The 115,343-nt window shown below is 65.3% G+C and carries 95 protein-coding genes (2 of these 95 cut by a window edge); 38 read left to right on the forward strand and 57 right to left on the reverse strand.

Features of this window, described 5'->3' with window-relative positions; all coding sequences use genetic code 11:
- A protein-coding gene (locus AABA86_RS09280; RefSeq protein ID WP_038948099.1) for a fumarate hydratase crosses the window boundary here: on the reverse strand, positions 1 to 1,317 show its 5' portion. The gene continues 339 nt to the left of window position 1, outside the view; the window shows 1,317 of its 1,656 coding nt (coding positions 1-1,317); its start codon is at positions 1,315 to 1,317; the stop codon falls past the left edge of the window.
- Between the two features lie 399 nt (positions 1,318 to 1,716).
- Entirely contained in the window at positions 1,717 to 1,947 is a 231-nt protein-coding gene (locus AABA86_RS09285) for a hypothetical protein (RefSeq protein WP_338306525.1), read from the reverse strand.
- A 97-nt stretch (positions 1,948 to 2,044) separates the two neighbouring features.
- Between AABA86_RS09285 and AABA86_RS09290 the strand changes: the two genes are divergently transcribed.
- The 4 genes from AABA86_RS09290 to AABA86_RS09305 all read left to right on the forward strand — a co-directional run bounded on the left by AABA86_RS09290 (position 2,045) and on the right by AABA86_RS09305 (position 5,225).
- Positions 2,045 to 2,518: a hypothetical protein gene (locus AABA86_RS09290; RefSeq protein ID WP_212252894.1), complete on the forward strand. Its 474-nt coding sequence runs from the start codon at positions 2,045 to 2,047 to the stop codon at positions 2,516 to 2,518.
- A gap of 269 nt (positions 2,519 to 2,787) precedes the next feature.
- Entirely contained in the window at positions 2,788 to 2,961 is a 174-nt protein-coding gene (locus AABA86_RS09295) for a hypothetical protein (protein WP_018321873.1), read from the forward strand.
- 385 nt (positions 2,962 to 3,346) lie between these two features.
- Complete coding sequence (locus AABA86_RS09300) at positions 3,347 to 4,468, forward strand: helix-turn-helix transcriptional regulator (RefSeq protein WP_212252896.1); 1,122 nt, start codon at positions 3,347 to 3,349, stop codon at positions 4,466 to 4,468.
- A gap of 82 nt (positions 4,469 to 4,550) precedes the next feature.
- Positions 4,551 to 5,225 (forward strand): methyltransferase family protein, encoded by a 675-nt coding sequence (locus tag AABA86_RS09305; RefSeq protein WP_212252898.1) that lies wholly within the window; start codon positions 4,551 to 4,553, stop codon positions 5,223 to 5,225.
- A 419-nt stretch (positions 5,226 to 5,644) separates the two neighbouring features.
- Here the strand turns inward: AABA86_RS09305 and AABA86_RS09310 are convergent, their stop codons facing one another.
- On the reverse strand, positions 5,645 to 6,526 hold the full coding sequence (locus tag AABA86_RS09310) for an AraC family transcriptional regulator (protein WP_338306526.1): 882 nt from the start codon (positions 6,524 to 6,526) through the stop codon (positions 5,645 to 5,647).
- Between the two features lie 180 nt (positions 6,527 to 6,706).
- On the opposite strand from AABA86_RS09310, the gene AABA86_RS09315 reads away from it, so the two are divergent.
- Positions 6,707 to 7,699 (forward strand): zinc-dependent alcohol dehydrogenase family protein, encoded by a 993-nt coding sequence (locus AABA86_RS09315; protein ID WP_212252902.1) that lies wholly within the window; start codon positions 6,707 to 6,709, stop codon positions 7,697 to 7,699.
- A gap of 34 nt (positions 7,700 to 7,733) precedes the next feature.
- A complete protein-coding gene (locus tag AABA86_RS09320) occupies positions 7,734 to 8,027 on the forward strand; it encodes a DUF1330 domain-containing protein (protein ID WP_028142777.1) in 294 nt (97 codons plus the stop codon).
- A 77-nt stretch (positions 8,028 to 8,104) separates the two neighbouring features.
- On the opposite strand, the gene AABA86_RS09325 is transcribed toward AABA86_RS09320, so the two are convergent.
- The gene (locus AABA86_RS09325; protein ID WP_338306527.1) at positions 8,105 to 9,001 is read right to left on the reverse strand and encodes a crotonase/enoyl-CoA hydratase family protein; all 897 of its coding nucleotides are present in this window, start codon (positions 8,999 to 9,001) and stop codon (positions 8,105 to 8,107) included.
- Positions 9,002 to 9,086: 85 nt separating this feature from the next.
- Between AABA86_RS09325 and AABA86_RS09330 the strand changes: the two genes are divergently transcribed.
- Positions 9,087 to 9,731, forward strand: a complete 645-nt coding sequence (locus tag AABA86_RS09330; protein WP_028142775.1) for a TetR/AcrR family transcriptional regulator — start codon at positions 9,087 to 9,089, stop codon at positions 9,729 to 9,731.
- A 2-nt stretch (positions 9,732 to 9,733) separates the two neighbouring features.
- Positions 9,734 to 11,359: an AMP-binding protein gene (locus AABA86_RS09335; RefSeq protein ID WP_212252904.1), complete on the forward strand. Its 1,626-nt coding sequence runs from the start codon at positions 9,734 to 9,736 to the stop codon at positions 11,357 to 11,359.
- 1 nt (position 11,360) lies between these two features.
- Here AABA86_RS09335 and AABA86_RS09340 read toward each other — a convergent pair whose 3' ends face one another.
- The 10 genes from AABA86_RS09340 to flgB all read right to left on the reverse strand — a co-directional run bounded on the left by AABA86_RS09340 (position 11,361) and on the right by flgB (position 20,694).
- The gene (locus AABA86_RS09340; protein ID WP_338306528.1) at positions 11,361 to 12,068 is read right to left on the reverse strand and encodes a glutathione S-transferase; all 708 of its coding nucleotides are present in this window, start codon (positions 12,066 to 12,068) and stop codon (positions 11,361 to 11,363) included.
- Between the two features lie 237 nt (positions 12,069 to 12,305).
- Positions 12,306 to 12,986 (reverse strand): lectin, encoded by a 681-nt coding sequence (locus AABA86_RS09345; protein WP_338306529.1) that lies wholly within the window; start codon positions 12,984 to 12,986, stop codon positions 12,306 to 12,308.
- A gap of 145 nt (positions 12,987 to 13,131) precedes the next feature.
- Positions 13,132 to 14,139 carry a Tim44 domain-containing protein gene (locus tag AABA86_RS09350; RefSeq protein ID WP_212252910.1) on the reverse strand — a complete coding sequence of 336 codons (1,008 nt, stop codon included), beginning with the start codon at positions 14,137 to 14,139 and terminating at the stop codon, positions 13,132 to 13,134.
- A 345-nt stretch (positions 14,140 to 14,484) separates the two neighbouring features.
- Complete coding sequence (gene cckA, locus AABA86_RS09355; protein ID WP_338306530.1) at positions 14,485 to 17,064, reverse strand: cell cycle histidine kinase CckA; 2,580 nt, start codon at positions 17,062 to 17,064, stop codon at positions 14,485 to 14,487.
- 155 nt (positions 17,065 to 17,219) lie between these two features.
- Positions 17,220 to 18,299, reverse strand: coding sequence for a flagellar biosynthesis protein FlhB (gene flhB / locus AABA86_RS09360; protein WP_338306531.1), 1,080 nt, complete (start codon positions 18,297 to 18,299; stop codon positions 17,220 to 17,222).
- Positions 18,300 to 18,303: 4 nt separating this feature from the next.
- Positions 18,304 to 19,080: a flagellar biosynthetic protein FliR gene (gene fliR, locus AABA86_RS09365; protein WP_212252917.1), complete on the reverse strand. Its 777-nt coding sequence runs from the start codon at positions 19,078 to 19,080 to the stop codon at positions 18,304 to 18,306.
- A 17-nt stretch (positions 19,081 to 19,097) separates the two neighbouring features.
- A complete protein-coding gene (gene fliQ / locus AABA86_RS09370; RefSeq protein WP_015684971.1) occupies positions 19,098 to 19,361 on the reverse strand; it encodes a flagellar biosynthesis protein FliQ in 264 nt (87 codons plus the stop codon).
- Between the two features lie 138 nt (positions 19,362 to 19,499).
- Positions 19,500 to 19,808: a flagellar hook-basal body complex protein FliE gene (gene fliE, locus AABA86_RS09375; protein ID WP_212252919.1), complete on the reverse strand. Its 309-nt coding sequence runs from the start codon at positions 19,806 to 19,808 to the stop codon at positions 19,500 to 19,502.
- A 16-nt stretch (positions 19,809 to 19,824) separates the two neighbouring features.
- Complete coding sequence (flgC, locus tag AABA86_RS09380) at positions 19,825 to 20,250, reverse strand: flagellar basal body rod protein FlgC (RefSeq protein WP_212252921.1); 426 nt, start codon at positions 20,248 to 20,250, stop codon at positions 19,825 to 19,827.
- 39 nt (positions 20,251 to 20,289) lie between these two features.
- Positions 20,290 to 20,694, reverse strand: coding sequence for a flagellar basal body rod protein FlgB (gene flgB, locus AABA86_RS09385; RefSeq protein WP_028142767.1), 405 nt, complete (start codon positions 20,692 to 20,694; stop codon positions 20,290 to 20,292).
- Positions 20,695 to 21,046: 352 nt separating this feature from the next.
- Between flgB and AABA86_RS09390 the strand changes: the two genes are divergently transcribed.
- Entirely contained in the window at positions 21,047 to 22,015 is a 969-nt protein-coding gene (locus tag AABA86_RS09390) for a flagellar biosynthetic protein FliO (protein WP_338306532.1), read from the forward strand.
- Entirely contained in the window at positions 22,012 to 22,770 is a 759-nt protein-coding gene (gene fliP / locus AABA86_RS09395) for a flagellar type III secretion system pore protein FliP (RefSeq protein WP_212252925.1), read from the forward strand. Before AABA86_RS09390 ends, fliP begins: the two co-directional genes overlap by 4 nt.
- A 188-nt stretch (positions 22,771 to 22,958) precedes the next feature.
- On the opposite strand, the gene AABA86_RS09400 is transcribed toward fliP, so the two are convergent.
- From AABA86_RS09400 to AABA86_RS09410, 3 genes are all read right to left on the reverse strand, one after another.
- Positions 22,959 to 26,708: a tetratricopeptide repeat protein gene (locus AABA86_RS09400; protein ID WP_338306533.1), complete on the reverse strand. Its 3,750-nt coding sequence runs from the start codon at positions 26,706 to 26,708 to the stop codon at positions 22,959 to 22,961.
- A gap of 181 nt (positions 26,709 to 26,889) precedes the next feature.
- Positions 26,890 to 27,798 carry a tetratricopeptide repeat protein gene (locus AABA86_RS09405; protein ID WP_246551017.1) on the reverse strand — a complete coding sequence of 303 codons (909 nt, stop codon included), beginning with the start codon at positions 27,796 to 27,798 and terminating at the stop codon, positions 26,890 to 26,892.
- Positions 27,799 to 27,903: 105 nt separating this feature from the next.
- Positions 27,904 to 28,554, reverse strand: coding sequence for a FecR family protein (locus AABA86_RS09410; protein WP_338306534.1), 651 nt, complete (start codon positions 28,552 to 28,554; stop codon positions 27,904 to 27,906).
- Between the two features lie 319 nt (positions 28,555 to 28,873).
- On the opposite strand from AABA86_RS09410, the gene AABA86_RS09415 reads away from it, so the two are divergent.
- Positions 28,874 to 33,037 carry a VCBS domain-containing protein gene (locus AABA86_RS09415; protein ID WP_338306535.1) on the forward strand — a complete coding sequence of 1,388 codons (4,164 nt, stop codon included), beginning with the start codon at positions 28,874 to 28,876 and terminating at the stop codon, positions 33,035 to 33,037.
- 22 nt (positions 33,038 to 33,059) lie between these two features.
- Here AABA86_RS09415 and AABA86_RS09420 read toward each other — a convergent pair whose 3' ends face one another.
- The 5 genes from AABA86_RS09420 to fliL all read right to left on the reverse strand — a co-directional run bounded on the left by AABA86_RS09420 (position 33,060) and on the right by fliL (position 36,811).
- Positions 33,060 to 33,257: a hypothetical protein gene (locus AABA86_RS09420; RefSeq protein WP_338306536.1), complete on the reverse strand. Its 198-nt coding sequence runs from the start codon at positions 33,255 to 33,257 to the stop codon at positions 33,060 to 33,062.
- A gap of 603 nt (positions 33,258 to 33,860) precedes the next feature.
- A complete protein-coding gene (locus AABA86_RS09425; protein ID WP_091965441.1) occupies positions 33,861 to 34,625 on the reverse strand; it encodes a MotE family protein in 765 nt (254 codons plus the stop codon).
- A gap of 9 nt (positions 34,626 to 34,634) precedes the next feature.
- Entirely contained in the window at positions 34,635 to 35,081 is a 447-nt protein-coding gene (locus tag AABA86_RS09430) for a DUF6468 domain-containing protein (protein WP_028142759.1), read from the reverse strand.
- Positions 35,078 to 36,280, reverse strand: coding sequence for a flagellar motor switch protein FliM (gene fliM, locus AABA86_RS09435; RefSeq protein ID WP_212252935.1), 1,203 nt, complete (start codon positions 36,278 to 36,280; stop codon positions 35,078 to 35,080). The genes AABA86_RS09430 and fliM overlap by 4 nt, the downstream gene beginning before the upstream one ends.
- Before the next feature lie 30 nt (positions 36,281 to 36,310).
- Positions 36,311 to 36,811: a flagellar basal body-associated protein FliL gene (gene fliL / locus AABA86_RS09440; protein WP_018321851.1), complete on the reverse strand. Its 501-nt coding sequence runs from the start codon at positions 36,809 to 36,811 to the stop codon at positions 36,311 to 36,313.
- A 382-nt stretch (positions 36,812 to 37,193) separates the two neighbouring features.
- Here fliL and flgF point away from each other — a divergent pair, with 382 nt between their 5' ends.
- The 4 genes from flgF to flgH are packed head-to-tail and all read left to right on the forward strand — an operon-like array spanning position 37,194 to position 40,675.
- Positions 37,194 to 37,955, forward strand: coding sequence for a flagellar basal-body rod protein FlgF (gene flgF, locus AABA86_RS09445; protein ID WP_212252937.1), 762 nt, complete (start codon positions 37,194 to 37,196; stop codon positions 37,953 to 37,955).
- 16 nt (positions 37,956 to 37,971) lie between these two features.
- Positions 37,972 to 38,760: a flagellar basal-body rod protein FlgG gene (flgG, locus tag AABA86_RS09450; protein WP_091965437.1), complete on the forward strand. Its 789-nt coding sequence runs from the start codon at positions 37,972 to 37,974 to the stop codon at positions 38,758 to 38,760.
- A gap of 10 nt (positions 38,761 to 38,770) precedes the next feature.
- Positions 38,771 to 39,904 carry a flagellar basal body P-ring formation chaperone FlgA gene (gene flgA, locus AABA86_RS09455; RefSeq protein WP_338306537.1) on the forward strand — a complete coding sequence of 378 codons (1,134 nt, stop codon included), beginning with the start codon at positions 38,771 to 38,773 and terminating at the stop codon, positions 39,902 to 39,904.
- Between the two features lie 9 nt (positions 39,905 to 39,913).
- Positions 39,914 to 40,675 (forward strand): flagellar basal body L-ring protein FlgH, encoded by a 762-nt coding sequence (gene flgH, locus AABA86_RS09460; protein WP_212252941.1) that lies wholly within the window; start codon positions 39,914 to 39,916, stop codon positions 40,673 to 40,675.
- A gap of 151 nt (positions 40,676 to 40,826) precedes the next feature.
- Here the strand turns inward: flgH and AABA86_RS09465 are convergent, their stop codons facing one another.
- The 5 genes from AABA86_RS09465 to AABA86_RS09485 all read right to left on the reverse strand — a co-directional run bounded on the left by AABA86_RS09465 (position 40,827) and on the right by AABA86_RS09485 (position 44,762).
- Positions 40,827 to 41,153, reverse strand: coding sequence for a helix-turn-helix domain-containing transcriptional regulator (locus AABA86_RS09465; protein WP_212252943.1), 327 nt, complete (start codon positions 41,151 to 41,153; stop codon positions 40,827 to 40,829).
- Between the two features lie 11 nt (positions 41,154 to 41,164).
- Complete coding sequence (locus AABA86_RS09470; protein WP_445083412.1) at positions 41,165 to 41,494, reverse strand: type II toxin-antitoxin system RelE/ParE family toxin; 330 nt, start codon at positions 41,492 to 41,494, stop codon at positions 41,165 to 41,167.
- Positions 41,495 to 42,329: 835 nt separating this feature from the next.
- Positions 42,330 to 43,109 (reverse strand): 2-keto-4-pentenoate hydratase, encoded by a 780-nt coding sequence (locus tag AABA86_RS09475; RefSeq protein ID WP_212252945.1) that lies wholly within the window; start codon positions 43,107 to 43,109, stop codon positions 42,330 to 42,332.
- A 460-nt stretch (positions 43,110 to 43,569) separates the two neighbouring features.
- Entirely contained in the window at positions 43,570 to 43,935 is a 366-nt protein-coding gene (gene dksA / locus AABA86_RS09480; protein ID WP_008554760.1) for an RNA polymerase-binding protein DksA, read from the reverse strand.
- 215 nt (positions 43,936 to 44,150) lie between these two features.
- Positions 44,151 to 44,762: an NAD(P)-dependent oxidoreductase gene (locus AABA86_RS09485; RefSeq protein WP_338306538.1), complete on the reverse strand. Its 612-nt coding sequence runs from the start codon at positions 44,760 to 44,762 to the stop codon at positions 44,151 to 44,153.
- A 149-nt stretch (positions 44,763 to 44,911) separates the two neighbouring features.
- On the opposite strand from AABA86_RS09485, the gene AABA86_RS09490 reads away from it, so the two are divergent.
- A complete protein-coding gene (locus AABA86_RS09490; protein ID WP_212252949.1) occupies positions 44,912 to 45,283 on the forward strand; it encodes a winged helix-turn-helix transcriptional regulator in 372 nt (123 codons plus the stop codon).
- A 154-nt stretch (positions 45,284 to 45,437) separates the two neighbouring features.
- Here the strand turns inward: AABA86_RS09490 and AABA86_RS09495 are convergent, their stop codons facing one another.
- Positions 45,438 to 45,851 carry a flagellar assembly protein FliX gene (locus AABA86_RS09495; protein WP_212252951.1) on the reverse strand — a complete coding sequence of 138 codons (414 nt, stop codon included), beginning with the start codon at positions 45,849 to 45,851 and terminating at the stop codon, positions 45,438 to 45,440.
- Between the two features lie 284 nt (positions 45,852 to 46,135).
- On the opposite strand from AABA86_RS09495, the gene AABA86_RS09500 reads away from it, so the two are divergent.
- The 4 genes from AABA86_RS09500 to AABA86_RS09515 all read left to right on the forward strand — a co-directional run bounded on the left by AABA86_RS09500 (position 46,136) and on the right by AABA86_RS09515 (position 48,653).
- Complete coding sequence (locus AABA86_RS09500; protein ID WP_338306539.1) at positions 46,136 to 47,260, forward strand: flagellar basal body P-ring protein FlgI; 1,125 nt, start codon at positions 46,136 to 46,138, stop codon at positions 47,258 to 47,260.
- Positions 47,260 to 47,628, forward strand: coding sequence for a flagellar assembly peptidoglycan hydrolase FlgJ (gene flgJ, locus AABA86_RS09505; RefSeq protein ID WP_212252955.1), 369 nt, complete (start codon positions 47,260 to 47,262; stop codon positions 47,626 to 47,628). Before AABA86_RS09500 ends, flgJ begins: the two co-directional genes overlap by 1 nt.
- Before the next feature lie 11 nt (positions 47,629 to 47,639).
- Entirely contained in the window at positions 47,640 to 48,134 is a 495-nt protein-coding gene (locus AABA86_RS09510) for a hypothetical protein (RefSeq protein WP_338306540.1), read from the forward strand.
- A 159-nt stretch (positions 48,135 to 48,293) separates the two neighbouring features.
- Positions 48,294 to 48,653 (forward strand): hypothetical protein, encoded by a 360-nt coding sequence (locus AABA86_RS09515; RefSeq protein WP_212252958.1) that lies wholly within the window; start codon positions 48,294 to 48,296, stop codon positions 48,651 to 48,653.
- Between the two features lie 117 nt (positions 48,654 to 48,770).
- On the opposite strand, the gene flaF is transcribed toward AABA86_RS09515, so the two are convergent.
- The 5 genes from flaF to AABA86_RS09540 all read right to left on the reverse strand — a co-directional run bounded on the left by flaF (position 48,771) and on the right by AABA86_RS09540 (position 59,463).
- Entirely contained in the window at positions 48,771 to 49,139 is a 369-nt protein-coding gene (gene flaF / locus AABA86_RS09520; RefSeq protein WP_008554779.1) for a flagellar biosynthesis regulator FlaF, read from the reverse strand.
- 290 nt (positions 49,140 to 49,429) lie between these two features.
- Complete coding sequence (locus AABA86_RS09525) at positions 49,430 to 51,721, reverse strand: DUF1522 domain-containing protein (protein WP_212252960.1); 2,292 nt, start codon at positions 51,719 to 51,721, stop codon at positions 49,430 to 49,432.
- 218 nt (positions 51,722 to 51,939) lie between these two features.
- On the reverse strand, positions 51,940 to 54,219 hold the full coding sequence (locus AABA86_RS09530) for a DUF1522 domain-containing protein (protein WP_038974412.1): 2,280 nt from the start codon (positions 54,217 to 54,219) through the stop codon (positions 51,940 to 51,942).
- Between the two features lie 323 nt (positions 54,220 to 54,542).
- Positions 54,543 to 56,822, reverse strand: coding sequence for a DUF1522 domain-containing protein (locus AABA86_RS09535; protein WP_095425750.1), 2,280 nt, complete (start codon positions 56,820 to 56,822; stop codon positions 54,543 to 54,545).
- A 361-nt stretch (positions 56,823 to 57,183) separates the two neighbouring features.
- Complete coding sequence (locus AABA86_RS09540) at positions 57,184 to 59,463, reverse strand: DUF1522 domain-containing protein (RefSeq protein ID WP_212250487.1); 2,280 nt, start codon at positions 59,461 to 59,463, stop codon at positions 57,184 to 57,186.
- Between the two features lie 322 nt (positions 59,464 to 59,785).
- Between AABA86_RS09540 and flbT the strand changes: the two genes are divergently transcribed.
- Entirely contained in the window at positions 59,786 to 60,223 is a 438-nt protein-coding gene (gene flbT / locus AABA86_RS09545) for a flagellar biosynthesis repressor FlbT (RefSeq protein WP_212250488.1), read from the forward strand.
- Positions 60,224 to 60,320: 97 nt separating this feature from the next.
- Here the strand turns inward: flbT and AABA86_RS09550 are convergent, their stop codons facing one another.
- The 9 genes from AABA86_RS09550 to AABA86_RS09590 form a co-directional block, all read right to left on the reverse strand.
- Entirely contained in the window at positions 60,321 to 61,820 is a 1,500-nt protein-coding gene (locus AABA86_RS09550) for a pyridoxal phosphate-dependent decarboxylase family protein (RefSeq protein WP_338306541.1), read from the reverse strand.
- On the reverse strand, positions 61,817 to 63,070 hold the full coding sequence (locus AABA86_RS09555) for a hypothetical protein (protein ID WP_338306542.1): 1,254 nt from the start codon (positions 63,068 to 63,070) through the stop codon (positions 61,817 to 61,819). The genes AABA86_RS09550 and AABA86_RS09555 overlap by 4 nt, the downstream gene beginning before the upstream one ends.
- Position 63,071: 1 nt before the next feature.
- On the reverse strand, positions 63,072 to 64,721 hold the full coding sequence (locus AABA86_RS09560) for a hypothetical protein (protein WP_338306543.1): 1,650 nt from the start codon (positions 64,719 to 64,721) through the stop codon (positions 63,072 to 63,074).
- The gene (locus tag AABA86_RS09565; protein ID WP_212250493.1) at positions 64,711 to 65,493 is read right to left on the reverse strand and encodes a hypothetical protein; all 783 of its coding nucleotides are present in this window, start codon (positions 65,491 to 65,493) and stop codon (positions 64,711 to 64,713) included. Before AABA86_RS09565 ends, AABA86_RS09560 begins: the two co-directional genes overlap by 11 nt.
- Before the next feature lie 71 nt (positions 65,494 to 65,564).
- Entirely contained in the window at positions 65,565 to 67,448 is a 1,884-nt protein-coding gene (locus AABA86_RS09570) for a flagellar protein (RefSeq protein ID WP_338306544.1), read from the reverse strand.
- Positions 67,449 to 67,469: 21 nt separating this feature from the next.
- Entirely contained in the window at positions 67,470 to 69,353 is a 1,884-nt protein-coding gene (gene flgK / locus AABA86_RS09575) for a flagellar hook-associated protein FlgK (protein ID WP_338306545.1), read from the reverse strand.
- 33 nt (positions 69,354 to 69,386) lie between these two features.
- Positions 69,387 to 71,663 carry a flagellar hook-basal body complex protein gene (locus AABA86_RS09580; protein ID WP_212250499.1) on the reverse strand — a complete coding sequence of 759 codons (2,277 nt, stop codon included), beginning with the start codon at positions 71,661 to 71,663 and terminating at the stop codon, positions 69,387 to 69,389.
- A gap of 177 nt (positions 71,664 to 71,840) precedes the next feature.
- Positions 71,841 to 72,353, reverse strand: coding sequence for a peptide-methionine (R)-S-oxide reductase MsrB (msrB, locus tag AABA86_RS09585; protein ID WP_212250501.1), 513 nt, complete (start codon positions 72,351 to 72,353; stop codon positions 71,841 to 71,843).
- 84 nt (positions 72,354 to 72,437) lie between these two features.
- Positions 72,438 to 73,907 carry an NAD(P)/FAD-dependent oxidoreductase gene (locus AABA86_RS09590; RefSeq protein WP_212250503.1) on the reverse strand — a complete coding sequence of 490 codons (1,470 nt, stop codon included), beginning with the start codon at positions 73,905 to 73,907 and terminating at the stop codon, positions 72,438 to 72,440.
- Positions 73,908 to 74,086: 179 nt separating this feature from the next.
- On the opposite strand from AABA86_RS09590, the gene AABA86_RS09595 reads away from it, so the two are divergent.
- Positions 74,087 to 74,623 (forward strand): SixA phosphatase family protein, encoded by a 537-nt coding sequence (locus AABA86_RS09595; protein WP_212250506.1) that lies wholly within the window; start codon positions 74,087 to 74,089, stop codon positions 74,621 to 74,623.
- 47 nt (positions 74,624 to 74,670) lie between these two features.
- A complete protein-coding gene (locus tag AABA86_RS09600) occupies positions 74,671 to 75,096 on the forward strand; it encodes a universal stress protein (protein ID WP_212250508.1) in 426 nt (141 codons plus the stop codon).
- Positions 75,097 to 75,976: 880 nt separating this feature from the next.
- On the opposite strand, the gene AABA86_RS09605 is transcribed toward AABA86_RS09600, so the two are convergent.
- On the reverse strand, positions 75,977 to 76,213 hold the full coding sequence (locus AABA86_RS09605; protein ID WP_212250511.1) for a DUF1127 domain-containing protein: 237 nt from the start codon (positions 76,211 to 76,213) through the stop codon (positions 75,977 to 75,979).
- Positions 76,214 to 76,399: 186 nt separating this feature from the next.
- On the opposite strand from AABA86_RS09605, the gene AABA86_RS09610 reads away from it, so the two are divergent.
- On the forward strand, positions 76,400 to 77,743 hold the full coding sequence (locus AABA86_RS09610; protein WP_338306546.1) for an aminotransferase-like domain-containing protein: 1,344 nt from the start codon (positions 76,400 to 76,402) through the stop codon (positions 77,741 to 77,743).
- A 21-nt stretch (positions 77,744 to 77,764) separates the two neighbouring features.
- On the opposite strand, the gene AABA86_RS09615 is transcribed toward AABA86_RS09610, so the two are convergent.
- Positions 77,765 to 78,352, reverse strand: coding sequence for a hypothetical protein (locus AABA86_RS09615; protein ID WP_338306730.1), 588 nt, complete (start codon positions 78,350 to 78,352; stop codon positions 77,765 to 77,767).
- 66 nt (positions 78,353 to 78,418) lie between these two features.
- Between AABA86_RS09615 and AABA86_RS09620 the strand changes: the two genes are divergently transcribed.
- Positions 78,419 to 78,853 carry a hypothetical protein gene (locus tag AABA86_RS09620; protein WP_271594853.1) on the forward strand — a complete coding sequence of 145 codons (435 nt, stop codon included), beginning with the start codon at positions 78,419 to 78,421 and terminating at the stop codon, positions 78,851 to 78,853.
- A 3-nt stretch (positions 78,854 to 78,856) separates the two neighbouring features.
- Here the strand turns inward: AABA86_RS09620 and AABA86_RS09625 are convergent, their stop codons facing one another.
- From AABA86_RS09625 to AABA86_RS09635, 3 genes are all read right to left on the reverse strand, one after another.
- Positions 78,857 to 81,256: an EAL domain-containing protein gene (locus tag AABA86_RS09625; protein ID WP_338306547.1), complete on the reverse strand. Its 2,400-nt coding sequence runs from the start codon at positions 81,254 to 81,256 to the stop codon at positions 78,857 to 78,859.
- Positions 81,257 to 81,369: 113 nt separating this feature from the next.
- Positions 81,370 to 82,779: an MFS transporter gene (locus AABA86_RS09630; protein ID WP_212250517.1), complete on the reverse strand. Its 1,410-nt coding sequence runs from the start codon at positions 82,777 to 82,779 to the stop codon at positions 81,370 to 81,372.
- A gap of 196 nt (positions 82,780 to 82,975) precedes the next feature.
- Positions 82,976 to 83,482 carry a YciE/YciF ferroxidase family protein gene (locus tag AABA86_RS09635; RefSeq protein ID WP_212250519.1) on the reverse strand — a complete coding sequence of 169 codons (507 nt, stop codon included), beginning with the start codon at positions 83,480 to 83,482 and terminating at the stop codon, positions 82,976 to 82,978.
- Between the two features lie 429 nt (positions 83,483 to 83,911).
- On the opposite strand from AABA86_RS09635, the gene AABA86_RS09640 reads away from it, so the two are divergent.
- From AABA86_RS09640 to garD, 8 genes are all read left to right on the forward strand, one after another.
- Positions 83,912 to 84,994 carry a lysylphosphatidylglycerol synthase transmembrane domain-containing protein gene (locus AABA86_RS09640; protein ID WP_338306548.1) on the forward strand — a complete coding sequence of 361 codons (1,083 nt, stop codon included), beginning with the start codon at positions 83,912 to 83,914 and terminating at the stop codon, positions 84,992 to 84,994.
- Between the two features lie 86 nt (positions 84,995 to 85,080).
- Positions 85,081 to 87,036 carry a hypothetical protein gene (locus AABA86_RS09645; RefSeq protein WP_338306549.1) on the forward strand — a complete coding sequence of 652 codons (1,956 nt, stop codon included), beginning with the start codon at positions 85,081 to 85,083 and terminating at the stop codon, positions 87,034 to 87,036.
- Between the two features lie 344 nt (positions 87,037 to 87,380).
- Complete coding sequence (locus tag AABA86_RS09650; protein ID WP_338306550.1) at positions 87,381 to 88,733, forward strand: MFS transporter; 1,353 nt, start codon at positions 87,381 to 87,383, stop codon at positions 88,731 to 88,733.
- A 122-nt stretch (positions 88,734 to 88,855) separates the two neighbouring features.
- Positions 88,856 to 89,761 carry a LysR substrate-binding domain-containing protein gene (locus tag AABA86_RS09655; protein WP_092261178.1) on the forward strand — a complete coding sequence of 302 codons (906 nt, stop codon included), beginning with the start codon at positions 88,856 to 88,858 and terminating at the stop codon, positions 89,759 to 89,761.
- Between the two features lie 131 nt (positions 89,762 to 89,892).
- On the forward strand, positions 89,893 to 90,837 hold the full coding sequence (gene kdgD / locus AABA86_RS09660; RefSeq protein ID WP_212250527.1) for a 5-dehydro-4-deoxyglucarate dehydratase: 945 nt from the start codon (positions 89,893 to 89,895) through the stop codon (positions 90,835 to 90,837).
- 26 nt (positions 90,838 to 90,863) lie between these two features.
- Positions 90,864 to 92,207: a glucarate dehydratase gene (gene gudD, locus AABA86_RS09665; RefSeq protein WP_338306551.1), complete on the forward strand. Its 1,344-nt coding sequence runs from the start codon at positions 90,864 to 90,866 to the stop codon at positions 92,205 to 92,207.
- 72 nt (positions 92,208 to 92,279) lie between these two features.
- A complete protein-coding gene (locus AABA86_RS09670; RefSeq protein ID WP_212250529.1) occupies positions 92,280 to 93,728 on the forward strand; it encodes an aldehyde dehydrogenase family protein in 1,449 nt (482 codons plus the stop codon).
- A gap of 140 nt (positions 93,729 to 93,868) precedes the next feature.
- Positions 93,869 to 95,410, forward strand: coding sequence for a galactarate dehydratase (garD, locus tag AABA86_RS09675; protein ID WP_338306552.1), 1,542 nt, complete (start codon positions 93,869 to 93,871; stop codon positions 95,408 to 95,410).
- Between the two features lie 15 nt (positions 95,411 to 95,425).
- Here the strand turns inward: garD and AABA86_RS09680 are convergent, their stop codons facing one another.
- On the reverse strand, positions 95,426 to 96,166 hold the full coding sequence (locus tag AABA86_RS09680) for a hypothetical protein (protein WP_338306553.1): 741 nt from the start codon (positions 96,164 to 96,166) through the stop codon (positions 95,426 to 95,428).
- Positions 96,167 to 96,172: 6 nt separating this feature from the next.
- A complete protein-coding gene (locus AABA86_RS09685; protein WP_338306554.1) occupies positions 96,173 to 97,066 on the reverse strand; it encodes a MipA/OmpV family protein in 894 nt (297 codons plus the stop codon).
- Positions 97,067 to 97,417: 351 nt separating this feature from the next.
- Between AABA86_RS09685 and AABA86_RS09690 the strand changes: the two genes are divergently transcribed.
- From AABA86_RS09690 to AABA86_RS09700, 3 genes are all read left to right on the forward strand, one after another.
- On the forward strand, positions 97,418 to 98,098 hold the full coding sequence (locus AABA86_RS09690; RefSeq protein ID WP_338306555.1) for a response regulator transcription factor: 681 nt from the start codon (positions 97,418 to 97,420) through the stop codon (positions 98,096 to 98,098).
- 47 nt (positions 98,099 to 98,145) lie between these two features.
- Positions 98,146 to 99,459, forward strand: a complete 1,314-nt coding sequence (locus tag AABA86_RS09695) for a sensor histidine kinase (RefSeq protein ID WP_338306556.1) — start codon at positions 98,146 to 98,148, stop codon at positions 99,457 to 99,459.
- A 196-nt stretch (positions 99,460 to 99,655) separates the two neighbouring features.
- Positions 99,656 to 99,925 (forward strand): hypothetical protein, encoded by a 270-nt coding sequence (locus AABA86_RS09700; RefSeq protein ID WP_212250537.1) that lies wholly within the window; start codon positions 99,656 to 99,658, stop codon positions 99,923 to 99,925.
- A gap of 52 nt (positions 99,926 to 99,977) precedes the next feature.
- Here the strand turns inward: AABA86_RS09700 and AABA86_RS09705 are convergent, their stop codons facing one another.
- The 3 genes from AABA86_RS09705 to AABA86_RS09715 all read right to left on the reverse strand — a co-directional run bounded on the left by AABA86_RS09705 (position 99,978) and on the right by AABA86_RS09715 (position 102,404).
- Positions 99,978 to 100,334 carry a hypothetical protein gene (locus AABA86_RS09705; protein ID WP_212250539.1) on the reverse strand — a complete coding sequence of 119 codons (357 nt, stop codon included), beginning with the start codon at positions 100,332 to 100,334 and terminating at the stop codon, positions 99,978 to 99,980.
- A gap of 338 nt (positions 100,335 to 100,672) precedes the next feature.
- Complete coding sequence (locus AABA86_RS09710; protein ID WP_212250541.1) at positions 100,673 to 101,269, reverse strand: DUF2147 domain-containing protein; 597 nt, start codon at positions 101,267 to 101,269, stop codon at positions 100,673 to 100,675.
- Between the two features lie 106 nt (positions 101,270 to 101,375).
- Positions 101,376 to 102,404: an NAD(P)/FAD-dependent oxidoreductase gene (locus tag AABA86_RS09715; protein ID WP_338306557.1), complete on the reverse strand. Its 1,029-nt coding sequence runs from the start codon at positions 102,402 to 102,404 to the stop codon at positions 101,376 to 101,378.
- Positions 102,405 to 102,586: 182 nt separating this feature from the next.
- On the opposite strand from AABA86_RS09715, the gene AABA86_RS09720 reads away from it, so the two are divergent.
- On the forward strand, positions 102,587 to 103,057 hold the full coding sequence (locus AABA86_RS09720; protein ID WP_095425598.1) for an acyl-CoA thioesterase: 471 nt from the start codon (positions 102,587 to 102,589) through the stop codon (positions 103,055 to 103,057).
- A gap of 27 nt (positions 103,058 to 103,084) precedes the next feature.
- Here the strand turns inward: AABA86_RS09720 and AABA86_RS09725 are convergent, their stop codons facing one another.
- Positions 103,085 to 103,405 carry a 2Fe-2S iron-sulfur cluster-binding protein gene (locus AABA86_RS09725; protein WP_091958957.1) on the reverse strand — a complete coding sequence of 107 codons (321 nt, stop codon included), beginning with the start codon at positions 103,403 to 103,405 and terminating at the stop codon, positions 103,085 to 103,087.
- A 164-nt stretch (positions 103,406 to 103,569) separates the two neighbouring features.
- Positions 103,570 to 103,944, reverse strand: coding sequence for an Hpt domain-containing protein (locus AABA86_RS09730; RefSeq protein ID WP_212250545.1), 375 nt, complete (start codon positions 103,942 to 103,944; stop codon positions 103,570 to 103,572).
- Between the two features lie 398 nt (positions 103,945 to 104,342).
- Between AABA86_RS09730 and AABA86_RS09735 the strand changes: the two genes are divergently transcribed.
- Positions 104,343 to 110,183, forward strand: a complete 5,841-nt coding sequence (locus tag AABA86_RS09735) for an apolipoprotein A-IV repeat region-like domain-containing protein (protein ID WP_338306558.1) — start codon at positions 104,343 to 104,345, stop codon at positions 110,181 to 110,183.
- A 72-nt stretch (positions 110,184 to 110,255) separates the two neighbouring features.
- On the opposite strand, the gene AABA86_RS09740 is transcribed toward AABA86_RS09735, so the two are convergent.
- From AABA86_RS09740 to mctP, 3 genes are all read right to left on the reverse strand, one after another.
- Positions 110,256 to 110,909, reverse strand: a complete 654-nt coding sequence (locus tag AABA86_RS09740; protein WP_212250755.1) for a response regulator — start codon at positions 110,907 to 110,909, stop codon at positions 110,256 to 110,258.
- On the reverse strand, positions 110,906 to 114,451 hold the full coding sequence (locus AABA86_RS09745; protein WP_212250549.1) for a hybrid sensor histidine kinase/response regulator: 3,546 nt from the start codon (positions 114,449 to 114,451) through the stop codon (positions 110,906 to 110,908). The genes AABA86_RS09740 and AABA86_RS09745 overlap by 4 nt, the downstream gene beginning before the upstream one ends.
- Positions 114,452 to 114,601: 150 nt before the next feature.
- Positions 114,602 to 115,343, reverse strand: partial view of a monocarboxylate uptake permease MctP gene (mctP, locus tag AABA86_RS09750; RefSeq protein WP_338306559.1) — the end only. It continues 749 nt past the right edge of the window; 742 of the gene's 1,491 nt are visible here — the last part of the coding sequence; its start codon lies off the right edge, out of view — the gene reads right to left on this strand; the stop codon is at positions 114,602 to 114,604.

A 115,343-nucleotide genomic window follows, 5' to 3' on the forward strand; every position in this document is an offset into this window, starting at 1 on the left:
CTCGGGCGTCTTGGCCGGGCCGGCGTAGTAGACCGGGTGGTTCTTGAAGTAATCCGGCAACGGCTCGCCCTTCTCCAGCCGCTCGCGCAGCTTGGCGTGGGCGCTATCGCGCGCGACGATCATGGTGCCGGTCATCGAGACCCGGGTCTTGATCGGATGCTTGGAGAACGTCGCCAGAATGTCCTTCATGGGCTGGTTGAGGTCGATCTTGACGACCTCGCCGCCGAGCGCCTGCTCGACCTGCGGCAGGTATTGCGCCGGGTTGTGCTCGAGCTCCTCGAGATAGACGCCGTCCCTGGTGATCTTGCCGAGCACCTGGCGGTCGGCCGAGCACGACACGCCAAGGCCGATTGGCAGCGAGGCCCCATGACGCGGCATGCGGATCACACGCACGTCGTGGCAGAAATACTTGCCGCCGAACTGCGCGCCGACGCCGAGTGACTGCGTCATCTTGTGGATTTCCTTCTCCATCTCGACGTCGCGGAAGGCGTTGCCGTCGGGCGAGCCGTGGGTCGGCAGCGCATCGAGATAGCGGGCGGAAGCGAGCTTCACCGTCTTCATGCAGAGCTCGGCCGAGGTGCCGCCGATCACGATCGCGAGGTGATAGGGCGGGCACGCCGCGGTGCCCAGCGTCAGGATCTTCTCCTTGAGAAACGCGAGCAGCCGGTCCTTGGTCAACACCGAGGGCGTCGCCTGAAACAGGAAGCTCTTGTTGGCGCTGCCGCCGCCCTTCGCCATGAACATGAACTTGTAGGCGTCATCGCCCTCGGCGTAGATCTCGCACTGCGCCGGCATGTTGTTGGCGGTGTTCTTCTCCTCGTACATCGAGAGCGGCGCGACCTGCGAGTAACGCAAATTGCGGCGCAGGTAAGCATCGCGCGCGCCTTCCGACAGCGCCGCCTCGTCGTCACCGTCGGTGATGACGTTGCAGCCCTTCTTGCCCATGATGATCGCGGTGCCGGTGTCCTGGCACATCGGCAGCACGCCGCCGGCCGCGATGTTGGCGTTCTTCAAGAAGTCCAGCGCGACGAACTTGTCGTTCGGGCTGGCCTCGCCGTCCTCCAGGATCGCGCGAAGCTGCTTCAGATGCCCGGGCCGCAGGTAATGGTTGATGTCGCCGAAAGCCGCCTCCGACAGCGCCCGCAGCGCCTCGCGCGACACCACCAGCATGTCCTTGCCCAGGACCTTCTCGACCCGGACGCCCTCGGCCGTGATCTTCTTGTAGGGCGTCTCGTCCTTGCCCAGCGGGAATAGCGGGGTGTGCTTGTAGGGCGGAACGGGCTTGGACGGGTCGGGGAAGGCGGTCGGAGCGTTCATGGGGCGAATCTCGGGGTTTTGGGGCCCTGGCGGGCCTCTCAGCATAGAAGCGTTCTAAGCCCATTTTGAGCGGAAAAGGAAGCGTCCCGAAGGCCCGCCCGGTCCATCGGCAAGCCCTAGATTTCGCGGTCCCTGGCGCCATGAAGGATGGCCAATACGTCGATCAGCTGGTTTGGCTGATCGACCGCGTAGACGATTGACGTAGGGAGCCTCCACAAGCTCTCGCGTCCCTTCGAGCAAGCCCGGACGACCTATGTGGGGCAGGCCCAAAACGGCAAGACGCTCGATCTTCGCCCTGATGCGATCGGCCACTCTGGCTGCTGCGTGGGGGATTATCCTGTGAAATCCAGTCAATAATCTCGTCGAGATCACGAGCAGCTGACTCGTGAATGACGACCTTCATTCGCCGAGGCGCTGCTTAAGGCGTTGCGTAAACTCCTCAAGCGTGAGCCGGCGGGCGTTCGGATCCGACCGACGGCGGCGAACCTCCTCGACCTGCTCATCGGTTAGTCGATAAACGCTCTCGTCCTGCGACTCCATGAGCATCAGCATCTTCGCTGCGTCCTCCTGGCGCTCGGGCGGCCAGGTCAGAACGCGCTCCAGGACGGCTTTTACCTGCTCCTTGCTCATGTGCCCTTTATATCACGCGCCTGCCAACAAGAAAGACCCCACTCTTGCGCTTCGCGCCCGACGACGCTTGAATGCGCGCCCTAAGGGGCTTTTCATCATGACATTGAAACTGAACGTCCGCGGCGCGATCCTGGTCGCCGCCGCCATCACCGGCCTTGTGACCCTCACCTCGCCCGCACGCGCCGACCGCTGCGACGACAGTGCCAAGGAGCTGGCGAACCAGGTCGACCGCCTCAAGGTGAACTTCCGTGCTGCGAACACCGTTTACCTGACGCACCCGGCGGCCAAGGAGCTGTCCGTGGGTTGCCGCGGCGACAAATATTCCATCGAGCTCTATGCCAAGGGTGATCGCAAGCCGACGCCGGAATTCTATGCGCTGGTGGGGTCGATGGCGGCGATCGTCTTCACCGTGACCAAGGACGATACCACGACGGGCGCCACACGCTGCCTGAAGCGAATGGGTCTGCTGCGCGGCGACAAGATCAGCATGCGCTATCGGCGGCTCAACATGGAATGCACCCGCACCAAGAAGGACGCGTCCATCGCGATCACGCGCGGCAAGGACGAATAGAGAGGGCGTTCGTTCTTTCCATACACTCCGTCATTGCGAGGAGCCCTTGCGACGAAGCAATCCAGGCTGCCTCCGCGGAAATGGTCTGGATTGCTTCGCTGTGCTCGCAATGACGAGGAGAGGTCTCGTCGTCTCACGCAAACGGTCGCGGTGACACCGCAAGACGGCCCATCGACCACGCCGGATCGCTCGCATTTTAACGATTGCCTTGAAGGAATTTTCGCGCCTCGCAGCGCAGGGTCAATTGTTTCCATGTGTGAGGATTGCGGATGAAGGTTTCCACCGTAGCGCCGCCGCCGATCGCGATCGTGGTTCCGAGCTACGACACGACCAAGCAGCAGGACGATCAGACCAAGACCAAGGACGCCGACCCCACCTACAAGCCGCAGCCGCCCGCGCCGCTGCCGCCGGGTCAGGGCACGCGGATCGATCAGCTCGCCTGATCGATCCCCTCGAAGGGGAATCGCCCGATCCCGTCGATCGGGCCTGTTCTGCGTCCCGCCGCATCTTCGCCGGATAGCGGGATCAACATCATGCGCGGCCACGCCGGGACCTGCGCATGATCGCAAGACTGCCCTTCCTTAACACTGCGCGCGTTGCCGCCATGGACGCGCGGTTATTCGCGTCCACGCCAACGCCGCACCGGCCCTCGGTATTCCTCGCCGCGCCCGGCCTGCCCCACCGCGGCCATTTACCCTTCGCGCACGACTGGGTCGCAAACCACGGCTCCGGCCCGGCGCGCCCTTCAAGTGTGATCCGGCTCATCAAATTTCCACATCCGGCGTGCTCATCTGCGAGCCGAAGAGCACGCGTCGATGGGGCAAGCCAATGGAACTGAATGAAGAGCTGCTGTCGCTGGTGGCGGACATCTACGATGCCGCGCTCGATGATTCCCGATGGCCGGCGACCCTGGGCAGCATCGTCGACCTGGCGGGCGGCCAAAGCGGCGGTCTGGTCCGGATCGGAGCAGACGGCGAGGCCGTGATCGCGCATGCCGTCGGTGTCGAGCCGGCCTATGTTCAGTCCTACATCGAAACCTATGAACCGTTCGATCCGTCGCGCAGCGTGCTCCACGCGCCGGTCGGCCAGATCCAGACCATCAGGGACTGGATCGACGTCGACGAATTCCGCACCACCATGTTCTACAACGAATGGACGCGGCCGCAGGGCCTTGAGGACGCCGCCAATATCCTGCTCGACAAATCGCCTGAGGGAATATCCCGCCTCTCGATCATGAAGGCCGGCGGTCCCGTCGACCGCAGGATGTACCAGGTGATCTCCCACCTCGCGCCGCACGTGCAACGGGCCATGGTCGTCAGACAGAAGCTGCAGCAGCAGAACGCACTCGAAACGACGTCGGTCCGCACGCTCGACGCCCTGCGAACCGCCGTCCTGCTGCTCGATGCCGAGGCTCATATCACGCACGCCAATGCGAGCGCGCGCGACATCCTGGACGAGGCCGACGTGCTTCGTTCGGTCCGTGGCCGGCTGGTGACGTCCGAGCCGAATGCCGATCGCGTGCTGCGGCAGGCGCTGGCGGGCACGGTTGTCGGCGACCGCGCGATGACGAGCGCGAGCATCTCGCTGCATCTGACGGCCCGCGACGGCGCGCACTTTGTCGCGCATCTCCTGCCGCTGACCGCCGGGCGCCGGCAGAGGTTCGCAGCGAGCTACGACGCCTGCGCCGTCCTGTTCGTCAGCAAGGCAGCGCTCGATACGATCGTCGCGCCCGACCTCATCCGCAAGCTGTTCAAGCTGACGCCGACCGAGCTGCGCGTCTTCCTGTCCATTGTCGAGATCGGCGGGGTTCCCGACGTGGCCAGGAGCATGGGCATTGCCGAATCCACGATCAAGACCCATCTCGCCCGGATCTTCGCCAAGACCGGAACCAAACGACAGGCGGATCTGGTTCGGCTGATCGCGGCCTTTACACCGCCGATCAAGGTCTGAACCGGTCCCTGTCTCCTCACGCCGCATGTTTGCCGGAAACAGGGCTATCAATGCGCCGGCGTGGGATGGAACGAGATCGACCATGATCGCCAGACTGCTGCTGCAGAACACGATCACCACCGCCGCGATGGGCGCGCTGCTGTTCGCCTCCGCCGGCACCATGCACTGGCCCTCGGCCTGGGTATTCCTCGCCACATGCATCCTGCTCGGCCCGCTCTGCGGCTGGTGGCTCTACCGGATCGATCCGGCGCTGCTCGCCGAGCGGCTGCGGCTGGTGCTGCAGAAGAATCAGCCCGCCGCCGACAAGGTGTTCGTGAGCGTCTTCGTCGTCGCGATGCTGGCCTGGCTGGTGCTGATCGGCATCGACCGGCGCCTTCAATTGTCCGACATGCCGGTCGCGCTCCAGGCGTTCGGCCTTGCGCTATTCCTGGCCTCGACACTGGCCACGATGTGGGTGTTCCGCGAAAACTCGTTCGCTGCGCCGGTGGTGAAGCTGCAGGCCGAGCGCGCGCAGCGCGTGATCTCGACCGGTCCCTACGCCCATGTGCGTCATCCCATGTACAGCGGCATGGTCCTGTTCTTCACCGGCGTGCCGCTCCTGCTGGGCTCGTGGTGGGGACTCGTGATGGTCCCGCTCCTCGTCCTCCTGTTCGCGATCCGCATCGGAATCGAGGAACGCACCTTGCGCGAAGGCCTGCCGGGCTATGCCGACTATGCGGCGCGGGTGCGCTATCGCCTGATGCCGGGCGTTTGGTGAGCGCGCATCGCGCTGCCCTCCTCCGATCGGCTGACGCAGCGGAAAGCGGACTTCGCTAGACAGCGGCAGCACGCAACGCAACGGAAAACGCGACGATGTTCTGCAAGCCGCCTTGCCCCGACGAGCCGGAGCTTTCTCCCGCTCCCGATGCTTCAGAGGATCATCCTGGTCCGGCGCACGCGCAGCCCATCGGAAGCCATGACGTTTTCGGGCGACTGATCGCGCCCGAAGCGGCCGGTCCGGAACGGGGGCTGCCGCCAGCCTCCCTCCGGACCGGCTAAAGTTTCTTCTTTTGACGCGTTTTCTTGACGCGAACCGGTATCCACTTCGCTCGAAAACGCTCTAGCTGGAGCGCAGTCGAGAAGGGCTGAGAGGCCCGCAATATTGACGAAGATCTGGACCCGGCCGCACGCCGCGGATCATAACGCAGGCCTGTTCGCCTCCGCAGCCAAGGTGCGCCGCCACTCTCCAGGCGCCAGTCCCTCGACACGCCGGAAGGCGCGGCTTAGCGCGGTATCGGAGTCATACCCGACCCTGACCGCCACTTCCGCCAAGGCCGCGCCCTTCCGCATCAGGGTTTTGGCGCGATACATCCGCCACCGCGTCACATAGCTCAGCGGCGTCTCTCCGAGAACCGAACGGAAGTTCTGAGCGAAGGTGGAGCGCGAGACGCCTGCGACACGAGCCATCTCCTCGACCGTCCAGTCGCGTGCGATGTCCGCATGAACGGAGCGAATAACCTTGGCCAAGGATCTGTGCCTCAGCGCAGCAAGCCACCCGCCGGCCCGTGTCCCGTCCGCCGCAACCCACGCGCGGATCGTTTGAATGAACAACACGTCCGTCAGTCGCTCTACCACTAAGTCCGCGCCGAGCCCATCTGCGCGGCTTTCCAGGCCAATCAGGCCTAGGGTGGTCTCGAGCAGATCGAGGTCACCATGCGCCAAGCGAACGTGGAGCAGATCGGGCAACAAGGCGAGCAAGGGCTCGGCCGCGATCGGATCGAATGAAAGACGCGCCGATACCATTTCCATCAACGCGCCGTTACCGCCATAGTTGACCGTGCGGTCAGGGATGGTGGTGAAGCCGGTCCCTTCCGAGAAGCCGGGCAGGTCCGCAAACAGGTTCGCACAATCCACGAGGGCACTGTCGGGCCGATCCGCCAGCGCGAACCGCGTGCCTTCCTTGACGATGAGACAATCGCCCTTGGCCACTGGTAGGGGAACCTCACCCTCGGAAAGCCCACACCTTCTGCGATCATCACCAGCCGGGCCTGATAGCCGGTATCGAATGCCACACCCCACGGCGCGGTAAAGCGGAATCGCACATAGAGCGAACTCGCCACGCTCATCGCGCTCACAACGTCGTCGAAGGGATCCATCCCGATTCGATATCGGACGATCGGTCAGGAATCAAGGCGCTTGGGCCATTACTCATACGATCGAGCCAGTCTATCTATCCCACCTCATCGATTGGAGAGGGACATGCGAAGCTACAGAGCTAATAAGATTGGATCGCTCGACGATCTGAAGATCATCGAGGAGGATCTTCCCGTTCCCGGACCTGGACAAGTTCGGGTCAGGGTCCGCGCCACGGCCCTTAACTTTCGCGACCTCGCCCTTCTCACCGGGATATTCCCTGCTCCCGCCAAGGCGGACGTCGTTCCGCTGTCTGATGCGGCTGGTGAAATCGAGGCGGTAGGATCGGATGTAACCCGCTTTGCAATCGGCGACCGCGTTGTCAGCAGCTTCTTTCCGACCTGGTTCGGTGGCGCGTTCGAGGCTGGTGCAGAGCAATATTCGGTCGAACGGGATGGCTGGCTGACCGAGTATAAGGTCGTCGACGCCGAAGCCCTGGTCGCCGCGCCCAATACTTTGTCGTTCGCAGAGGCCGCTGCTCTGACCTGCGCGGGCGTCACTGCTTGGTCGGCTCTTGCCGGCGTCCGGGCGGGCGACATCGTGCTGACGCAAGGCACGGGCGGCGTTTCAATCTTCGCAGTGCAATTGGCCAAAGCGTTGGGTGCGCGTGTCATCGCCACCACCTCAAGCGCGGAAAAGGCCGATCGTCTGCGAGCGCTGGGCGCTGACGAGGTCATCGATTATCGCGCCAATCAGGACTGGGGCTCCACGGCACGCGCAATGACCGATCGTGGGATTGACCGTATCGTGGAGACGGGCGGTGCGACCTCGCTTGCGCAGTCCATCAAGGCAATCGCTCCCAGCGGACAGATTTCGCTGGTCGGCGTGCTCGGCGGCTTTGCGGGCAGCGTCGATTACACGGCGATGTTTTTTAGCTTTGCTCGCTTCCAGACGATCACGACCGGCAGCCGCCGCGATCTTGAGGAGCTCACGCGCTTCGTCGCTCGAACTGGCCTGAAACCCGTCATCGACAGTACCTTCATCTTCGAGGAGGCGCGAGCGGCGATCGAACACCTGGGTCGACGCCAAGTGTTCGGCAAGATCGTCGTTCAGCACTGATTTCATCTTGAACCCTCAACGGAGATTTTAATCGATGAGCGTCTATGCCATCTTCATTCGCGAACGCACCCGCAACGCGGGTGAACTGGAGACCTATGCCGAAATGGTCACCCCCCTACTGGGGAATTCGGGAGCGACGGTTCTCGCGGCCTACGGCGCTCAGGACGTTCTGGAGGGGCCTTCGCCTGAAGGCGTGGTGATGGTCAGCTTCCCGACCATGGAGACCGCGCGCACCTTCTATGACAGCCCCGAATACCAAGCTGCCGTCCGACACCGCTTTTTGGGCGCGGACTATCGATCGATCATCGTTCAGGGGGTCGATGGCTGAGACGGACTGTCCACTTTCGGCGACGTTCTCGAAGAAGGGAAAATCGCGCCGCGATCGATCGCTTCTCGCGCAACACGCTAGGTGCCGCTCTTCAACTCGCTGATCTGCTTGCGTGCCTCGTCGCGCTCCGGAATCGGACGTCCGCTGTCGCGCCACTCGATCGCGGCCTTGAAGCCGTGCTTCTGGGTGTACCGCCTGAACCACAGACCCTCGGGATTGTGACGCGTGATGCCGTCGAACAGGGTGGCGAGCGACTGCGTCTGCTCCAATCCCATATTCAGCATGACTTGGTTGACCACCATTTTATGCATGGCAAGGTGGCTCTTCGGCACCCCGGCGATCCGGTCCGCAAGCTTCCTGGTCGCGTTCTCGAGCTGCTCCATCGGCACGCAGGCGTTGGCCAGACCCCACTCGGCCGCCGTCCGGCCGTCGATCATGTTGCCGGTGAACATGAGCTCTTTCGCGCGCGACGGGCCGAGTTTGAATGTCCACATTGCGGTGGTGGGACATCCCCAGACCCGCGTCGGCATGTAGCCGATCCGGGCGTCCTCTGCCATTACGATCAGGTCGCAGCACAGCGCGATATCACTACCGCCAGCTACCGCCGCGCCGTGGATTTTTGCGATCGTCGGCTTGGAGCATTTCCATAGGCTCATGAAGTTTTCGGTGTTCTTCTTCATGACTGCGTAATCGACGAGCGGATCCCAAGGCTCGCTCTCCTGCTGGCATGGATGCTCGATCTCGCTTTCCGCATAGGCGACGAGATCGTACCCGCCGCAGAAGCCCTTGCCGGCGCCCTCGATAACGAGGACATGCACGTCGTCATTCTTCTCGGCCCACTCCACGGCGGCGCGGATTTCGGCCGGCATCGCATCGTCGATGGCATTGAAGCGTTCCGGGCGGTTGAGGACGAGGCGAGCGATGCGCGGAGCGTCCTCGCGGGTCACGATGCTTAGCGTCGAAAAATTCGGCATAGTATCCTCCGGGCATAAACAGTCAGCATTGACTGTAGCACATCTCATGCTACAGTCAACGCTGACTGTCGATAGGAGGAAGTGCATGTCCAGAGCGGCGAAGTCCGTGCGCGGGTCTGAAGGCTCCGAGACCATGCGATCGAGAGTGCTCGACGCCGCGGTCGAATGTCTGATCGAACACGGCGTAGCCGGCACGACCACCCTCGCTGTCCAGCATCGGGCAGAAGTTAGCCGGGGCGCCCTGCTGCATTATTTCCCCAACCATGCATCGCTTCTGGCCGCGACCGTCGCGGAGCTTGTCCGCCGCAATGAGCGGGCGGTGTCGCAATCCCGCGCGGCGAGCGGCGCATCGTCGGATTCCCTGCAGTCGGCCATCGAGGCCTTGGCCTTCGCCGCCCATCAGCCCGCCTATCTCGCCGAGCTTGAACTCTGGGCCGTCGCACGCACGGACGCGGCTTTGAAGCAGGCGCTCATCGCGGCCGAGCGCGGCGCGCGTCGTGATCTCGAACGAGTCTATTTGCAGCTCTTTGGCAAATGGACGGAATCGGAAGCCTACGATGAATTCGTGGCGCTGACGCTCCATTTCATCAGGGGGTTGGCGATCTCGGACAACCTCCGAAGCTCGGCGCGAAAGCGCGAGCGCCTCATCGCCGCCTGGGCAGAAGCGATGCGGACGGTTCTCGAGACGAAATCCAACGTCCGAAACAGACAAAAGAGTCAGGGGGCTTAGACATGGACGAAACGAGGCTTCGCAATTCCTACTATCCCGCCGATCCGTCGCGGCCGATCCTCGACGTCAGCATCGGTCGTGCTCTCACGTCCGCTGCCGGCACCGTGCCTGATCGCGAAGCGCTGGTCGAAGTCGTTCCGTCATCGATGGCCTCCCCAGTCGGGGCCTCACGCACTGACCGTCGGTGGACGTACGCTCAATTGTACGACGATGCGCGGCGTTGCGCGAGTTGGCTGCTACAACGGGTCGAGAGCGGAGACCGCATCTGCGTCTGGGCCCCGAACGTGCCGGAGTGGGTTGTCTTGCAGTACGGGGCGGCGCTTGCCGGCGTGATCCTGGTCACCGCCAATCCCGCGTTCAAGCCGAGCGAGCTCGAATTCGTTCTTCGGCAGTCCAGATCATCAGCTCTCTTTCATCTATCGAGTTTCCGCGAAGTCGATACAGGTGCCATCGCCCGCGAGTTGGAAGGTCTCGGCATCCACCGCTATTGCTTCGAAGGCTGGCTTGACGAGATCCGCAACACGCCGGAAGCGGCGTTGCCGGAGATCGATTCGCAGCATCCGGCGCAGATCCAGTACACTTCCGGGACCACGGGCAAGCCTAAAGGGGCGCTCCTCCATCACCGCGGCTTGGTGACGAACGCGAGCTATGTGGCGGCCAGAGCAGGTCTAGAAGACAGCGTACTGCTGAGTCCGATGCCGCTCTTTCACACCGCCGGGTCGGTCATGAGCGTGCTCGGCTGCATGACCTCACGCGCGACACTGGTGCTCCCGCTCTTTTTCGATCCGCCAACGGTCCTGCAGGCCATCGAAGCGTCCAGGGCGCAGGTCCTCTTCGGCGTTCCTACGATGCTGCTCGCGCTGATCGAGGCGATGAAGGCCACCCCGCACGATCTGTCGTCCTTGCGTGTGGCGCTGTCCGGGGGCGCTCCGGTCTCGCCGGAGATACACCGTCGCGTGAAAGATGCGCTTGGTCTTCCGGTCGTCACCGTCTTCGGTCAGACCGAGCTCAGCCCGATCGTCGCGCAGACGAGCGACGACGATCCGGAGTTTGAACGGCTTCATACGGTAGGAAAGCCGCTATGGAACGTCGAGGTGCGCATCGCGGATCCCGGCGATTTTCGTGTCTTGCCGACGAGTACAGAGGGCGAAATTCAAGTCCGCGGGTACCAGACGATGATCGGCTATTTCGACGCACCGGACGACACCCAACAGGCTATCACGTCCGACGGATGGCTGCGTACCGGCGATCTGGGAACGATCGACGAGGGCGGCTATATCCGCGTTACCGGTCGCCTCAAGGACATGATCATCCGCGGTGGAGAGAACATCTATCCCGTCGAGATCGAAGCCTGCCTCTTGCGCCATCCGGAGGTCGCCGACGTCGCCGTGTTCGGGGCGCCGGACGAGAAATGGGGCGAAGTCGTCGCAGCAGCCGTTCGCCTGTCGTCAAGCGCTTCAGGATGCGCCGAGCGACTGACTGCGCATTGCCGCGACGCAATGGCCCCACATAAAACGCCGATATTGTGGTTCGCCTGCTCCGAATTTCCGTTGACGGCCTCCGGTAAGGTTCAGAAGTTCCGCCTGCGGGAAGCGCTGGCTGCGGGCTCGCTCGAGCGGATGGACTAGACTAGCCATCCAGCTCGCGATAGCGGCGGAAGATGCCCTGCTCGTTGAAGGGAATGCGGCGCTCGCTCGCCAGATAGGCCTTGATGTTCGGGCGCGCGGCGATGCGGTCGTGCAGGGTAACGAGGCCCGGAATGTCAGTCTCGAACGCCTTCATGCGCCTCGGGAAGGCGTAGCGCAGCCCCGCGACGATCTGGAACAACGAGAGATCGACATAGGTCAGCCGCCGGCCGGTGACATAGGCGCCGCCATTCGCGGTGAGAAGCTGCTCGAAATAGCCCAGATATTTCGGCACCCGCTCGCTCCAGAAATCGGCCGTACGCTTCTTCGCCGGCGGCTTCTGGTCCTCGTAATAAAGCGAGGGGCCGAGCGGATGATGGGTGTCGTGGATCTCGACCACGAGGTCGGTGATGGTGAGCTGAAGCTGGTGCACCCAGAGCCGGCCGGCTTCCGTCTTCGGCGCGAGCCCGTGGCGGCTACCGAGATAGAGCAGGATATTGGCGGTCTGGCCGATGACGAGCTTGCCCGCTTTCAGGAACGGCGGCGCAAAGGGCGGCGTGCCCTTACGCGCGTCCATCATCTTCATCATCGCGGCCGTGCCGCGCGGTCCGCGCGCGACGTCGAGGTAAGCGGCGCCGGCCTCCTCCAGCGCCAGCCGCACATATTCGCCGCGGCCCTGGATCTCGGGCCAGTAATAGAGCTCGTATTTCATGGGAGAGGTCCGTGAGCGTGGATGCGTTCAGGACCAATGTAGCACGCGCCGGAAGGTTTCGTCATTTTGGGGACAGAACGGCCCCACCACACGCTCCGTCATTGCGAGCGGAGCGACTTGTCCGCCGAAGCCTTGGCGAAGGCGGAAGCAATCCAGTCGGTCTCCGCGGTGACAGCCTGGATTGCTTCGTCGCAAAAGCTCCTCGCAATGACGAGTCGAGAGAGCTTCGCGCTTGATTCAATTCGCAGCGAAACAATACATCAGCCCGTCGCCGCCCGTGCTCTTCAGATCGGCCTGCGAGCAGCCACCATCGGGACCGCGCGAGGGGTGCGAGCTATTCCAGGACTTTGACGGTTCGTCGTCGCGCAGGCCCCGGCGATCGAGGTGGCCGACCATCGCGGCGCCTTGCGTGCTCGACGTCCAGTTCTTGCAGGTGCGATCGTCCGGACCGGCAAACGCCGTGCCGTCCGGTTGCGATCCCGTGAGGATGTCATGCCGGTTCGGCTGGTCGCCAATACCATTGATCCCCTCGCCCTTCTCGCTGAGAGCGGTCTGCTTGGTGAGATTGTTGGCCGCGCCGTGGAGGTCGGCAACGTCCTTGGCGATCACGGTGCCCTTGGCGTTCTGCCACGGTCCTTTGCCGATGCGGTCTTTTGCGTTGATGGCGGGCTTGCCGTCGGCGGCCTGCGTCGAGAGATAAGCGCGCCAAGTTTTTGAACCAGCGCCGCCGGCCTGCGCCAGCTTCTGGCATTGCGCATCGGCTCCCTCCAAGCCGCCAAGATCGGCGCCCTTGCCCGGACCGCTTGAGGTCACGAAGAACGTCATGTCGGCCGACTGCGCTTGCACCGATGGCGCCGCGAGCAGGGCCGTTGCGAGCGCGAGGCCTGAAATCGTCAAGCATCTCTCGATACGGATCATCTTGTCCTCCCAATTGGGTTTGTCGTTGGCCGCCTGATTTCAACCCGATGCGCGCCCGCTTATTCCGATGCCGCGATGCGAGACGTCCAAAAGAAAAGGGCGCCGTGCAGGAAGCACGACGCCCTGGTTTCTCATGTGCCTGCGATCAGTTGGTCTGCTGGATCGCCGACAATTCCCAGCCGCTGCCGGGGCGGCGGGCGAAGGTCCAGACTTCGGTGACTTCGCCCGGCTGCTCGCTGCCGGCGACGACCGTGCCGCTGTTGCGGTCGAGCGTCTTGTCGGTGAGCGAGAAGCGCAGCGCCACCGTGGCGTAGTCGGTCTCTCCTTCGCGCCAGGCTTCCGAGAGGTCGCCTTGCAGCAGCTTGACGCCCGTCACCTTGTTGACGACGTTGCGCGCGCGGTTCTGGGCGAGGTCCTGCTCGAAATAGGAGACCATCTCCGGCGTCGCGAACGTGTGCAGCTTGGCCACGTCCTCGTTCGACCAGGCGGCCTGGATCTCGCCGAGCAGGCGCTCGAACGCCTCGTAATCGTCCGGTTTGATCTCGAGCGGCGCGTTGTTGGCGTTCGCGCCGAAGCCGAAGCCACCAAGACCACCACCAAGGCCGCCGCGCTGGTTCGGCTGCGGTCCGGGACCTGCGCCCGCATCGGCATTGGCATAGGCCGCCTGCGGCGTGTGACGGCGCTGCCACCAGGACATCGCCAGCCGCACCACCAGCACCACGAGCGCGATCTGGATGATCAGGCCCAGGATCGAGGACAGGCCGCCGAGGCCGCCGAACAGGCCGCCGCCGAACAGCATGCCGAGCAGGCCGGCGCCGAGGAAGCCGGCCGCAAGGCCGCCCATGAAGCCGCCGGCGCGGCCGAACAGGCCGCCGCGCGCGGGCGCGGAAGCAGCCGAGTTCATGCCTGCACCCGGCTGGGTGTAGGTGCGGTTGAACTGCGAGGCCGAGCCGGGCGCCGTCGAGGTCGAGGGCGGGGCCGAATAGGTGCGCGAGCCGCGTGAACCGGACGAGCCGCCGCCGCCGACACGGGCGTCGGCGGACGAGATCGCCAGCGCAGTCGGCAGCGCAAGCGCCAGCACGACAGCGATCGTCTTGAAGAGGCTGCGGGAGCGTAACGAGAAATTCATGTGCGTTTCCCAAATCCCCGGCATGGGGACGTGCGCTTAAGATGGGCAGACTTCCCGAAAAGTGAAGCCAGTTTCGGAACTTGTGGCTGCGGCCCTCAGTCGCGGGGATGTGGGCAAAAGCCCATATTTGGCGGGGGCTTGGCAGGGTGCACCGGGGAACCGTGGTCGCGGGATACCGGCGACGTAGGGATGAGATTTCCGCTCTTTCCCCGAGCGCGGCTCTCTCACCGCGTCATTGCGAGGAGCGCTTGCGACGAAGCAATCCAGGCTCTGTCCGCAGATGCAGTCTGGATTGCTTCCGCCTTCGCCAAGGCTTCGGCGGACAAGTCGCTACGCTCGCAATGACGGAGAAGGAAGCGCCGCCTACCCTCACCCCTGCTTTGCCATCGTCTCCTTGACCGCCGCCACGAGCTGGCTGAGCGTGAAGGGCTTTGGCAGGAAGTCGAACTGCTGGCCTTCGGGCAGGCTCTTCTCGAACGCGTCCTCGGCATAGCCGGAGACGAAGATGAACTTGATGTCGGGGTTCTTCTCTCGCATCGCCTTCAAAAGCGTCGGGCCGTCCATCTCGGGCATGACGACGTCGGAGACGACGAGATCGATCGCGCCGCTCTGCTCCTCCAGCACTTCCATGGCCTCGACGCCGTTCTCGGCCTCGACCACGGTGTAGCCGCGCGAGCGCAGGCCGCGTGCGTTCAGCGCGCGCAGGCCCTCTTCGTCCTCGACCAGCAGGATGGTGCCCTGCCCCGTGAGATCGGTGCGCGGCTTGGCCTCGGCCGCCGCGGCGTCCTTTCCGGCGCCGCTGGTCGCGCTGACCACAGCCGCCGGCTGCTCGACCTGCGCTTCAGGCTCGGCGTGGTGACGCGGCAGGAAGATGTGGAACGAGGTGCCCTGGCCCGGCTCGGAATCGACGTAGATGAAGCCGCCGGTCTGCTTGACAATGCCGTAGACCGTGGAAAGGCCGAGTCCGGTGCCTTTGCCGACTTCCTTGGTCGAGAAGAACGGCTCGAAAATCTTGTCGCGGATGTCGGCGGGAATGCCGGTGCCGGTGTCGGCGACTTCGATCCGGACATAATCCGCGGCCGGCATGCCCTTGTAGGCGAGCCTGGCCGCTTCTTCCGCGGTGACGTTGGCGGTGCGGATGATCAGCTTGCCGCCGTCGGGCATGGCGTCGCGTGCGTTCACCGCGAGATTGACGATCACCTGCTCGAACTGGGAGACGTCGACCTTGACCGGCCAGAGATCGCGGCCGTGGATGGTCTCGTGCTTGACCTTCTCGCCGATCAGGCGGCGCAGCAGCATGGCGAGATCGGACAGCGCGTCGCCGAGATCGAGCACCTGCGGCCGCAGCGTCTGCCGCCGCGAGAACGCCAGCAGCTGCCGCACCAGCGTGGCGGCGCGCGTGGCGTTCTGCTTGATCTGCATGATGTCCTGGAACGACGGGTCGGTCGGCTTGTGCGCGTTCAGCAGGAAGTCGTTCGCCATCATGATGGCGGAGAGCACGTTGTTGAAGTCGTGGGCGATGCCGCCGGCGAGCTGGCCGACCGTCTCCATCTTCTGCGACTGGTTGATCTGGTTCTCCAGCGCGCGCCGCTCGGTGGTCTCGAGCATGTGCACGATGGCGGCTTCCGCCTCGTTCTCGGCGGCATCGACCGGCGTGACGAAGAACTGGCCCCAGCGCTCCTTGGTGCCTTCCAGCGCCACCTCGACCGGGGCGATGTCGGCCCGGCCGTCGGCGGCCTGGTTGATGGCCGCGATCAGGAGGTGCCGGTCGCGCGAATTGACCGCGCGGAAGATCGACTTGGAGGCGCTGTCGAGCCCGAGCGCCTGGCCGAGTTTGGCATAGCGCGCATTGGCGCGCACCACGTTGCCGCCGCGGTCGACGGTCGCGATCGCCATCGGCGTATGGTCGAAGAAGCGCATGAAGCGCACTTCGGCGGCGCGGTCAGGATCGCTGCGCTCGTCGCGGGCGCGGCTGATGACGAGCGTGCGCGACGGCCCCGGCGCGCCGTCGGCGCCGAAGGCGAGCTTGTGATAGAGCCGCACCGGCATGGTCTTGCCGGTGCGCATCCGCAGGTCGATGTCGAAGATCTCGGTCTTCACCTCGCCCGGCACCGCCACGATCGACGTCAGCAGTGAGGCGCCGTCGCCGGAGACGATGTCGGTCAGCTTGAGGCCGCCCGAGCCGATCTCGGCGAGGTCGTAGTCGAGCCAGTTCGCCAGCGTCGCGTTGACGTAAGCGAGCTCGCCGGCCGGATTGACCGAGAAGAAGCCGCACGGCGCGTGGTCGAGATATTCGATCGCGTGCTGGAGCTCCTGGAACACGTCCTCCTGGCGCTCGCGGTCGCGCGTGATGTCGGCGATCGACCACACCGCGTATTTCGCCTCGCGCTTGCCGGTTCCGAGCGGGCGCACCCGCATGCGCAGCCAGCGGCCCTGGCTGCCGTCCTGGCCGGAGATGCGGACCTCTTCCTGCTGCCGCTTGCCTTCGCGCGCGGCCTTGAGCAGGCGGAACACGGCTTCGGAGACGTCGGGGTTGCCGATGAAGACACGCTCGACCGGGCGCACGTCCTGCGGCCCGGTCGCGCCCGTCAACGTCAGATAGGCGGCGTTGGAATAGACCACGTGGCCGCGGGCATCGGTGACCGCAAGCCCGTCGAAGCCATGATCGGCGATCCGCCCCACGACTGGATCATCGAGACTGCGGTCGGCGAAGCGGATGATCCCGGCGGCGAAGGCGAACAGGTTGAACAGGCCGACCATGGCCAGCACGGCAAGGATGCCGAGGATATAGGGCTGCGCCTGCGCGCGCCCGAGCGTCATCAGCCCGACGGCGACGGCGACGAGGCCGGCGGCCACCAGCAGCACCAGCGCAATGCTGCCCGAGCGCGGCGACGGCTCGTGCGTCGCAACGGGCTCGCGGGTGAGGTCGTGGTCGGTCTCGGCGGTCATTCTCGAGCTGGCGCAGCCTGTCGGCAGAGAATCAACGCGCTACGTGGCGCGTGGGGTCCTCCCTGCCTGAATCGGACCCTGAGGTGCAAGGGCAGCGGGGGCGAAAGGTACGCTGATTCCCAGATTACGGCCATTTCCGGTACTTTTCGGGTGTTTTATCCGCGCCCGGCGCCGAATCCGCGCTTCAGCCGCATGACGTAGCCGATGACTTCGGCGACCGCATGGTAGTGCTCGGTCGGGATTTCCTGGTCGATCTCGACGGTGGCGTAGAGCGCGCGGGCGAGCGGCACGTTCTCCACGATCGGGATGTCGTGCTCGCGCGCGATCTCCCGGATCTTGAAGGCGACGTTATCGACGCCCTTGGCGACGCAGATCGGGGCCGACATGCCGCGCTCATAAGACAGCGCCACCGAATAGTGGGTCGGGTTGGTGATGATCACCGAGGCCTTGGGAACCGCCGCCATCATGCGCTTCTTGGCGCGCTGCTGGCGGAGTTGCCGGATCTTGCCCTTGATGTGCGGATCGCCTTCGGACTGCTTGAACTCTTCCTTGATCTCCTGGAGCGACATCTTCTGCCGCTGGAACCAGCTACGGTACTGGAAGAAATAGTCGGCGATGGCGACGATCGCGAGCGCCGCGACCACCGCACCGAGCAGATGGACCGTCATGCTGGTGCTGGCGCCGAGCATGGCCGCCGGATCGAGCCTGACCATCGCTTCCATGCGATGCCGCTCCGGCCACAGGATCATGGTCATGACCACGCCGAGCAGCACGAGCTTGCCGATGCCTTTGAGAAAATTGGCCGCCGCCTGCTTGCCGAAGATGCGCTTGAAGCCGGCGCCGGGCGAGATCTTGCTGAATTTCGGCGTCAGGGATTCGGCCGACCAGACCAGGCGGTGCTGCAGCATGTTGCCGGCGATCGCCGCCAGCATCAGCATCATCAGAGGCACGCCGATCGCCGCGAGCAGGGCGAATTCGATCTGCTGCATCAGCGCGAGCAGGGCCTTGCCGTCAGTCTTGATCATCCAGGAATTGGCGAGCAGGTTGCGCATCGGCGTCAGCAGCCCGCTGCCCACCGAGCCCGAGAAGGTCGAGACCACGAGCGTGCCGCCCGCCATCATGAACCAGGTGTTGATCTCCTGGCTCTTGGCGACGTCGCCGCGTTCGAGCGCGTCGTCCAGGCGCTTTTGCGTCGGGTCTTCTGTTTGACTCTCTGGGTCCTTGTCTTCTGCCATCGATCTACCGTGGCCTCAGCGGCATCAACTGGTGCATGACACCGATGAAGTAATCCAGGTACGTGCCCATCATCGCCGTGAGCACCACGGCAAGCACGAGGAAGCCCGCGAAGATCGAGAGCGGCACACCGACGAAATAGACCTGCATCTGCGGCATCAGCCGCGCCAGCACCCCGAGCCCGATGTTGAAGACCAGGCCGAACACCAGAAACGGTCCCGAGAGCTGCAGGCCGAGGCGAAACGCGGCGGAGAAGGCGCGCGTCGCGAGCGCGGCCACATCGCCGCTCGACACGGTCTCGCCCGGCGAGAAGATCGTGTAGCTGTCGTTCAGCGCCGCGATCACCAGATGATGGCTGTCGGTGGCGAACAGCAGCGTCACCCCGAGCATGGTCAGGAAGTTGCCGACCAGCACGCCCTGCTGGCCCTGCGTCGGGTCGACCGAGGTGACGAAACCGAGCCCCATCTGCTGGGCGATCACCGATCCTGCGACCTGGAGTGCCGACAGCGTCACGCGCGCGGTGGCGCCCAGCACGATTCCGATCGCGATCTCATGCAGCATCAGGACCAGGAGCGGCGCGAGCGAGCCCATGTCGACCTGGTAGGCATTGCGATGCAGCGGCAGGATGATCAGCGTGAGCAGCAGCGCGATCGACAGCTTGATCCGCGTCGGAATGTTGGTCTCGCCCAGCCCCGGCAACAGCATCACCATCGCGCCGACCCGGGCGAAGGCGAGCATGAAGGAAGCGGCGAGCGCCGGCAGCAGCGAGACGTCGATGCGCATAATTCACGCATTGTGCCTCAGCCGCCGATGATTCGCGACGAGATCCGCAGCATGTGGGAATGGAGCGCGTCGGCCATGAAGGGCAGCGCCAGCAGCATCGTGGCAAAGATGGCGAGGATCTTCGGCACGTAGATCAGCGTCTGTTCCTGGATCTGCGTCAGCGCCTGGAACAGCGACACGATGACGCCGACCACCAGACCGACCACCATCAGGGGGGAGGACACGATCACGATCGTCCAGATCGCATCGCGCGCGACGTCGAGGGTTTCGGGGCCGGTCATTTGAATTCCTACTCTGAATTGTTTGTCGTCATTCCGGGGCTCGCGAAGCGAGAACCCGGAATCCATCGGGCCGCAGCATTGATCGCACCATGGATTCCGGGCTCACGACTTCGTCGCGCCCCGGAATGACAGTGCGCGTCAGATCGGCATCTTCATGATGTCTTCATACGCCGCGATCACGCGGTCGCGGACCGAGACCAGCGTGGACACCGCGACGTCGGTGTCTGCCACCGCCGTCACCACGTCCATCACGTTGGCCTTGCCGGAGGCCATCGCCACCGTCTGTGCGTCCGACTTGCGGCCGGACTCCATGACGCTGCCGACGGCGTCCTTCAGCATCGAGGCAAAGGATTGCCCGCCGGCCTCGGTGCCTTTGCCGGCACCGCTGTTCTCCAGCACCCGGGCGAGGTTGGCGTAAGCATTGGCGGCGATTGTCGGTGATGCCATGGCTCAATTGTCCTGTTCAGCTCTTGAGGATGTCGAGCGTGCGCTGGATCATCCGGCGCGTCGCACTGATGATGTTGAGATTGGCCTCGTAGGACCGCTGCGCATCGCGCATGTCGGTCATCTCGACCACCGAGTTCACGTTGGGATATTTGACGTTGCCGCTGGCGTCCGCGACCGGATTGCTCGGCTCGTATTTGACGCGGAAGTTCGACTGGTCGGGCTTGATCCTGCCGAGGGTGACGACCTGCGCGTCGAGGCTGCGGTCGAGCGCCGAGGAGAAGGTCGGAACCTTGCGCCGGTAGGGATCGCCGCCTGCGGTCTGCGAGGTCGAATCCGCGTTCGCGATGTTTTCCGAGATCACCCGCATGCGGCCGGCTTGCGCCCGCAGACCAGAGGTCGCGATCGCCATCGAGCGGGCAAAGTCGCTGCTGTCATTGGCCATGATGCGCCTCCTCTAGCTGTTCTGTTTCCGGATCATGCTCTAACCCTTGCCGATCGCGGTCTTGAGCAGATGCAGGCTCTTCGAATAGAGCGAGGTCGCCGCCGCGTAGTCCATCTGGTTGCTGGCGGCCTTCATCATCTCCTCTTCGAGATTGACGGCGTTGCCCGCAGGGCGGGTCTCAAAACCCGCATTCTTGTTCTGGTCGAATCCGGACGCAGCCCCGGACGGCGTCATGTGAGAACCGCTGGTGCGGGCGAGCGCGAGGGGGCCCATCGAGCCGGTGACGGCCCCGGACTTGTCGAGCTTGGGCTCGACCAGGTCGCGCGGCCGGAATTTGGGCGTGTCGGAATTGGAGACGTTCTCGGACAGGACCCGCTGGCGTTCCTGGTGCCACTGCATCTTGGTGCGAAGCGCCGACAGTACCGGGAGGTCGTTGATGGACATCGTCGCGGCTCCTTCCGCCTGTTGCGAACCTTGAGGTCCGCAGCTAGGCAGAATTTGCCGCGTGTATGGTTAACAGCTGGTTAAGGACGCCCTCGAGGCGTGTCCCCGAGCGGGACACTATTTTGCGCCCCCGTGATTCTACGTCTCCAAAAGTGGCATTAACCCAACCATTTGGCGGCGCATGCACAGGCCAAGAAGTCGTTTTGGATCGAGCGATTCATAGGTTATTAAGAGTTGGGGACGGCAAAACTTGCCGTGGGACGTTAAGAGATCGCAGTTTGGGGCATCGTAGGCCAGTGGTTGGCGCGTCTGACCATGGGCACGAGAACAGCGCCATTTGTCGGGGACAAGTATGCAAGGCAGCCCTATCACCTTCATCGTCGCGTTCATCGTCGTCCTGGCGTTGATCGGCGTCGCTGCCTGGCTGGTTCGCCGATTCGCCGGCAGCCGGGTCGGCGCCAACACCCAGCGCGGCAGGATGCCCCGGCTCGCGGTGATCGACGCTGCCGCGGTCGACGGTCGGCGCCGCCTGGTGCTGGTCCGGCGTGACAATGTCGAGCATCTCCTGATGATCGGCGGGCCGACCGATATCGTCGTCGAGCCCAATATCGTTCGCGCCGCGCCCGGCCGCGACCAGCTTCCGCAGCGTCCGAACGCCGCGGAACCGCCGCGGCTCGCGCCCATGCCGGATACCAGCGGCTGGGCCGACGAAGCACCGCGGCCCGAGCTGCTCGATCATCCCGAGCCGCAAATGCCCGAACCGCCGCCGCGGCCTGCGCGCCCGTCCTTCGCCGACGAGGTGCGCCGGCCCGCTCCAGCGCTGGCCGAACGCCGCAGCGATCCCCTCGCCGGCTTTACGGCCGAGCCGATCGCGCCGCGCCCCGAGCGCGAACCGCGGCCCGAGCCGCTGCCGCCGCGCGTTCCGCGCAGCGAGCCGCCGCTGATGCCGCGGCCACCGCGCCAGAGTGAGCCGCCGAAGATGCCGCCGGTGCGCGCCGAGCGCGCCGCTGCCCCGCCGCCGCCTCCGCCCGTGCCGCAGGCTCCCCCCGTTCCGCCGGCTCCCGCCGCGGCCCCCTCCAGCGCCGAGCAGAATCTCGCCGAAATGGCGCAGCGGCTGGAGGCTGCCCTGCGTCGGCCGGCCGGCGAGACGGTCGCGCCTCCGGTTGCGCCAGAACCGCCTGCGCCGCCGCCCCGCGCCGCACGCAGCGAGCCGCCGGCACCACCGGCCCCGCCCGCAAAACCGGCCGCGGAAAAGACCAGCTTTGAAAATCTCGAAGACGAGATGGCCTCCCTGCTCGGCCGTCCGAAGCCGTCTTCGTGAGGCTGCCGTCCCTTCCGCGTAGAGTTGTTTTCCTTTCTGTCCTGATCGGCGCGGCATCGGCGGCGATGCCGGCGCATGCGCAGGACATCAGCATCAATCTCGGCGGCGGCGCTGGCGGCGGCGGCGTCACCGAGCGCGCGATCCAGCTGATCGCCCTGCTCACCGTGCTGTCGATCGCACCGTCGATCCTGATCATGATGACGTCGTTCACGCGCATCGTGGTGGTGCTGTCGCTGCTGCGCACCGCGATGGGCACGGCGACCGCGCCGCCGAACTCGGTGATCATCGCGCTGGCGATGTTCCTCACCTTCTTCGTGATGGGGCCGGTCCTGCAAAAATCCTACGACGACGGCATCCGCCCGCTGGTCGCCAACCAGATCGGCGTCGAGGACGCGCTCCAGCGCGCCTCCGTTCCCTTGCGCGGCTTCATGCAGAAGAACGTGCGCGAGAAGGACCTCAAGCTGTTCCTGGATCTCTCGGGCGAGGCGCCGCCGGCCACCCCCGACGATCTCGGCTTACGCATCCTCGTCCCCGCCTTCATGATCTCCGAGCTGAAGCGCGCCTTCGAGATCGGCTTCCTGTTGTTCCTGCCCTTCCTGATCATCGACCTCGTCGTCGCCTCGGTGCTGATGTCGATGGGCATGATGATGCTGCCGCCGGCAACGATCTCGCTGCCGTTCAAGCTGATCTTCTTCGTTCTGGTCGACGGCTGGTCGCTTGTGGCGGGAAGCCTGGTGCAGAGTTACGGGGGGTGAGGCGAGCTTGAGGCGATGCATCCCCTCCGCCTCCCGCGACAGCCTCCGCCTCCTCCCCGTCATTGCGAGGAGCCCTTCGCGACGAACCGCGGAAAGACTCTGGATTGCTTCCGGCTTCGGCGGACAAGTCACTGCGCTCGCAATGACGGAGAATGCCGAGCCGTCACGGGGCGCGCGCTTCGCGCGGGCTACCGCGTCATCCTGATCTGTCGCACGACGGGAATCGTCGGCAGCGAGCCGGTGTGGTCGGCTTCTTCCTTGGCCTGCGGGGCACGGGCAGTGGCGTCGGGGAAGCGCTGCTTCATCTCGCGCAGGAAGCCGTCGAGCGTATCGACGCTGGCAGCCAGCTTGGCGATCTCGGCGAATTCGGCGCTGGAGGCCGCGGCCGGCTTGCTGGCGATATCGAAGGCGAGACGGTCGGCGCTCTCGCTCATCAGCGGCGCGTATTTCTCGCGGAAGCGCGACAGGCCGATCGAGTCGTCGGCGAGCGCATAGCCGACGGCGGCGCGGATGATGTCGCTCTTCTCCACCGCGTTGAGCGGCTTGAAGTCGCGGAAGCGCTCGCCGTAATAGAGCTCGATCTGCTCGGCGGATTCGCGCCAGCGCCGTGCCGCCCAGAAGATGTCGGAGCGCAGGCGCAGCACTTCGCGCCCGGAGACGTTGGAGACGATGTCGAGCGCGAGATCGTGACGGCCGACGTCGCTCTGCGCGCGCGCTTCAAGCAGCAGGCGCTGCTGCCTGAGCTCGCCGGAGAGATCGCTGATGCGGCTCGCGCGCAGCGCGGTGATCGCCATGTCGGGCTTGCGGTTGGCCAGATAGATCATGGACAGGCGCGCGGCGACCTGGGCGCGCGCGGCGCCTTCGAGCCGGTGGTCGACCTGGTATTGCAGCAGCTCGGCGGCCTGGTCGAGCAGGTCGATCGAGGCGAGACGGTCGGCGAGACGGCGGATCAGCTCGTCGCCGCGCCGGCCGATCGGCGTCAGCTCGCGGAATTCGTAGAACATCCCGAGCGCCTCGACCGGCGGCAGCTCGTCGCCCTTCGGTCCCAGGAAGATCTTCGTGAACAGGTCCGAGGCGAGATCCTGCGCCTGGCGCGAGGCCTCGGCGTTCGGCTGCAGCCTCGTCGCGGTGCGCGCCGCGGTGAGCGCATCGCGGTAGCGCCCGTTCTCGGCGAACATCTGCGACAGCATCTGGAGCGTCTTGACCTCGATCGCGTCGCCGCGCCAGGTCATGGACAGGGTCTCGAGCTCGCGCAGCGCGTCTTCCTTGCTGATCTCGTCGCGCTTCTGCCGCAGCGCGACCTCGAGCTGCTTGGCCTCGGCCGCAGCCGGCCGATCGGCCGAGGCGACCGCGAACTTGTAGTCGTCGAGCGCGTCCTTGTCGTGACCGAGCGCCTCGGCGAGCCGGCCGCGCAGCACGGCGAAGCCGGGTGCGGCCTCGGGCGAGACGCCGACCACCTCGAGCTCGCTGCGTCGCTTGGAGGCGCCGGCATAGTCCTTCACCTCGAGCGAGGCGCGCATCGCGTCCATCGTCACGATGCGCTGGATGTCGAGCGGCAGCGAGGCGATGGCGAATTCGACGTTCTTGAACTTCTCGCGCGCGTCGGCCCATTTCCCCTGGCGCGCATAGGCGAGCGCCTTCCAGAGCTGGGAATCGTGGCTGTTGCCGATCACGGGATTGGCGAGGTCCTTCAGGCCCTGCGCCGGCCGGCCGATCAGGATGCTGGCGATCGCATGCATGATCAGCGCGCCGCTCTCCTCCTTGTTGAGCGGATCGCTCAACATCAGCTCGGTCACGGCCTTGGCCTCGTGATACATCGCGCGCGACATGTAGAACTGCGCGAGATCGAGCCGCGGCAGGGAACGCAGCGCGGGCTCGACGGCCGAGATCGCCGTCATCAGCTCGCTCTGGCGTGCCACGAAGTTGTCCGACTGGCCCTTGCGCCAGCCTTCGGGGCTGAACACCGGACGCACCGCGGTCGGCGCCCGCTCGGCCGAGATGTCGACCGGCGACAGCGTCAGTCCGCCCTTCTTGCCCAGGATCACCTTGTCGGCGCCGACCTCGACGCCGACCTCGTCGGAATTCGGCCGGATCGCGATGCCGTGCGCCGACTCCAGCAGCGAGAGATCGACGAGGTCCTGCCGCTTGATGAAGCCGCGCACCGGCCGCTGCGCGGTGACGACATAGAGCGTGTCGCCGGCATCGGGATCGGTGAGCTTGTGCAGCAGGCCTGGATTGGCGAAGGGGATGGCGATGTTGGCGAGCGCGGGGTCGGTGATGTTGCGCGACATCATCAGCGGTAGCGGCGTCGACTGGATCTTGTCGGCGAGCGTCAGGAGCCAGTTGGTCTCCTTGCCGACCTCCTCGCTCGCCAGCGAGTAGACCAGCGGGCGGGTGAGACGGATGCGCACCGCCTGGCCCTTGTCGAGCGGGATGCGGCCGACCTCGCCGATCATCGCCCCGCCCTTGGCACGGATCGGCTCGACGTCGATCGGCTTCGGCGTATCGAACACCAGCCACACCGTGTCGCCGCGGCGGAACGCCGCCGCCGGTGTTGCGACCTGAAGCGGGAACGTCACGCGCAGGCCGTCGCTGTCGCGGCGCGCATCGACGCTGGCGATCGTGGGCTGTGGCGCGGCCGGCTCGGCCGGCGCAGCCTTGGCGGCTTCCTTGACCGGCTCCTTCACGGCCTCTTTCTGCGCTTCGGCAGGCACCGGCTTGGCAGGCGCGGCCGCGGCTTCGGAAACCGGCGGCGCGGGCTTCGCAATTTCCTTCGGAGCTTCCTTCGCAGCTTCCTTGGCAATCTCCTTGGACGCTTCCGGAGCGTGCGCGGCCTCAGTCACGGGAGCCGGCGCCGGCTTCGGCACTTCAGCCGACGGCATCGCGGCGGGCGCTTCCGGCTTCACCTCGGGCTTGGCGTCGGGCTTGACCTCGATCTTGGCCTCGCGCGCGATCGTCTCGGAGGTCGGCGGCGCGATCTCGCGATGGGCGTCCTTCGGCTTCTCGGCCGCGGGCTTGTCGGGTGACGGCGCCGGTCCGTGACCGGCAGGCTTCATCTGCGCGATCGCCGCCTCGGGCGTTGCCGCCGTCTTGCCCTTGTCGGGCTGGAAAGAGACGTCGACCACGTAGTTCTTCTCGTCGCGGAACGAATGCACGTCGGAATCGCCGATCAGCGCGATCTCGACATTGGTCTGGTCGATGTCGGCCTTCTGCTTGATCGAGGCGACGTTCGGCGGCGCCGCGACGACCGCGTCTGCCAGATCGAAATTGAGGTTGGCGTTGAAAGCGAGCGTGAGCTTCTGCTCGTTGAGCACGGAGGAGACGCCGACGCCGTCGGGCATCTCGAACACGAAGCGCACGAAGGTCGGCTGCACCGAGGCCCGCACGCGGATCTGCGGACGCTTCTTGGTCTCGGCCGCGGCGCGCTGGGCGCGCAGCGCGCGCTCGGCCACGCGGGCGCGCTCGGCGAGCTCCTTGACCACGTCCATCGGCAGGCTCGGCGGCGGCCCCTTCCAGCCCTCCGGCAACAGGTCGACGAAGGTGCGCTCGCCGGCATTCATGGTGTTGACGGTGACGCGGCGTGCCAGCGACAGGCGGATGGCGCCGCCATCGGGATCGCGGCGCGCGGAGTTGACGTAATCGGGCGCGCCTTCGGGAACGCGGTCGACGGGAACGTCGACCGCCCGGTCGAAGCGAATGATGAGGATGGAGCCAGCGGTCGTCACCTCGGAGGGAACGTCCTCGCCGAGCTTGATGACGAGCCGGGCAAAGCCGCCGCCGGCCGAAAAGCTCGCCTCGCCCCTGATTGGATCGGCCGCCCGGGCAGGCGCACCGAGACCGATCAGCAGGCAGACCGCCAGCACGCGGACATGACGCGACAGCTCCGGCGCCAGAGCGCGGGCTCGCGACACAAATCCAGCGGCAGCCTTTCGCGCCATTGGCGGCATTTCTTCCGGTTCGGCGGTCCATGCCGGCATTCTGGCCGGCCCATGCCGTCGACTGTAGGTCGCGCCAATTAAGGACTTGTTAATGCTATATCTTGATTTGCCTTGGAGGCAGCACGCCGTGTCGCATCGAGCGTGGGCGGATCCTCCGGATTTGAATGTGAGACGCCGATGGTTAAGGATTCGTTAACACCTGCAAAAGGGTGCTGTCGCGGCTGGGCAGTCCCGTCACCGGCACCCCATAGCGGACAAAGGCTTCGTCGATTCCAGCGTCGATCCTTCTGGCCGCCTCGATATCGCTACGGCCACCATCTGTGTCGCCGAGCTTGAATCTGGCAATCCCTCGGCCGTAGAGCGCGCTCGCAAGCCTGGGCGCGAACCGCAGCGCTGAGTTGTAGTCATCCATGGCCGCGGAGAATTGCCCCATTTTCAGATTTATGAGAGCGCGCGAGTCGTATGTTGCCGCGTTGTTTGCTCCCGATCGAAGTGCAATATCGCAGTCTTCCAGCGCAGCCTGCAAAGCGCCAAGGACGGCTCGGGTCCAACAGCGTCCGCTCCGCACCGCCTCCAGCTTCGGATCAAGGCGAATTGCCTCGTCATAGTCCCGCGCTGCACGGTCGTACGCGTTCCCTTGCAGGTAGGCTGCCGCACGGTTGGCAAAAGCCGCGCCATAGTTCGGGTTGAGCTTGAGCGCCTCCTCAAAGGCGCCGATCGCCAGATCGCGCGCCCCCGTTCTCAGATAGGCCACGCCGAGGTTGTTGAACGCCTTCGCATAATTCGGATCAAGCCTGGTCGCTTCGACGAAATCCTTGATCGCGCGTTCGTAGTCGGCTTTAGCGCTATAGGCATTCCCCCTGTTATTGTAGGCGACAACGAAGCCGTTCACCGCTCCCTCGCCCGCATCTATGAACGCCGTACAGCCATCGATCCGAGCTTCGGGTGACACGCGGTCTGAGCCGTTACACAGTTCAACGTTCTTGAGGGAGCTGCCCTTCTTCGGCTTCTGCGCCCAGCCCGACGAACTGGACAGCACAAGGACAAGAATGAGCATCACGGCCTTGATGAAACTGGCTCTTGCGATCATTTCCACACCAAGCGTCCGACACCGACAGCGAACGAAGCGCCGATCCTGGTCCCCCCACCCGGCCGGCACTGCGGCATCACGGCGGCTTCGGGCCAAGCAAGTTTCTCAGCATCCCCGACAGATGTTGAGCCTTCGATTGCTGGTTCGATCGGGCTCCGGCGCCGCCGATGTCGGCGGTTTCTTCAAGAGCTTACTCTTGCCCTCTTCGATCAGGGTCGAAATCTTGACCGACCCATCATCCGAAATCTCGACATGCGGCGTCGTGCCTCGGATCCCCAGCGTGGCGACGGGAGTATCGACCTTCATGTCGCCGGTCTTTGCGACACCGCCCGCAACAAAAGTGAACGTTCCCCTGGCGAGATTGAACAGGGTCGCATTGGACTTGCCGGCCGGCTCATACACATAGTGATCCAACACCATACGGGCGTTGCTCGATAAATTGAACGAGCTGCCGTCGGTGAAGTTGATGCCGACACGCCCGTCTGCCCCGGTCCGCACCACATCACCAAGATATACGGGATCACCGATGTTGGTCCGACCAGGGTCACTCGAGACATTCGCCTGAACGACCACGGCGCCCGCATGTTCGATCGTGACCGAGCCTGTGGCTACCACCACCTTCCCAATCGGTTTCGATGAGGAGGCCGCGACGGCGGGCTTGGCGAAATCGGTTTGCGCTCGAGCCGCGCTCGGCGAGAAATTGGCAAGCGCCAAAACAAGGCCGGTCGCAAAAGCAGCTATCGTAGGTCTGCACATGATCCCCCCTTTCTGAGAAGATCCTGTCGCTATCGGCGGCCCGTTTCCTGAACCGCATAGCGCCGCCACAATAAATATAATTGTTGTTTAATTTTATTAATCAACCTAATTTATATCCAGCGCTACGCAAGCGCCACAGTTTAAATTCGTCTCGTTTGTCAATTTAATCACATTGGCGGGAGGGGCACGGCGGGAATGGCGGTACGCGGCGCTGTCCCCCGCGCAATGCGTCTCTCTCGATCAGACTTGATTATTTCGGCGGGCAAGCCTTCGGGCTGCCAGCGCCCAGGAAAGCTTGTCCCTTGGCGGAGGTCGAGCCATGTCAGTTGCATCCGGCATCCATGTTGACAACGGGGCCGCCATGGCCCCGCCCGTCGAACTCATCGGCCATATTCATAGAGTGATCGGTTGCTGTGCGCTTACGCCAGCGAGCGGCGCCGCCACACGGGCGGTAGCTGGTGCGCCGATCTGCCGGGGTGACGTGCTGGAGACCGATGCCGACGGACAGATCACAATTTGCTTCATCGACGGTACTCTTTTCAACATCGCCTGCGACACTCACGTTGTGCTGAGCGAGTTCGTCTTTGACGTCCAAGGCATGCCACCTGCAGCCTTGTTCGACGTGACCCGAGGGAGCTTCAGTTTCGTACCGGGCCGGCTGGCGGAAACCGGGGCACTGCAGCTGAATACGCCCATTGCAGGCATTCGCGCCCGGGGCCACGCGGGCGGTTTCGGGATGCTGACGCTTGCAGCATTGACTTTCTCGGCCGCGCAAAATGCCGAGGCCGCGGATCCGGATGTCACATTCCTGGATGACGACTCCATCACTTACAAGGACCTTGCGCACGGTGCATTTGAGCTCGTGACTAAGGAGCCGGTCCCGCGACGCATCATCGTCGAAGATCCCGGCGAGACGATCATCATCAAGAAGGTGGGATCCACCATCAGCGTCAATCAGGTCGCGAACACGGCGGCTCGCATGGACGAGTTGCGCGCCGCCCAACAGGACGTGCTCGCCAATTTCGCAGAAGGGCAAGGGCCGCGCGGCTCGAGCACGCCTCCCTTCGTCAAATCCGAGCGGGCGCAGCCGATCGATTTCATTCAAACTGACATGCCCACGCTGCAGACCTTGCCGACTGTGTTGCCTTTCGTCATCCCCGAGCCTCTGGGACGTCTGCCTCCGACTCTCAGCACGGGAGCGGGGCCAACTGAACGCGACACGGTGATATTTGACACATTCACTGCGACGAGAGGAGCTTTCAGTGCCAGTAGCACCAACAGCGGAGGCAATCTGACCTTCGGCATCATCGGGGCCAGCGCCGGCAATGCGGTCCTGGATGGCGTGACGTACGATCTGTCGAAGACAAGCTCCTACGGGATCCTCTACGTCAACAGCACGAGCGGCGCCTATACGTTCGTGCCTGACAATGCCGCAATCAACGCGCTGAAGGCGCCCACGACCGACGCTTTCGTTGTCACCGTCTCCGACGGATTCACCTCTGTCGCTCAGACCTTTACGATCACCATTAACGGTGTCAACGACGCTGCAATCATCTCCGGCACCACGACCGGTTCGATCATCGAGGCTGGCGGCATAGCCAATGGAACGCCCGGCACGCCGATTGCGACCGGCACCCTTTCCGACACCGACGTCGACGATCCGCCCAATACGTTCACGACCGTAAGCTCGCCAACAACGAGCACCCGTGGCTATGGCACCTTCACGATGACGGCGGCCGGCGTGTGGACCTACACCTTGGACAATGCCAACGGCGCAGTGCAGGCGCTCAATGCCGGCGAGACGCTGACCGACACGTTCACAGTGACTACGATCGGAGGAACCGCCCAAGTCGTGACGATCACCATCCTCGGAGCCAGTGACGCCGCGATCATTTCCGGGGCGACGACCGGCGAGGTGATCGAGGCCGGCGACGTCGCCAATGCAAACCCCGGCACACCCACCGCGACCGGCACCCTCAACGACACCGACGTCGACACGACCGCCAATGCTTTCACGGCCGTCGGCTCGCCGACGGTGAGCGCCGCCGGCTATGGCACCTTCACCATGACGGCAGCGGGCGTGTGGACCTACACGCTCGACAATGCCAACGGCGCGGTGCAGGGGCTCAATTCCGGCGAGACACTGACCGACACGTTCACAGTGACCACTCTGGACGGAACTGCCCAAGTGGTAACGATCACCATCCATGGCGCCAACGATGCTGCCATCGTTTCCGGCACCACGACCGCCTCGGTGACCGAGGCCGGAGGCGTTGCCAACGCGACACCCGGCGCGCCGAGCGCTACGGGCACGCTGTTTGCCGCCGACGTCGACAATCCGTCCAATACCTTCACCGCGGTGAGTTCGCCCAAGGCAAGCACGAATGGTTATGGCACCTTTACGATAACCGCCGCCGGCGTGTGGACCTACACCTTGGACAACGCCAGCGGCGCGGTGCAGGCGCTCAATGTCGGCGGCACGCTCACCGACAGTTTCACTGTCAACGCCCTCGACGGTACGCCGCAGGTGGTGACGATCACCATTCAGGGCAGCAACGACGCCGCCCTCATTTCCGGCACCGCGACCGGCTCGGTGACAGAGGCTGGAACTTTCTCACCGGGCGTTCCCATCGCGACCGGCACGCTCACCGATACGGACGTCGACAACGCTCCGAACACGTTCACCGCAGTCCCTTCGCCGGCTGCAAGTGACGGCGGATACGGCACCTTCACGATGACCGCAGCCGGCGTATGGACTTACACCCTCGATAACAACAACACCGTGGTTCAGGCGCTCGAGGTCGGCGACACCTTGACCGACACCTTCTCGATAACTGCCATCGACGGTACGACGCAGACGGTAACCGTCGCCATTCATGGTGCCAGCGACGCAGACCCGAACGATTTTGATAATTTGGCCACCGGATCTGCCGTGATCTCCGATCCCCCCAACGTGTATGGAACGCCGGGGAGCGAAACCATTGCCGGTGGCGGCAACACAGGTCAGATCATCTACGCGGGGGCCAGCAGCGACACGGTCAATGGGACCGGCAAGGCCGACGTTCTCTATGGCGGCTCAGGCAACGACACGATCAAAGGCAATGATGGGGATGACGCCATCTACGGCGGCTCGGGCAGCGATACCATCAACGGCAACAACGGCGGCGACACCATCACCGGTGGATTTGGTGCGGATCAACTCACTGGCAGCAATGGGAACGACCGTTTCGCTTATTTGTTCGTAGCCGATTCTCGCGCCGGCCAGTTCGACACCATCACCGACTTTGCCTCTGGGGCGGACAAGATCGACTTGACTGCTTTTGGCGCGCTTGGATTTGTCATACTGGCCTTGAGCTCCACCAGCACGGCCGTGCCGGCACATACGATCGCTTGGCTCTATGACAGTGCGGCGAATGAAACGATCGTGTACGTCAATCCAACGGACCAGACCCTGCACGTCGGCGATTCCAGTCTGCTCGAAATTCATCTGCAGGGGATTGCAACCATCGACGCCTCGGACTTCATCATGGCGCCGGCAGCGGCACCTGTGATGGCGGTTGCCAGCGAACTGCTCGACCTCATCGCAACGCCGCAGGGTGACGCGACCGCCGTGATGACGACCAGTTCCGGAGACTTGTCCGACCCCGGCAGCGGCGACGGCACGCTTCTCGCTGCAGGGAGTTCGACCATCCAATCAACCGAGGCGGCCACCAGCCTCGATCCGAACTGGGACCAGACCGGACAGACCGAATATTCCAGCTTCTCCCGTTCAGACGAAGTGCAAACGCTCGCGATCGAAACGCCCCGCAGCGACGCGGTAGCTCCCTCAGCCGGCGGACTGTCTCCGATCGTGCAGCACGCGGCCCCCCTCACCGAGGCCAGCTTTGTCTTCAACAACCCGGCCGGGTTCGACGCAGCCTCATTGGCTGGCAAGAATGGCGCGATTGCCGCAAGCGGTCAGGTGCCCGACGTCGCCATGCTGAATTTTGCCCACGGCGCTGCCGGACAGCACGCAGGTAGCGGGCTTGCGCTCGGAAGCGATGCAGGGAATGATGGCGTCTCGTCACCAAGAGGCGCCGCCCAGGCGGCTCATGCCCACGGTCATACCAACGATGAAGCGGCAGACACTTCTCTCAACCCAAGTCTCAACCCAAGCCTTCTGAAGTCATCGACCGGCGGTGCCAACCATTCGCTCTCAAGCGGGGCGGACCAGCACAACCCGTCCGGGGGAGCATCTGGATCAAAGCCTGCCGATCCGCAGCAGCTCGGCGACTCGTTCCAGTTCCGGGATGACGCGTCGCAGGGCTCACTGCATAGCGCGATGTTGGATCATCTCTCGGACTTCGTCGGTCATCACGAGCACGCTGGGGAATTCCATGGATCCGAGCCGGCATTCATGCCTGAAACATCGCCGTCCGATGTCGATCCACCTTTCTCGGCAGGTACCGTTCACGGCCATGTGTCGCACGATCTGATCGTGTGACGGCATCAAGCCGATTGCGGCTTCAATGTTGCTTGCCGGCGCCTTCCGGTGCCGAGGAGCCGTCTTCGTCGAGAGAAGATTCATCATCGTTGCCGTCGTTGTCTTCTGGCGGCGCTGCATGCTGATGGCTGAGGGCGGATGTCCACGCCGATGTCATCGCCGCTATGAGCAGCCGGTTGATGGCCTCGATGACGCGTTCTGCTGCGGACGAGTAGTTCATGGCCTCCTCCTGCGCTGCCGATTGCGACTGGCCAAAGCGTAGGACCGGGCCTTGGGCGCCACTGTACGCCACTTCACACCTGCGCGCGTCAACTCATCGCAGTCTCAGAAGATGCCGCCAGCTTCGACTGCATCCGCCACGGGAGCTTGATCTGCCGCTTTGAGGAGTTGCTGAGCGCGCGCACTCACAACCTTCGGAGCGTTGCGGTTCGCGCGCGACTCTGAATCAGATGTGACCTCGGCGATGCGAATCGCATTGGTTAGCTTTGGGGGTAATCAATGAGCGGAGAAGCCGGTTGCATTGTGTGTAGCAGGGCAAGAGCGGTCGTAGCGATCGTTCCGATCGCCAGAGGATATGCCCTGAAAATATATGAGTGCTCCTGTTGCCATAGCACCCTGCAGCTCGTGACTCGCGTCACAAAGGCAGCGCTGATCAAGCAGCAGGTCGATACTCTTCCTCGGGTCGAGAAGCAGTTGCGTCCGCCTGTTCGCAGGGTGCAACAGGTCTTCGCGAACTAGACCCGCAAGGCCTCTCGCTGGGCGCCGGTCGAACTGGCCACGCGACAACGCGCCAGGTCGCAATGGCCCTCTTCGCCTCGCGCCCTCAATTCGGCTTTTGCGTCGGCTTGCCGTCGATCTTCGGCAGCTCGCCGGCCGAGGCCGACTGATCGCCGCCGCCATTGGCGCGGCGGGCCATCTCGACCGTCAGCTTCTCGGCGGCCTCCGGCGACATCAGTCCCATGATGTCCGACATCTTGCGCGGCGCGATCGCCGAGGCGATCTCGATCAGCACGCCCATCTCCAGCCGGTCGAACACCCGTGCGGCATCCTTGGGCTTCATGCCCTCGTACATCGTCACGAGGCCCTTCATGCGCTGGGCTTCGGCGGCCTTCTGCTCGGCCTGCGTCGCGGAGATGCGGGTTTCCACCGCCTTCATCTCCTCGACCTTGCCTTCGATGCGCTTCTCGGCCGATTTGAGCAGGCTCTCGCGGATGTCGATCTCACGCTGGCGGGCCTCGATCTCCTGGCGGCGCGCCTGCAACCGCTCGAGGATCGCGCGCTCGGAGGCCGAGACCTGCGGCTGGGCCTCGTCGACCTTGACCACGGTGCCCTCCGGCTTGGTCTCGGGCGCGGCGGGCTTGGGCGCCTCCTTCGGCGCGCCATGGGTCGAGCCGGTGATGATCTCCGGCTCCTCGCGGCCGGTCGGGAAGTTCAGATTCTCCTGCGCCCAGGATTTCTTGGTCTGGTTCGGCTTGTAGTCGAAGACGTAGCCGCCATTGATCACGAGGCCCGCCACCTTCAGCGTGGCGAGGCCTGCGACGGCAACCAGGACGACCGGGATGACGCGGATGTTACGGAAGGACTTCATACCCACACTTCATGCGGCGAGGCCGTTGGATCGTCGGCGCTCGGAGAAGGCTTCGGCCGCAGCCGCCACCGCCTTCGCCGTCGATGGCTTGGCCGCGGGCGCGACGACCGTTTCCGGACCGGTCATGGGGCGCGCCGCGATCGCGATCTTGGAGAGCCGCCGCACCACGTTGTCGGCTTCGCCGAGCTGCTTGTAGAGCTGGTCCGACATCTGCGTCGCCGCGGCGAGCTGGCTGCCGAGGTTCTCGTTGACGTCGCGCACCGCCAGCTTCAGCCCGCCGATCGCGCGCTCGGCGATCTCGGTCGCGGTGATCAGCTCGCCGATCACCGCCTTCAGCGAATGCTCGTCCGCCTTCAGCCGGGTCAGCCGCTTGTTGAGCATGACGCAATAAACGATCGTCAGCATCAGCAGGATAGCCACCAGCGTCTCGATCGCCATTCCCAGGGAGTGGTTCATGGGGCCTCCATCATCTTGTTCTGCTCGTCCACCTTCTCGAACATCGCAAGTGTCGTACTTGGCTTGCGCAAGGGTTTCGTCACGCGGATCGCGACGCGGTCGCCGACCCGGCCCATCCGCCCCTCGGTCAGCGTGACGTCGCCGCAGCGCACGGTGACGTTGGCGTCGGCGCGCATGTCCAGCGGCAGCGTGTCGCCGACCTTGAGCCGCATCAGCTGCTTGAGCGGAACGTCGGCCTCGTAGAGCACGGCATCGACGGCGATTTCGGCCTGGTTGATCTCGGTGGCGAAATGGCCTTCCCAGACCGTGTCACGGCCGAACTTTTCGCCCATGAACATCTGGAGCAGGACGCCCCGGATCGGCTCGATGGTCGCATAAGGCAGCAGCAGCTCGACGTTGCCGCCGCGGTCTTCCATGTCGATGCGCAGGCGCACCAGGATCGCGGCATTGGCCGGACGGCTGATCGCGGCGAAACGCGGGTTGGTCTCGAGCCGGTCGATCGTGAAGGTCACCGGCGACAGCGGCCGGAACGCCTGCTCGGCGTCGGCCAGCACCACCTCGACCAGCCGCTTGACCAGCTCGGTCTCGATCGTGGTGTAGGGCCGGCCCTCGATGCGGAGCTGGCTGGTGCCGCGGCGGCCGCCGAGCAGCACATCGATCATCGAATAGATCAGGTTGGAATCGACCGTCGCCATGCCGAAGTTTTCCCACTCCTCGGCCTTGAAGACGGTGAGGACGGCGGGCAGCGGGATCGAGTTCATGTAGTCGCCGAAACGCACCGAGGTGATGCGGTCGAGCGAGACTTCGACGTTGTCGGAGGTGAAATTGCGCAAGGACGTCGTCATCAGCCGCACCAGGCGGTCGAAGACGATTTCGAGCATCGGCAGACGCTCGTAGGAGACCATCGCCGAATCGATGATCGCGCGAATGCCGGAATGGTCGTCGAGCGTGACGTCGCCGACGGTGAAGCCGAGGAGATTGTCGATCTCCTCCTGTGACAGCACCCGCTCGCCGGAATTCTTGCCGCTGCCGAGATCGCGGCTGCCGTCCTCGACCATGGCGGCCCATTGCAGGGCCATGGTCTCCGACAGCTCGTTCTCGGCCGCAGCCTTGGCGGCCTCGGCGGGATCCTCGGAATCGAGCGATGCCTCCCATTGGGCGGCAATCGCATCCTGGTCCATTTGCTCGTTGCCGGCCATGACGCTAGCCCATTACCTTCCGCAGCGTCTTCACTGGATCACGACTTCCTTGAACAGCACCGCGCTGACCTGGACCGGGGCGACCGCCGCGTTGACGCGCTTGGTCAGCTCCTCCTTGAGGCGGAAGATGCCGGCGGACCCGTTGAGGTCGGAGGGGCGCAGCTCGCGCACATAGGTCTGGAAGATGTCGGTGACGCGCGGCATCGTCGGCTTGATCGCCTCGATCTGCTTCTCTTCCTTCAGCTCCAGCACGATCTTCAGCCGCAGATATTGCACGCGCTCGCCGGGCGCGCCGGCGAGGTTGACCATGATGTCGGGGACGTCGACGAAGGACGGCGGCTTCGGCGGAGGCGCGGCCTCGGCATGATGCTCGTCGTCACCGTGACGGAAGAAGAAGAACCAGGTCGCGGCACCGCCGCCGAGAACGGCGAGCAGGCCGACGGCCATGATGATGAGCTTCAGCTTGTTCTTCGGCGGAGCGGCTTCCGCGCCTTCGGCGGCTGCGCCGCCTTCCGCTTCATTCTCTGCCATGGTTGCCGGGCTCGTTCATTTCTCAAAGGGGTCGAAAGAGCAAAGCCTCCTGGCAGACAGTGACGCGATACAAATGCCCCAGCGCAATGCGCTCCTCTTCATGGCAACGCTACGGTAATAATGGTTAACGGAACCTTTCGATTGGGCCTCCACTAGGAAAAATCTGCCGGGCAGACATGGCTAACAGAACCTTTCTGCCGCCCTCCCGCACCCCCGAAAAATCCTCAAGACATTGAAATCACGCAACTTTCCAGGTTGGCACGGCTTTCGCTGAGAGAGGACCGAGACCGAACGGTTTGGGAGAACCCGACGGTCTCGTTCACGGGGTCCGCCAAGGCGCTTGGGAGAGCGAAATGGCAGATCCGCTCAGGGGAGATTTCCGATGCAGAACGCGCTTCTGATCGGCTTGTCACGGCAGATGACGTTGGAGCGGCAGATGGATGTCATCGCCAACAACGTCGCCAATGCCAACACCAACGGCTTCAAGGCCGACCATTCGCTGTTCGAGGAGTACCTCAACTCGAACGCGCGTGAGGACAATTTCATCGGCGCGGACCGCCGGGTCTCCTATGTGCAGGACCGCGGCACCTACCGCGACATCGGCCAGGGGCCGATGGAGCCGACCAACAACCCGCTCGACATGGCGATCGACGGCAACGCCTATTTCGCGGTGCAGGCCAATGGCGGCGAGATGTTCACCCGCGACGGCAAGTTCTCGCTCAACAGCACCGGCCAGCTTGTCACCCCCGACGGCAATCTGGTGCTCGGCACCGGCGGCCCGATCACCTTCCAGCCGACCGATCACGACATCAACGTCGCGCCCGACGGCACCATCACGGTGCTCGAGGGCACCGCCAAGACCGATTCGATCCGCGGCAAGATCCGCATGGCCTCGTTCGACGATCCGACCAAGCTGACCAAGCTCGGCGCCAACCTCTATGCCGCCGGCTCCGCCACCCAGCAGCCCGATGCCAAATCCAGCGTGCGCCAGGGCTATGTCGAGAAGTCGAACGTGAATTCGGTCGGCGAGATGACCCGCATGGTCGAAGTCATGCGCAGCTACACCGCCATCGCCAACCTGCTCCAGCAGCAGAGCGACCTCCACAAATCGGCGATCGAAAAGCTCGCCGACGTTCCGGCCTGATTGAGGGAGAACTGACATGCAGGCGCTTCACACCGCAGCGACCGGAATGGCGGCACAGGAACTCAACGTTCAGGTGATCTCCAACAACATCGCCAACCTGCGCACCACCGGCTTCAAGAAGCAGACCGCGGCGTTCCAGGACCTGATCTACGAGCACGTGCGCCGCGTCGGCGCGCAGGCCTCGGACCAGGGCACCATCCTGCCCGTCGGCGTCGACATCGGCGGCGGCGTCAAGACCGTCGGCACGCCGCGCAGCATGACGCAGGGCACGCTGTCGCAGACCGGCAACGATCTCGACCTCGCGATGTCCGGCGAAGGCTTTTTCAAGATCCTGATGCCCGACGGCACCTACCAGTACACTCGCGACGGCACCTTCCAGATGGACAATCAGGGCCGCGTCGTCACCGCCCAGGGCAACCCGGTGCAGCCGACCATCACGATCCCGAACAACGCGTCCGGCATATCTGTGAGCGAGCAGGGCCAGGTCTCGGTGACGCTGCCGGGCTCGTCGACCTCCTCGATCGTCGGCCAGATCGGCGTGACCCGCTTCATCAACAAGGCGGGCCTGCAGCCGGTCGGCAGCAACCAGTTCACCGAGACCCCCTCGTCCGGCCCGCCGCAGGACGGCACCGCGAACTCCGAGGGCTACGGCAAGATCACCCAGGGCAGCCTCGAGCAGGCCAATGTCGACGTCGTCTCGGAGATGAGCGACCTGATCGCCGCCCAGCGCGCCTACGAGATGAACGCCAAGGTGATCAGCGCCGCCGACCAGATGATGCAATCGACCACGGCGCTGTTCCGCTGAGGTGATGACGATGATCCGCACCACCTTCGCCACCATCACCGCCCTGCTCGCGCTGGCCCTGCCGGCAGCGGCCGCCGACGATTTCATCGCCTCGCCGACGCTGCGCGCGAGCGTCACCGTGACCTCGGACGTGGTGAGGGTCGGCGATCTCATCGACAATGCCGGATCGGCCGCGCTGATCCCGGTCTACCGCTCGCCCGATCTCGGCACCACCGGCACGCTGACGGTCGCGCAGGTGCTGTCGGTGCTCCGCGCAAAGCAGGTGATCGGCGTGATGACCGGCGACCTCAAGGAGGTCCAGGTCACCCGCCTCGCCCGCACGCTGGCGAACAAGGATCTCGAAACCGCGGTCGCCTCGGCGCTCGAGCGCCGGTTCGGCCTCGGGGACGCCGCCAACATCACCGTCACCTTCGACCGCGGCGTCGCCGAGATGCGGCTGGACGCCTCCAACTCCGGCGCGCTGCAGCCGGTCGCAACCCGCTACGACGCCCGCAGCGGCCGGTTCGACGTCGCCTTCGAGATTGCCAACGACAGCAATCCGGCGCCGACCAAGCTGCGCTTCACCGGGACCGCGATCGAGACGGTGGAAGTGGCCGTGCTGACGCGCGACATCGAGCGTCTCGATCTCTTGAAGTCCTCCGACGTCGCACTGGAGCGCCGGCCGAAGGCCGAGGTCACCGGCGAGCCCGCCTCGCGCGACCGCAGCGTCGGCATGCAGCTGCGCCGGCCGATGCGCGCGGGCACCCCGCTCCGTGCCGCCGACATCGTCAAGCCCGACTTCGTGGTGCGTGACCAGAACGTCACCATCATCTACCAGGTGCCCGGCCTCTATCTCACCTCGCGCGGCAAGGCGATCGAGAGCGGCGCCGAGGGCGACACCGTCAGCGTGCTCAATGTGCAATCCAAGCGGACGCTGACCGGTGTCGTCACCGGCCGCGGCCAGGTGACGATCCAGGGCGCGAGCCAATCCGCGCCGATGGCGCCCGCGGTCGAGCAGACCTCCTCGCTCAAGCGCGATGAGGCGCCCGCCCCCGTCGACACTGCAGCCCTCCTCCGGAACCTGGTGCAGGCCCCCGCGTCGCCGGCCCAGATCGCAGAAGCCCAGATCCCGCAAGCTCGCGTCTCGCAAGCTCAAGCCAAGTAAGAGTTCGTCATGTCCCCGTTCAGTTCGGCTTTCCGCCTTCGTCGCATCGCGATCTCTGCCCTGCTGCTGGCAGCCAGCGCGCTGGGCGGCTGCTCCTCGATCGACCGCCTGTCGCAGATCGGCGAGCAACCGAAGCTGTCGGCGATCGACAATCCGACGACGCAGCCAGGCTACAAGCCGGTGCAGATGCCGATGCCGAAGCCGGAAGTCGCCTCCTACAATCCGAACTCGCTGTGGCGCAACGGCAGCCGTGCCTTCTTCAAGGACCAGCGCGCCCGCCAGGTCGGCGACCTCCTGACCGTGACCGTGAACATCACGGACAAGGCCAACATCGCCAACGAGACCCAGCGCAGCCGCACCAACAAGGAAGACTCGGGGGTTACCGACTTCATCGGCTCGAAGACCATCACGCAGGCGAACAAGATCCTGCCCGGCCGCATCCTCACCGCCGACTCCACCGCCTCCAGCGACGGCAAGGGTTCGGTCAACCGCACGGAAGCCTTGCAGACCAACGTCGCCGCGGTCGTCACCCAGGTGCTGCCGAACGGCAACCTCGTGGTCGAGGGCAAGCAGGAGATCCGCGTCAACTACGAGATCCGCGAGCTCGTGGTCGCCGGCATCGTCCGCCCCGAGGACATCCAGAGCGACAACACCATCGACTCCACCAAGATCGCACAGGCCCGCATCGCCTATGGCGGCCGCGGCCAGATCACGGACGTGCAGCAGCCGCGCTACGGCCAACAGGTCATGGACGTGCTGCTGCCCTTCTAAGAATCTCCCGAGCTCCCACATCGTGTTCGCGAACTTAAGGCGCGAACGACGATGTACGACGCGGCCCTCGCTAGCTCCCCTGGCGAGGGCCGCATGTATTCTGGGGATGGAAGCAGCTGCGCGTCTGACGGCGGAGAGACCGCCTTACGCCTCACGCCGCATCGGCGACGGCGCGTATTTCCAGATGCACGCCGGTCTCCTTCTGGAGCGCGTGGATCACCGCCATCAGGTTCTCGGCCGTAGGATTGCCGCGCGGCCCAAACATCCGCATCAGGCTCTTTTGCGGACGGTCGAGCACCTCGCTGAGCCGCTCGAAACCGATGGTGGCATTGATGTAGGTCCGCAGCGCGGTGCGGCCATAGTCGACATCCCCCTGCAACAAGCCCTGCATCGCCTCCTGAAACAGCGCCTCGCGAAAGGCGGGATCGCGCTCGGCCCGCGCGCGAATGGTCTCTTGAAAACTATGGGTCAATGGCATCCGCCTATTCCTCATTCCCGCTTGCGCACCTTGTAATCGCGCCACCGGCGAAGCGCGACACTGATATCGGTCTGCTGCCTCTGCTTGGTACCGCCACCCAGCAGGATCACCAGCACGCTGCCGTCCCATCCGAAGTAGACCCGATAACCGGGGCCACGATTGATCTTCAGTTCGGCAGCGCCCTCGCCGATCGACTTCACGTTCGAGGTGTTTCCATCGGCGAGCCGTCCAATTGCAACGGAGACTGCCGCGGCTGCCTGCGCGTCGAGCCCGTCATGCCAGTTCCGAAACGGGCTGCGACCACCGTTGCTGTATTCCGCGACCTTGATCCTTGGTACCATATTCGTTACCAATTTTCTATTTCAGAATTTTCGGATTTTAGAAATTGTTGTTGACACACTCCGGCCACCTCATTATGTTCCCGTTTCGTTCCATTCCACAAGAGGGCGGATCGCGATCGTCACGAAACGCGGGATGGAATGCGGTGGCCGCGACGGCGTCGGCGCGCGAGGTTGGCTGCAGGGCGGGGAAACCCGTGAGCAGCGACAGGCGCGATACGACACGGCGCTGACAGCGTCTTACGCTTGGTCTCGATGGCGAGCGCACGCCAGCCATCGAGGGGCCGGCGAAGATGTGCGCGGACGGAGAAGTCGTGTGGTCCTGACGCCCGGGGTCTGTGCGTCAAGTCATGTGGTGATGTGCCGCCGACCGGCGCGCGCATCGATCATCCGCAAGGCGACGGGGGCAATAGTGCATCGCTCCCCGGGGAGAGCACGAAGGACACCGTGAAAACCATCGCGCAGGGAAGGCCGGGATGTCCCGGCGTCACCTGTGATCCACCCGTGCGCGTATCCTTCGCACACGGGATTGCGGGTGCCAGCCGGCGCCCGGCCTTCCCTGCGCCTTCTTGATCTTCAGGAGGGCGAGACGATTGCAAGACTCGGGCGAAGCTGCCGCGAGGACGCGGAGGTGTGTCTGCGAGTGCAGCGACAGAGCGAAATTGTTCATGCCACACGCTTTCTCTCGTGTCCCGGACAAGCCGCAACGCGCAAGCGCTGCGGCGCAGAGCCGGGACCCAGGAGCCACGCAGCAGGCCGCCGCATGGGCCCCGGCTCTGCAGCGCACCGCCGAAGAGGCGCTGCGCTGCGTCCGGGGCACGGAGATCGCAACGCCCCCTCAGGTAAACTCCACCTCCACCGCCCCCAGCCCGTCCAGTTCCATCCGCACCTTGTCGCCGGCCTTCAGCCACAGCGTCTTGACCAGGCTGCCGGTGAGCACGAGCTGCCCCGCGTGAAGACCCTTGCCTTCGGCGGCGAGATGGTTGGCGAGCCAGGCGAGCGCGTTGTGGGGATGACCGAGCACGTCGGCGCCGGTGCCGTGGCTGACCTCCTCGCCGTTGAGGATGGCGCGCCCCTTGACCGCCTTCAGGTCCGGCACCGACGAGCGCGGAACCGCCGGGGCCAGCACGCAGCCGGCGGCGAAGAAATCGTCGGCGATCAGCGTCGGCGCGCCCATCGTCTCCCACTTCACGTAGCGGTCGTCGACGATCTCGATCGCGGGATGATAGGCCTCGACCGCCTCGCCGACCCATTCGGCCGTGAACGGCGCCTCGCCGGCGGCCAAGTCGCGCTTCAGCCGCACCGCGATCTCGCATTCGACGCCGACGTGGACATATTTGGAAGCGGGGAGCTTGGCGCCGCTGTCATGCACGCCCTTCTGGAACACGCCGCCGCCGCAGGGATGCGGGATGCCAATATAGTCCTGCATCACCTGGCTGGTGCAGCCGATCTTGTAGCCGACCAGCGGCCCGACATGCGGCAGCAGCAGATCGTGCAGCGCGCGCTGGACCTGGTAGCCCTCGGCCTCATCGATGGGGGGACGTTCCAGCGCCGCGAGCGGCGCATGGTTGCGGCGCGCCAGCGCGATCGCCTTTGCGGCTTCGAGAATCTTGTCCATAGGCGCCGCCTCCCACGCTACGCAAGTGAAGGCGGTACTTCAGCATCCCCGCTCCGGCCTGACAAGCGCGCCCGGCCGGGTGATTACGGCGTCTTGCCCGCGCTTAAGGAAATATTGAGCGGGAGGAGGCTCTATGGAGGCACGCGCCCCATAGCGCTTGCAGACAGCGCAAGAAGCATCATTGCAGCGATGCTTGATGCAGCTGGATCAGCGTCTCAAGACCCGAGTCGATCTCGTTGATGCGACTCGCAAAATCTCCCGCACCTGAAGTGAAGGCTGTTTCTCATCCGACCTCACGTGAGCTCGGAGGAATCGATTCTAGCCCGTTGATTGCGATTCACTTTTCGCGATCACGGTCGCGCGTTGAAGCGCGCAGCTCTCGGGCGGCAAAATGCTGATCGCGGCGCGAAACGGCGCCTTGCGTCCCAAAACAAAAGAGCCGCACGCGGCGGCTCGGGCTCTATTCGTCGCGATAGACCTTCTCGCGTTTCTCGTGGCGCTCCTGCGCTTCCACCGAGAGCGTCGCGATGGGCCGGGCCTCGAGCCGCTTCAACGAGATCGGCTCGCCGGTGTCCTCGCAATAGCCGTAGGTGTTGTCCTCGATCCGCTGGAGCGCGGCGTCGATCTTGGCGATCAACTTGCGCTGGCGGTCGCGGGCGCGGAGTTCGATGGCACGGTCGGTTTCGGACGATGCCCGATCGGCGAGATCGGGGTGGTTGACGTTCTCCTCCTGCAGGGCTTGCAGGGTGAGCTTGGACTCTTTGAGGATCTCATCCTTCCAGGCGAGGAGCTTCAAACGGAAGTACTCCTTCTGCCGGTCGTTCATGAAAGGCTCTTTTTCGGTCGGTCGGTAGTTTTTCAACTTTTCCAAGGGCGGCCTATCTGTCTAATCAACGACTCGCAAACGGAACGGGGTCCGTTGAGCGGGGCCTTATATAGCGGCCACCTGTGACAGACAATGTTTCCCTGAGCAACCGGTTAGCGCCCCCAAGCCCTTGCACAGGAAGGTTTATCCTGGAGGGCCCGGGGGCGGCCCAAGGCCTAGTAGCCGACCGTGAAACGCTGCCTCACATGGGCCGGCCGTTCGATCTCGTCGGCGAGCGCAATAGCGTAGTCAGCGAACGTGATCCAGCTCTTCCCGTTCGCATCTGCGAGAAGCTGATCGGTGCCAAGCCGGAACTTGCCCGTGCGCTCCCCCTCGACGAACAGCGCCGACGGCGAGATGAAGGTCCAGTTCAGATCCTTTTCCTGCCGCAGCAGGTCGAGGAAGACCGAGCCTGCCTCCGCTTCCGCCTTGTATTGGGCCGGAAAATTGGGAGTCGTGACCAGTTTCACGCCCGGTGCGACCTCGAGGCTGCCGGCACCGCCGACGACGAGATAACGACCAACCTTGGCGTCCTTCGCCGCGCCGATCAGCTTCTGCGCGTCGCTGGCGAGGAAGTGCACGGAACTCACGGCGACGTCGTGCCCGGCCCACAGCTTGGCAAGACCCGCCTGATCCAGCACGTCGCCCTTAGCCGGCGTGACGTTGGGCAGGGCCGCGATCTTCTCGGGGTTCCGGGCGATGGCCGTGACCGTATGGCCGCGGCGGGACAGCTCCTTGGTGATCTCCGATCCGGCCCGACCCGAGGCACCGGCAACTGCGATTTTCATGGAAGGCTCCTTTGCTTATGTGGTAACTACCAGTGACTAGATATCGTAAAGAATGCTGGTGTTAAGAGAGCACTTTGTGCTTACCTGATTACGCAAGGGTAACCGCCACGCGCACCGCGAGCGACGAAAACGGATTCCGAGGACCGACGATGAAACCCGACGTCTATGCAGCGAACTGCCCCACCCGCCAGATCCTCGATCGCATCGGCGACAAATGGGCGGTGCTGATCCTGCTGCTGCTGCGCGAAGAGCCGATGCGCTTCAATCATTTGCGCCGCACGATCGAAGGCATTTCGCAGAAGATGCTGAGCCAGGTCCTCAAATCGCTTGAACGCGACGGCCTGATCAGGCGCCACGCCATCGCGACCGTTCCCGTCACGGTGGAGTATTCGATCACGCAGCTCGGGCTGACGCTCGCCGGCGCGGTCGATCCGCTGCGCGATTGGGCCGAGCAGAATCTGAAAGACGTTCTCGCCGCCCAGCGCCGCTACGACGGGCAGCAGAAGGAGGAAGCGGCGTAAGGGGCGCTTTCTTGGTAGTGCCGCACGCTCATTCTCAATTCCGCTGTCATGCCCCGGCTCGACCGGGGCATCCAGTACGCTGCGGCTTCTCGATTCGAAAACGACTGTCTCTGGAATACTGGGTCGCCCGGTCAAGCCGGGCGACGACAGCCTGCTAGGCCCGTCCGGCCTTGGCGAGCTCGACCTCGACGCGCAGCTCGATCTCGGAGAGCACCGCATCGAGACCAGGGTCGCCGGAGGATGATTTCAGGTTCGCCGCAGCATCGCGCAGGCGCATCACGGTCGAGCCGTCGAGATTGCCGGACAACAGGCCCATCTTGAGATCGTCGAGCACGTCGAGCGCCGTCCTGCCGCGGACGACCGAGCGCTTGCGGCGTTCGACCGGGTCCTCCTCGACGCCCTGCAGCGCCAGCAGCCCATCGATGTTGGCGGCGGCCTTCGGTGCGGCAGCGCTCCGGGTCTCCTGCGCCGACGAGGTGTCGGGCAACACGAAGGTGCCGGAGCCGGTCCGCCTGGCCTGGTTGGCCGGCGTTCCAAGCGTCGTGCCGTTCGGTCCGTAGATGCGCATCGGAAGGAATCCGGGTGATCGATACGGTCACCTTCGCCGTCTTATGGTTAACGGCGCGTAAACGGCCCGGCAAAATCTGCCGACAGGCGGCAGTTTCGCTCCTCAGGGACAACGCCCGCTGACACCGGTCGAAACAGATTTATTCAACCTATTCAGCGGCCTATGCCTGCCGCCCGGGGTTGGCACAGCCCTCGCAAGGAAAGCGTCAGACCAGCTCGTCATGGGAGTGTCGTGCAGGTCCTTCCGATTTGAGGAGCCTTTTGAGGATCCTTGGGGAGCAGAGGATGCCAAGCGTTCGTTGGGTGAGGATTGTTGGGGTGGCCTGCGCGGCGCTGTCTGCGCTGGCGCTGTCGGTCGCGCCGGCGGCTGCGACCTCGCGCATCAAGGACCTCGCCAATATCGAAGGCGTGCGGCAGAACCAGCTGATCGGCTATGGCCTCGTCGTCGGCCTCAACGGCACCGGCGACACGCTCAACAACATCCCCTTCACCAAGCAATCGCTGCAGGCGATGCTCGAGCGCATGGGCGTCAACATCCGCGGCGCCACCATCCGCACCGGCAACGTCGCCGCCGTGATGGTCACCGGCAATCTGCCGGCCTTCGCCACCCAGGGCACGCGCATGGACGTCACCGTCTCAGCGCTCGGCGATGCCAAGAACCTCCAGGGCGGCACCCTGCTCGTCACCCCCCTGCTAGGTGCCGACGGCAATGTCTACGCGGTGGCGCAAGGCTCGCTCGCGATCTCCGGATTCCAGGCCGAGGGCGAGGCGGCCAAGATCGTGCGCGGCGTGCCGACCGTCGGACGCATCGCCAACGGCGCCATCATCGAGCGCGAGATCGAGTTCGCGCTCAATCGGCTGCCGAACGTGCGCCTGGCGCTGCGCAACGCCGACTTCACCACCGCCAAACGGATCGCGGCCGCGATCAACGACTATCTCGGCGTCAAGACCGCCGAGCCGATCGACCCCTCCACGGTGCAGCTGTCGGTCCCGCCCGAGTTCAAGGGCAACGTCGTCGCCTTTCTCACCGAGATCGAGCAGCTCCAGGTCGACCCGGATCTCGCCGCCAAGATCATCATCGACGAACGCAGCGGCATCATCGTGATGGGGCGCGACGTCCGTGTCGCCACCGTCGCGGTCGCGCAGGGCAACCTCACCGTCACCATCTCCGAGAGCCCGCAGGTGAGCCAGCCCAATCCGCTGTCGCGCGGCCGCACAGTGGTCGCGCCGCGCAGCAGCGTCACGGTCACCGAGGACGGCAAGAAGCTGGCCGTCGTCAAGGACGGTGTCTCGCTCCAGCAGCTCGTTGACGGCCTCAACGGCCTCGGCATCGGCCCGCGCGACATGATCAGCATCCTTCAGGCGATCAAGGCCGCCGGTGCGATCGAAGCCGACATCGAGGTGATGTGATGCAGACCGGCTCGATCAACACCCCGCGCGCCGCCACCTCCTCGGCCTTCTCGGTCGAGAGCCGCAACGGCCGGCCCGATTTCGAGCTCGCCGCCGCGCTGCAAAAGGTCTCGCCGAAGCAGCAGGCCAGGGCGCAGAAGACCGCCACCGACTTCGAGGCGATGTTCCTCAACAGCATGTTCTCGCAGATGACCTCGGGCCTGAAGGGCGAAGGCCCGTTCGGCGACACGCCCGGCACCGGCGTGTGGCGCTCGATGCTGACCGAGCAATATTCCAAGAACTTCGCCAAGGCCGGCGGCGTCGGCGTCGCTACCGAAGTCTACCGCACCCTCATCATGCAGCAGGCGAAAACGATCCGCACGGCATAAGGTCAAACGAAATGAACCATTTCAACGCCTCACGTCAGCCGATGCATCAGCGCCCGAACGCCGCGCCCGGCAGCGCCGAGGCGCGCAAGCTCGCCGAAGATCTGATGGACGCGATGAGCGCCCTGCTCGGACTGATCGAGCGCGAGACCGAGCTCGTTCGCGCCGGCAAGGTCCGCGAGGCGATGACGCTCGAGAGCAAGAAGCAGGAGCTGTCGCGAAACTATGTCGGCGCCGTCAGCCAATTGAAGGCCAACCAGACACAGCTCGCGAAATCCGCGCCGGAGCTGCTCTCGACGCTGCACCGCCACCACGATGCGTTCCGCGCGATGCTCCAGGTCAATCTCACCGTGCTCGCGACCGCGCACGCGGTCTCCGAAAGCGTCGTGCGCGGCGTCAACGCCGAGATCCAGAAGCGCAACGTGCCGAACACCTATACGGCCGCAGGTCGTCGCGCAGCTCCGGGCCCGCGTCACATCACGCCGCTCGCGGTCAGCCGCTCGCTCTGAGCGCACACAAGAACAAGCGACAATTTTACGAAAAACCGCGCGGCGAAATCGTCGCGCGGTTAGTCACGTTTCCTTACCGGGTCTTCAGTCCTGGTGTTCCATGGTTGCGTTATTAGAGGGGTTGGGATTTGACTCACGTGAGGCAACCAGGAGGCTGCCATGAGTACAGATTTCAGCATCAGGCCGGTGGGGATCCCGGCCCCCATGCAGATCGTAGCGACGTCCAGCGCGGCGGCGAACGAGGCTGTGCAGACTGATCTTCCGGTGAGCCAGACGGTCGCCGCGGCGGATACGAGCGCGCCTGTGCGCAACGATCTGCCGAACCACGAGAACGTCTCGCGCCAGGTCGTGTTCGACCAGGCGTCGGCGTCCATGGTCTTCCAGGTCGTCAACGACAAGACCGAAGCGGTGGTCAACCAGTTCCCTGACGAAGCGATGCTGCGCCGGCGAGCCTATTTCCATGCATTGGATATGAAGTCCGAGCCCTCGCGTCCGCTCAGCACGGACGTCAGCGCCTGACGATCAGGAGATCGGCGACGACGCTCTGCGTCTGACCGGCACCGGTCAGCGCGAAATTCGTGTTTCCGAAGGACAATCAGTCTGGGATTCTCGTGATGCGGCCATCACGGGTCGCCGTCACGGCCGCCCGGACAGGCCTGCAGCGATATTGCGGTTGATCTCGATCAGCGGACGGAAGTGATCGAACTGCGGGCTCATCTGCAGCGCGGCGGTCTGGCTCAGCACGAACACGCTGATGTTGGCGATCTTCTGCCGGACGTCGATCGGCTGCGGATTGTTGTCGCGCATCGCCTCGCTCAGGAAGATGGTCCAGAGCTTGCGATTGAACATCAGGGCCTGCATGGTCTGCTCGCTGAGCGGATCGGCGTTGTTCACCGCATCCTGGAGCTTGTTCGCGGCCTTGAGCAGAGTCTGCGCCTCGATGTCGCGAGGAGATGCGGTGGTCGTTGCAACACGCGCATAAGCCGAGGCAGCGGAATTCGACATCAATCACACCCTGGAGGTTACCTAGCGCGTTGTAAGCGCTTAAGGATTTCTTTCCCAACCCTAGGCAGCACCGCTTAAGATTTGCTTACATGTGTGCTTGGAAGCACTCCGGATAATTACGGGTCGCGGAGCTCTTCGTCGCAACGCTAGATCCACGCACGCACGATGTAAACTCGCATCGCGTGATGCGTGTCGATCTCAGCTAATCTTGTCTTAGCGATCTCCCTCAAAAGAACGGCGGAGCGTTAGCCCCGCCGCGATATATCGTGTGGCGATCTTGTGCTGCGAAATTAGCGGAGCAGCTGCAGCACGCTCTGCTGCGACTGGTTGGCCAGCGACAGCGCGGACACTGCGATCGACTGGCGGGTCGACAGCGCCTGGCTGTTGGCCGCTTCCTCGTTGGTGTCGGCGAGCGTCAGGTTGGACGAGCCGGTCTGCAGCACGTTGATCAGGTTCTTGGAGAAGTCCTGACGCACCTGCACGATCGAGAGGTTCGAACCGAGCGAGGATCCTTCCGAGCGCAGCCTGCTCGAGGCGGCGTTCAGGCTGGCCAGCACCTTGTTGGTTGCGCCGTTGTCGATGAAGTCCGTGCCGGGAACGAGATTGCTGAGGCCGAGGCCGGCGGCGTTGAACACGACGCCGTTGATGCCGAGCGTGGAGCTGCCGGTCTCGTTGAAAACCAGCTTCAGCGTGTCGCCGTTGAGCAGGTTGATGCCGTTGAAGGACGAGTCCTGCGACGTTGTGTCGATCTGCGCCAGGATGTTGTTGAACTGGCTGACCAGGCTCGAACGCGCCGTCTGCGCGACGGGATCCTGAACCGGCGGCTGCGCGGTGGTGAAGGCGAGCACGCCGGTGAGCGTACCACCGACCGCGCCGCCCGCGGCAGTCGAGCCAAGGGTCGAGGACGCATATTCGTTGACGGTGGTGACCGTCAGCACGCCGTTGGCGTCGATCGTCGCCGTCAGGTGGTTGGCCTGGAGCTGGACATTGAGCTGGTCGAGCGTCTTGACGGTGCCGTTGGTGCCGTCACCGAAGGTGACGTTCACCGGCGTACCGCCGTTGAAGGAGGAGAAGGTCAGGGTCTTGCCGCTGACACCGCCGACACCGGAGGTTCGCGCCGCCGTGAAGGCGGTTGCCGTTCCCGTGTTGCCGCTGAGGCCGAACGCGCTGAGCGCGTTGCCCGTGCCGGTGATCGAGAGATCGGCGTTGATGCCGGTGGAGAGCGCAAGCTGACCGCTGCTGTTGACCGACGACGGGATCTGGCCCGCAGTGGTCGACAGCCCCGCCGCGCCGTTGAAGATGCTCGCGGTCTTGACGCCCGTGGCGAGGTCGACCGCGTTGAGCAGGTCGGTCAGCGTCGCGCTCTGGATGTAGACGGTCGAGTTGCCGTTGCCGTCGGTGACGATGTTGCCGCTGACGCCATAGCCGGTGGCCACGCTCGCCGCCGATTGCGGCGTCTGCGCGTTCTTGAACGTGATGGTGTGACCGTCGATATTGAGCGTCGAGCCGTCCTGAACGAGGGAGCCGAGCGAGCCGGCGGTCGTCGATCGGTTCGCGGTCACGCTCGCATTGCCTGCGCCGGTCGCCGCGGTCAGACCGAGCTTGTTGAGGAAGTCGGCCTTGCCCGTCACGCTCAGATCAGCGCCGGTCGAGCTCTTCAACGTAACAGCGCCCGCCGTGATGGACGATGCCACCTGAAGCGTACCGACAGGACCGGCCGAACCGCTGATGGAGATGGTCGCCGCGCTCGCGCTGATCGTGGCGGTCTTGACGCCGCTGGCGAGGTCGATCGCACTGAGGACGTCGTTGATGGTCGCACCGGGCGCAGCCGCCGTTCCCTCATAGACGATCGAATTGCCGTTGCCGTCGGTGGCGATATGCCCGCTGGCGTCGAGGCCCCAGCCGGTCGGTTGCGTGCTCGGAGCGATGCCGGTGCGGAAGGTGATGGTCTTGCCGTTCACCGTGATGGTGTCGCCATCCGCAGGCGCACTCCCGAATGTGGTGGATGCGGTGGTGCCGACCAGTGTGGCGGTGCCGGAGAGTGCGGTGGTGCCGTCGGCCGCCGTCGCAGCGAACCCGACCACCGTACCCGCGCTTGAACCCAGCGAGGCGCCGAGCGCGGCAGTCCCGGTGACCGGGGTCGTGCCACCGGCAGCACCGGTATAGAGCACGTTGCTCTTGGCGGTCGCGCTCGCATAGGAGGTCGTGCCGCGCAGGTCGGCGGGCGTCGCACCGGGAATGGTGGTGGAGACATTGGACTTGGTGGAGTAGCCGACCGTGGTCTGCAGCGCCTGGTTGGCGATCGATTTCGCGCTGTCGATCAGCTTTTGCAGCGAGGTGATGCCGGTGTTGGCGGCCTGCAGCACCTGGACACCGTTGTTGATGCCATCGAGCAGGTTGCTGATGTCGCTCGCCCGGTTGTCGAGCCCCTGCGCCGTGAAGAAGTTGGTGGGATTGTCGAGCGCGGTATTGACCTTCTTGCCGGTCGACAGCCGCTCCTGCGTCGTGGCCAGCAAGTCGGCCGTCGACTGCAGCGACAACAGGTTCTGGCGAACGGACGCCGAGAGAACGATGTTGGACATTGGCGAGTCTTCCTCTTGAACCGGATACGAATCGGCCGCGCGGTCTGCAAAGCGGGCTTTTGTCCAGTCTTAGGCGGTCTCCTTTAAAGTATGGTTAACGCCGGTTTAAGGGACAGGGTTAATGGCCGATGAACGCCCCTGCCCGTCTCCGGACGCAAAAAAGAGCGGCGGGACAGATAGCCCCGCCGCCCAATTTACTTAGTGATTTCAGCTGCTTGTTAGCGGAGCAGCTGCAGCACGCTCTGCTGCGAGGTGTTGGCCAGCGACAGCGCGGAGACCGCGATCGACTGGCGGGTCGACAGCGCCTGGCTGTTGGCCGCCTCGACGTTGGTGTCGGCCAGGGTCAAGTTGGACGAGCCGGTCTGCAGCACGTTGATCAGGTTCTTGTTGAAGTCCTGACGGATCTGCACGACCGAGAGGTTCGAGCCGAGGCTCGAGGCTTCCGAGCGCAGCGTGCTCGACGCCGCGTTCAGATTGGTCAGCACCCGGTTGGACGCCGCGTTGTCGATGAAGTCGACACCGACGGTCAGCGCGGCGAGGCCAAGACCCTTGGAGTTGTAGGTCACGCCGGTGATGTTCAGGCTCGACTTGCCGGTCTCGTCGAACACCAGCTTGAGCTGGTCGCCGTTCAGGAGGTTGACGCCGTTGAACGAGGAGTCCTGCGAGGTCGTGTCGATCTGGTTCAGGATGTTGTTGTACTGAGACACCAGATTGGCACGCGCCGTCTGTGCGACCGCATCCTGCACGGGGGTGGAAGCCGTCGAGAACGTCAGCGCTGAAGTGAGCGTGCCGCCGATCGCACCGCCGGCGGCCGTGGAGCCGAGCGTGGATGAGGCGTAGTCATTGGACGCCGTGATCGTCAGCAGGCCGTTGGCGTCGATCGTCGCCGCGAGGTTGTTGGCCTGAAGCTTCGTGTTGAGCTGATCGAGCGTCTTGACCGTGCCGTTGGTACCGTCGCCGAAGGTGACGTTGACCGCCGTGCCACCATTGAAGGAGGAGAAGGTCAAGGTCTTGCCGCTGAGGCCGCCGATACCGGAGGTGCGGGCGGCGGAGAAGGCCGTTGCGTTTCCGGTGTTGCCGGCGAGGCCGAACACGTTCAGCGCGTTGCCGGTGCCGGTGATCGACAGGTCGGCGTTGATGCCGGTCGAGATCTTGAGCTGGCCGGACGTGTTGATCGTCGAGTTCGACTGGCCGGTGGCGGTCGAAAGCGCCGCGACGCCGCTGGCGTTGATCGTCGCGGTCTGCACGCCTGTGGCAAGGTCGATCGCCTTCAGCACGTCATTGACCGTACCGCCCTGCAGATAGACCGTCGAGTTGCCGTTGCCGTCCGTGACGACGTTGCCGTTCGCACCATACCCGCTCGGAACGCTCGGAGCTCCGGTCGTGCCCGGGGTCGGCGCGTTCTTGAAGATGATGACGTGGCCGTCGACGTTCAGCGTCGAACCATCCGCGATGGTCGCACCCAGCGAGCCCGCGGTCGTAGTCCGGTTGACGTTCAAGCTGGCATTGCCTGCACCCGAAGATGTGGTCAGGCCGAGAGACTTGAGCAGGTCGGCCTTGCCGGTGACGCTCAGATCCGCACCCGTCGAGCTCTTCAGCGTGACGGCGCCCGCACCAACGCTCGAAGCGGTCTGGTTGAAGCTGGTGGCGAGCGTCGCAGCACCCGCGGTGATGGATGCCGTCTTGACGCCGCTGGCCAGATCGACCGCGGTCAACAGATCGCTGACGGTCGCAGCCGGCGTGCCCGCCGTGCCGAGATAGACCGTGGTGTTGCCGTTGCCGTCGGTGACGAGGTTGCCGCTGACGCCCGAGCCGGACGGAACGCCAGTCGACGCCGGAGCAGAGCCGGAGCGGAAGGTGATGGTCTTGCCGTTCACGGTCAGCGTGTCGCCGTCGGCGGGCTGGGCGTTGCCGAGCAGGCCGGTGGCGGTGGTGCCGTTGGTGGCGATCAGGGTGATGGCGCCGGTCAGAGCCGTGGTGCCGTCGCCGGCCGTTCCCGCAGTGCCCGTGAAGGTGCCGATGGTGGCGCCGAGCGTCGTGGTGCCGTTCGCCGCCGTGGTGCCGCCGGCCGTGCCGTTATACAGCACGTTGCTGCTCGCGGTCGCGCTGGCGAAGCTCGTCGTGCCGCGCAGGTCGGCCGCCGTCGCGCCGGCGATGGTGGTGGAGACGTTGGACTTGGTGGAGTAGCCGACCGTGGTCTGCAGCGCCTGATTGGCGATCGACTTGGCGCTGTCGATCAGCTTCTGCAGCGAGGTCAGGCCGGTGTTGGCGGCCTGCAGCACCTGCACGCCATTGGCGATGCCGTCGAGCAGATTATTGATGTCGCTGGCGCGGTTGTCGAGCGACTGTGCGGTGAAGAAGTTGGTGGGATTGTCCAGAGCCGAATTGACGCTCTTGCCGGTCGACAGACGGTTCTGTGTGGTGGCGAGGAGGTCGGCGGTGGACTGGAGAGAGAGGAGGTTCTGACGAACCGACGCAGAGAGAACAATACCTGACATGACTCTTACCCTTCTGGCTTACGCGTCTTCGTTCGATCGCTTCGGATCGAGTGACGGGGCCAGCGTGCCGCGACATGGCTAACAAAGGGTGAAACGAGCATCGCCTGCGTAAGCGCCGGTTCACCATGAGCGGGCGGGACGCGCGGAGCGAGATGGCAATCAGCCTGAAATCATTGGCAATTCTTTGCGCTTACGCTCCATTAACCATAACCGCTGGTTACTTTTCGGAGCGTCATCTGCCCTCTCAAAACCTCGGGCGATCAACAGAAAAGCGGCGGGGCCGAGGCCCCGCCGCCCTAACGTCTTGCGATGTCGTCCGCTTGTTAGCGGAGCAGCTGCAGCACGCTCTGCTGCGACTGGTTGGCCAGCGACAGCGCGGAGACCGCGATCGACTGACGAGTCGACAGCGCCTGGCTGTTGGCCGCCTCGACGTTGGTGTCGGCCAGCGTGAGGTTGGACGAACCGGTCTGCAGCACGTTGATCAGGTTCTTGTTGAAGTCCTGACGAACCTGCACGATGGTCAGGTTCGAGCCCAGAGCCGAGGCTTCCGAACGGAGCGTGCTCGAGGCGGAGTTCAGGTTCGTGAGCACCTTGTTGGTGGCAGCGTTGTCGATGAAGTCGACACCGCTGGTCAACGCAGCGAGGCCCAGACCCTTGGAGTTGTAGGTCACGCCCGTGATGCTCAGGCTCGACTTGGCGGTCTCGTCGAACACCAGCTTGAGCTGGTCGCCGTTCAAGAGGTTGACACCGTTGAACGAGGAGTCCTGAGCAGTCGAATCGATCTGCTGGAGGATGTTGTTGTACTGGTTGACGAGATTCGCACGCGAGGTCTGCGCAACCGTATCCTGGACGGGGCTGGAAGCCGTCGAGAACGTCAGCGCCGTGGTCAGCGTGCCGCCGATCGCACCACCCGCGGCGTTCGAACCGATGGTCGAGGACGCGTAGTCGTTGGTGGTCGAGACCGTCAGCAGGCCGTTGGCGTCGATCGTCGCCGTCAGGTTGTTGGCCTGAAGCTTCGTGTTGAGCTGATCGAGCGTCTTGACCGTGCCGTTGGTGCCGTCGCCGAAGGTGGCGCTGACCGCCGTGCCGCCGTTGAAGGACGAGAAGGTCAAGGTTTTGCCGGTGATGCCGCCGACGCCCGAGGTGCGCGCCGCGGTGAAGGCGGTCGAGGTCCCGGTGTTGCCGGCGAAGCCAAGCGCATTTAACGCGTTGCCGGTGCCGGTGATCGACAGATCGGCATTGACACCGGTCGAGATCTTGAGCTGACCCGAAGCATTGATCAACGAGTTCGACTGGCCGGTGGCGGTCGCAAGCGTCGCGGTGCCGTTGGCATTGACCGTCGCGGTCTGCACGCCGGTGGCAAGGTCGATCGCCTTCAGCACGTCGTTGATCGTGCCGCCCTGCAGATAGACCGTCGAGTTGCCGGCGCCGTCAGTGAGAACGTTGCCGTTCGCACCATACCCGCTCGGAACGCTCGGAGCACCGGTCGAACCCGGGATCGGCGCGTTCTTGAAGGTGATGACGTGACCGTCGACGTTCAGCGTCGAACCGTCCGCGATCGTCGCACCGAGCGAGCCCGAGCTCGTGGTCCGGTTGACGCTCACGGTGGCGTTGCCGCCGCCCACAGACGTGGTCAGGCCGAGAGACTTGAGCAGGTCAGCCTTGCCGGTGACGCTCAGATCCGCACCCGTCGAGCTCTTCAGCGTGACGGCGCCCGCACCAACGCTCGAAGCGGTCTGGTTGAAGCTGGTGGCGAGCGTCGCAGCACCCGCGGTGATGGATGCCGTCTTGACGCCGCTGGCCAGATCGACCGCGGTCAACAGATCGCTGACGGTCGCAGCCGGCGTGCCCGCCGTGCCGAGGTAGACAGTGGTGTTGCCGCTGCCGTCGGTGACGAGGTTGCCGCTGACGCCCGAGCCGGACGCAACGCCAGTCGAGGCCGGAGCAGAGCCGGAGCGGAAGGTGATGGTCTTGCCGTTCACGGTCAGCGTGTCGCCGTCGGCGGGCTGGGCGTTGCTGGCCAGGCCGGTGGCGGTGGTGCCGTTGGTCGCGATCAGGGTGATGGCGCCGGTCAGGGCCGTGGTGCCGTCGCCGGCCGTGCCCGCAGTGCCCGTGAAGGAACCGATGGTGGCGCCGAGGGTCGTGGTGCCGCTCGCCGCCGTGGTGCCGCCGGCCGCGCCGTTATACACCACGTTGCTGCTCGCCGTCGCGCTGGCGAACGAAGTCGTGCCACGCAGGTCGGCCGCCGTTGCGCCCGAGATGCTGGTGGAGACATTGGACTTGGTAGAGTAGCCGACCGTGGTCTGCAGCGCCTGGTTGGCGATCGACTTCGCGGAGTCGATCAGCTTCTGCAGCGAGGTGATGCCGGTGTTGGCAGCCTGCAGCACCTGCACGCCGTTGGCGATGCCATCGAGCAGATTGTTGATGTCGCTGGCGCGGTTGTCGAGCGACTGTGCGGTGAAGAAGTTGGTGGGATTGTCCAGGGCCGAGTTGACGCTCTTGCCGGTCGACAGACGGCTCTGTGTGGTGGCGAGAAGATCAGCAGTGGACTGGAGGGAGAGCAGGTTCTGACGAACCGACGAAGAGAGGACGATACCGGACATTGAGTGTTACCCTTCTGGTACGCAACGCAACAAACAAACTTCGATTAGGATTAATCGATGCCGGGACGGTGAACGCAGACGGCTAACAAAGCATGAAGCGTGTCGCTCCAGTCCTTCCGCGGATTCACCATGTGCGCGATCGGAGCCGGACCGCGCTTCGTCGTATCATCATGATCACATGATGCTTTTTGGTGCAGCGGCGACGCGTTTGCCACTTGTCAACCATAACTCAGAGTGAGCAATTCGCTGCACTCGAACGCATCGTCCCGACTTGCCAAGCGGCGTTCTGATGCCGACCCAAAAAGAAAGCGGCGGGGCCGAGGCCCCGCCGCCGGATCTTGCTTGCGATGTCGTCCGCTTGTTAGCGGAGCAGCTGCAGCACGCTCTGCTGCGACTGGTTGGCCAGCGACAGCGCGGAGACCGCGATCGACTGACGAGTCGACAGCGCCTGGCTGTTGGCCGCCTCGGTGTTGGTGTCGGCCAGCGTGAGGTTGGACGAACCGGTCTGCAGCACGTTGATCAGGCTCTTGTTGAAGTCCTGACGAACCTGCACCACCGAGAGGTTCGAACCGAGGCTCGAGGCTTCCGAGCGCAGCGTGCTCGAGGCGGCGTTCAGGTTCGACAGCACCTTGTTGGTCGCGGAGTTGTCGATGAAGTCGACACCGCTGGTCAACGCGGCAAGACCCAGACCCTTGGAGTTGTAGGTCACGCCGGTGATGCTGAGGTTCGACTTGCCGGTCTCGTCAAACACCAGCTTGAGCTGGTCGCCGTTCAACAGGTTGACGCCGTTGAACGAGGAGTCCTGCGAGGTGGTGTCGATCTGGTTCAGGATGTTGTTGTACTGAGACACCAGATTGGCGCGCGAGGTCTGCGCAACCGTATCCTGGACGGGGGTGGAAGCCGTCGAGAACGTCAGCGACGAGGTCAGCGTGCCGCCGATCGCACCACCCGCGGCGCTCGAACCGATCGTCGAGGACGCATAGTCGTTGGTGGTCGAGACCGTCAGCAGGCCGTTGGCGTCGATCGTCGCCGTCAGGTTGTTGGCCTGAAGCTTCGTGTTGAGCTGATCGAGCGTCTTGACCGTGCCGTTGGTGCCGTCGCCGAAGGTGACGTTGACCGCCGTACCGCCGTTGAAGGACGAGAAGGTCAAGGTCTTGCCGCTGATGCCGCCGACGCCCGAGGTGCGGGCCGCGGTGAAGGCGGTCGCAGTCCCGGTGTTGCCGGCGAGGCCGAGCGCGTTCAGCGCGTTGCCGGTGCCGGTGACGGACAGGTCAGCATTGACGCCGGTGGAGAGCTTGAGCTGGCCGGAGGCGTTGATCGACGAGTTGGTCTGGCCGGTGGCGGTCGCAAGCGTCGCGGTGCCGTTGGCATTGACCGTCGCGGTCTGCACGCCGGTGGCAAGGTCGATCGCCTTCAGCACGTCGTTGATCGTGCCGCCCTGCAGGTAGACCGTCGAGTTGCCGGCGCCGTCAGTGAGAACGTTGCCGTTCGCACCATACCCGCTCGGAACGCTCGGAGCACCGGTCGAACCCGGGATCGGCGCGTTCTTGAAGGTGATGACGTGACCGTCGACGTTCAGCGTCGAGCCGTCCGTGATCGTCGCACCGAGCGAGCCCGAGCTCGTGGTCCGGTTGACGCTCACGGTGGCGTTGCCGCCGCCCACAGACGAGGTCAGGCCGAGAGACTTGAGCAGGTCAGCCTTGCCGGTGACGCTCAGATCCGCGCCCGTCGAGCTCTTCAGCGTGACGGCGCCCGCACCAACGCTCGAAGCGGTCTGGTTGAAGCTGGTGGCGAGCGTCGCAGCACCCGCGGTGATGGATGCCGTCTTGACGCCGCTGGCCAGATCGACCGCGGTCAACAGATCGCTGACGGTCGCAGCCGGCGTGCCCGCCGTGCCGAGATAGACAGTGGTGTTGCCGCTGCCGTCGGTGACGAGGTTGCCGCTGACGCCCGAGCCGGACGCAACGCCAGTCGAGGCCGGAGCAGAGCCCGAGCGGAAGGTGATGGTCTTGCCGTTCACGGTCAGCGTGTCGCCGTCGGCGGGCTGGGCGTTGCTGGCCAGGCCGGTGGCGGTGGTGCCGTTGGTCGCGATCAGGGTGATGGCGCCGGTCAGGGCCGTGGTGCCGTCGCCGGCCGTGCCCGCAGTGCCCGTGAAGGAACCGATGGTGGCGCCGAGGGTCGTGGTGCCGCTCGCCGCCGTGGTGCCGCCGGCCGCGCCGCTAAACACAACGTTGCTGCTTGCGGTCGCGCTGGCGAAGCTCGTCGTGCCGCGCAGGTCGGCCGCCGTCGCACCGGCGATGGTGGCGGAGACGTTCGACTTGGTGGAGTAGCCGACCGTGGTCTGCAGCGCCTGGTTGGCGATCGACTTCGCGGAGTCGATCAGCTTCTGCAGCGAGGTGATGCCGGTGTTGGCGGCCTGCAGCACCTGCACGCCGTTGGCGATGCCATCGAGCAGGTTGTTGATGTCGCTGGCGCGGTTGTCGAGCGACTGTGCGGTGAAGAAGTTGGTGGGATTGTCCAGGGCCGAATTGACGCTCTTGCCGGTCGACAGACGGTTCTGCGTGGTGGCGAGAAGATCAGCGGTGGACTGGAGGGAGAGGAGGTTCTGACGAACCGACGAGGAGAGGACGATGCCTGACATAACTCTGTTACCTTTCTGGTAAACGACGCTACTGTTACTCGTCTGCTTGGATCTAGGCTGACCCAGCGACCGGCGGACCGTGGCGCCGAGACCTCTAACGAAACATGAAATGAAACCCGCGCTTTTGCCGGGCCGCGCGTGATTCGGCCGGGGAAGCCGCGCAGATCGTCGCGCAGCCCGCACGGGTAGGACCTTGAAAATATTGCGATTTCCCGCGCAAATAGCAGGAATTTACAGCTCGTTAACTAATTGCGAGCGAGAATCACGTCTTAATAGGCCGCAACGAACGCTCGGTTACGAAAGCGTTGATGGAGAACAGGCAATGGCCCTTAAGGTCGAGCTCAGACCGCACGAACGCATCATCGTCGGTAACTGCGTGATTACCAACACGGACCAGCGCGCCCGCCTCCTGATCGACGGCGACAACGTGCCGATCCTGCGCGAGCGCGACATCCTCACGCCGGAGACCGCGGATTCGCCGGCGAAGCTCGTCTATCTGGCGGTCCAGCTCATGTACATCTCGCCGGATCCGCAGAGCCAGCACGGCACCTATTTCAACCTGGTGCGCGATATCGTCACCGCGGTGCCGAGCGCCTGGCCGATCATCGAGGGCATCAACAACAACATCCTGAACGGCGACCTCTACCGGGCGCTGAAGGATGCGCGCAAGCTGATCGCCTATGAAGAGAAGCTGCGGAGCCAGTTCGAGGCCACCCACCCCAAGGACGGGGACAAGGACGACGTGAGCTCCGCCGCCTGACCGCGCGCGTTCGCGCCACGCGAGCGCCCCAGTCCCGCAAACGACAACGGCCCCGGATCGTCTCCGGGGCCGTTGTCGTTTCAGCCATGCACCAGTGCTATTGCGCTGCGAGCGGCGGTGCCTCGACCTCGATCATTCCGTCGCCGCACCGCCGGCCGCCGAACTCCAGCACGGCCGCGACCAGCGCGTCGACATCCGCCTCCTCGGTGCGGTGATTGACGATCGCGGCGCGGATCGCAAACCTGCCGCCCAGCGTCGTGCTCGAGGGCGCTGCGACGCCGGACTCCTGGATGTCGGCGACGATTTCGCGATTGACCGCATCATCGGCACGATAACGGAAGCAGACGATGTTGAGGTTGACCGGCGCCAGCAATTCCAGCCGCGGTTCAGCCAGGACGCGGGCCTCCAGATATTTTGCCAGCGCGCAGCTTCTCGTGATCGTCGCACCCAGCCGATCGGTACCGAATGTCTTCAGCGTGAACCACGTTTTCAGCGCACGGAAGCCACGCGACAGATCGGGGCCGAGATCGCAGGGCCAGACCGCGCCCGCCGCAAGCCCCCTCGCTTCGCGGCGCAGATAGGCCGCGGGCTGCACGAAGGCCTGCCGATGCAGCTCGCCGTCGCGCACCAGCAGGAAGCCGGCGTCGTAGGGCACCTGCCCCCATTTGTGAAAGTCGAGCGCAATGGAATCTGCGAGCTCGATGCCGCCGAGCAGCGGCGCGAGCTCGGGCGAGAAGATCGCGAGCGCGCCGAAAGCGCCATCGACGTGAAACCAGATGCCCTCCTCGCGGCACAGCTCCGCGATAGCCTTGAGGTCGTCGATCGCGCCGATGTCGACGGTGCCGGCAGAGGCAACGACGAGGAACGGCTTGAAGCCGACCTCGCGATCGACAGTGATCTGCGCGCGTAGCGCGGCTACGTCGATGCGATGATCGGCATCGACGCCGATCTTGCGCAGCGCGTCGGTGCCGAGCCCGGCGATGTCCATCGCCCTGGAGACGCAGCCATGCGCGGCCTGCGACGTATAGGCCGTGAGCAGCGCGCCGTCATTGCCGATGCCGTATTGCCGCGCCAGCGTGCCGAGCGCAGCGTTACGCGCCACCAGCACCGCCATCAGATTGGCCATCGACGTGCCCGTGACGAAGATGCCGCTCGCAGATTCCGGGAAGGCGAACAGGCGGCGCATCCAGTCGACGATCTGGCGCTCGACCTCGATCGGCATGTGGTCGCGTCCGCCGAGATTGGCGTTGAGTCCGGCTGCCAGCATCTCCGCGATCATGCCGACCGCGGTGCCGCCGCCATGCACCCAGCCCATGAAGCCGGGATGGACGTTGCCGGTCGCATATGGCGCGACGTGATCGGCAAATTCGCGATAGACCTCGGCGAGGTCGCTCGCCTCGCGCGGCACGTCGGCCTTGAAGGCCGAGCGGACGTCATCAGGGATCGGCTGCCAGACCGGACGCGCCCGAACGTTGGCGATGCCGTCGATCGCATCGTCGAGCATGCGATGGGCGAGCGCGCGAAATTCGCTCCAGTCCTGCGGGTCGAGCGAGGTGCGCGCGACAGAGCTTTGCGCGTTGCGGATGATCTCGTTCATGTTGCGCTCCCCTCGCCTGCTCTTGCATGCCGCGACAGCATCGCCGAGAACGCCGCGAAGATCTTGCGCATCTGTGGCGGCTTGTAGGGAAACACGACTGGCGAATCCATGTTGTGCACGACGGCGGTGTTGTCGGCTTCGAAAACCAGCAGCTCGCTGCTCTGGTTCTCGGCGCAATCGACGATGAAATAATCGAGGCCGACGCGCTTGCTCATCTCGTCGAGCGCGCTTCCGTGGCGCGCCGCGAAGGCGTGATCGAAGTCGTGCATGAAGATCGCCTCTTCTGCACGCTTCTCCTCGCTGAACGCCATGTAGGCGTTGAGATACCAGATGTCCCAGCGGTCGGCGATTGCCATGTGACAGGCGTAGGGTTTGCCATCGACCATCGCGAGACGATATTTGCGGTAGAGCCCGTCGGGGCTCACGTAGTCGACGAAGCGCGCGACGAAGAAATCCTGCTCATCACGTTCGGCAAGATAGGCAGCGAGCGCGGCGGCATCGTCGAGCTTCGCGAGCCCGACGCCGGCATGCGAGCCGCGCGGCCGCGCGATCATCGGAAAGCGCAATTCACCCGCGATGTCCTCGCAGGCGATCCGCCCTCGCGAAAGATCGGACAATTGCGCGCGCGTCGCGTGGATGGTCGCGGGAATGTCGAGACCCGGCACGCCGGCCAGCAGCCGATACAGCTTGTCGCGATCGAGATTGCCGATACGATCGGGACGATTGAGCAGCGGCCGCGGCCAATGCGGCGCGGCCTTCTCGATCGAAGCGAGCGCCTCACGGCATTCCTCGGAATCGGAGGCGACCACGATGGCAACGTCGTGCTCGGGCAAATTCTCCGGCAGACCGACGCCCTTGACCACATAGAGCGTCAACAGCTCGATGTCGGAGCCTTCGAGCAGAAAATCGATCGGCGTGTTGCCGCCCATGTCGATGTCGGCTGCCAGCGCGAGCACGCGCAGGCCCGGCTTCAGGGCAGCGCTCGGCGTGCGAAACAATTGGTGGAAGGCCAGCACCTCCGACTGGATCGCTAGCCCTTGATCCTTGTCGCCGAGAAGCTGGGTGATCAACGACAGATCCAGCCCTTCGCCCGCCAGTGCGGTCCCCGCCGCGATCCGCGCCACCAGCTGGTCGCGCAACGGATGCAGGTCGACACCCTCGAAGGCCTGGCGCGTCAGCTGCGCAAAGCCGATGCGATCGGCATAGTTAGCCGCGGTCATGCGAAGCGGCGCGGAAACCGGATGCTGCATCTCACACCTCGAACGCGGAGTTTACCGGGACGGCCGCGACCGCGCCACGGTCGAGCAGCAGCTCGATCTTTACCAGCACATGGGCGATGCGATCGAGAATTTCCTGCACGTTGCGTTGCGCCTGCGCCATGTCCGGCGACCAGACCTCGGTCACGAGCCGTGCGCCGACGCAGAGCCGCAGCACGGCCTGCGGCGCCTCGCCCTGCCGCTCCAGCCGGACCGGCTGGCCGACCAGGCAGCGCTGCACGGCGACCTGCCGGTCCGCCGCGCTGCCGCCGATCGCCTCGTTCATGTCATGCGCGAGCGCGCGATGAACGGCTCCGGTCTCGGCGATCGAGACCGGCCGGCCGTCGCGCAGCAGGATGAACGGAAAGATCGTGGTTTGTGCAAATTCCTCATCATCCGCGTCGGCGGTCCCGATCATGGATGGAACGGCGCGAAGCGACGGCGACAGCGCGATCATGCTGTCGATGCCGGCGGCGAGCTCGGCGAGCACCTCGGCGCGGAAAGCCCCTGATACGGCGTAGTAGCGGCCGATCTCGGCCAGCGCCGCTTCCCAGCGCAGCCATTGACCGAAATTCGGACGGCGTTCGAAGCGCGAACGCAGCGCCGTCCAGGCCACCGGCCAATCACAACGGCCGGCATAGTCGAAGATACCAGGCGCAATCCCCTCGGCCCGGTCGAGCGACCGCGAAAGGCCCTTCGGCACCAGCACCGCACCGCTGAAGGCGGGCCCACCGAAGAATTTCGAGCCTGACATCAGCACCATGTAGCCGCGGTCGAGATAGGAGCGCAGCCGGCGGCGGCCGAGGCGGGCCTGGCAGGCGTCGACGACGATCTGCACCTTGCGCGGCCAGCGCCGCGCGATCTCGTCGAGACAGGCCGCGCTCGGTGCGCGCCAGCCGAGCTTCGATGCATCCATGATCTGGAGCAACACGGGCGCGCCTTGCGCGATCGTGGCCTCGATCGCATGCAGCACCGCGACATCGATGTCGGCGCGCATCGCAATCCCCGGCGCGGTTCCGAGCAGCGGCAGCGCAACACTGGCGCCGGCGAGCCCCGCAACCGCACCGTCCTTGCGAACCGCGAGGCCGCTCGCCGTCATGGAGCTGAAATGGTGCCCGCGGGCGGTATGGGTCGTCCCGCTTCCGGTCTGGTCGGCGCCGACCACGATCGTCACCGGCGGCGCCCCGAGCAACACACGCGCCAGGAACAGGGCGTGGAGCTGGGAGTCCGTGCCGGAGGGCGAGAACACGACGTCGACGCGCGGCGAGAGCTGGAGATGGCCGCGCAGCTCGTCCCGCATGTCCTCGCAGCGCGCATCGAAGGCGATCTCGACCTCGTCGAGCAGGCACTTGTGCATCAGCTCTTCGCGCGCCAGCGCGGCACGGTCGTAGGCCATTTGCGAGATCGTCGATGCGGTCGAGGAGGCGAAATTCCAGATCTCCGGCTCCGGCGAAGCCGCGCAGCCATAACCGTTGACGCGATCGCTGGCGTCGAGCGCCAGCCGCGGATCGCCGCCGGAGACGAGCAGCGTGTCCAGGGGTGTGAAGAGATCGCGCAGGCGATAACGCGAGCCGCCGTCGGGGGCGCGCTCCTGACCTGACAGACGGGATGCGCCCGCGCTCATCCCGGAAGGCTCACGCCGCATCGGCCGCCGCCGCGGGCGCCGGCGCGAATTGCGAGGCGATGTCGCCGTGGAATACCGACGGTCCGACGTGATCGAGCGAGCTCTGGATATCGGCCCAGATCTCGCCGCCGATATCGGTCCAGCGCTTGCAGAAAGCGAAGTCCTCGGAAAGATACGTGCCGGTCGCCGGGTCGATCATGCATTCGAACAGCGCAAACCGGTTCTGGCTCGCCGCCAGCGTGTCGTGGGAATGCTCACGGAAGAACTGCAAGCCCGCGTAGTCCGGATGGCGGCACATCGCCTCCAGCGCCTGGCGCCGGATCATCAGGAAGCCGGTGCCGGCGTAGCGCACGCGGGTGAAGCCGTTGACCACGACGATGCGATCGGGATCCTCGATCTCGAGCACGTAATCGAGCGAGGCGGCCGGCACGTCGGCCCGACCTGACTGGATCGCACGCGCGGCCTTGTCCCAGTTGATCCGCTTGATCGGATAGCAGCCGGCGACGACATCCGCCCCGCATTCGATCAGCCGGAACACCTGCTCCGGCTTGAAGCCGATATCGGCGTCGATGAACAGGAAATGCGTCGCCCTGGGATCGTCCAGGAACATCGCGACCAGATTGGCCCGCGCCCGGGTGATCAGCGCGTCGCCGTCGCGCAGCAGCACCTTGAGCTCGAGATTCGACATGCCGTGCACGGCGCGCTGCAGCGCGAAGATCGAGCTCGCATAGATGCTCGACACCTGCCCGCCGAAGCAGGGCGTTGCCACCACCAGTTGCATCTTGTCCGACATCGACAGCTCCGCCCCGCTCCAATCCTCACCAAGAGGTAAAGAGGCATGGTTAACGGCGCCTTAACGCCTCCTTACAGGAACTTGACGAGCGAGAGCTGCGCCAGGTTCGAGGTCACCTGGTAGGACGCCTGGAGGGCGTTCTGGAGCGCCAGGAGCTGGCTCGCGACCTCGTCCGGCGAGGCCGATTCCGCCTGGTCGATGATGGTCTGGAGCTGCGCCTTGGCCTGGGTCTGGCGCGTGCTCGCATCCTTCATCGTGTTCTGGGCCATCGCGATGTCGGTCTGGATGTCCTCGATGCGCTGCTGGCCGGGCTGCTGGGTCAGCGCCTGGGTCGTGCGCAGGCTCAGCGCGGCGACCTGCCCGCCCGAATACTGTCCGGTCGGCGAGGTCGAGAAGGTCCCGAACACCGCGATCGCCTGCAGCTGCCGGCGGATCGCGTCCTCGTTCGCCTGGGCGCCGTACTGCACCGTGACGGAATCGTCGACCCGCGCCATCGCGGTGGAGCGCGCCGAGCCGGGGCCGTCATTGCCAAGATACCACTTCACGGTGGTGGCCGAGCCGTTGACCAGCGTCGTCGCCGAGCTCGCGGGCGAAGAGCCGACGCGCAGCGGCGGCTGGGTGGCGGTCACAGGCGTCGTGCTGAAACCGAGCGAGCCCAGCGCGCTCGTGTTCGGGCTCGTGATGTTCAGGCTGGCCGCATCGTCGGTGTTGATCGTGATCGAGCCGCCATGGGCCGTCGACGGCTTCGACGTCCCCGTGATGCCGTCGATCTTGCTCAGCAGGGTCTGGATGCTGTCGCCGACGTTGAGCTGGTTGCCGGTCGCGCCCGAGGCCACGAAGGTCAGCGTGGTGCCGTTGACGGTGATGGTGTCGCCGGCGACGAAGCCCGGCGCGATCGAGTCCGTGGGGCTGGTACCGGACAACGCCGTTGCGCCGCTGATCGGCACGGTCGGGCCCGCCTGGCTGGTCTTGGGAGCACCGATCGCAGAGCTCGCGGTGTTGAAGAAATTGTCGCCGGCGACGATCGCGGATGCCGCCACCAGCGAGGTGTTGGCGAGTTTCGTGATCGCCGTGTTCAGCGCCGTGTTGAGGTTGTTCGCGGTGTTGGTCGGATTGACGGGGGTGCTGGCGTCGATCGCGAAGCTGCCGAGCGGCGTCGGCGTCGCCGTCGACGCGGTCAGGTCGATCTGCTCGGTCGAGCCGTCCGGCAGCGTGAACTGCACGCTCAGCTTGTCGCCATTGTTCGGGTTGACGCCGTTGAGATCGACCGAGAACGACACCGGCGAGCCGCTCGGGCCGGTGACGGTCGCGCCCGTCAGGGTCGAGGATACTGCCTTGAGCTTGAGCCCGAACGGCGACCCGGCGGCGTCTTCCGAGACCTGCACCGAACTCGGCGTCGGCTGCGACTGCACCAGGCGGCCCATGCCGTTGGCGCCGAGATCGGCGGCCTGGCGCTCGGCCATCACGGTCTTGAAGCCCGCCTGCGTCGTGGTGCCGTTGATGATGTCGCCGGCATTCGCAACCGACTGCGTGCTGATGGCCGTTCCGGAGAACAGATAGCGGTTGCCCGTCTGCGTGTTGAGCACGCCGACCATCGAGCCGAACTGGGCGGCGGCGGTGTTCTGCGCGATGGTCTGGCCGTTGACGTTGAGATCCTGCGCGGTGTTGGCCGAGCCCGTCTGCACCGTGCTGCGGATCTTGGTCAGCGACTGCAGCGCGGTGTTGGCGAGGTTGATGCTGACATTGACGTTGGTGATCGTGTCGGTATAGGCGGCGATGTTGGAGAGTTGCGCGCGCCCGGCGATCGCAAAGCCCTCGTTGGTGCCCATCCCGGAATAGTTCTGCGACAGCTTGCCGGTCGAGAGCTGCGTCGACAGGTCGGTGAGCTGCTGATTGATGTTGCGGATCTGCGAGCCGAGAACCGACGAAGAGTAGTTGATGCTGCTGATCGACATGGTTCAGAGCCCTGTTACTTGTTACACTTGAGCCTGGAGCAACGTATTCATCATGCTCTGCACCACCGACATGACGTGGGCGTTGGCGGCGTAGGCATTCTGGAGCTGGATCAGGTTCGACATCTCCGAGTCCAGGTTGACCTTGGAGGTCGAGTCGAACTTGGCCTGCAGCGTCGAGACCACGACGCCCTGGCCCTGCTGCAGCTGGGTGGCCTGGGTCGCGGAATTGGCCTGGACGCTCAGGAACTGCTGCAGATAGTTCGAAACACTGCCGGTGAAGGGCTGGCTCGCCGAGCCGAGACCGCTCGTTGGCGAATAGGAGAACACTCCCGAGGTGAGCTGCGAGTAGAGATAGTCCGAACGCGCCGTGTCGCCCGAAGGCGTCACCGGCGAGGTGTTGTACACCGACATCCTGGTGGGGTCGGCGACCAGCTGCGTGTTGACGGCAATGCGTCCGGCAAGGCCGGTCATCTGCGAGCCCGAACCGGTGATCGCGCCGGTGTAGAGCGCCTGTCCGCCGTCGGTGAACAGCGGCAGTTGCGGATTGCCCGAGGTCAGCGACGAGATCGTCTTGCTCGTCGAGGCCGAATTGAGCTTGGCAAGGCCGCTGTTGTCGTCGGTGATCCGCAGCGTCGTGGCGGTCGCCGGCGGAGGGGCCGCGGAGAAGGCCAGATGCGAGCCCGAGAGCGCGGTGTTGAGCACGGAGGCGATCGTGCCCATGCCGCTGGCGAAATCAACGCCGATCTGCATCGGGTTGGCGTTGGTCGCGTTCGGCAGCGGCAGCGCCGCCGGATCGGTGACGTTGACCAGCGTGACCTGGCGCTTCGTATTGGTCGCCACGTCCGTGTAGGTGAAGGTGGCGGTATTGCCCGGCAGCGCGCCGGAAAGGTCGATGTCGAAGCCGGCCGGCGGGCCGGACACGGTGCTGCCGGCCGTGGTCTTGTCGGACAGCGCGCTCGACATCGTCGCGGCGAGCTGGTCGATCTGGTTCTGCGCCTGCACCAGCGTCTGGTCGCGCAGCTTCAGATCGGCCGCGATCTGGCCGGACGAGACCACGTTGTTGGCGACGACGTCGACCTTCGAGCCGTTCGGCAGCACGATGTTGAACGCGCCGACGCCGGACTTGGCCGGATCGATGTTGTAGAGCGAGGTCGCCGACAGCGCACCGGCGGAAGCAAAGGAGAATTGCGAGGCGAGCCCGGCGCCGACGAGCTGGATGCCCGTCGTGGTGTAGATGTTGGCCTGGTTCGAACCGTCGGTGGTGACGCGGACGTCGACATATTTCGACAGCGTGTTGATAGCCTGGTCGCGCTGGTCCATCAGCGTCGCGGCCGAGGGGTCGTTGGCCGACAGGCCCTGCAGCCTGGTGTTGATGTCGGCGACCTGCTTCATGGCCGCGTTGGCCGCTTGCGCCGAATTGCCGAGATCCTGCTCGACGTTGGAGCGCAGCGACTGGATGCCCTTGGTGGTGACGTTGAGCTGCGTCGCCAGCGCCTGCGCCGCGCCGAGCGCAACGGTTTGCGCCGACGAGGCGCCCGAGCTGGTCGACAGCGCCTGCAGCGCCGTGGTGAACTTGTTCAGCGCGCTTTCGAGCGTGCCGCTGTTGCCCGGGGTGCCGTAGACATTCTGAAGCTGCTTCAGGATGTTGGCCATCTGGTCGGCGTAGCCGCTGCCGCCGGTCTCGGTGCGCAGCTGATTCAGCACATAGGTGTCGAGCTCCCGGCTGACGCCGGTCGTCATCGCCGTCGAGCCGAAGTCGCCGGTGGTGACCTCGATCTGGTTCGGGGTCTGGACGACGTAACCCGGCGTCTGCGAATTCGCGACGTTCGAGGAGACGATCGAGAGCGCGGCCTGGTTGGCACGCAGACCGCTCATCGCACTGGCGAGGGCTGAACTCAAACCCATATCACTGGCCGCCTTTGGTTACGTCACGCGCCGTCAGCGCAACACGTTCAGGAGATCCTGCACCATCGAATTCGCCGTCGTGATCACCTTGGTGTTGGCCGAATAGGCCTGCTGGGTCACGATCAGCTTGGTGAACTCGTCGGCGATGTCGGTGTTGGAGCCTTCCAGCGACGAGCCGCTGATGCTGCCCGACGCGCCGTCGATCGCTGGGCCCGACTGTTCGGTCGCGGCGTAGGCGCCGCCGTCCATCGCCTTGAGGTAATTGGTGCCGTTGAAGTGCGACAGCGTCACCTGGGCGAGGTTGAGGTTCTGGCCATTGGAGAAGGTGCCGACCACGAGGCCGCTGTTGTTGACGGCGACGGAGCGGAGCTGACCGGCGGCGTAGCCGTTCTGCGTGATGGTGTTGATGGTCACCGCGCCGCTGGTGCTGGCATATTGCGTCAGCCCACCCGAGGAGATGTTGAAGGCGACCGAGCCGAGCGACTGGCCGCTGACGCTGACGTTGTTGATGGTGATGCCCGAGCCGGCCGGCGAGGTCAGCGAGCCGTCGGCAGCGAAGGTGAAGGCCTGGCCGGTGTTGACCCAGCCGACCGTCGTGCCGGTCGCATTCGGATCGGTCTGGTAGAACAGGTTCCAGGTGTCGGAATGACCCGTGCCCAGCGACGCGCTGTCGGTCTTGGCCCAGCGCAATTGCAGGTTCACCGGCGTGCCCGCAGCGTTGTAGGCGGTGACCGCACCGCCGCTGATCGATTCCTTGGTGAACGTGGCGATGTCGTTGCCGATCACGCCGCCGGTGCCGGCCGTGCCGCCGCCGCCGCGGTTCTTGGAGATGGACGACGTGAAACCGAGCGCAGCGAAGGCGCTGGAGTTGTTGCTGGTCACCGTCAAGGTGGGATTGGCGATACCGGTGCTCAGGGTGATCACGCCGTTGCTGATCGAAGAGCCGCTCGCGCCGCTGAGTTGGTCGATCTGGTTGAGCAGAGTCGCGATGTCGTCGGTGATGTTGATCTGGTTCGGAGGAGTAGCACCGGAGGCCACGAAGGTGATCGTATTGGCGGGTCCCGTGCCGTTGACCTGGATCGTGTTGCCGGCCACGAAGGGCGTCGAGAGGACTTCCGCGCCGCCGGGCTGCGCGGTGCCACCGAGCTGTGTACCACTCGTAATCGCAGGGGTGGACAGCACGTTACCACCGCGCGTCACGCTGCTGACGCCGAGCAAGCTTGCCGCAGTGCCGCCGATCGTGACGTCGGCCGTGGTGCTGGACGTAATCTGGATGTTACCGCCGGCGGTCAAAGTCACGTTGGCGGCGGGGACGCCGGCTCCAGACGCGATCGCGTTGAGGACATCCGACATCTTTGCGGCGGTGGGCGATTGCAGACCAATCGTGGTGACGACCGGGGGGCCAGCGGCCGTCGAGACGCCCGAGACGGTGTTGTCGAAGTTGATTGTTTGTCCGTTGACCGTCAGCGACTTGCCGGCCAGGTTGGTGAGCAGGCTGGTGTTGAGATGCGGAGACACGGCGGAATCGAGCGACGTGTTGCTAGTCGCCGCCGCCGAAGCGCTGTCCAGCAGCGTCACCGTGCCGGTCGCGGTCGTCGCCGTATAGGCCGAGCGCAGATTGCCGGTGGCGGCTGCGCCTGAGACCGTCGCATTCGTATAGGGCGGCGGCGGCGTTCCGACGATCAGCGGGTTGGCGGCGAAATCGGACGGGTTCAGGCCACCGGCCGCCAGCAGCGTCTTGCTCGCCGCGGTCGAGCTCGCCGCCGTATTCGGCTGGGACGGCAGGTTCGCGGCGTACTGGATCGAGGTTGTCGCCTGGGCCGGGATGAAGTTGTTCTGGAATTTCAGGACGTTCGACACATTGCCGGTCGGGTTGCCAGTCTTCGGGTCGACCGTGACGCCCATCAGATAGTAGCCCGCGCCGTTGACCAGATTGCCGTTGGCATTGAGCTGGAAGTCGCCACGCCGTGTGTAATAGGTGACGCCGCTGAACACCGGCACGTTGTCGACGACGCCGGTCGCCTTCTGGATCGAGAAGAAGCCGTCGCCGGTGATCGCCATGTTGGTGGCGACGCTGGAGCCCGAGATCGTGCCCTGCGTCGTGATGGTGGCCTTCGCGTTGGCCGTCACGCCGCCCGCGACCTGCTTGCTCGGCACCGAGGCGTCCGGAATGAGATCGACGAAGCTGGTGCCGATGCCCTTGTAGCCGGTGGTGGATGAGTTCGCGATGTTACCCGAGATGTTCTGAAGCGCGTAGGACTGCGCCTGCAGGCCACCCACCGAGGTGTTCATTGCATCGAAGATACCCATAACTTTGTCTCCAGATCCGATCTCGGCGGCCGGTCGACCATGGCCGCAGTCGGAAGGGACAGTCGCAAGGGCTGTGCCAATGCGGGTATTCTCAGAAAATCAATGACTTAATGAAAAAGCCCCGGTCCGATGACCGGGGCACAATTGCCGGGACCGGCATTTATTGCCGGGCCTTCCTTACGTCGCGGACGCGGCGGCCGGGCGGAAGACCAGACCGAAACCGTCGATGCAATAGCGCAATCCGGTCGGCTTCGGACCGTCGTCGAAGACGTGGCCGAGATGGCCGCCGCAGCGCCGGCAATGCACCTCGGTGCGCACCATGCCGTAGGCCCGGTCCTCGGTCTTGCCGACATTGCCCTCGATCGGCTGGTAGAAGCTCGGCCAGCCGGTGCCGCTCTCGAATTTGGTCTCGGAGGCAAACAGCGGCAGGTCGCAGCCGGCGCAGGCGAAGGTGCCCTTGCGGTGCTCCTTCAGCAGCGGGCTGGAGCCCGGCCGCTCGGTGCCGTGGTTGCGCAGGATCTCATATTGCTGCGGCGTGAGCTGGGCGCGCCATTCAGCCTCCGTCTTCGTGATCTCGAACTTCTCTGCGGCTTTCTCGCCAGCCTCGGCAGGCGTTCCTCTCAGCCAGCGGAAGGCCCCAAGGCCGAACAGGCCGGCGGCAGTCGTCAACAGGATGCGGCGGTCAAACATCTCATTCTCCGTGCGGGAGCTCCACGCCCTGAGATACGGGCTCTGTCGGCCGACGTTACACTCCCGGGCGGAATTTCTCTCAACTTATTGGGAGGTGGCGCCATCATGCGAGGCCGGTTCCGCGGCCTGTTGTTCCCCTTGGGCCGCAGGTTTCGGCGGTGGGGCCGGCCGCGGCCGGACACCGGGCGGTGGGCGGCGCGGACCGGTGCCGGCGGCCCGATTGGCTTCGGCGAGACGCGCCTCGCGCTCCCTGTCCTTGACCCTGGCACGTTCGCGGTAGCGGGCGAGCGAGCCCGCGGCGGCGGAACTCGCCCTGCCCCAGATCCCGACCAGCTGGCCCGCGACCCGCCCCGTGGCGCCGCCCGCCCAGACCAGCTCGAACGGCGAGAACAGCTTCCAGCGCTCATCGCCCCACAGGATGCTGCGCGCGATCATCTGCCCGGCCATGGCGGAGGTGTTCATGCCCTGGCGGCCGAACCCGCTCGCCACCCACAGGCCTTTGCGCAACTGGCCGATCTGCGGCATGCCGTGCACGGTCTGGCCGGTGGCGCCGCCGAACATATCAGTGACCTCGACATTGCCGAGCTCCGGAAAGATCGTGCGGATCCGCCGCCTGACGCTGCCTGCAAAGCGCTGCGGACGCGCGGCCCAGGTGGTCTCAGGGCTCTCCCACATCAGCCGGTCGCCGTCGACGATGCGGAAATGGTCGACGCCGTCGGAATCCATCACCGCTCCCTTGAAGGCGATGATCTCGTGCACGCGCTCGCCGAGCGGCGCGGTGATCCCGGCATAGCGCCAGACCGGCAGCAGCGTCTCCGACAGGCGCCGCAACGGCGCGCCGAGATGGATGTTGCCCGCGAGCACGATGTGGGTCGCGCGCATACGCGCCGACGGCGTGACGATGCGTTTGCGGATGCCGGAATGATCGATGCTGACGACCGGCGTGTCCTCGAAGATGCGGGCGCCTGCCCGCCGCGCCAGCGCCGCAAGGCCGTGCACATATTTGCGGCCGTCGACCTGGAACGCTTTGGGATAATACACGCCGTGGAAATAGCGATCGGTCCTGAGCACCTCGCGGACGCGATCGACCTGCCAGCCTTCGACCTCGGTGTCGAAATCCTCGTTCAGCATCTGCAACCGGCTGATCAGACGGTCGCCGGCGTCGACGTTGGAGACCTCCAGCACGCCGTTGCTCGGGGCGATCCCCGGCATGTTCTCTTCCGTGGCGTTGGCGCGGACGAACTCGGCCCCCTCCTTGGACAGCGTCCACAATTCACGCGCGTCCTCGAAGCCGATGCGCTCGATCAGGTCGGTGAGCGGCAGCGCAAAGCCCGGCATCACGGTGCCGAGCTGGTTGCCGGAGGCGTTCCAGCCGATATGACGGCCCTCGAGCACCGCGACACTGGCCCCGAGCCGGGCCGCCTCCAGCGCGATGGAGAGCCCGGCAAGCCCGGCACCGATGACGCAGATGTCGGCGTCGAGATCGAACGACAGCCGCACGCGGTCGCGAAAGCCGGCTTCTTCCTGGGACACGCTTGTGAAAGTCTCGCTCATGTCGTTTTCTTAGAGCATGATCCGGAAAGCTGTGCAGCGGTTTTCCGAACAGATCATGGTCGAAATAACAACCTTAAGCGCGATGACGATTCGTTCTAGTTTATACCAACCAGGCGCTTGTCACCTTGTCCTCACCCACGTCTGTACATTATCCGCGACCGTAACGATTCGAGAATGCCATGCGCCGTTTGATGCTGCTGCGTCACGCCAAGACCGAGACTGACGCTCCGAGCGGCCGTGACCAGGACCGACGGCTCGACGATCGCGGCCACAAGGATGCCGCCCGGATCGGCGACTGGATCGCCACCCATCCGCCCTTCCCCGATACCGTGCTGGTGTCGCACGCTGTCCGGGCCCGGCAGACCTGGGACATCGCCTGGGAGGCGATGAAGGACCGCGTCCCGACGCCGCAGGTCGAGATCCTGCCGGAACTCTACGGCGCCGATCCTGCGCAGATCCTGGATTCCATTCGCACCGCAACCGCCCCGGCCGACCCGAAGCAATTGCTGCTGGTCGCCCACAATCCCGGCATGCACGAGGCCGCCTTGATGCTGATGGGCGGCGGCGATCCGGCCGGCGCCAGGGCGCTCGCCGATAATCTGCCCACCGCGGGGCTTGCGATCTTCGACTTTGACGTCAAGGATTGGGGAGACGTGGCCTACCGCCGCGGCAAGCTGGTGCTGTTCACCAGTCCCAAGCTGCTTCGATCGGGATGATCCCGACGGCCGGCAAAACGTGCTGACTGGAAGATTTGGAGGCGCAGATGTTCAAGTCCATCCTCGTGCCCATCGACCTCGCCGACACCGATCTCGCCAAGCCGGCGATCGCGACCGCGGCAACGCTGTCGCAGACCTGGAGTGGCGCGGTGCGCCTGCTCAACGTGCTGCCGATGACGCCGGTGATGCTGGCCGAATACGTGCCGGCCGATTTCGACGAGCAGCAGCGCCAGACCTCGGAAGAAGCCCTCGCCATCGTCGCGCGCGAATCCGGCATCGAGCCGAGCCGCATCTCCAGCGTGGTACGCCAGGGCGGCATCTACCACGAGATCCTGGAAGAAGCCGTGCACATGAAGGCCGATCTGATCGTGATGACCTCGCACCGGCCGGCAATGCGCACCTATTTCCTCGGCTCCAACGCCGGACATGTGGTGCGCTACGCCAAGTGCTCGGTGCTGGTGGTGAGGCATTGAGCGTCGCGTCCGGTCTTGTAGGGTGGGTTAGCCGAAGGCGTAACCCACCACTGTCTCTCTCCGCGGAAGCAGAAGAGGTGGATTACGCCTTCGGCTAATCCACCCTACGCATCTACAACAAGCCCTTGCGTTGCCCGTCGGGCAAAACACCAAGCAGCAGGTCAATCCACGCCGCCAAAAACATTCCACTTTACCGAAATTCGGAAATCACGTATGTGTCGCGACAACCCGGCCCAAGGAAGAGGGGCGTATCGCGATCGTCACGAACGCGGGTCGGGCGGCGGTGGACGTGGGTCACATCGGCGCGAAGGGTTTTGCAGGGCGGGCAACCGTGAGCGAAGACCTCGCGCACACGACCGGTGTGATCCGCGTACGGCAAAATCGTGTGGTCCTGACGCCCGGGGTCTGTGCGTCAAGTGTTGCGGTGATGTGGCGGCCCAACCGGGTCCGCGCGTCAGCCATCCGCAAGGCGACGGGGGCAATAGTGCAACGCTCCCCGGGGAGAGCACGACATAAGCCGTAAAGCCACTGCGCAGGGAAGGCCGGATGTCCTGGCTACACCTGTATGCCGCTGTGCAGATTTCGCTACTGCCTTTCGCACAGTGGACCGCGGGTGCCAGCCGGCGCCCGGTCTTCCCTGCGCCCTCTTTCAATTGAGGGTGAGGCGATCAAGCAAAGCTCGGGCGAGATGCGCCGCGAGGATGACAAACCATGTCTATCGAACAAAGGTCTCGTGCCCCGGACGCTGCGCAGCGCTTCTTCAGCGGTGCGCTGCAGGGCCGGGGCCCATGTGGCAGCACGCGTTGTGGCCCTCTGGGTCCCGGCTCTGCGCAGCAACGCTTACGCGTTGCAGCGCGTCCGGGACACGAGAGAGTTCGCCTCACAGATACCGCGTCAGCTCGGCCTTGACCTGCCCGTAGACGGCGTCCTCGATCTGGCTGCGCGTGATCCCGATGTCGCGCAGGGCGCGGTCGTCGAGCTCGTTCAGCGTCTTGACGGCCGAGCGGCGCTCGAGGCGGTTGAACAGCGCATAGGCGCCATGGGCGAGCGTTGCAAAAAATCCGCCCGTCGAGGATGGGCGTAAACTCCGCCCGGCAGTTTGCGAGATCGTGGTCATGTTTCTTCTCCGGCCTGTTGTCCCGCGCGGCGAAGCAGGTGCCGTTGGCGCCGACGCCGTCAGCGTCTGCACCTCATTTGCCGTCGGATTGCTCTCGCTCACCTCGGCTCAATCGTGGAACTTGATGGAACTTAAATGCTCCAGTACACTGCTCGGAGCAAGTAAAACATTGCTCTCGGTGCAATAATGTCCAAGTTCGAGTACGTGAAGCTTGCCGATGCCATTGCCTCGGATATCTCTAACGGCACGTTAAGGCCCGGCGATCGGCTGCCGCCGCAGCGCAATTTTGCCTATGACCGTGGTATCGCGGTCTCGACCGCGAGCCGGGTTTATACGGAGTTGCTGCGTCGCGGCCTCGTCGTCGGCGAGGTCGGCCGCGGCACCTTCATCTCCGGCGACATCAGGCGCGAGGTCGAGGCCTTGAGCGAGCCGCGCGATGCGCGGATCGATTTCGAGGTCAATTATCCACTATTGCCGCAGCAATGGGCGATGATCGCCAAGAGCCTTGCAGGGCTCGAGCGCGTCGAGGCGCTCGAATCCGCCCTGCGCGTCTCGACCAGCACCGGCACCAAGAGCGCGCGCAATGCCGCCGCCGCCTATCTCGCGCGCAAGGATTTCGCGCCGCAGGCCGAGCAGATCGTGTTCACCGCCAACGGCAAGCAATCGCTCGCGGCCGCGCTCGCGGCGCTCGTCCCCACCGGCGGCCGCTGCGGCGTCGAGGCGCTGACCTACCCTTACGTCAAGAGCATCGCGGCACGGCTCGGCATCACGCTGGTCCCGATTCCAATGGACGAATTCGGCGCGCGTCCCGATGCGATCCAGAAAGCGCATCGCGAGGCGCATCTGTCGGCGCTGTATCTGCAGCCCATCATCCAGAACCCGCTCGGCGTCACCATGAACGCGACGCGGCGCGCCGACATCATGCGTGTCGCCGAAAAGCTCGACCTCACCATCATCGAGGACACCGTCTACGGCTTCCTCGCCGACGACACGCCGCTCGCCGCGCTCGGCCCGGACCGCTGCATCGTGATCGACAGCCTGTCCAAGAAGGTCGCGCCGGGCCTTGCGCTCGGCATCCTCGTGGCGCCGCCTCACTTGCGCGAGAGCGTGATGAGCGCGGTGCGCACCGGCGGCTGGATCGCCTCCGGCCATGCGCTGGCGGCCGGGCAGCGGCTGATGGCCGACGGCACCGTCGCCGAGCTGACGCGGCTGAAGCGCATCGACGCCGCGCGGCGGCAGCAGACCGCCGCAAGGCTGCTGTCCGGCTACCAGCACGCGGCCGATCCGCGCTCCTATCATCTCTGGCTGACGCTGCCCTCACACTGGCGCTCGCAGACCTTCGTCGGAGCAGCAGCGAGGCGCGGCATCGCGCTGACGCCCTCCTCCACCTTCGCGATCGCCCACGGCCATGCACCGAATGCGGTGCGCCTCGCGCTCGCGCCGCCCACCTTCGAGCAGCTCGATTCCGGCCTGCGCACGCTCGTCTCGCTGCTCGGCACCAAGGAAGAGGATTTCGACTCCACGGAGTAGCGGTTGGTCGTAGCGATCGGTCTAGGGCAGCAGGGCTTTCGGCACCTGATCGAAGCGATAGCTCTGCGGCTGGTTGCGCCGCACGAAGCCGCCGACCTGCCAGGCGAACAGCGCGGCAAAGCCGAGGATAAACAGCGCGCCGGCGAACTCGCCGCTCACGAGGGCGCGGATCAACAGGCCGACCATTGCCACCGTGAGCACCGCCAGGAACGCCAGCACCGCCGCATAGGCCGTGCGGCCAAGCCCCGCCGTCAGCACCGCGCGGCTGCCCGCCTTCGCCATCCGGGCGTGCAGCGCGAGCATGAACGCGCGAAAGCCGTTGTCCTGCGGCGCCATCAGCGCCGCGGTCTGCCAGCTCGTCGACAGGATCGCGATGCGGCGGCCGCTGCTGTGACTGACATCGGCGCGAAAGCGGTGCTGCTGCATCGACACCGGGCGGAACGACAGCCGGATCGCGCTGATCTCGTCATAAGGCCACAGCGAGGTGCGGCCGCCGATGTGCCAGGACAGCCCCTGCTCCGTCAGCTCGAAGCGATGCGCCGAGCCGATCAGCGACGCCTTGTAGGCATAGCTCGTGACCGGCGTGGCCTCAGCTTCCGAAACCTGCATCTCGATCATCAATCCCCGTCTGCGATCCGCTTGCGCGATCGCCCTCGCCCATCCTACAAGCGAGGCATGGCTGAGACGATCTTTTTTCCGCGCCGCCTGATTCTCGGCGCCGCCGTGATATCAGGCGTGCTGCTCGCGCTCGCGGTGCACATGCTGGGCGCGCGCTACGGGCTCGACCTCGGCGGTCTCTGGCGCTCCGACACGCATGAGTTCATACCGGCGGGCGCGGCGATCGCGTGGTGGCTGATCGCGACGGTCGGCTTCTCCGGCGGCTATTTCACGGCGACGCTGATGCAGAGCGCCGCCGACGGCCAGATCCCGCAACGGATGCGGCAGTTCCTGATCGCGGTCGGCGTGCTGCTGCTCGCCGGCGCGGGCCAGGTGGCCTCGGCGCCGAGCCCGGTCCCGACCGTCTCGGGCGTGCTGGCCGGGCTCGCCGCGCTGTGCCTCGGCGCCGTCATGGCATTCTGCGGCGCCCATTTCGCCCTGCGCCGCGGCTGAACCTCAAGCCGACGCAAGCAGCCGCGGGCGGCCCAGCATGATCGCCACGTCGGAGGCCGGCCGCGGCTTGCTGAACAAATAGCCCTGCGCCTGGGTGCAGCCCTCGCGCCTGAGCAGCTCGAGCTGCGCGTCGTTCTCGACGCCTTCCGCGGTGGTGACGATGCCGAGGCTGCGGCCGAGACCGGTCACGGCGCGGATGATCGCCATGGAGTCCTCGCGCGTCGCCAGCTCCGACACGAAGGAGCGGTCGATCTTGATCTTGTCGAACGGAAAGCTGCGCAGATAGCTCAGCGACGAATAGCCGGTGCCGAAATCGTCCAGCGAGATGCGCACGCCCATGGCGCGCAGATCATGCAGCGTGGTCAGCGTCGCCTCGCTGTTCTGCAGCAGCACGGATTCGGTGATCTCGAGCTCGAGACGGCGCGCGTCAAGTCCCGAGGCGGCGAGCGCCGCGATCACGGATGCGATCAGGTTCGGATTCTTGAACTGCACCGGCGACAGGTTGACGGCGAGATCGACATCGTCCGGCCAGGTGGCCGCATCCGTGCAAGCCGAGCGCAGCACGAATTCGCCGAGCTGGACGATCAGTCCGGTCTCCTCGGCCAGCGGAATGAAGTCGATGGGTGCGATCAGGCCACGCTGCGGATGGTTCCAGCGCAGCAGCGCCTCGAAGGCGACGACGCGGCCGCTGGCGACGTCGCGGATCGGCTGATAATACGCCTCGAACTCGTCGCGCTGCAGCGCCGCGCGCAGGTCCATTTCCAGGAGGCGCCGCGCCTGCGCACGGGCATCCATGCCGGTCTCGAAGAAGCGATAGGTGCTGCGGCCGTCCGCCTTGGCACGGTAGAGCGCGAGGTCGGCGTTCTTCAGCAGTTCGCTCGGATCGCTGCCGTCCTGCGGCGACAGCGAGATGCCGATCGAGACGCCGATCACGATCTGATGGTCGTCGATCTCGTAGGGCGCCGAGATGACCTCGACGAGGCGGCCGGCAAGCGATCTCGCAGCGGTTTCCTCGGAACGACCGATCTGGACCACGGCGAACTCGTCGCCGCCCAGTCGCGCCACCGTGTCGCTCTCGCCGACCGTCGCCTTCAGCCTGCGGCCGACCGCCCTCAACAGCGCGTCGCCGATGGGATGCCCGAGCGAGTCGTTGATGTCCTTGAAGTGGTCGAGATCGAGACAAAGCACCGCGAGCTGATCGCCCGACCTGGTCCGGCGCAGTCCCTGCTCGAGCTGCTCGTGGAACAGCACGCGGTTCGGCAGGCTGGTCAGCGCGTCATGGCGCGCCATGTGCGAGATCTTGGCCTGCGCCTCCAGCCATTCTGTGATGTCCTCGAAGGTCGCGACCCAGCCGCCGCCCTGCATCGGCTGGTTGACGACCCGGATGGAGCGACCGAACCGGCTGACGATGTCGGTCGTGGTGCGTCCCTCGCGCGCGTCGGCCACAAGGCGGGCGAAGAATTCATCCGCGTCGCCCTGCCACTGGCCCTTGGCCTGCTCGTCCCTGAGTACGTCGACCAGCAGGCGGCCGGTCAGCGCGATGTCGGTGCGACGGAGCATCGCCGCATAACGCTCGTTGAACAGAATGACCTTGCCGTCCGCGTCGAACATGCACAGACCCTGCGACATGTTCTCGAGCGCCGTATCCAGCACCATTTGCTGGGCGCCCAATTCACTCCTGGCGCGGCGGTCGAGCAGCGCGGCCACGAGCGCGATCGCGATGATCGCAACCGCCGCACTGGCCGTGAGGAAGGACAGCGAGGCCGGCGGGATCGACAGACCGCCGATCGCGAGCGTCGGATCCGGCGTCAGCAGCACCGCGCCCATTGCGGTGAAATGATGCGCGACGATAGCGACGGTCAGCAGGACCGTCGCCGTCAGTGCATGGAAGAGGTCGTCGCGCCGCGCGGCCACGAACAGTGCAAATGCCGCAAAGACGATTCCTGACAGCACCGAGGCGGCGACCGTGCTTCCGATCCAGTCCACGCGCGCCGGTATCTCCAGCGCCGCCATGCCGGTGTAATGCATCGCCGCGACACCGGTGCCGACGATGGCGCCGCCGAGGACGATCCCGACGGCCCGCGAGGACGACACGGCGATGCTCAGCCCCACGAAGGTCACGGAGATCGCAAAGACCAACGACAGGATCGTCACCGGGATGTTGTAGGCGCCCGCGCCTCCCGGTCCGTAGGCCAGCATCGCGATGAAATGCGTCGCCCAGATGCCGCAGCCGCTGACGGCGGCGTCGAGGCCGAGCCAGGCCAGACGGCCGACGCCTTGCGTCGCGCGCGCCCGGTGGAACAGGCTGATAGCCGCCGCGCTGGCGAGCAGACACACCGCGCCGCCAAGCGCGACGAGCCGCCAATCGTGCTCTTCGGTGAGACAGTAGAGAATTTGATGCATCGCAGGCCTCTGATGGACCCGCACTTGACCCGATCAATATGGACAGGTGGTAACCGGCTACGCGCCTGTTGCGGCAATGGTGAACGGAAGATGTGTTCATTCACTCGGATTGTTCATCCTCGCGCCGGCGCACCGAGGCCGATCACGACGGCGGCGAGCAGCAGGACGGACGCGGACACGACCAGCGCTAGATGCAGCCCCGCCATGAACGCCCCCTCCGCGGCCACCAGTGAGCCGAACAGCGCGACGCCGAGCACGCTGCCGGTCTGCCGCGTTGCGTTCAGGACGCCCGCCGCGATGCCGGACCGCGCCTTGTCGACGCTGCCCAGCAAGGTCGAGGTCAGCGGCGGAACCAGCAGCCCAAGTCCGCCACTGATCGCGATCATCTGCGCGAAGATCGCCCAATAGCTGGTGTCGGCTTCGATCCACAGCAGGCCGAGACAACCGAGCGCCGACACGCTGGCACCGACCACGATGGTCGGGCATGGGCCGATGCGCTCGGCGAGGCGCGGCGCCAGCAGATTGACCGGCAGCACCGCCGCCATCATCGGCACGAAAGCGAGCCCGGTCCACCACGCCGACAGCCCGTTGATCCGCTGGAAGTACAGGCTGAGCACGAAGATCAGGCCGTAGATCGCGATATTGACGAGCAGGCCGACCAGCGAGGTCAGCGCGAACAGCCTCTGGCCAAACAGCGACAGCGGCAGCATCGGCTGCGCCGCGCGCCGCTCGCGCCAGATGAAGAGCGCGGCGAGAACGCCGGCGCCGACAAAAGCTGCGATCACGGCCGGATGATCCCACCCGAGCGCACCGCCTTCGATGATCGCGCCGGCCAGCGCCCCCAGCGCACCGATCGCGGCAAGCTGGCCGGGCAGATCGATCTCGCGCGTGGGGGCCCGCGTGGTCTCGCTGGCGTAGCGCCAGCTCAGCCACAGGCCGGCGAGCCCGATCGGCAGATTGACCAGGAAGATCGCGCGCCAGCCGACCAGGGTGATCAGCGCGCCGCCGACGAAGGGGCCGGCGGTGAGCGCAAGGCTCGCGCCGGCAGCCCAGACCGCGACGGCACGGCCGCGCGCGCGGTCGTCCGGATAGGCATGATTGAGCAGCGCGAGGGAATTCGGCACCAGGATCGCCGCCGCCAGCCCCTGCACCAGCCGCGCGCCGATCAGCACGGCGGCATTGGGCGACAGCGCGCAGGCGAGCGAAGCCGCGGTGAAGATGGCGAACCCCGCCATGAAGACGCGCTTGGCGCCGATGCGGTCGCCGAGCGCGCCTGATGTCAGGATGAAGGCGGCAAACGCGATCGTGTAGGCGCTGACCACCCATTGCAGCTCGGCAACGCCGCCGCCGAGCGTCCGGCCCATCGCATCGAGCGCGGTGTTGACGATGGTGACGTCGAGCTGCACCACGCCGTAACCGAGGCTCATCGCGGCCAGCGTGAGCGAGGTCGCAAGGCGCGAACCGGCAGGCGCTGCGCCGGCCCTGTCGTCGAAGGTCTCATATTTGATGGTGTTTACGCGCATGCTGCCGCCTTGATTGCAGCCCCATGCGGAATATAGGCGGCCGGCGCGCCGTCATGATTCGACAATGATCGAAGTATGATCATAGCCGACACACCCATCTTTTACGCGGTGTCATCGCCCGCGCAGGCGGGGCATGACGACGAGCCAAGAAGAAACGCCGTGCGTCGACGCACGGCGTTTTCCTTGCCGCGCCCGCTTAGCTCGCCGCGCGCAGATTCACCTTGCTCTCGGCGAGTGTCGTCAGCTTCTTGTCGGTCGCCTTCTCCTCCTCCAGCGTCTTGGCGAGCACGCTGGCGCAATCGTTGCGGCCGAGCTGCTTGGCCCAGGCGATCAGGCTGCCGTAGCGTACGATCTCGTAATGTTCGGCGGCCTGGGCCGCATTGATCAGCGCGGCGTCGAGCACCGCCTTGTCGGCAACTTCGCCGATCGTCTCGTCGGCTTCCTCGATGATGCCGTCGATCGCCGGGCAGTCGACCGCCTTCACGGCGACGCCATGCATCTTGAACACTTCCTCGAGCCGCGTGATGTGCTGCCGGGTTTCCTCGAGGTGCGTCAAAAAGCCCTGCTTCAGCTGCGGATCGGTAGCCTTATCTGCCATTTTCGGCAGCGCCTTGGTCAGCTGCTGCTCGGCGTAATAGATGTCCTGGAGCTGGTGCACGAACAGATCGTTCATGGTCTTGATGTCTTTTGTGAACAGTCCCATCGTTCCGTCCTCTTTCGATTTCTGGAACACGAAGGCAGCGGCTTGGACGAAAAGCCGCTTTATTCCGCCATGTTCGGTTGCTGATGGGGCCACAACGGACACGCGGCATCGACGTTCCAAAAAGACCCGGATGGCTTGCGCTGGAACAATGCGGACAGCGCCGACATCTGAAATCATGGCGACATACGAAACGCCCGAGCCGAGCCGGTTTCACGACTCATATGCTTAACGCGCCTCGGATGTGAACCGCGTATGACAAAAGTGACCGGTCCGCCGCAGAACCTATTGTTGTCAAGGGCTGCACAAGCCGGTGTTTTTGCCTTAAATGAGCTGGATCATACCTGCGATCGATGCCTGCTTTTGGCCGTGATCGCACCCGACCGGCCCAATGCCTGGCCCGGTCGGTCTTGCCCCCCGCCGGGAGGATGAATGCACGGACTGCTGACCGCGCTGAAGCGCGGCTTCAAGAGATGGATCGGCTGGCGACGGCTCGGAGTTGCCGCAAGCATCTTCATCATCGCCTTCGCGATCACCTCGCTGGTGCGAACCCTCAAGGGCATCGATACCGGCGTCATCCTGACGGCGTTGACCGAGATTCCCCGCGGGAGCATCGGGCTGGCGGCGATCTGCGTGTTCTTTGCGTTCTGTACGCTGACGTTCTACGACTTTTTTGCACTGCGAACGATCGGCAAGAAGCACGTGCCGTACCGCATCGCGGCGCTTTCCAGCTTCACGTCCTATTCGATCGGCCACAATATCGGCGCCACCGTCTTCACCGGCGGGGCGATCCGTTTCCGGATCTATTCGGACTACGGGCTGAACGCGATCGACGTCGCCAAGATCTGCTTCCTGTCGGGCCTGACCTTCTGGCTCGGTAACATCTTCGTGCTCTCGATCGGCATGGCGATCCACCCGGATGCGGCATCCTCGATGGATCAGCTGCCGTCGTCGCTCAACCGGCTGATCGCGCTCGGCGGGCTCGCCTCGATCGGGGCCTATCTCGTTTGGCTCGTCATGGGCGAGAAGCGGCGCGAGCTTGGCCAGAAGGGCTGGAAGGTGGTGCTGCCCTCGGCGCCGCTGACGCTGGTCCAGATCCTGATCGGCGTGGTCGATCTCGGCTTCTGCGCTACCGCGATGTACCTGCTGATGCCGGCCAATCCGCCGATCGACTTCCTGTCGCTCGCGGTGGTGTTCATCCTGGCGACGCTGCTCGGCTTCGCCAGCCATGCCCCCGGCTCGATCGGCGTGTTCGATGCCGCCATGCTGCTGGCGCTGCCCGAATTCGGCCGCGAGCAGCTCCTGGCGACGCTGCTGGTGTTCCGCATCCTCTATTTCGTGATCCCGTTCGGCCTCGCCATCTCCATCATGGGCACGCGCGAGCTCTGGATGAACGTGGTCGAGCCCTGGCAGGAGCGGCGGCGGCTGGCGGAGGCCTGCGCGCAGGCCAATCTGCCCAAGCAGGTGACGCCGATGGAGCGCGAGCGGATGCTGCGGCAAGCCAACAAGCGGTAGACTGCGATCTGGACCCGAAGGGGTTGCGGCCGGCAGAGCAATGCTCTCTTATTTCCGCCTCAACTTTGCCGTTGAAGACGCGGGCCATGATCCCTTTATTCCTTCGTACCCTCTCCGCAGGCGCCCTGTTGCTTGCCGGGATTCTGACCGCCATGCCGCCCGAGCGCGCTAGCGCTCAGGACGCCGGCGCCCTGCAGATCAATTGGGAGGTGCGTAACCGCTTCCGGCTGTTCCGCGAGGAGCGCGACTTCCTGCTCCATGTCGAGAATGCGCGCAACCGCAGCATCCTGGCCGCCGAGCAATCGCTGGAGCTCCAGAGCGAAGGCCGCGGCTGGGCCCGCAACATGGTCAACCGGCTCTGCATCGACCTCCAGGGCCGGGTCAACCAGCCCTGTACCCGCGACAACACCAAGGAAAACTACCTCACACCGATCGATCACCCCGTCACCGTGCGCCTCATTGGCGCGGTGCCGGTCGGCGCCACCTGCGCCTGGTCGTTCGACGACGGCGACGGGCCGCAGCAATCGACCTTCGACTGCGCCGAGCCGATCAACTTACGCGTCCGCTACGGCAAGCAGACGGTCGCGACCGTCGACGTCTCCTCCGGCTCCGACCCGACCCAGCGGGTCCAGACCGAGATCCAGGTGCGCGACATCTTCGTCGCCGGCCTCGGGGACAGCATCGCCTCCGGCGAAGGCAATCCGGACCGGCCGCTGGCGCTGTCCGACGAAGGATTCTGCTTCCGCTCCTATCTCGGCACCGCCGCCGGCGGCCAGTATTACCGGCCGAGCCGCCACGGCTTCAAGGGCGGCCGTGCCTGCGAGGCGCCGGACACGCTCGCGAACTGGCAGCGCTACAGCGCGCTCTGGTTCAATTCACCGTGCCACCGCTCGCTTTACAGCTACCAGACGCGCACCGCGCTCGCGCTCGCGGTGCGCTACACCCACATCGCCGTGACCTATCTGCCGCTCGCCTGCACCGGCGCCAGCATCGGCGACGGCCTGCTCGGCTCGCAGCGCGCCCGCGAATGCCCGCCCGGCAAGACCGGCGTCTGCAACACCAGCGTGAACGCGCAAGTCGCCGAGCTGCGCGAGGCGCTCACCGCGGCGAAGAAGCGCCAACCCGACCGCACGCTCGATCTCGTGCTGCTCTCGGTCGGCGCCAACGACGTCTATTTCTCCGGCCTCGTCGCCGACGTGATCGTCGACACCGCGACCGAACGGGCGCTGTTCCGTCGCTCCGGCGTGATGGCGAGCGTCGATGATTCCCGTGACGCGCTGGTGCGCGAGCTGCCGCAGAATTTCGTCAAGCTGCGCGAGGGGCTGAAGCCGCTGGTCGGCGGCGACCTCTCGCATATCGTCTACGTCTCCTACGCCAATCCTGCGCTCGCCGATGGCGGCGTGCCCTGCCGCGGCGGCCGGGCCGGCTTCGACATCCATCCGGCCTTCAACGCCGATCCGCAGCGCCTTGCCCGCGTCTCGACCTTCGTCGACACCGAATTCCTGCCGCAGCTGAAGGGCCTCGCCACCTGCACACGCGGCGCGCTGTGCCGCGATCCCGAGGCCGACCGCATGACCTTCGTCGATGCGCATCAGGCCGCGTTCGGCGATCACGGCTTCTGCGCGCATTCCGGCAGCGACCCCGAATTCGATCGCGCCTGCTTTGCCGAGAACGGCCAGAGCTTCAACCCGGACATCGTGAGCGCGGCGAGCCAGCCGATGCTGTGCGGCCGCGGCGCTTCGGAATACCGCGCCTATTTGCCCCGCGCGCGCTGGATCCGCGACGCCAACGACAGCTATTTTGCTGCGATGACCTATCCGCAGGGATTGCCGGCGGCGAGCCAGCCGACCGACATCCATGATGCGACCTGGGGCGTGCTTTCCGCCGTCTATGGCGGCGCGGTCCATCCGAGCGCGGAAGGGCATGCGGCGATGGCGGATGCGGCGCTGCCAGCCGCAAGCACCGTGCTCGGCCTCGATGCGGTGCCGCCGGGCGTGACGCGGGGATTTCTGCCGCAGCTGTTGCCGAGCGCAAAGCAGTAGAAGCGCGATCCAGTACGCCGTGACGGCAGTGATTTAATCGAGACGCCTCGGCGTACTGGATTCTCCGCCTGCCGCCTACGCTAAAGCTTCGGCGCCCCACGACCTCAACCACGGCGAAGCCTTGGCGTAGCCGGGTCGCGGAGAATGACGGCGGAGTGCGTGGTGTAGCGCGCTGCCCCAAACTGCACTCGCGCAATCTCACTCCGTTACCATCGTTCCCCTCGCCTGCCGTTCCATCAATCCAAAAACGGCATCGATCGATACCCCCTTGAACTTGGACACTTCGCCGCGCGCGCCTCTAGGAGTCGGATCGAGGAAACGTTTCAAGTTCAAGGAGGCGCCTGATGAGCGCAGTGGTGTCCGCAGCGGACGTGAGGAGGTCTCGCGTCAGGCTGTTCATCGTGACCATGTTGTTCCTGGTCACCACCGTCAATTATGCCGACCGCGCCACGCTGTCGATCGCCGGTCCCGCGCTCTCGAAAGAGCTGCATCTCGATCCCGTCGCCATGGGCTGGATCTTCTCGGCGTTCGGCTGGTCCTATGTCGCGGCGCAGGTCCCGGGCGGCTGGCTGCTCGACCGTTATGGCTCGCGCCTCGTCTATGCCTTCAGCATCGTCATCTGGTCGCTGTTCACGCTGATGCAGGGCTGGGTCGGCTTCCTCAGCGCCGGCACGGCCGTCGTCGTGCTGTTCACGCTTCGCCTCCTGGTCGGCGTCGCGGAAGCGCCGTCTTTCCCCGCCAACGCCCGCATCGTCGCGGCCTGGTTTCCGGGCAATGAGCGCGGCACCGCGTCGGCCTTCTTCAACTCGGGGCAGTATTTCGCCACCGTGATCTTCGCGCCGCTGATGGGCTGGATCGCGCACGCCTACGGCTGGCGCTTCGTGTTCTTCGTGATGGGCGCGCTCGGTATCGTCATGGGCCTTGTCTGGCTCAAGACCATCTACGGCCCGAAAGAGCATCCTTCGATCAACGAGGCCGAGTTCGACTACATCAAGGAAGGCGGCGCGTTGGTCGATCTCGACGCGCCCAAGGATGATCTGCCGCGCGCGCGTGCGCCCGAGGCCGGCTCTGGCTGGGACCACATCCGCCAGCTGCTCTCCAACCGCATGATGCTCGGCGTCTATCTCGGCCAGTATTGCATCAACACGCTGACCTATTTCTTCCTGACCTGGTTCCCGGTCTACCTCGTCAAGGAGCGCGGCCTGTCGATCCTGCAGGCCGGCTTCGTCGCGACGCTGCCGGCGCTGTGCGGCTTCATCGGCGGCGTGCTCGGCGGCATCATCTCCGATGCAATCTTGCGCCGGACCGGCTCGCTGACCATGGCGCGCAAGATTCCGATCGTCGGCGGCATGCTGCTGTCGATGTCGATCATCGCCTGCAACTATGTCGACGGACAGGCGCTGGTGGTCGGCTTCATGGCGCTCGCCTTCTTCGGCAAGGGCATCGGTGCGCTCGGCTGGGCGGTCGTCTCCGACACCTCGCCAAAGGAAGCCGGCGGCGTCTCCGGCGGCCTGTTCAATACCTTCGGCAATCTCTCCTCGATCACCACGCCGATCGTGATCGGCTACATCCTGGCCGCGACCGGCTCGTTCAACGGCGCGCTGGTGTTCGTGGGCCTCAACGCGCTGGTGGCGGCGTTCGCCTATCTCGTCATCGTCGGCAAGATCGAGCGGGTGACGCTCAAACGTTCCTCCTGAGGGCTCCCATGGGAGCTTGACCAGGCAACTCAACGGCGGCCCAAAAGCCGCCGTCTTTGTTTTGGGGATGATCGATGCTAGAAGTACCGGGGAAACGCCTTATCCATCTAAGGCATGTATCGATGTTCGACCTCAACCAGCTCCGCTGTTTCGTCACGGTGGCGGAGGAATTGCATTTCGGCCGCGCCGCGACGCGGCTGAACATGACCCAGCCGCCGCTGTCCCGGCAGATCCAGGTGCTCGAGCACATCATCGATGCGCCCCTGCTCGAACGTACCAGCCGCTCGGTCCGTCTCACCCCCGCGGGACGCAGCTTCCTGCCGGAGGCGCGGCGCATCCTCAAGCTTGCCGAAAGCGCCTCGCAGGTCGCCCGTCGCATCGCGCTCGGCAAGACCGGCTCGCTGAAGATCGGCTTCACCGCGGCAGCGGCCTATGGCTTCCTGCCCGAGCTTGTCGCCGCCTGCCGCGCCAAGCTGCCCGAGGTCGACTTCTCGCTGAAGGAGATGGTGTCCGGCGACCAGTTCGAGGCGCTGACCTCGGGCCAGATCGACGCCGGCCTGCTCAGGCCGCCGATCGCGCGCCCCGAGCTCACCAGCCGCCGCGTCGTCGCCGAGCCCCTGCTCGCCGCGATCCCGAAGAAGCATCCGCTCGCCAATGCCGACAGCATCACCATCAAGGATTTCGACGACCAGCCCTTCGTGATGTATTCGCCCTATGAGAGCCGCTACTTCCACGATCTCCTGGTGGCGCTGTTCACCCGTGCCGACGTGCTGCCGCGTTACGTCCAGCATCTGAGCCAGATCCACTCGATCCTCGCCATGGTGCGCGCCGGCCTCGGCCTTGCCATCGTGCCGGCGGCGGCTGCGAGCCTGAAGATCTCCGACGTACGCCTGCGCCCGCTGAAGCTGCGCACGCGCGTTCCGGTCGAGCTGTTCATGGTCTGGCGCCGCGACGACGAGAATCCGCTGCTGTCGGCGCTCGTCAAAATCGCCGGCGAACTGGCCTCTGCGGAGCCATCGGAAGATTGATGCTGATTTCGCATCGGTCGATATAGGCTTTGGCTTGGACCCGCATCGAACGGTCTCCTAAACCACGGCGCATGGACGCGCAGGCCTCAAGGCTCGCGTCCTCCACAACACGCAATAAGGGAGCAGCGCCCGTGAGCAAGATGACCCCGCAGGAAATGGCCCAGAAGATCGGATCCGGCCTCCTGTCCTTTCCCGTCACGCCGTTCAAGGCGGACTATTCCTTCGACGAAGCGACCTACCGCGCCAACATGGACTGGCTGTGCGGCTATGACGTCGCCGGCCTGTTCGCCGCCGGCGGCACCGGCGAGTTCTTCTCGCTGACGCCGACCGAGGTTCCTGAAGTCGTCAGGGTCGCGGTCGACGAGACCAAGGGCCGCGTGCCCGTGCTCGCCGGCACCGGCTACGGCACCGCGATCGCCCGCGAGATCGCGATCGGCGCGGAAAAGGCCGGCGCCGACGGCCTGCTGCTGCTGCCGCCCTATCTCACCCATGCCGAGCAGGACGGCCTTGCCGCCCATGTCGAGGCGGTCTGCGCCGCCGTCAAGATCGGCGTCATCGTCTACAACCGCGACAACGCGATCCTGCAGCCCGACACGCTGGCGCGCCTTGCCGAGCGCTGCCCGAACCTCGTCGGCTACAAGGACGGCATCGGCGACATCGAGCTGATGACCCGCGTCTACACCAAGCTCGGCGACCGCCTGACCTATGTCGGCGGCCTGCCGACCGCGGAGACCTTCGCGCTGCCCTATCTCGACATGGGCGTGACCACCTATTCCTCCGCCGTGTTCAACTTCGTGCCGGAATTCGCCACCAACTTCTACGCGGCCGTGCGCAAGCGCGACCACGCCACGATTCAGGCCGGGCTGAAGGACTTCATCCTGCCGCTGATCGCGATCCGCAACCGCAAGAAGGGCTATGCCGTCTCGATCATCAAGGCCGGCATGAAGGTGATCGGCCGCGACTCCGGCCCGGTCCGCCCGCCGCTCACCGACCTCACCGAGCAGGAAATCGCCGAGGTGACCGCGCTGGTGAAGAACCTGCCCGCCATCCGATCGACACAACAGGCGGCAGAATAACGGACAACAACAGCGAGGAGCGTAGGATGGCCCTGACCGAGATTTCTGGCGCACCGGTCGTGACAGCGATGCAGGTGATTCCGGTCGCGGGCCGCGACAGCATGCTCCTCAACCTCAGCGGCGCGCACGCGCCGTTCTTCACCCGCAACATCGTCATCCTCACCGACAATGCCGGCCACACCGGCGTCGGCGAGGTGCCGGGCGGGCAGAAGATCTGGCAGACGCTGCAGGACGCCCGCGACCTCGTGATCGGCAAGACCGTCGGCGCGATGAACAACATCCTCGCCGACGTCCGCACGGCGTTTGCCGACCGCGACGCCGGCGGCCGCGGCAAGCAGACGTTTGATCTTCGCGTGATGATCCACGCGGTCACCGCGATCGAGTCCGCGCTGCTCGATCTGCTGGGTCAGCATCTGAGCCTGCCGGTCGCCGCGCTGCTCGGCGAAGGCCAGCAGCGTAACAGCGTCGAGACGCTCGGCTATCTCTTCTTCGTCGGAGACCGGCGCAAGTCGAAGCTCAATTACGTCCAGGGCGAGACCGGCAAGGCGGAATGGTTCAACCTTCGCCATCAGCAGGCGATGACGCCCGAGACGGTGGTGCGGCTCGCGGAGGCCACCCACGACCATTACGGCTTCGCCGATTTCAAGCTGAAGGGCGGCGTTCTGCGCGGCGAGCAGGAGATCGAGGCCGTCACCGCCATCGCAAAGCGCTTCCCGAACGCGCGCGTGACGCTCGATCCCAACGGCGCCTGGTCGCTCGACGAGGCGATCAGCCTGTGCAAAGGCATGCACGGCATCCTCGCCTATGCCGAGGACCCCTGCGGCGCGGAAGCCGGCTTCTCCGGCCGCGAGATCATGGCCGAGTTCCGCCGCGCCACCGGCATGCCGACCGCAACCAACATGATCGCGACCGATTGGCGGCAGCTCTCCCATGCGCTGCGCCTTGGCGCGGTGGACATTCCGCTGGCCGATCCCCATTTCTGGACCATGCAGGGCTCGGTGCGCGTCGCCCAGACCTGCCGCGACAATGGCCTGACCTGGGGCTCGCACTCCAACAACCATTTCGACATTTCGCTGGCCATGTTCACCCATGTCGGCGCCGCCGCCCCCGGCAAGGTCACCGCGATCGACACCCACTGGATCTGGCAGGACGGCCAGGCGCTCACCAAAGAGCCGCTCCAGATCAAGGGCGGCAAGATTGCCGTCCCTGATAGCCCGGGCCTGGGCATCGAAATCGACAGGGCCGCCATCGACGCGGCGCATGACCTCTACAAGCAGCATGGACTCGGTGCCCGCGATGACGCTATTGCCATGCAGGACCTGATCCCCGGCTGGACCTTTGACGACAAGCGTCCGTGCCTCGTGCGTTAGGCATGATCCCGGAAAAGTGGGCACCGGTTTTCCGATAAGGATCATGCCCCTTAAATGACTTGGAGGAATGAGATGACTGCGATCCTGAAGAACTTCATCGGCGGCGAATGGGTCGACGGCTCCGGCGTCACCAGGAACATCAACCCCTCCAACACCAACGACGTCGTCGGCGAATACGCCAAGGCCGACAAGGCGCAGACCGAAAAGGCGATTGCCGCCGCCAAGGCAGCCTTCCCCGCCTGGTCGCAGTCGACGCCGCAGGTGCGCTTCGACGCGCTGAACAAGATTTCCCTCGAGATCCTCGCCCGCAAGGAAGAGCTCGGCCGCCTGCTCGCGCGCGAGGAAGGCAAGACGCTGCCCGAGGGCATCGGCGAGGTCGCGCGTGCCGGCCAGATCTTTGCATTCTTCGCCGGCGAGGCGCTGCGCCTGATCGGCGAGAAGGGCGCCTCGGTGCGTCCCGGCCTCGACGTCGAGCTCACCCGCGAGCCGGTCGGCGTCATCGGCATGATCACGCCCTGGAATTTCCCGATCGCGATCCCGGCCTGGAAGATCGCGCCGGCGCTCTGCTACGGCAACACCGTGGTGTTCAAGCCGGCTGAGCTCGTGCCCGGCTCCGGACATGCGCTGGCCGAGATCATCACCCGCTCCGGCATTCCCGCCGGCGTGTTCAACCTCGTGGTCGGCTCCGGCTCGGTGGTCGGCCAGACCCTGCTCGACCACCCTGACGTCGCGGCAATCTCCTTCACCGGCTCGGTGCAGACGGGACGCAAGATCGCGCAGGCCTGCGTGCTCTCCAACCCGATGAAGAAGTTCCAGCTCGAGATGGGCGGCAAGAATCCTCTGGTCGTGCTCGACGACGCCGACCTCAAGACCGCCGTCGAGGTCGCCGTCAACGGCGCCTATTTCTCGACCGGCCAGCGCTGCACCGCCTCCTCCCGCCTGATCGTCACCGAAGGCATCCATGACCGCTTCGTCGCGGCGGTGGCCGAGCGCCTGAACGGCCTGTCGGTCGACGACGCGCTCAAGGCCGGCGTGCATATCGGCCCGGTGGTCGACCAGAGCCAGCTCGACCAGGATCTGCGCTACATCAAGATCGGCCAGGACGAGGGCGCCAAGCTCGCCTTCGGCGGCGAACTGCTCAAGCGCGAGAACCCCGGCCACTACCTGCAGCCGGCGCTGTTCACCGAAGCCAACAACAACATGCGCATCGCGCGCGAGGAAATCTTCGGGCCCGTCGCCGCCGTCATCCGCGCCAAGAACTACGAAGAGGCGCTGGCGATCTCCAACGACACCGAGTTCGGCCTCGCTTCGGGCATCTGCACCACCAGCCTGAAATACGCCTCGCACTACAAGCGCAACAGCGAGTCCGGCATGGTGATGGTCAATCTGCCGACCGCCGGCGTCGACTATCACGTGCCGTTCGGCGGCCGGAAGGGCTCGAGCTACGGCGCCCGCGAGCAGGGCTCCTACGCGCGCGAGTTCTACACGACGGTGAAGACGGCTTATACCTTTCCCGGGTGATGTGCTGACATCGTAGGGTGGGTTAGCCCGCGGCTGCGCGAAGCGCAGTCCGCCGGCGTAACCCACCTCTTCCGGTTCGACGGATGCAGACATTGGTGGGTTACGCTACGCTAACCCACCCTACACTTCGGAGTCCTCCCATGGACCAGGACGTCGCAGCGAAAGAGCAGCCCCGCTACATCAAGCTCAACGAGCGCGACAATGTCGCGATCGTGGTCAATGATTTCGGGCTTCCCGCCGGCTCCCGCTTTGCCAGCGGCCTGACACTGCGCGCCTTCGTGCCGCAGGGGCACAAGACGGCACTGGTCGACATCGCGCAAGATCAGCCGATCGTCCGCTATGGCGAGATCATCGGCTACGCGCTGTCGCCGATCCTGGCCGGCGAATGGGTCGACGAGGCGCGCATTCGCATGCCGGATGCCCCCGACCTCGACAAGCTCGAAATCTCGACCGCAGTCCCTGCGCCGCTGCCGCCGCTCGAAGGCTTTACCTTCGAAGGCTATCGCAATCCGGACGGCTCGGTCGGCACCAAGAACATCCTCGGCATCTCCTCCTCCGTGCAATGCGTCAAGGGCACGATGGAATATGCAGTCAAGCGCATCCGCGCCGAGCTGCTGCCGAAGTACCCGAATGTCGACGACGTCGTGCCGCTGACCCATGCCTACGGCTGCGGCGTCGCCATCACTGCGCCCGACGCGGTGATTCCGATCCGCACCCTGCAGAACATCGCGCTCAACCCGAATTTCGGCGGCGAGATCCTCGTCGTCGGCCTCGGCTGCGAGAAGCTCGCACCGGAGCGACTGGTGCCGGAAGGCATCGATAACGCCATCGTACGCATGCAGGACGAAGCCTTCGACGGCTTCGGCGCCATCGTCGATGCGATCATGACCCAGGCCGAGGCCCGCCTGAAGATCCTCAACAAACGCACGCGCGAGACCTGCCCGGCCGCCGATCTCGTCATCGGCCTGCAATGCGGCGGCAGCGACGCCTTCTCCGGCGTCACCGCCAATCCCGCCGTCGGCTTCGCCGCGGACCTGCTGGTGCGTGCCGGCGCCACCGTGATGTTCTCGGAAGTGACCGAGGTGCGCGACGCCATCCAGCTGCTCACGCGACGCGCCATCAACGAGGACGTCGGCCGCGCACTGGTGCGCGAGATGGCCTGGTACGATTCCTATCTTGCCCGCGGCGGCGCCGATCGCAGCGCCAACACCACGCCCGGCAACAAGAAGGGCGGCCTCGCCAACATCGTCGAGAAGTCGCTGGGCTCGATCGTCAAGTCCGGCTCGTCTGCGATCACCGGCGTGCTCTCGCCCGGCGAGAAGGCGACGCAGAAGGGCATGCTGTTCGCGGCAACCCCCGCCTCCGACTTCATCTGCGGCACGCTCCAGCTCGCCTCCGGCATGACGCTGCAGGTGTTCACCACCGGCCGCGGCACGCCCTACGGCCTTGCGGCCGCGCCCGTCATCAAGGTCGCGACCCGCAGCGAGCTGGCGCGGCGCTGGAAGGACCTGATCGATTTCGACGCAGGCCGCATCGCCACCGGCGAGAAGACCATCGAGGAGACCGGTTGGGACCTGTTCCGCCTGATCCTCGATGTCGCCTCCGGCCGCACCAAGCCATGGTCGGACCGCTGGGGCATCCACAACGATCTGACGCTGTTCAACCCCGCGCCGGTGACCTGAGGCCGCCAGCCGGCTTCACTGACCACCGATCAGGTGCATGTCATCCAGCGTGACGGGCAGGCTGCGCGTGATGAGATCCGCAATCGCCGCGCGCAGCCGTTCGCTCGAAGCCGGACCGTCAAACGTCCCGTCCACCGGCCCGCTCGGGCCGGCGATCCCTATGGTCCCGGTGTTGTCGAGCGGCGCGGCCGCCCTCTTCTCGATCACGTCGAACGTCTTGCCGTCGATGACGCGGACTTCGTACAGCGCATGGATCAGGCCGTAGTCCGCAAGCAGCGTCCGATATTCGGCGATCCCGACCCCCTCGACGTTACGACCGTTTCCGAGTTTCGATCTCGCGCGGGTAATGACGATGTACGCATCCAGTCCCTGGGGCGTGACATCGGTGCGAACCAGCTCCTTGAACGGATCGCTCCGCAGCAGATTGACGGGCGTGACCGCCGAATCCCTGACGGCAGCGAAGGCGGCGCGGGTGTAGTTGACGGCCTGAACGCGATAGCGTGCACCCAGTAGCCTGGACGCATGCTGGACGATCAGCTCGTCCAGTCCCCATGCACTGATCGAGGCGCTTTGCCCGGTGGAGCCGGGCTTGGTAAGGCCTATCTGTGAAAGGCTCATCTCTTCGCCCATGGCGGAGACGATGCCCACCGTCTTGATCGCCTGGAGCCGGCTCGCGCGCGTCTCGAACGCCGCGGCGGCGCCGAGAGCGACGCAAGCGGCTGCGAGGCCAATCCATAGAAAAGCAGTGCGACGCATGGTGATCTATCGAATCCTGAAATCGAACGAATAGGATGCGCCGAGGCCAACGGTGGTCTGGTTCGACGATCCCCGCAGCTTCACGAGCGGACTGTCCGCGGCATCGCCGAGCAGCTTCTCGTATTCGACATAGGCATGGACCTCCCACTGCGGATTGATGCGATAGGAGACCTGGCTGCCGAAGCCGACCGAGTGCGCGCCGCCCCTGGCGTTGTATGACGGCAATCCCGACGCCAGCGTCTGCGCGGCGTCGACGCCGAAATAGGGAGCGGTCGCCTTGGTGCTTTTCCAGGTGAAGCGCGGGCCGGCCGAGATCGTCAACCTCTGAATCAGCGGCACGATGACGTCGGCAGAGATGTCGGCGACGGTGCCGGTATGGCCGCCCACGCCCTGGCGCAATTCGCTGCGCAGGCGGAGCCAGTCGACCGGATAGTATTCGACGAAGCCGCCAAGCTCGTAGGCGGCCTTGACGTCGCCAAGGCCGGTCAGCTCGGCATATTTGTCGGCCTTGCGCGAGGCGACGTATTTGAACGCAGGCCCTGCGCGAAAATTGCCGACGTCGAGCAGCGCGATGCTGGCGCTGTCGCGCGGCCCGCGAAACTGGTCGATCGATCCGGCGCGGCGGATGGAGAAGATCGGGATCGGCATGAGCTTGCCGTTCTTGGATCCGACGAAATCCGGTGTGTACTCGCCACCGATGCCGACCATGACCGTCCAGTTGCCGGAGGGCGAAGGCAGCATCGGCAGCTCGAATGGCGGCGCCGGCAGCGTGAACGCGGTCTGCGCCGACGCGGATTGAGGGATCGCCATGATCGCGCCGAGTGCGGCGAGGAAGGCGGTCAGCAAGGTCTGCTGCGCGCCCGCCTCACGATCGAGAGCGGCTTCGTCAAAATGCTTCATTACGGGGCCCCGGACCGGCCTTGCTGGCCTGGTCGACTTGTGTGGTTAGGAGCCACAGTATGTGGTCCGGCAAAATTGCCCCAAGATTGCAAGGCGAGAACCGCCGCCCCACCATGCTCCCGGCGCGCAGCTGGCGACGGCCACCGAACCAACATTGCCCGAACATTGCCGCGCGGCGCTCACGCCGCCAAACTTTGACCGCCGGTGCCGGCCAGCGCCGCCACCGCTGCCTTTTATTCGCCAAGCTCGCTGCCTTAAAGGGAACCTCGCGCACGAACCGAAACGCCGGACTTCGGCCAGGAAGCGTCAAGTCGGGGTTCTATGGCCCCAGCACAGTCAAGGACGACCCGCGTGCGCTCCCTCGTGATCGAAGACGAACCGCAGATCGGCGCCTATGTCAGCCGCCTGCTCGGACAGTTGCACGGAATCGTCGATCTCGTCGGCTCGATTGCCGACGCCCGCCAGGCGCTGGACAATTTCAAATACGATCTCGCGATCATCGACCGCATGCTGCCCGACGGCGATGCGCTCCAGGTCGTCACGGCGCTGAGCCGATCGCCGGAACGCCCCGCCATCATCATGTTGACCTCCAAGGACGCCAAGGAGGATGTCGTCGATGGCCTCAACAGCGGCGCCGACGATTATCTCGGCAAGCCGTTCGAGCCGCAGGAGCTGATCGCGCGGGTGCGCGCGGTGCTGCGGCGACCCCGGCTGCTCGCCCCTTCGGTGCTGTCGCTCGGCAATGTGGAGCTGCATCTCGGCAGCAACGAGGCGGTGGTTGCCGACACAAAAATCCTGCTGCGGCGGCGCGAGGCGCTGATCTTGGGGGCGCTCCTGATGCGGCGCGACCGCGTCATCACCCGCGCCGCCCTGATCGAAGAGATCTATGGCTTCGACGACGAGATCGAATCCAACACGCTGGAAGCTCAGGTCTCGCGGCTGAGGAAGAAATTGCTCGAGCTCGGCGGCGATGTCGAGATCCGCAGCATGCGAGGCATCGGCTACATCCTGCGGCTGGCAACGCCGCGATGACGTCGATCGCCCGGACGTTCGCGATCTCGCTCGGCATCGCCGCCACAATGATCTTCCTGATCATGGTCGCGATCTTCGTCTCGAGGTACCCGCTGGAGGAACGCGAGTTCCGGGCCTGCCGGGTCGTCGCCGCTGTTCTCGATCGCGCTACCGAGATCGATGGGCAAAACCTGACAGTACGCCCGACTTCCGCACTCGCGGAATTGAAGGCCGACAGCCCGAACCTCTGGTACGTCGTGTCCGCAGGCGACATGGTCAGCGAGTACGGCAGCGAACGCCGGCCGGCCCTCCCCTTCGCCTTTCCCTATCACGGGCCTGTCGGCTCATCGGTCTTCAACACACTCGACCAGAAGAGCACCTTCTGCCTCGCCGTCGCGCAAAGGGGCTCATTGCAGCTCGCGATGATGGTCGGCGAGCCTCAGGTCCGCTTCGGACGAATGGCCGGGAACTTCCTCGTCAACAGGATTTTTTCGATCATCCTGGTGGCGCTGGCCTTTGCGGCGACCGTCGCCATCGGTTCAGCGCTTGCTGCACGTTTCGTCTCGCGCGGGATCGAACGGGTGGCGCTTCGCGCGCTCGCGATCGACCCGTCGGCACCGCAAGGTCTGATCTCCCTGTCCGAGGTCCCTCGCGAATTGAAGCCGCTGGTCGAGGCGCTGAACCGCGCCTTCGGCGAGATCGATGCCTATATCAGGATGCAGCGCCGCTTTCTCGGCAATGCCGCCCATCAGCTACGCACGCCGCTGACGCTGCTGCGCGCGAAGGTCGAGGACGTGCCTGAGCCTGCTCTGAAGGCCGAACTGGTGCGTGACATCAGGCGCCTGACGTCGCTGGTGTCCGCCATGCTCGACCTGGCTCGGCTGCAAAATCATGCGATCGAAAAACGGCCGATCGATCTCGCCCAGATCACTCTGGACGTGCTGGCCGATTTCGGCCCCTCGGCACTGGACGCCGGCATCGAGCTCGCGCTGGAACAGGCCGAGAAAGGTCCGCTCCTGGTGCAGGGCGTGGATGCCGCGGTTCGCAGCGCGCTCGCCAATCTCGTCGGCAACGCGCTCATCCACGCCCATGGCGCGCGACGCATCGTCGCCACCGTCCGCCGCGACGGCATCTCGGTTGACGACGACGGCGCGGGCCTGCCCGATGGCGCGGAACACAAACTGCTCGAGCCGTTTCAGACCGGCAACACCGCCGGCGACGGCGCGGGCCTCGGCTTGTCGATCGTCCGCGAGATCATGGCCGCCCACGGCGGCGAGCTGATCATCTCGTCGTCACCCGGCCGCGGCACGAGCATGAGCCTGCGTTTTCCGGTGACCGCCGCGCCGACCATATCTGCGCAGCTGGAGTTGCAGACAAGCTAGCTGCGAGCTGCTTCGATCGATGCCGCGAAACCGTCCGGAAACATTGACGCCGAAAGCTTCGTCATCGTTTCGTCCTGTCGCATCACGCAACCGAATAGATTCGTCCACGGACACACGAATGTTCGCACACGAGCGAACCTCTTTGTGCATCGCCACGACCAAACCTCCGATTGACATCTTCAACGGAGATTTTCCAATGCGTGTTCTCACAATGATTGCCGTCGCCAGTGCCGCGATTGCGAGCTCGACCGGTGCTTTCGCCAGTGAGCTTCCCTCTTATGAAGTGAAGTCGCTGCCGATCTCGGCGATGCAGGTGCAGGTGCTCGGCGGCGCCGGCGTGGAGGAGCAGTCGACCGCGCCGGCGATGACCGTCGCCGGCATGCCCGCCTCGCCCGCGCAGGTTTCGGTGTTGTCGCCGCGCGTGAAGCGGCTTGCGAGCGCCGGCTCGGAAAGCGAAGCGCGCTAAGCCTCCCCTTCGCTTGCGGCGCCTGCATCTGATGCGGGCGCCGTCAGCGTTTTCAGGTCATGCTGCCCGGCATGAAACAGCGTACCCGCGGATGGCCGTCGATATAGTGCTTCCACACCATGGTGCGACCGATCTTGTTCGGCACGGTGATGACGGCACCGTCGGGCACCACGACCCACTCGTTGTCGATGCGGACGCGGAAGCGGCCGCGATCGGACTCCCAATCGACGTCGGCAATGACGTAGCCGTCCGCATCCGTGCAGCATTGCCCGTATTCGCTATGCAGGCTCTCGAACCAGGGCTTTAACGGCGAGTTGGCGTAACGTCCGTCATCGCGCGCCTGCGCCGATGTCGTCACGAGCGCGGCCAGGCCCAGCAAGGGCGCCGCATACAATCCTGCAGGTCGCAATCTTGCAGGTCGTAATCTTGGAAGTCGCAATCTTGGAGGTCGCATATCGTCTCCGCGGGTCGAGATGATCGCCGCGTGGGACAACGCACGCCGCCCGCCTTCCGCAGCTTGTGCGAAAGGCGCGGAGGGCAGCGACTCATTCCCCCAGCAGCTCTGCGGATAGCTATGCAAATCCGGCGCCAGCGTGCATTCCGGGCAACTACTGGAGCGCCCCCGCGGCGCATTGGTCTTTCGGCGGATATGGCCGCCGCCGACTCTCCGTCTTCCCGCCTGCGCGAGGATGACGACGATGTGTGGAGCTACTGCCGATCAGGCGGCCCAGCGCGCGACGGACAGCCTTACTGCTTGGGCGCCGGCGCCATCATCATGCCGCCGCCCTTCTTCGCCGCGGGTGCCGGCGGCTTGGTGGCCGCAGCCTGCGCGGGCAGATATTTTGCGACGATGGCGGGATCGACCTGGGCGATGTTGGTGTCAGGCAGGCGCGTCCAGGCTTCGTCCTTGCCGAGCAGCGCGATGCCGAGATAGCCGCGCAGGGTCAAGGTCTGGCCATCAGGACTGACCTTCATATTAGCCTTCCAGATCTGGCCGTCGCGCGGATTGAGAACGTTGCCGCCTTCGTACTTCAATCCGTCGCGCTTCATGTTGCGGACGAAGGAGATGCCGAGCACCGGCGCGTTCTTGCGATCGTCGGTGCACTTGGCGCAGATCTCGTTCGGATCGTCGCCGGGCCGCGGGAAGGTCTTTGCGATCACGCCTTCGAAGATGCCGTTATGGTCGATGAAGAGGAACCATCCGACCGTCTTGCCGTCCTCGACCTTCTGCCAGAGGCCCGCCGCCGTGGGCTCGGCGATTTGTGCCGCAGACGGCGTCACCGTCGCGAGCGACAATGCGAGCGCGAGGAAGGGGAGCAGCCGAGAGCTGGAAGAAATCCGCATTAGATCACCTTGTTATTCCACGACCGGAATGGCCGCAGACTACGGCGATTTCGCGAACGGTTCCAGCACCAGAAACATGGGGCATCGCCCTCCCGGCCTGCCTTCGTCAGTTGACACCAAGCTTCTTTTGCAGGCTGGAGGACGAGGTCGTGTACTGGAACACGAGCCGCTTCTCCGGATAGACGTAGCGATGGGCTTTTTGCGACATCAGCGCGCCCTCGTGGAAGCCGCACAGGATCAGCTTGATCTTGCCGGGATAGGTGTTGATGTCGCCGATCGCGAAGATGCCGGGAACATTGGTCTCGAATGCGGACGTCTCGACCGGCACCAGATTGTTCTCCAGCGCAATGCCCCAGTTGGCGACCGGGCCGAGTTTCATGGTCAGCCCGAAGAACGGCAGCATGGTGTCGCAGGCGACTTCCGTGACGCTGTTGTCGTTGCCCTTGATGGTAGCGCCGGTGAGCTTGCCCTCGGTGCCTGAGAGAGCGGTGACCTGGCCGAGCCGGAGATCCATCTTGCCGCCGGCGACCAGCGCGCGCATCTGCTCGACGCTGTGGGGCGCGGCGCGAAATTCGTCGCGCCGGTGCAACAGCGTGATGCGCTTCGCGATCGGATGCAGATTGAGCGTCCAGTCGAGCGCGGAGTCGCCGCCGCCGACGACCAGCACGTTCTTGTCGCGGAACGTCTCCATCTTGCGCACGGCGTAATGCACGGAGGTGCCTTCATAGGCTTCGATGCCCGGCACCGGCGGACGCTTGGGCTGGAACGAACCGCCGCCGGCCGCGATCACCAGCACCTTGCATTCGAACACCTTGCCCGCGTCGGTGGTGCAGCGAAACAAGGGATCGCCGATCTTCTCCACGGTCTCCACCATCTCGCCGAGATGGAAGGTCGGATGGAACGGCTTGATCTGCTCCATCAGCGCGTCGGTGAGGCCTTGCCCCGAAACCTGGGGAATGCCGGGAATGTCGTAGATCGGCTTTTCCGGATAGAGCTCGGCGCACTGGCCGCCGACCTTGTCGAGGATGTCGACGAAATGCGTCTTCATGTCGAGAAGGCCAAGCTCGAAGGCGGCGAACAGACCGCACGGGCCGGCGCCAATAATCAGCACATCGGTTTTGATCACGTCGCTCATGTCGTCTCTTTATCGATCGTTGTCGGTTGGACGGCGCCCAGCGGGCAGAGGTGACCCTGCCTGTCTAGCCAACGGGGATGGATCAGGGAAGGCATAAAAGCGGGAGCGCCCCGCAGCCGCGCCCACTTGCCGGGTCAGGATAACTGGGTTGTAACGAGGATGGATATGACGGAGATCAATCGGTGAACGCACCAAGCCGCCTCGACACGACGCCGCGTCTGGAGGACTTCCCCTTCCGCCTCAGCGACAATGTCCGCTTTGGCGATCTCGACCCCAACCAGCACGTTAACAACGCGGTCTACGCCACCTATTTCGAGACCGGCCGCGTCACGCTGATGAAGCTTCCCCAGTACGGTCTGACCCCGCCGGGCCTCGCCTGGATCATGGTGCGGCTCGACATGCATTTCCGCGCCGAACTGCACTGGCCGAATACGATCGAACTCGGCCTCGGTGTGGTGAAGCTTGGACGGACGTCCGTGACCTTCGAGCAGGTCGTGTTCTCGGAGGGAAAATGCATCGCCTCGGCGATTTCAGTCGGCGTCTTGCTCGACGAGGCGACGCGCCGGCCGGCCCCGCTGACCGCGGAGGTGATCGAGAAATTCAGACCCTGGCACAAGCGCGGCATCGAAGTCGCGCCGCCGAGCGCTTCGTAAATCGCAAGAAGGAGCAGGCTTGAAAGATCAGGCCTGGCGTTCCGGCGTCGTCACGACGAGGCCGTCGAGATCGTCGGAGACCTTGATCTGGCAGGACAGGCGCGAATTGGGGCGCACGTCGAAGCCGAAATCGAGCATGTCCTCTTCCATCGGCGTCGGGCTGCCGACCTTCTCGCGCCAGGCTTCGTCGACATAGACATGGCAGGTCGCGCAGGCGCAGGCGCCGCCGCATTCGGCCTCGACGCCGGGAACGCTGTTGCGGATCGCGGCTTCCATCACGGTCGCGCCGTTCTCGATTTCCACCGTGCGGGTTTCGCCCTTGTGGTCGACAAAGTGAATCTTGGCCATGTGTGCTCGTGCTGCCGCGGTGCTGGGAATGAAGGAGGGTCCGGGCTGTCCTATAACGGGTCGATCAGCCCGGCGCCATAGGGTTTTGCTGCGAAGTGAATCCCGCTTTGCGGCAAGAAAATGCGTCAAAACAAGCGACTAGAATCCGGCTCGGCCGCGTGGCCTCAAGGCTTCAGCATCGCCTCGATGGCAGCGCGGGCCTCGGTCACCGCCTCCTTCAGCGCGGCGAGGGCGTGGCGCTGGTTATGCCCGGTCTGGATCGCGGTCTCCAAGCTTGCTGCGGCATCAGCCACCGCAAAGGCGCCGACCCCGCGGGCCGAGCCCTTGAGCTTGTGGGCCAATGCGCCGGCCTCGGCCGGCAGCGCCGCCATCGCCGCGATCAGGCGGACCGCCTGCTCGGCAAACATGGCCAGCACTTCCTGTTCCAGATCCGCATCGCCGAGCGTCATCCGGGAGAGATGGTCGAGGTCGAGCGGGCTGTCGATGGGTGCAAGCGGGGGCGAGGGCATCCAGTCCATCCGTTGCAGTTCAGGCGTCATGGCGCAGGCCCCGGCATCGCGCGACGGTTCCGCCGGTTTGGCGGTGAGTTCGCCTCACCCAAGCATGGAAATGGTTAACGAAATGTTGGGGGCGCTGAACGCAAATCCGCCCGGTTATTGACGAAAAGTTGCCGCAATCGGCCGAGTCCGGTGGAGAATTGCATTTATTGCTAAGGCGTTACGGCCCGATCCTGTTAACGATGATTAAGATTGTCTTAATCGCGGGCATTTCATTCGCGACGCTCTGCCAATAGGATGTTGCGGAAATTGGCGGACAAGCCATCCGGGTGGGGATGGCTCGGGAGATCCGCGCAAGCGGCATGATCCGGTCTGTGGGCTTGCGTAGCGCGCAGGGCTCGCGGGGGGACGCGTACAAGTAACGAGGGCTCGGACTGAACATGGCGAACACTCCGAAAAAGGTCAAAGACCCCACAGAAGTTGCGCTTTCTGCGATCCAGGAAGCCCTGAACATCAGCGACACGGCTGCCGACACCAGCCGCAACGCCGCGATGCGCAACGAAACCGCGCCTTCGGTGGCGCCGCCGCCCCCGATCTTCGACGAGCCGAGCTTCGAGCCGCGCCCCGCCGCCAACGAACGGTCGACCGTGTTCGATCCGGTCGAGGAGCCGCGCGCGTCCCGCCGCGCCGCCAATGACGACCGCGAGACCATCGGCCAGCTGCTCCAGGCCCTTCAGAAGGGCCGCCCTGCCCGCAGCGTCTACACCTTCGCCACCATCTTCGCCGGCGTCTGGCTCGCCGCCTGCGCCGCGCTGACCGTCGGCTTCCTGCCCTCGATCCAGGCCGCCATGGGCCAGAGCGGCGGCGTGCTCGTCATCGCCGGCCTGATCGCGATGTTCTTCGCGCCGATCATGCTGTTCTACTTCCTTGCCAGCCTCGTCTGGCGCGGCCAGGAAATGCGCATGATCGCGCAGGCGATGGCGCAGGTCGCGATCCGCTTCTCCGAGCCCGAGGGCTCGGCCTCCGATTCCATGGTCACCGTCGGCCAGGCCATCCGCCGCGAGGTCGCGGCGATGGGCGACGGCATCGAGCGCGCCATCGCGCGCGCCGGCGAGCTCGAGACACTGGTCGCCAACGAGGTCGCCGCGCTCGAACGCGCCTATTCCGACAACGAAGTGCGCATCCGCGCCCTGCTCCAGGACATCGCCCATCAGCGCGACAATCTGGTCGGCCAGGCCGAGCAGGTCCGCAGCGCCATCTCCGGCGTGCAGATCGATTTGCGCCACGACATCGCGCTGATCTCGGATGCCATCGCCTCGCGCGTCGACGAGGTCGCCAAGTCCATCACCGGCGCTCTCGAAGAGCGCGGCGCCCACATCACCAGCGCGCTGAGCAATGCCGGCGACAACATGATCCTGGCGCTCGGCGAGCGCGGCGGCGACCTGCTCGACCGTCTCGAGGAAGCCAGCAACGAGACCACGCGCGCCGTGCTCGATGCCAGCGAGCGGCTGACCACCAGCCTCAACTTCAAGACCGGCCACGTCCACGACGAGTTCGTCGACCTCGCCGACCGCGTCCACGAGATGCTGAACGAGCGCATCGACCGCATCACCGGCGAGTTCGAGCAGCGCTCCGCCGCGATCGTCGACGGCATCTCCGAGCGCACCGAGCAGGTGCACGACAGCTTGAAGAATTCCTCGGACTCGCTGCTGCTCGAGCTCGAGCTGCGCTCCAACGATCTGTCCGCCAAGATCGACGACGCCGGCAACCGCCTGGCCGGTCAGATCCTGACGAGCGGCGACAAGGCGAGCGAGGCGCTCGACGCCACCGTCAACACCCTCGTCGCCAAGGTCGTCAGCCAGACCGAGACCGCGCACGACTCGCTGTCGCTGCAGATGAGCGCGTTCGACGAGCTGGTCCGGAACCAGGGCACCGAGCTGGTCGAGAAGTTCGCCCGCGACTCCGGCACGCTGGGCGCGCTGATCACGCGCCACATCTCCGAGTTCGATCGCACCGTGAAGACCTTCGGCGGCGAGATCGTCGAGCGCATGGGCCAGCGCACGCAGGACATCCATGACTCGCTGAAGACCTATGTCGACAATTTCGACACCCGCTTCACCGCGAATGGCGGCGAGATCACGGCCGTGCTCGACCAGCGCCTGGTGCAGTTCGAGACCACGATCGGCGAACGCGTCGGCCACCTCGACGCCTCGCTGAACGGCAAGATCGCCAGCCTCGACGGCACGATCGATGGCCACATCAAGACCTTCGACGAGCAGCTCGTCGGCCGCGTCGCCGCGCTCGAACAGTCGTTCGACAGCCGCGCGAAGTCCATGACCGAGACCATCGACGGGCGCATCAACACGCTCGCGACCTCGCTGACGGACGGCGCCGCGCAGGCGATCCAGTCGATCGACTCCCGCCTCACCCACCTCACGACGTCGCTGACCGGCGGCGCATCTCAGGCCATCGAAACCATCGATGCGCGCCTCAACCACCTCACGAGCTCGCTGACCGATGGCGCCTCGCAGACCATCCAGTCGATCGATACGCGGCTGACCCATCTCACCACGACGCTCACCGGCGGTGCGACGCAGGCGCTCGAGTCGATCGACTCCCGCCTCACCTACCTGACCACCGCGGTCACCAACGGCGCCTCGCAGGCCGTGCAGTCGATCGACACGCGCCTGACCCTCCTGACCTCCACCCTGACGGACGGCACCGCCCAGGCGATCGAGGCGGTCGACCGCCGCATCACCGGCGTCACCGAGATCATCGACGGCCGCAGCACGCACCTGACCGACACGGTCACGGCGCGCTTCCAGGAGATCCATCAGGTCATCGAGACCCGGGTCGGCTCGGTCGCCAGCGACATCGACGTGCGCGTGGCGCAGTTCGAGGACCTGCTCGGCTCGCGCGTCGAGGCCGTCGCCGGCCGCATCGAAAGCAGCGGCCGCCAGGCCAGCGAAGACATGATGTCCCGGGCCGAGATGATCTCGACCGCGATCCGCTCGCATGTCGAGGACGCCGAGCGCTCGCTCACCAACCTTGTCGTCAACACCAGCGAGACGATCCAGACCGGCGCCCGCACCGCCCAGCAGTCGCTGATGACGGTCTCCTCCGACGTCAACGCCCAGCTCAAGATGACCTCCGCCGAGGTCGAGCGCGCGCTGACCGCGGTCGGCACCGGTTCGGCGAACTCGATCCTGAGCAGCGCCCGCGAGGCGCAGTCGACGCTGGTCGCAGCCTCGGGCGAAGCCTCCAACCAGATCAAGGGGCTCGCAGCCGACGTCGAGCGTACGCTGTCGGCGGCAGGCTCCGCCACCGCAGCCTCGATCCTGGCCGGCGCCCGCGAGGTGCAGACCACCCTCGTCACGGCGTCCTCGGACGCGGCCAACCACGTCAAGACGCTCACCGCCGACGTGCAGCGTTCGCTGTCGCTGGCCGGCTCCACCACGGCGGAATCGATCACCGCCGGCGCCCGCGATGCGCAGAGCGCGTTGATCGCGGCCTCGAGCGAGACCGCCAACCAGATCAAGGCGCTGTCCTCCGACGTACAGCGCTCGCTCACGATGGCCGGCACCTCGACCGCCGAGATCCTCACCAGCGGCGCGCGCGAGGCGCAGAACACCCTGGTTGCCGGGTCCTCGGATGCGGCGGCCCAGGTCAAGTCGCTCACCGCCGATGTGCAGCGCTCGCTCTCGATGGCCGGCACCTCGACCGCCGAAACCATCACCGCCGGCGCTCGCGAGGCGCAGAACATGCTGGTCACGGCGTCCTCCGAGGCGGCGAGCCAGGTCAAGTCGCTGGCGGCCGAAGTGCACCGTTCGCTCTCGCAGGTCGGCCAGTCGACCGCCGAGACGATCACCACCAGCGCCCGCGACGCCCAGAGCACCCTGCTCTCAGTCTCGGCCGAGCAGACCAGCCAGGTCCGTTCGCTCGCGGCCGAGATGCAGCGCGCGCTGGCGACCGCCGGCGGCGCCACCATCGAGGCGCTCACCAGCGGCGTGCGCGAGGCCCAGGGCTCGCTGATCTCCGCCTCGACCGACGCGGCCAGCCAGATCAAGTCGCTGACCACGGATATCGAGCGCACGCTGACCGCGGTCGGCGCCGACACCGCCTCGACCATCCTCAACAGCGCGCGTGAGGCCCAGACCTCGCTGACCTCGACCTCGGCGGACGCCGCGAGCCAGATCCGCACGATCTCGACCGAGATCGAGCGGACGCTGAGCGCGGCCACCGCGAACGCGACCAACGACATCCAGACCAGCGCGCTCAACGCCCAGAACGCGCTGATCTCAGCCTCCAACGAGGCGAGCTCGCGGGTCAAGTCAAGCTCGTCCGACGTCGAGCGTTCGGTGCTCGCCGCCAGCTCCAGCTTCGGCCAGGCCATGACCGGCAAGACCGACGAGATCGTCACCTACGTGCAGCAGCAGGCCGACCGCCTCTCGAACATGATCGACGCCAAGCGCGGCTCGCTCGTGGACGCGATCGGCTCCAAGACCAGCCAGCTCACGCTCGACATCGACCGCGTCACCTCGGACGCGCTGAAGTCGATCGAGACGCGCGGCCAGGCCTTCTCGCAGACCATGATGGGCAACGGCTCGGAAGTCGCCCGCACCATCAACGCGGCGAGCGAGATCGCCACCAGCGCGGTCGGCAAGTCGCTCAAGGACCTCGAGCAGGCCTCGCGTTCCGCAATCGACCAGTCTCGCCAGGTCTCGATCGCGGCCGTCACCGAGATGCAGGAGACCAGCAAGATCCTGCGAACCGACACGGTGGCGCTGTTCGAGCGTCTGCGCGAAGGCAACATCCTGCTTCAGGAGGTGCTGACCGGTGCGCACGACAACCTCAACTCGCTCGAGCGGGCTCTGGTGACGCGCGTTGCCGACTTCGTCTCGGCGATGAACGACGTCACCTCGCGCAACGGCGCGGCGACGCAGAACCTGGAAGAGCAGCTCAACGTCTTCAACAGCAAGACCACGAAGGCGCTGCAGGATCTCGGCGAGCTGTCGACCCAGTTCGACGCGCACGGCAAGGCCCTGGTCGACGCCGCGCAGGTCGTCGAGCAGAGCAACAAGAACACCACCGCCTCGCTCGCCGAGCGCAAGCAGGCGCTGGAATCGCTCGTCACCACGATCGACCTGCGCACGGCCGATCTCGACCAGCGCCTGTCGCGCTTCACCGGCCTGCTCGATGAATCGCTGGCGGCTGCCGAAGAGCGCGCCCGCGACATCGCCCGCGTCGTCGCCGAGACCGCCGGCGCAGGCTCCGCGGCGATCACCCGCCAGTTCGAGGCGGTGCGCGTCGCATCCGAGGAGGAGCACCGGCAGACCATCGAGGCCATGCACGACATCTATCGCCAGACCACGGACGAGGCGGATACGATGTTCAAGCAGTCGACCGAGAAGTTCACCAACCTCGTCTCCAGCATGAAGCAGATGGCCTTCGAGATGCACAACGAGCTCGAGGCCACCCGCAACGAGCTGCGCCGCGGCGTGCTCGAGATGCCGCAGGAGGCCGCCGAGAGCACTGCGCAGATGCGCAAGGTGATCGTCGACCAGATCGAGGCCCTCGCCGAGCTCAACCGCATCGTGGCCCAGCATGGCCGCGGCCTCGACGTCACCACGACGGGCCGCGCGTCCGTCGCCGTCCAGCGCCAGGAAGAGCCGATCATGGCAGCTGCGGGCGGACGTAGCGCCGAAACCCGCATGCGCGACACCGGCAGCGCTTCCACGCTGCCGCCGCCGGACCTCGGCATGCCGGCCGCGCGCCGCACCGAAGCACCGCCGGTCGCGCCTGCCGGTAACGACCAGGGACGTGACGGCTGGCTTTCGGATCTCCTCAACCGCACCGACGCCAACCAGGGCGCCCCGACCGGCCGTGAGGCTCCGCGTGGCCGCGCCGCACCCGCGCCGCAGCCGCAGGCGCCGCAAGGCGGCGGCAATCCGCTGGAATCGCTGTCGCTCGACATCGGCCGGCTGATGGACCGCAACCTCGCCGCCGAGATGTGGGACCGCTACCAGCGCGGCGAGAACAAGGCCTTCACCAAGCGCCTCTACACGCCCGCCGGCCAGAAGGCCTTCGACGAGGTCGCCCGCAAGTACCGCGCCGACCGCAACTTCAAGGGCACGGTGGACCGCTATGTCGCCGAGTTCGAACGCCTGCTCGACGAAGTCGCCCGCGACGGCCGCGGCCCGCAGGAGCTGCGCAGCCACCTGACTTCGGAGACGGGGCTGGTGTACACGCTGCTCGCGCACGCGGCGGGACGGCTGGGGTAAGCGACAAGGCTCGCCAATCGCACGACGAAAAACGGAGGCCTCACGGCCTCCGTTTTGTTTTGCGGGAAGAGCTCAGGTCGCGTTGGGCTGGCCGAATGACAGCCGCTCGGCGAGGACGGCGGCCTGGGTGCGCGAGCCGACGCCGAGCTTGCGCAGGATGGTCGAGACGTGGCCCTTCACGGTCTGCTCGGCGATGTCGAGCTCGCCCGCGATCTGCTTGTTGAGCTTGCCCTCCACGATCATCGCGAGAATGCGCAGCTGCTGCGCCGACAGCGAGGCCATGCGCGCGGCGAGCTCGATGTCGTCGCTCTGGATCGAGCCGCGGCCGCCGACATTGGGCGGCATCCAGATTTCGCCGGCGAGGATCCTGGTGATCGCCTCGGCCATCTCGGGCAGGCCGAGCGATTTCGGGATGTAGCCGGATGCGCCATAGGCGATGGCGCGGCGGATCGTGGCCGCATCCTGCCGGGCCGAGATGATCGCCACCGGCACCGTCGGGAATTGCGCCGACAGGATGAACAGTGCGGCAAATCCCTGGATGCCCGGCATGGTCAGGTCCCAGAGGATCAGGTCGATCTCGCCCGACTGTGCCGTCAGGACGCCGATCGCCTCGTCTAGGGACTGGCAGGCGACGATGTCGAGATCTGGCAGCACGGTCGACAGCGCACTACGGAGTGCAGCCTGCACCAGCGGGTGGTCGTCGCCGATCAGGATGCGCATCGTCAGAGGGTCTCCGGTTTCGTCCCGAGCTGCCGGCTCAAGGCTTCGCCGCCGAGAAAGCGCCGCAACGCCGCCGGCTTGACCGGCTTCGACAGGATCTCGCAGCCGCGCGCCCTCGCCTCCTGGCGGACCGCCTCTCCGCGATCACCGGTGACGACCAGGGCGCGCACCTCGCGACCCGCCTTCTGCCTGAGATCGTCGAGAAAGTCCAAACCGCTGCGGCCGCCATCGAGATGATAATCGAGCAGCACGACGTCGGGCGGGACGGTCGCGGCCGCTTCCATCGCCCCGGCGGCGTCTGCTGCGACCAGCACGCGATGTCCCCAGCCGCCGAGCAGCGCCGAAAGGCCGTCGAGGATGGCCGCGTCATTGTCCAGGCACAGGATCGTCAGAGGCCGCTCCGCCGCCACCGGCGCGGCAATTGCCGGACTGCGTTGAAGCGGCGTGCCCGCTCCGCGCGCAAGCGGCACCGTGACGGCAAAGCAGGAACCATGCCCCGGACGCGAACGGACATCGACCGCATGGCCCAGCAGCCGCGACACGCGATCGACAATGGCAAGCCCCAGCCCCAATCCCTTCTCCGATCCGGGCGCGAGGCGCTGGAACTCCTCGAAGATGCGCTTCTGGTCCTCCGCCGCGATCCCGACGCCGGTATCCCAGATCTCGATGCGCAGCGCGCCGCCGCGCCTGCGGCAGCCGAGCAGGATGCGCCCCCTCGGCGTGTAGCGAAGCGCATTGGACAGCAGGTTTTGCAAGATCCGGCGCAACAGATGCGGATCACTGCGCACGGCGAGGCCGCAATCGACGACGCGAAGGACGAGCCCGCGTTCACGTGCCATCGCCGAGAACTCGACGTTCAACTGCACGAAGAGATCGGCGATCGGGAAGTCGAAGACCTCGGCGCGAACGGCACCGGCATCGTAGGAGGAGATGTCGAGCAGCCTGTCGAGCACATGCTCGGTGGAGCGCAGCGCCGTGACCGCGCTGCTCGCCAGGGCGCGCTCCTTGTCGGCGTCAGCCGTGCGCAACGAAACACTCAGGCTCTCGTCGAGCGCGGACAGGAACAGACGGGCCGCGTTCAGCGGCTGCAGCAGATCGTGGCTGGCCGCGGCCAGGAAACGGGTCTTGCCGAGATTGGCCTGCTCGGCCTCTGCCTTGGCCTGTTCGAGCGCCTCGGTCCGCTCGCGGACGCGCAGCTCGAGCCCCTCATTGGCGCGTCGCAGGGCTTCGGCGGCCCGGTGGCGCTCGGTCACGTCGGTATAGGTCGAGACATAGCCGCCCTCGGCGGTGCGGTCATAGACGATTTCGAGCACCGTGCCGTCCGGACGCTTGCGCTCGTAGAGATAGGGCCAGATCTGCCTGGCGACATCACGATTGACCAGGAGCGCTGCGAATTCGGAGGCGGCATATTCGCCGCGCTCGACGTTGAAGGCGATCAGCTCCGCCAGCGGAAGCCCCACGCGCACGAAATCCGGCGGCAGGTCCAAGAGCGCGATGAAACGGCCGTTCCAGGCCGTGATGTTGAAATCGGCGTCGAACGCGCAAATGCCCTGCGGCACGCTCTCGAGCGTGCTCTGCAAGAGGCTGCGGTTGAAACGCAGCGCCTCCGAGGCTTCGTCGAGCATCGCCATCGCCTCCCGCCGCGACAGCGAGTGCCCTTCGAGCGACGCCGCGATCACCACCCGCGCCGATGCCGCACCGATCGCGCCGGCAAGCAGGTTTTCGGTGAACCGGATCGAGTCGAGATCAACCAGCCCCGACGGATCAAGGCGCGGCCCGGTGCCGGAGACACGAGCGGCAAGATAGCTGTCAAAGGATGCCGCACCGCGCTCGGCGCCGACAAAACGCAGCGCCAGCGCCCGGAGATCGTCGAGACGGACCAGCACGCGCGAGGACAGCTTTGGGATCGTTTCGCGAACGACACCGTCGGCGAACGCGGCAGCCTGGTTGCGCTCGACGGTCGATTGCCGTCCGAGTGCCGAAAACACCAGGAAGAAGACGAGATTGGCACCGAGACTCCAGAGCGTGGCGTGCGAGATCGGATCGATACCTTCGAGACCGAACAGCGCGTTCGGCTTGAGCCAGCCGAGTTGCCAGGGGCCGTTGCGAACGATCTCCGCGATCCCAGGCCAGAGCGGCGCGGCCGAGGGCAGCAGCAGCGTATAGGCCCAGATGCAGAAACCCGCCGCGATCCCGAGCGAGGCGCCGGCCTTGTTGGCCCGCGGCCAGAACAGCCCTCCGACGAATGCCGGGCCGAATTGCGCGACCGCGACGAACGACAGCAGACCGATCACGGTGAGCGGATAGGACTGGTTGACCAGACGATGCATCAGATAGGCGAGCAGCAGGATACCGAGGATCGAGAACCGGCGCGCCGCGACCAGAACCGAGGTCATCGGCCGGCTCTGCGCGCGCAGGCCGAAGACGCGCGAGCGCAGCAGCAGCGGCATGATGACGTCGTTGCAGAGCATGGTGCTGAGCGCGACGGACGTCATGATCACCATGCCGGTTGCGGCCGACAGACCGCCGAGGAAGGCGATCAGGCTGACGGTGCTCGCATCCGCCGCGATCGGCAGCGAGATGACGTAGGTGTCGGGGTCCATCATTGCGCCGAACCGGGTCAGCCCGGTCGCAGCGATCGGCAGGATCAGCAGGCTGAACAGCGCAAGATAGGCTGGATAAAGCCACGCTGCGGTGCGCGTGTGGCTCGGGCTCTCGTTCTCGACGACGGCGACATGGAACGCCTGCGGCAGGCACAGAAAGGCGATGGCGGAGATGATGATCGTCGCTGGCCACACCGGCTGCGTCGGATCGAAGCTCAGAATCCCCGCCAGTTGCGGCTCGGATTGAAATTGCGCCAGCAGTGCGGCCGGCCCGCCCGATAGTCCGAACAGCACGAACAGCGCGACGATCAGGAAGGCGAGCAGCTTGACGACGCTCTCGAAGGCGATCGCGAGCATCAGGCCGCGATGATGCTCGCTGGCATGGACGTGCCGGACGCCGAACACGATCGCAAACAACGCCATCGACGCCGCCACGCCGAACGCCGAATCCTGCCAGAACCGCAAGGCCTCGCCGCCTGCGCGCTCAGGCTGGAGGATCAGATAGTCGAAGCTCTTGCCGACGGCCTTGAGCTGGAGCGCGATATAGGGAAGCACGCCAAGCAGCGATGCGAGGGTCACGAAGGCCGCGAGCACCTGGCTCTTGCCGTAACGCGCGGCGATGAAGTCCGAGATCGAGGTGACGTTCTGCGCCTTGGCGATCGCGATCACCTTGGACAGGAGCCTCTGGCCGAACAGCAGCACCAGCGTCGGGCCGATATAGATCGTGGCGAAGTCCAGCCCGCTGGTGGCGGCACGCCCGACCGATCCGTAAAAGCTCCACGAGGTGTTATAGACCGCAAGCGTCAGACAATAGCTGATCGCGGCCGTCCAGGAGTTTGGCGAGACCAGCGGCCCACCGGCGCTCCGCCGGTCGCCCCACCAGGCCACCAGGAACAGCGTGGTCACATAGCCGGCTGCGACCGCAAGAACGAACCACGCCTGCAAGACATCCTCACCCGAGACCGTCCGATCCGCCCGCGACGAGCGGGGTCGGAGCAAGGGCGGATACTAAAACGTTTTCAATCGCATGAAAGACTATTGATTCCGAACGAGAGCGGCGGCCGGAGGATCGCCGGCCGCCGCTCGCAGGCCACCTCAGGCCGCCTCGCGGGAGAGCCGCTCCTGCGGCGTGCGCTTGAGCACCAAATTGACCGCGACGGCCACCACGATGTTGAGCGCGAGCGCCAGCAGACCGGTGTAGATCGCGACCGGGCCAGCACCGATGTCAATGCTGTGCAGCGGCTTCAAGCCGTCCGACCAGGCGAGCCAGGATCCGCCTGCAAGGCCGAAGGCCCAGCCGGCCAGCAGCGCCGTGCTCGAGAACCAGTTCAGATAGAGACCGAACACCAGCGCCGGCAGCGTCTGCAGGATCCAGAGGCCTCCGAGCAGCTGCAGGTCGAGCGCGAACTGCGTCGGCATCAGGAGGATGGCGAGCAGCGCGCCGACCTTCACCAGCATGGAGGTGATCTTGGCGACCTTCGCCTCACCTGCCGGCGTCACCTTCGGATCGACCCACACTTTCCAGAAGTTGCGGGTGAACAGATTGGCCGCGCCAATGCTCATGACTGCGGCCGGCACCAGTGCGCCGATCGCAATCGCGGCGAAGGCAAAGCCCGCGAACCAGCTCGGGAACAGCATCTTGAACAGCTCGGGCACGACGTCGTTGTTGCTGGCGAGCTTGAGGCCCGCAGCATGGCCCATGTAGCCCAGCAGCGCGAGCAGGCCGAGCAGCAGCGTGTAGGCCGGCAACAGCATCGCATTCTTGCGGATGGTGTTGCCGCCGGACGAGGCGAAGATGCCGGTCAGCGTGTGCGGGTACATGAAGGCGGCGAGCGCC

This window comes from Bradyrhizobium sp. TM233 (assembly GCF_036247965.1).
Taxonomy (GTDB): domain Bacteria; phylum Pseudomonadota; class Alphaproteobacteria; order Rhizobiales; family Xanthobacteraceae; genus Bradyrhizobium; species Bradyrhizobium ottawaense.

Excerpts from the sequence above, each read along its gene's own strand:
- AABA86_RS09285 (WP_338306525.1), bottom strand. The coding sequence starts at position 1,947 with ATGAGCAAGGAGCAGGTAAAAGCCGTCCTGGAGCGCGTTCTGACCTGG.
- AABA86_RS09290 (WP_212252894.1), top strand. The coding sequence starts at position 2,045 with ATGACATTGAAACTGAACGTCCGCGGCGCGATCCTGGTCGCCGCCGCC.
- AABA86_RS09295 (WP_018321873.1), top strand. The coding sequence starts at position 2,788 with ATGAAGGTTTCCACCGTAGCGCCGCCGCCGATCGCGATCGTGGTTCCG.
- AABA86_RS09300 (WP_212252896.1), top strand. The coding sequence starts at position 3,347 with ATGGAACTGAATGAAGAGCTGCTGTCGCTGGTGGCGGACATCTACGAT.
- AABA86_RS09305 (WP_212252898.1), top strand. The coding sequence starts at position 4,551 with ATGATCGCCAGACTGCTGCTGCAGAACACGATCACCACCGCCGCGATG.
- AABA86_RS09315 (WP_212252902.1), top strand. The coding sequence starts at position 6,707 with ATGCGAAGCTACAGAGCTAATAAGATTGGATCGCTCGACGATCTGAAG.
- AABA86_RS09320 (WP_028142777.1), top strand. The coding sequence starts at position 7,734 with ATGAGCGTCTATGCCATCTTCATTCGCGAACGCACCCGCAACGCGGGT.
- AABA86_RS09325 (WP_338306527.1), bottom strand. The coding sequence starts at position 9,001 with ATGCCGAATTTTTCGACGCTAAGCATCGTGACCCGCGAGGACGCTCCG.
- AABA86_RS09330 (WP_028142775.1), top strand. The coding sequence starts at position 9,087 with ATGTCCAGAGCGGCGAAGTCCGTGCGCGGGTCTGAAGGCTCCGAGACC.
- AABA86_RS09335 (WP_212252904.1), top strand. The coding sequence starts at position 9,734 with ATGGACGAAACGAGGCTTCGCAATTCCTACTATCCCGCCGATCCGTCG.
- AABA86_RS09340 (WP_338306528.1), bottom strand. The coding sequence starts at position 12,068 with ATGAAATACGAGCTCTATTACTGGCCCGAGATCCAGGGCCGCGGCGAA.
- AABA86_RS09345 (WP_338306529.1), bottom strand. The coding sequence starts at position 12,986 with ATGATCCGTATCGAGAGATGCTTGACGATTTCAGGCCTCGCGCTCGCA.
- AABA86_RS09350 (WP_212252910.1), bottom strand. The coding sequence starts at position 14,139 with ATGCCGGGGATTTGGGAAACGCACATGAATTTCTCGTTACGCTCCCGC.
- cckA (WP_338306530.1), bottom strand. The coding sequence starts at position 17,064 with ATGACCGCCGAGACCGACCACGACCTCACCCGCGAGCCCGTTGCGACG.
- flhB (WP_338306531.1), bottom strand. The coding sequence starts at position 18,299 with ATGGCAGAAGACAAGGACCCAGAGAGTCAAACAGAAGACCCGACGCAA.
- fliR (WP_212252917.1), bottom strand. The coding sequence starts at position 19,080 with ATGCGCATCGACGTCTCGCTGCTGCCGGCGCTCGCCGCTTCCTTCATG.
- fliQ (WP_015684971.1), bottom strand. The coding sequence starts at position 19,361 with ATGACCGGCCCCGAAACCCTCGACGTCGCGCGCGATGCGATCTGGACG.
- fliE (WP_212252919.1), bottom strand. The coding sequence starts at position 19,808 with ATGGCATCACCGACAATCGCCGCCAATGCTTACGCCAACCTCGCCCGG.
- flgC (WP_212252921.1), bottom strand. The coding sequence starts at position 20,250 with ATGGCCAATGACAGCAGCGACTTTGCCCGCTCGATGGCGATCGCGACC.
- flgB (WP_028142767.1), bottom strand. The coding sequence starts at position 20,694 with ATGTCCATCAACGACCTCCCGGTACTGTCGGCGCTTCGCACCAAGATG.
- AABA86_RS09390 (WP_338306532.1), top strand. The coding sequence starts at position 21,047 with ATGCAAGGCAGCCCTATCACCTTCATCGTCGCGTTCATCGTCGTCCTG.
- AABA86_RS09400 (WP_338306533.1), bottom strand. The coding sequence starts at position 26,708 with ATGGCGCGAAAGGCTGCCGCTGGATTTGTGTCGCGAGCCCGCGCTCTG.
- AABA86_RS09405 (WP_246551017.1), bottom strand. The coding sequence starts at position 27,798 with ATGATCGCAAGAGCCAGTTTCATCAAGGCCGTGATGCTCATTCTTGTC.
- AABA86_RS09410 (WP_338306534.1), bottom strand. The coding sequence starts at position 28,554 with ATGTGCAGACCTACGATAGCTGCTTTTGCGACCGGCCTTGTTTTGGCG.
- AABA86_RS09415 (WP_338306535.1), top strand. The coding sequence starts at position 28,874 with ATGTCAGTTGCATCCGGCATCCATGTTGACAACGGGGCCGCCATGGCC.
- AABA86_RS09420 (WP_338306536.1), bottom strand. The coding sequence starts at position 33,257 with ATGAACTACTCGTCCGCAGCAGAACGCGTCATCGAGGCCATCAACCGG.
- AABA86_RS09425 (WP_091965441.1), bottom strand. The coding sequence starts at position 34,625 with ATGAAGTCCTTCCGTAACATCCGCGTCATCCCGGTCGTCCTGGTTGCC.
- AABA86_RS09430 (WP_028142759.1), bottom strand. The coding sequence starts at position 35,081 with ATGAACCACTCCCTGGGAATGGCGATCGAGACGCTGGTGGCTATCCTG.
- fliM (WP_212252935.1), bottom strand. The coding sequence starts at position 36,280 with ATGGCCGGCAACGAGCAAATGGACCAGGATGCGATTGCCGCCCAATGG.
- fliL (WP_018321851.1), bottom strand. The coding sequence starts at position 36,811 with ATGGCAGAGAATGAAGCGGAAGGCGGCGCAGCCGCCGAAGGCGCGGAA.
- flgF (WP_212252937.1), top strand. The coding sequence starts at position 37,194 with ATGCAGAACGCGCTTCTGATCGGCTTGTCACGGCAGATGACGTTGGAG.
- flgG (WP_091965437.1), top strand. The coding sequence starts at position 37,972 with ATGCAGGCGCTTCACACCGCAGCGACCGGAATGGCGGCACAGGAACTC.
- flgA (WP_338306537.1), top strand. The coding sequence starts at position 38,771 with ATGATCCGCACCACCTTCGCCACCATCACCGCCCTGCTCGCGCTGGCC.
- flgH (WP_212252941.1), top strand. The coding sequence starts at position 39,914 with ATGTCCCCGTTCAGTTCGGCTTTCCGCCTTCGTCGCATCGCGATCTCT.
- AABA86_RS09465 (WP_212252943.1), bottom strand. The coding sequence starts at position 41,153 with ATGCCATTGACCCATAGTTTTCAAGAGACCATTCGCGCGCGGGCCGAG.
- AABA86_RS09470 (WP_445083412.1), bottom strand. The coding sequence starts at position 41,494 with ATGGTACCAAGGATCAAGGTCGCGGAATACAGCAACGGTGGTCGCAGC.
- AABA86_RS09475 (WP_212252945.1), bottom strand. The coding sequence starts at position 43,109 with ATGGACAAGATTCTCGAAGCCGCAAAGGCGATCGCGCTGGCGCGCCGC.
- dksA (WP_008554760.1), bottom strand. The coding sequence starts at position 43,935 with ATGAACGACCGGCAGAAGGAGTACTTCCGTTTGAAGCTCCTCGCCTGG.
- AABA86_RS09485 (WP_338306538.1), bottom strand. The coding sequence starts at position 44,762 with ATGAAAATCGCAGTTGCCGGTGCCTCGGGTCGGGCCGGATCGGAGATC.
- AABA86_RS09490 (WP_212252949.1), top strand. The coding sequence starts at position 44,912 with ATGAAACCCGACGTCTATGCAGCGAACTGCCCCACCCGCCAGATCCTC.
- AABA86_RS09495 (WP_212252951.1), bottom strand. The coding sequence starts at position 45,851 with ATGCGCATCTACGGACCGAACGGCACGACGCTTGGAACGCCGGCCAAC.
- AABA86_RS09500 (WP_338306539.1), top strand. The coding sequence starts at position 46,136 with ATGCCAAGCGTTCGTTGGGTGAGGATTGTTGGGGTGGCCTGCGCGGCG.
- flgJ (WP_212252955.1), top strand. The coding sequence starts at position 47,260 with ATGCAGACCGGCTCGATCAACACCCCGCGCGCCGCCACCTCCTCGGCC.
- AABA86_RS09510 (WP_338306540.1), top strand. The coding sequence starts at position 47,640 with ATGAACCATTTCAACGCCTCACGTCAGCCGATGCATCAGCGCCCGAAC.
- AABA86_RS09515 (WP_212252958.1), top strand. The coding sequence starts at position 48,294 with ATGAGTACAGATTTCAGCATCAGGCCGGTGGGGATCCCGGCCCCCATG.
- flaF (WP_008554779.1), bottom strand. The coding sequence starts at position 49,139 with ATGTCGAATTCCGCTGCCTCGGCTTATGCGCGTGTTGCAACGACCACC.
- AABA86_RS09525 (WP_212252960.1), bottom strand. The coding sequence starts at position 51,721 with ATGTCCAACATCGTTCTCTCGGCGTCCGTTCGCCAGAACCTGTTGTCG.
- AABA86_RS09530 (WP_038974412.1), bottom strand. The coding sequence starts at position 54,219 with ATGTCAGGTATTGTTCTCTCTGCGTCGGTTCGTCAGAACCTCCTCTCT.
- AABA86_RS09535 (WP_095425750.1), bottom strand. The coding sequence starts at position 56,822 with ATGTCCGGTATCGTCCTCTCTTCGTCGGTTCGTCAGAACCTGCTCTCC.
- AABA86_RS09540 (WP_212250487.1), bottom strand. The coding sequence starts at position 59,463 with ATGTCAGGCATCGTCCTCTCCTCGTCGGTTCGTCAGAACCTCCTCTCC.
- flbT (WP_212250488.1), top strand. The coding sequence starts at position 59,786 with ATGGCCCTTAAGGTCGAGCTCAGACCGCACGAACGCATCATCGTCGGT.
- AABA86_RS09550 (WP_338306541.1), bottom strand. The coding sequence starts at position 61,820 with ATGAACGAGATCATCCGCAACGCGCAAAGCTCTGTCGCGCGCACCTCG.
- AABA86_RS09555 (WP_338306542.1), bottom strand. The coding sequence starts at position 63,070 with ATGCAGCATCCGGTTTCCGCGCCGCTTCGCATGACCGCGGCTAACTAT.
- AABA86_RS09560 (WP_338306543.1), bottom strand. The coding sequence starts at position 64,721 with ATGCGGCGTGAGCCTTCCGGGATGAGCGCGGGCGCATCCCGTCTGTCA.
- AABA86_RS09565 (WP_212250493.1), bottom strand. The coding sequence starts at position 65,493 with ATGTCGGACAAGATGCAACTGGTGGTGGCAACGCCCTGCTTCGGCGGG.
- AABA86_RS09570 (WP_338306544.1), bottom strand. The coding sequence starts at position 67,448 with ATGTCGATCAGCAGCATCAACTACTCTTCGTCGGTTCTCGGCTCGCAG.
- flgK (WP_338306545.1), bottom strand. The coding sequence starts at position 69,353 with ATGGGTTTGAGTTCAGCCCTCGCCAGTGCGATGAGCGGTCTGCGTGCC.
- AABA86_RS09580 (WP_212250499.1), bottom strand. The coding sequence starts at position 71,663 with ATGGGTATCTTCGATGCAATGAACACCTCGGTGGGTGGCCTGCAGGCG.
- msrB (WP_212250501.1), bottom strand. The coding sequence starts at position 72,353 with ATGTTTGACCGCCGCATCCTGTTGACGACTGCCGCCGGCCTGTTCGGC.
- AABA86_RS09590 (WP_212250503.1), bottom strand. The coding sequence starts at position 73,907 with ATGAGCGAGACTTTCACAAGCGTGTCCCAGGAAGAAGCCGGCTTTCGC.
- AABA86_RS09595 (WP_212250506.1), top strand. The coding sequence starts at position 74,087 with ATGCGCCGTTTGATGCTGCTGCGTCACGCCAAGACCGAGACTGACGCT.
- AABA86_RS09600 (WP_212250508.1), top strand. The coding sequence starts at position 74,671 with ATGTTCAAGTCCATCCTCGTGCCCATCGACCTCGCCGACACCGATCTC.
- AABA86_RS09605 (WP_212250511.1), bottom strand. The coding sequence starts at position 76,213 with ATGACCACGATCTCGCAAACTGCCGGGCGGAGTTTACGCCCATCCTCG.
- AABA86_RS09610 (WP_338306546.1), top strand. The coding sequence starts at position 76,400 with ATGTCCAAGTTCGAGTACGTGAAGCTTGCCGATGCCATTGCCTCGGAT.
- AABA86_RS09615 (WP_338306730.1), bottom strand. The coding sequence starts at position 78,352 with ATGCAGGTTTCGGAAGCTGAGGCCACGCCGGTCACGAGCTATGCCTAC.
- AABA86_RS09620 (WP_271594853.1), top strand. The coding sequence starts at position 78,419 with ATGGCTGAGACGATCTTTTTTCCGCGCCGCCTGATTCTCGGCGCCGCC.
- AABA86_RS09625 (WP_338306547.1), bottom strand. The coding sequence starts at position 81,256 with ATGCATCAAATTCTCTACTGTCTCACCGAAGAGCACGATTGGCGGCTC.
- AABA86_RS09630 (WP_212250517.1), bottom strand. The coding sequence starts at position 82,779 with ATGCGCGTAAACACCATCAAATATGAGACCTTCGACGACAGGGCCGGC.
- AABA86_RS09635 (WP_212250519.1), bottom strand. The coding sequence starts at position 83,482 with ATGGGACTGTTCACAAAAGACATCAAGACCATGAACGATCTGTTCGTG.
- AABA86_RS09640 (WP_338306548.1), top strand. The coding sequence starts at position 83,912 with ATGCACGGACTGCTGACCGCGCTGAAGCGCGGCTTCAAGAGATGGATC.
- AABA86_RS09645 (WP_338306549.1), top strand. The coding sequence starts at position 85,081 with ATGATCCCTTTATTCCTTCGTACCCTCTCCGCAGGCGCCCTGTTGCTT.
- AABA86_RS09650 (WP_338306550.1), top strand. The coding sequence starts at position 87,381 with ATGAGCGCAGTGGTGTCCGCAGCGGACGTGAGGAGGTCTCGCGTCAGG.
- AABA86_RS09655 (WP_092261178.1), top strand. The coding sequence starts at position 88,856 with ATGTTCGACCTCAACCAGCTCCGCTGTTTCGTCACGGTGGCGGAGGAA.
- gudD (WP_338306551.1), top strand. The coding sequence starts at position 90,864 with ATGGCCCTGACCGAGATTTCTGGCGCACCGGTCGTGACAGCGATGCAG.
- AABA86_RS09670 (WP_212250529.1), top strand. The coding sequence starts at position 92,280 with ATGACTGCGATCCTGAAGAACTTCATCGGCGGCGAATGGGTCGACGGC.
- garD (WP_338306552.1), top strand. The coding sequence starts at position 93,869 with ATGGACCAGGACGTCGCAGCGAAAGAGCAGCCCCGCTACATCAAGCTC.
- AABA86_RS09680 (WP_338306553.1), bottom strand. The coding sequence starts at position 96,166 with ATGCGTCGCACTGCTTTTCTATGGATTGGCCTCGCAGCCGCTTGCGTC.
- AABA86_RS09685 (WP_338306554.1), bottom strand. The coding sequence starts at position 97,066 with ATGAAGCATTTTGACGAAGCCGCTCTCGATCGTGAGGCGGGCGCGCAG.
- AABA86_RS09695 (WP_338306556.1), top strand. The coding sequence starts at position 98,146 with ATGATCTTCCTGATCATGGTCGCGATCTTCGTCTCGAGGTACCCGCTG.
- AABA86_RS09700 (WP_212250537.1), top strand. The coding sequence starts at position 99,656 with ATGCGTGTTCTCACAATGATTGCCGTCGCCAGTGCCGCGATTGCGAGC.
- AABA86_RS09710 (WP_212250541.1), bottom strand. The coding sequence starts at position 101,269 with ATGCGGATTTCTTCCAGCTCTCGGCTGCTCCCCTTCCTCGCGCTCGCA.
- AABA86_RS09715 (WP_338306557.1), bottom strand. The coding sequence starts at position 102,404 with ATGAGCGACGTGATCAAAACCGATGTGCTGATTATTGGCGCCGGCCCG.
- AABA86_RS09725 (WP_091958957.1), bottom strand. The coding sequence starts at position 103,405 with ATGGCCAAGATTCACTTTGTCGACCACAAGGGCGAAACCCGCACGGTG.
- AABA86_RS09730 (WP_212250545.1), bottom strand. The coding sequence starts at position 103,944 with ATGACGCCTGAACTGCAACGGATGGACTGGATGCCCTCGCCCCCGCTT.
- AABA86_RS09735 (WP_338306558.1), top strand. The coding sequence starts at position 104,343 with ATGGCGAACACTCCGAAAAAGGTCAAAGACCCCACAGAAGTTGCGCTT.